Origin of the sequence: Flavobacterium sp. C3NV, assembly GCF_046825355.2 — a bacterium.
Classification (GTDB): Bacteria; Bacteroidota; Bacteroidia; order Flavobacteriales; family Flavobacteriaceae; genus Flavobacterium.
The window spans coordinates 57,672-173,014 of the sequence record NZ_JBKQBJ020000007.1; the positions used below are offsets into that span (position 1 = coordinate 57,672).

The following is a 115,343-nucleotide window of genomic DNA, read 5'->3' on the forward strand; positions in this document are numbered from 1 at the left end:
AAGGTATAAAAGATCAAAGTAAAATCGATTTATTTTTTGAATTCTGTTCCTGTTTTGATGAAAAAAGTGCAACGAATGATTTTATTCTTCATCAAAAAGAGAATAATTGCGATCTAATTGCATCCTGAACTAGCATTATATTATATTTGTAAGTAAAATAAATCTACTCTAAAAAACGTTTACTTGAAAAACTCTTTAAAACCAAAATACGATATGCGATTACTTTTTAGTTGTTTGTTTTTAGTATCGTTTTTCAATTCTTTTGCGCAAGACGAGAAGCCAGAGATAAAGCCTATCGTAAAAATCGATTCTTTGTATCGTGAAGATCAGTTTTATTTTTCGGTTACTTATAATCTTTTGGTTCAGGCGCCGTCCGGTTTAAAACAGGATAAATTTTCAGCAGGACTTTCTGGGGGTTTTTTGCGTGATATGCCCATCAATAAAACAAGAACTATTGCAATTGCAGCAGGTTTAGGTTTGAGTTATCAGAATTTTTATCAAAACCTGACCATTTCAAAATCTCAGGATGGAGCGCAAATTTATGGTGTAAATGGCTATGGCGAATTTGTGTCGAATAGATACAAACAGTATTCAGTTGATGTGCCAATTGAGTTTAGATGGAGAAGCTCAACTTATGAAAGTTACAAGTTTTGGAGAATTTACAGCGGACTAAAAATGAGTTATGTCTTCTCTAGTAAATCGATTTTGAAAGACGGAGAGGATACTTTTAAAATCTCTAACAATAAAGATGTCAATGAGTTTCAATACGGAGTTTATCTTTCGGCAGGTTATAATACCTGGAACGTATATTGTTACTATGGTTTGAATAGTTTGTTTGATAAGTCAGTAAAAACCGTTTCTACAGGCGAAAGTATCAGTATGAAAGCCATGAATATTGGTTTGATTTTCTATATTTTATAACCACAAATACAAAAACAGCAGCTGTGGAACGATTCCTATAAATGTTCCAATTAGCAATTCATTTGGCGAATGCGCTTCCATTTCTAAACGGGAAGAGGCAACAACGCCCGTCATTAAAATCAAAAAAGCAGCCCAATACGGATTTTGCATTTGAAGATGCATATTTAATCCGATAGCAAAAATGGTAAATCCGCTAATGGCCATCATGTGCAAACTTGCTTTTATTTTAAACATAGAAAAAACCAAAGCCAAAATTGTACTAAACAAAGCGCCCAGAAAAAAGAAATGCAGCTCCGGGTAACGCGCAATAACAATGCTTCTTTTTACCAGTAAAATATATAAAAAGCACTGCAATACAAGCGGAATCTTGCGCTGTGAAGTTTCATGAACCATGACTGATTTTACATGTCCAGTTGATCGAAGCAATAAGAAAAACAATATAGGTACTAAAAACGTGATGATCAGAATCTGGAATAAAACATAATATTTTTCCTGATTGGTAAAAGCGTCATTTTTGCAAAAAAGGTAAAATAAGGTGGCATACATCGAGATAAAAATCGGATGTAATATATACGAAAATAAAGGAAGGATTCTTTTCAAAACGTTGTATTTAGTGGTGTTAGCAAATATAAACAAATAATGTTTTTTTGCCACGAATTGCACGAATTAGCACGAATTATTTTTTTTTTGCCACAGATTAAAATAATTAGAAAAGATTTCTTTTCTATGCCCGTTTTTTGCCACGAATTTCACGAAATAGCACGAATTATTTATTGTAATTCTTAGCAACTTTTATTAATCTGCGAAATCATTTTAATCTGTGGCAAAAAAAACAACCACAATAATTAGTGAAAATTTGTGCAATTAGTGGCAAACCTTTTTATTAATCTGCGAAATCATTTTAATCTGTGGCAAAAAAAAACAACCACAATAATTAGTGAAAATTTGTGAAATTCATGGCAAACCTTTTTTTAAATTTGACAAAAAGAATTTTCAATGAGCATAAACTTAAAAAGCCTTATCGCGGTTCTTGATGCCGAATGGATTGGCTCAGAAACTGATATTTTTATTAATCATATTTCGATCGATAGCCGTTCTTTACAAAACGGATCTGAAACTTTGTTTATTGCCTTATCAGGTGTTAATAATGATGCTCATTTGTATATTGAGGAGTTGATTGCACAAGGTGTTCAAAACTTTGTAGTGCAGTATATTCCAGAAAATTGTGCCGGAAAAGCCAATTTTATAGTTGTTAAAAACAGCTTGAAAGCGCTACAACAGTTAGCGGGTTATTATCGTAATCTTTTCGATTTTCCTATTATCGGTGTAACCGGAAGTAATGGTAAAACAATCGTAAAAGAATGGCTTAATTTCCTGTTAAGCCCTGATTTTAATATCATCAGAAGCCCTAAAAGTTACAATTCTCAGGTAGGAGTTCCCCTGTCTGTATTGGCGATCAATGAAAAACATAATTTAGGGATTTTCGAAGCCGGAATTTCTACGGTTAATGAAATGGTAAACCTTGAGAAAATCATTAAACCTACAATTGGCGTACTTACGAATATAGGAAGTGCACACGACGAGGGGTTTTTGAATTTAGTGCAAAAGATTGACGAAAAATTAATTTTATTCAAAGACTGTCCGGTAATCATTTATCAAAAGAACGAAATTGTCGATTCTTGTTTGTCTCAGTTTGTGGCCGAATATATGATGCATCCAAGAACTCTTTTTTCGTGGAGTTTTACAGATACTTCCGCAGATGTTTTTATTCTGAAAAAAGAAAATAAAAGCGATTCAACACATATTAAATACCAATATAAAGAGGAAGTTTTTAGTTTAGAAATTCCTTTTAGTGATACGGCTTCTATAGAAAATGCCATTTCGTGTTTAGTAGTTTTATTGTATTTAAAATACGATTCAGAGACGATTCAAAATAGATTTGAGCGTTTGTATCCCGTGCATATGCGTTTGGAAGTTAAAAACGGAATCAATAATTGCAGCATAATTGATGATAGTTACAGTTCAGATTTTGAATCGCTTACCATCGCTTTGGATTTTTTAGAAAGTCAAAAGAAAAAGAATGCTTCAAAAACGATTATTCTGTCTGATATTGTTCAAAGCGGATTTTCTAACGAAGAATTGTATTCGAAAGTAGGACAATTAATTGCAGATAATAAAATTAATAGAGTAATAGGAATTGGAACTACAATTTCGGCTTTTAAGTCTAAATTTTCTAATGTTGTTACTTTTCAAAATACAGCCGAATTTATTGCGCAGATCGAAAACCTGAATTTCGAAAATGAAACTATTTTAATAAAAGGTGCCAGATCGTTTCAGTTCGAAGAAATTGTGTCGCTGCTCGAAGAGAAAACGCACGAAACAGTTCTTGAAATCAATCTGAACTCTATTGGTTATAACCTGAATTATTACAAATCAAAATTAGCCAATAACGTAAAGTTGATGGTGATGGTAAAAGCGTTTGGTTATGGTAACGGAGGCTTGGAAATTGCCAAATTACTCGAACATCATAAAGTAGATTACTTAGGTGTGGCTTTCGCCGATGAAGGAATCTCGCTTAAAAATGGCGGTATAAAACTGCCTATTATGGTATTGAATCCTGAATCGACCAGTTTTCCTTCGATTATTCAGTACAATCTTGAGCCTGAAATTTATAGTGTAAAAGGTTTGAAAGCTTTCCTGAAAATTGCCAGAGAAAAGAATTTAAAAGACTTCCCGATTCATATCAAATTAGATACAGGAATGCATCGTTTGGGTTTTGAAGAAAATACGCTCGACGAATTGATTCAGACTTTAAAAGGCAATTCGACCGTAAAAGTAAAAAGTGTTTTGTCGCATTTAGCTACAAGCGATGAATTGCAGCATTATGATTTTGTGATTTCTCAAATTAATTTATTCGAAAAACTGTCGTCGAAATTAATTTCAGAATTAAATATAAATCCTATTCGGCATATTCTAAATACATCCGGAATTAGCAATTTCCCGGGCGCGAAATACAATATGGTACGTTTGGGAATTGGTTTGTACGGAGTTTCAAACGATCCGGCAGAACAAAAATATCTGGAAAACGTAGGTACACTAAAATCGATTATTTCTCAGGTTCGTACCATTCCTGGAGGAGACAGCGTAGGTTACGGACGTCGCTTTATGGCCGAAAAAGAAACTAAAATTGCGACAATACCAATAGGTTATGCTGATGGAATTTCTCGTTTATGGGGAAATCAGGTGGGTTATGTCGTTATTAAAAATCAAAAAGCATCAATTGTAGGAAGTGTTTGTATGGATATGCTCATGGTAGATGTAAGCCATATTGATTGTAAAGAAGGCGATTCGGTTGTTATTTTCGGCGAAAGCCCAACAGTTATCGAGATGGCTGCAGCGCTAAAAACCATTCCGTATGAAATTATGACAAGCATATCGCAACGCGTAAAAAGAGTATTTTTTAGATAGATTTTGAAACTTTGCCGAAAATTCCGTATTTTCGATATGAATTAATTTATAAACTAAAAGAACAATTATGGGGATGTTTTCAGAATTTAAGGAATTTGCAATGAAAGGCAACGTAGTCGATTTGGCTGTCGGTGTTATAATTGGAGCTGCTTTTGGCAAAATTGTGAGCTCATTAATTGAAAATGTAATTACGCCATTAATACTAAAACCGGCATTAGATGCAGCGCATTTATCTACTATAGAAGAGCTAACGGCTTTTGGAGGTGTGAAATACGGTTTGTTTCTTTCGGCAGTAATTAACTTTCTAATTGTTGCTTTTGTTTTATTCTTAATTATTAAAGGAATAAACCATGCAAAAAAGAAAGAAGTTCCAGCTCCGGCTGCACCAGCAGGACCAACTCAGGAAGAATTGCTTATTCAGATTAGAGATTTATTAAAAAATAAACAATAATATACTATACCGCTACACTAAGTCTAACTTAACCGCTTCTTGATTGAAGCGGTTTTTTTTGCTTTTGTTTGATTTATAACATTTTGTTATTTTTTGTGAAGCACCTTGTTTTGATTTTTATTATGTATACTTTTGCAGAGTAAATTAGATTAATTCATACTAAAGATATAAAAATGAGAATAGCCGTTGTAGGTGCCACTGGTATGGTTGGCGAGATAATGCTTAAAGTTTTAGCAGAAAGAAATTTTCCTGTTACAGAATTAATTCCTGTGGCTTCTGAGAAGTCAGTAGGAAAAGAAATTGAATATAAAGGTCAAAAATATAAAGTTGTAGGATTACAAACCGCAGTTGATTTAAAAGCTGATATTGCTCTTTTTTCTGCCGGAGGAGATACTTCGTTAGAGTGGGCACCAAAATTTGCAGCAGCAGGAACAACAGTTATCGATAATTCATCGGCATGGAGAATGGATCCGACAAAAAAGTTGATCGTTCCTGAAATCAATGCAGATACTTTAACAAGTGCAGATAAAATTATTGCAAATCCAAACTGTTCTACTATTCAGATGGTTTTGACTTTGGCTCCATTGCATAGAAAATACAACATCAAAAGAATCATTGTTTCTACTTATCAGTCAATCACCGGAACTGGTGTAAAGGCCGTAAGACAGTTAGAAAATGAATACGCAGGAGTTCAGGGAGAAATGGCTTATAAATATCCAATTCATAGAAATGCGATTCCACATTGCGATAGTTTCGAGGAAAACGGATATACTAAAGAAGAAATGAAATTAGTTCGTGAAACTCAAAAAATCCTTGGCGATAACACAATCAGAGTTACGGCTACTGCAGTTCGTGTACCTGTTGTTGGCGGACATAGCGAAGCTGTAAACGTAGAGTTTACCAATGATTTTGATGTAAACGAAGTTCGCGAAATTTTACACCATACAGATGGAGTAGTGGTACAGGATAATTTAGATACATTTACATACCCAATGCCATTGTATGCTGAAGGTAAAAATGATGTTTTTGTAGGTAGAATTCGTCGTGACGAAAGCCAGCCAAATACATTAAACATGTGGATCGTTGCTGATAACTTAAGAAAAGGTGCTGCAACAAACACCATTCAAATCGCTGAGTATTTAATTCAGGCAGGTTTGGTATAAGCGAGAGATTAAAGAAAATTGTTATAAAGGAAAAGCCGTAATTGCAGTAATGTAATTGCGGTTTTTTTGTTTGGTAAGTTTTAAAGATTGTAATTAAGAAGCAATACTTTTGTTTTAATCCTAAATTAGAAAAACTATGAGAACAGAAATTAGCCATTTTTGGTTAGGTAAATTCACATCAGAAGAGGAATATTTTGATTTTGTGGGCGAAGACGAAGCCTACTATGAAGATGATGATTACGAAGAGAAATACATATCTGAGTTTGCAAAATCCCAAGGCGAAAATTTTTTAGATCATGATTTTATCGAAAGCGGATTTGAAAATGAAGCTATTTCTTTCGAAGAAAAATTTTCAAAATATTCGTATGCTGATCAATGGATTGCTGAATTGAAAAACAGATTGCACGATCAAAATCAAAATCTGGAGGATATTAATACGCTTATATTTATTTCGAAAAATCAAATTGAAAATCCAGTTTCTATAATAAATTCTAAATTTGATTTATTATATATAGGAGAAATTGAATACGATATTTGAGTACATATAACATAGTATTATAATTGCACTATGTACTTTATTTAAGGTGAAACAACTTTTATACATTTTCAAAATCTATATTTCTATGTGTTAAAATAAAAGACAAAGATGGATCAAAAACGTATCTTAGCTATTATAAATACAAATAAAATGAACTTCGACAATTATAAAATAATTCCAAATTACAAGACCAATAAAACCGACTTGTTTCTTGCTGAAAACGAAGATATTCTGGCTTGCGAAAAGACTTTAAATATTGCTTTTGATGAAGATTACAAAGAGTATGTTTTGAATTACGGAAGCGGAATTCTGGGCGGAACTTATGTGCGTATCTATCTTCCGGAAACTATTATACTAACCATGGATGAATGGAAAAGCCGCATCACCGAATATTGGTTTTGGGATGAAGGTAAGGATGTTTTATCTAAAGAGGAAGTGTTGAACTCAGTTCGAATTGGAGATACTTACGATGGAGATGAAATTATCCTTTACAAAAGCGAATATTTTATTTTGCCAAGACATAGCGAAGTAATCTATAAAGCAGGAAAAACGCTTGAAGAAACGATAACATGGCTATGTTCATCAGGAATATTGACCGAAGCATTTTCTGAAAGAGAATTTGAGCCTTTTGAGGATCAACGCTAAATGTTGAGGAGCAGCTTACAAATGCTGACTATTTTTTTACCGCAGAGAAACAAAGATTTATCTAAGAATGTCTTATAAAACACAGAGTTCGCAAAGCTAAATCAATATACAGCTTTGCGAACTTTGTCTTTTATAAAAAGCTAAGAGTATAAAAACTTAGCGATCTTTGCGATAATTTTTTTGTTTCAGAGGTTTTAGGATTGACGTATCAACGCTAAATGTTGAGGAGCAGCTTACAAATGCTGACTATTTTTTTACCGCAGAGAAACAAAGATTTTATCTAAGAATGTCTTATAAAACACAGAGTTCGCAAAGCTAAATCAATATACAGCTTTGCGAACTTTGCCTTTTTATAAAAAGCTAAGAGTATAAAAACTTAGCGATCTTTGCGGTATTTTTTTTGCTTCAGAGGTTTTAGGATTGACTGCCTTTTGATCCAAATGAACTTACGTAAGATTCTAAATAAAAAATTCCAAATCCCAAAGAGCAGTTGCTAGTTGGAATTTGGAATTTTTAAAAAATTGTAATTTATTGTTTAGTATTCAGGGGCTAATTCTAATTCTAATCCTTCTAATTCGGTAGTAATTGGAATCTGACAACCCAAACGGCTATTTGATTTAACGTAAAATGCTTCCGACAGCATGGCTTCTTCTTCATCTCCCATTTCAGGTAATGCAACATCATTAAGAACATAACACTGGCAAGAAGCACACATGGCCATTCCGCCACAGGTTCCTTCAACAGGTAGTTCGTATGCTTTGCACAACTCCATTATATTCATTGCCATATCAGTTGGAGCTTGTAACTCGTGTATAACTCCTTCTCGATCTTTAATCTTTATTAATACATCCATTTTAATTATTTGGAATTTTACTGGTTAGGATTTTATAACGTGAAAAAATCCCTAATTACGTTAACTATTTTTTAAACTAAATGCGTATTCTTTTTTGTTTCCTTCTTTAAGGTGCATTTTTAACCCCAAAGTATTTCCGTTTTTCTCTAGTATAGTAACTAAAGCAATGACAGAATAATAATCTTTATCTGATTGAAAGATCAGAGTACCTTCGTAAGTTGAATTTGTTACTCCTTGTTTGTCTGTTGTTACAGAGACCTTTCTTGGATTTGAGAATTGCGCTGCGCTATATGTTGCTTTATTTGCAAATTTAGCTTTTCCGTCGCAGAAATCGTATAAGAAATCATAATTACCAATTCTTAAAGTCCCTTCTGGTTCATTTGCATTTGTTGAAAAAACAATTTGACCTGCGTATTTAAAATCTGACCATTCTTCGGCTTCATTTAGCCAGGCTTTGTCAACAATTAGTGTTTGCGTAGTTTGCTGTGCATAATTCACGGTAACAAAAAATAGTAATAAAAATAAAGCGTAATAATTCTTCATAAATTTAAGATTTTGGGGTTATGTGACAAATTTAAGTTAAATATGTAACAATTCCTTAACAAAAACTCTTAAATCTTTACGTTATTTTTTGCTGAATCCGCAATAAATGACTCTGTAGACTATGTTTTTTTATTAATTTACAAAGTAAAACACTCAAAGAGGTATTATTCTTGTTAATTTTTTAAATCAAAAAAGCAGAAGAAAATACTGTTTTTTACTACATTATATTCACCACAGTTTCTATTTGTGGAGCATATTTTTTTATTGTTGTTTCAACCCCTGCTTTTAGCGTCATTTGGTTTACACTACAGCTAATACATGCTCCTTCAAGACGCACTTTGACATGTTTGTCATCGTCTATAGAAATTAGCGTAATGTCTCCTCCGTCAGAATTTAAAAAAGGTCTGATTTCGTCAAGAGCTAATAATACGTTGTTTGTTAATTCTTCTGTTGTCATAATTTTATCCATTAGATAATTAGTCCAGTAGATAATTAGAAAACTTCCCTTGAAGTAAAATTGTCTAATTATCTAATTTTCAAATTATCTCATTAGTTTATTTCAATTATCTAATTATTTTTTAACTGCTGAACAACCTGCCATAGTTGTAATTTTAATGGCTTCTGTTGCAGGTAAAGTATCATTTCTGTTTACTACTTCCTGTACAACGTTTCTGGTGATTTCTTCAAAAACACTTTCTATAACTGATGCTGTTTGCATTGCTGCAGGGCGACCGAAATCTCCGGCTTCACGAATAGATTGTACAATTGGCACTTCACCTAAAAACGGAACATCTAAATCTTCGGCCAGGTTTTTTGCCCCTTCTTGTCCAAAAATATAGTATTTATTATCAGGCAATTCTTCTGGTGTAAAGTAGGCCATATTTTCGATAATTCCCAAAACAGGAACATTGATGTTGTCCTGCATAAACATAGCTACTCCTTTTTTAGCATCGGCAAGAGCCACAGCCTGAGGAGTACTTACTACAACAGCACCTGTAATTGGTAATGATTGCATGATCGAAAGGTGAATGTCTCCCGTTCCTGGAGGTAAGTCGATTAGCATAAAATCTAAATCGCCCCAATCTGCATCAAAAATCATTTGGTTTAACGCTTTTGCAGCCATTGGACCTCTCCAGATTACGGCCTGACTTGGCGCTGTAAAGAAACCAATAGAAAGTATTTTGATATCATAACTTTCAACAGGTTTCATTTTTGATTTTCCGTCAACGTTTATCGAAATTGGTTTTTCGTTTTCAACATCAAACATAATTGGCATCGATGGCCCGTAAATATCGGCATCAAGAATACCTACATTAAAGCCCATTTTAGCAAGCGTCACAGCAAGATTTGCAGTAACAGTCGATTTCCCTACACCACCTTTACCAGAAGCAACGGCAATAATATTTTTGATTCCCGGAATAGCTTTTCCTTTTATTTCATTAGGATTTTCCTTCGCTTCAACTTTAATGTTTACTTTGATTTTTGCGTCAGGAGATACCAATTCAAGAATTGTTTTTTTGATATCGTCTTCGGCTCTTTTTTTAATGTGCATTGCTGGTGTGTGTAAAAGTAAATCTACCACAACTTCATCACCAAAAGTAATGACGTTGGCAACAGCACCACTTTCAACCATATTTTTTCCTTCTCCTGCTATAGTGATTGTCTCTAGAGCTTTAAGAATTTCTTTTCTATCTAATTTCATTTTAATCTACTGTTTTCTATTGAAAGAAACCAATTTAGGCATTGTGTTTATTTAAACTGATTTCAGACTACAAAGATAACAGATTATGTTCGGATTCAAACCCTTTTAAATTGTATTTATTGATATACAGATTACTCAAAATGATTCTGACGCTTTGTATTTGCTTTCTTACAATATAATTAGAACTAAAATTTGATCTAAAATGCTGTATTAAAAATTATTTTTAGATGAAAAACGGATGAATTTTATGATGAATTTTAAAATGAAGATGATTAAAATGTCAATAATCTTAGCTATATTTGAGTACCCAAATTTATGATTTCCAATGTTTGAAAAGTATATGAACAACTCATTTTTGGATAAATTATGGGGTTTCGGTATTTTTTGAATAGAATTTCTTTCTAATTTAAATCTAAGAAATATGCGAAACTTTACTTCTTTATTTGTAATTATTGCCGTTAGTTTTCTGATGTCTTCTTTTGAATCTTCAGCTAAAGAGACACTTGTAAAAAATAAAAAAACGGAACTTGAAAATGTTTTTGGATCAGGAAAATATGTTTCAAAAGCTACTGTTGATGCGGAATCAATTACTCAGTTTTACAAAAAATATCCCAAATTAAAAAAATACCAAAATGATGTTCTGGATCTTTATAAAAAGAAAGAATATAAGTTGATCTGGTACGATGATAAAAGCGTTAGCGAATTTGGTGCATTATTGTATCACAAAGTTCAACTGCTCAACGATCAGGGTATAAAGGCAACTATGCCTTATATGGATTTGGTAGATGATGTTTTTAATGAAAATGTTACTGCTGATTTACCACAAATCGATACAGAACTTTTATTGTCGAATATGTATGTCTTTTATGCCAGTAATGTTTACTCGGGCGTTGATCCTGCAACTTTAAAGAAAATTGGTTGGTTTTTGCCTGCCAAAACGATTTCGTATGTAAAGATTTTAGATTCGTTAATGGTCGATCCGGACAGGTTAAATAAAGATGAAAATCTTTTATTTGGTCAATATTATAAATTAAAGGCAGCATTAAAAAAATATCGAAACATAGAAAAAAACAATCTATGGACAAAAATTAATATCGATGCCGCTAATTATAAAGACCTGAGACCTTTTGATAGCGGGGTTGCAGTAAAACAAATCAGGCAGCGCTTGTTTGTGATTGGAGATTTGGCACAGGATTCTAAAAGCCAGGTTTATGATGAAGAAATGATGGCGGGTATTTTAAAGTATAAAGCAAGATATGGTCTAAAACTAAATTATGCTTTAACTAAAGAACATATCGACCAAATGAATGAACCCATTGGTAATAGTATAAAAACGATAATGCTCAACATGGAACGCTGTCGATGGATACCAGCACAATTGGCGCAGGCAAGCGAATATGTTATGGTAAATATTCCGTCGTTTAAACTGGTGTATGTAAAAAATGGAAAATACGAATTAGTATCGGATGTTTTTGTTGGAACCAGAATGACCGAAACTGTCATTTTTAGTGGTAATATGGACAGGATTGTTTTTAGTCCGTATTGGTATGTGCCACAGAGTATCATTAAAAACGAATTAAAACTAAAAATGGCAGAAGATAAAAACTATCTGGCCGATCATAATATGGAATGGAACGGAGGGAATGTAAGACAAAAACCAGGACCTAAAAACTCTTTGGGACTGGTTAAATTTATGTTTCCAAATCCCAATGATATTTATTTGCATGATACGCCGGCCAAAAGTTTGTTTGAGTTCGAAAAACGTATTTTTAGCCACGGATGCATCAATGTAAAAGAAGCAAAAGGTCTGGCACTTGCTATTTTAAAAGACAATCCTGACTGGCCGGCAGATAAAATAGATCAGGCCATGAGTGGTGAAAAAGAAACCACTTGTATGCTCAAAAACAAAATCCCAATTTATATAGGTTATTTTACAGCCTGGGTAAGTGAGAGCGGAGATGTTGGTTTTTATCCGGATGTATACGACAGAGATCCGCAATTGGATAAACTATTATATTCAGACGCTGTGGTGTCAAAATAAAAAAAAGAAAGCCGCCAAATTTTAGTGATTTGGCGGCTTTCTTGAAAAAAAAATGGTCTACAAGCTTATTCGTATTTTAAATATTTAAGGATATCTATTTTGGTAACCTGATAGGCTTTTGTTAAAACAATAATCAGAGTGAGTACTACCAAAGCAATCAGAGCAAAACTAAACGGAACAACCGAAATATTGATTCTAAAGGCAAAATCTTCGAGCCATTTTTGAAGTAAAATGTAAGCCGGTATAATACCAATTACAAATCCCATCAAACAAAAACCAACATATTGTTTTGAAAGTTCTTTTAGCAAAGCATCAGTTTCTGCGCCCAGTGTTTTTCTTATTGCAATTTCTTTTAGTCTTCTTTCCATAGAAAAAGAAGCCAGAGCAAATAATCCAAAAACAGCAATAATAATTACTACAAGATTTAGAATAAAAAACAAATTCTTTTGTTTTACTTGTTCCTGATAGGTTTGGGCAAAGTCTTTATTTACAAACTCATAGGAAAACGGAAAATCCTGATTGATATTTTTCTCCCAATAAGATTTTAGTTTGGCTAAAGTCTCGGTCAAATTATCAGGAGAAACCTTTACATAAATATCGTCAAAGTTATTCCATTTTAATGTTTTGAGATTAATAAAAACCATTGGAGGAACTTCATCTTGTAATCCGGTTATATTAAAATCTTTAACAACGCCCACTATTTTAAATTTTAAGTTTCCTTTTTCATTTCCCCAACCGGAACTTATTATAGTATTTATAGGGTTTTTGAGCCCTAGTTTTTTTACCATGGTTTCGTTTATTAACCAGTTGCTTACAGTATCTGAGGCATATTGTGGAGATAAATCACGGCCTTTAACAATCTTGATTTTCATCATATCAAGAAAGCCAAAATCCATCTCTATATTTCGGGGTTGTACAAAAATACCATTGTATGTAAGTCCTGAACTTGATTTGCTGCTGTTTCCAAAAGATCCTGCAAAAGTAGAAGCGTCAATAACCCCCGACATTTTTAGGATTTCTTGTTTGGTAACAAGATATTTTTTATTTTTTTTAGCATAATCCTGATAATTAAATGGAATTCTGATTACCTGATCACCGCTAAAACCAAGGTCTTTATTCATCATATAATTTACCTGTGAGTTTACAATTAAAGCGCCTATGATAAAAAATGCCGCAATGCCAAACTGAAAAATTAACATCGAATTTCGAATCCAGATACCGCTTTTACTTCTGGAGAAGTTTCCTTTTAAAACTTTTAAGGTTTCAAAATTCGAGATATAAACAGCAGGAAATATACCCGCAAGAAGGATCACTAATCCAAATATAAAAATAAGCTGCAGATAAAATTCACTGCCATTCATAGTTAGAGATTTCTGTAAAAAGTTGTTGTAATAAGGTAGTGACAGTTCTACTATTGCTAAGGCAAAAAGAATCGCCAAAGTCACAGTTATGGCTGTTTCAAATATAAATTGAAGTGTAATTTGCTTTTTTGTAGCACCTACAATTTTACGAACCCCAACTTCCTTAGCGCGTTTTATGGCAGAGGCTGTTGCCAGATTGATGTAGTTTACTAAAGACAAGGTTAGAATCAAAATAGACAAACCAACCATAATATACAGCAATTGCAAATTCCCTTTTCCTTCAGGGAAATTTTTTCCTTGTGAAGATTTTGTGCTGTGCAGGCGAGCTTCGTCTAATCGATCTAAAATAACGCTTATTTCTCCATTTTCTTTTACATATTGTTCAGGAGTCTGGCCATTTGCTTTTGCATCTTTTAGAGTTCTATTGACATAGTTTACGTTTTGCATTTTCTTTAAAAGAGTATTTACATCAGTCCCTTTTTTAGCTTTAATTAATAAACCATAACTAAAATTTCCCCACTGATCCAAATCACTTTCACGTACTACTCCTCCAAACACAAAATTAGGTTCAACAGAAGAAGGGCGTATAACTTTGTAAACCGATTTTACAATATAATCTTTGTTATTAAAATTAAGTGTTTGACCTATTGGATCTTCCTTTTTTAAAATTTGCTTCGCTGTTTCTTCAGAAATAGCAACACTGTTGTTTTCTTTTAGAATATTTGTTTTGGCACCTTTTACAATTGGAAAAAGGAAAATATCAAAAAAACCATTGTCTGATACGGTTATTTTTTTATCAAATATTTTTTGGCCTTTATATTTTACCAGACCATCACTATACCAGGAGTTAAAGAAGCTGATTTGTTCAATTTCCGGGATAGTTTCCTTACAGGTTTTTCCAAATGGTATCGTGCTTGAAGACCATGTATCTCCAGTTGAGCCAATTTTATTTAAAACCTGATATACATTTTCTTTTTCAGGATTCCATTGATCGTAGGCGTTTTCGTTGTTCCAGTATAAAATGGCAAAAATTACACCGGCGATCCCAATGCTTAATCCCATGACATTTAAAAACGAAAACAGTTTGTTTTGCTTTAAATGATATATAAATATTTTAAACCAGTTAAAAATCATGATAGTTTTATTATAGTTGTTACAGTTGCTTTTTAATGTAATCTAACAGGCTTTTAAACCTGCCGGATTTTTATATCATTGCTAATATTTTGCAAACAAATCCCACCAGGAATAAGATTGCGGTTACAATAAATTTGATCATTTTTTAATTATTTAGCGTCCATAAAAACATCCACATTTCTCTGATTTAATTTTTCAGAAAATATCACACCGTCTTTCATATGAATCGTTCTTTGCGAGAAAGAAGCATCATAATCAGAGTGGGTAACCATCAAAATCGTAGCTCCTTTAGCGTGCAAATCCGTTAAAAGTTCCATCACTTCATTACCATTTTTACTATCCAAGTTACCGGTTGGCTCATCGGCCAGAATAATTTTAGGATCGTTTACCAAAGCTCTTGCAACCGCAACTCTTTGTTGTTGCCCTCCGGAAAGTTGTTGCGGATAATGTTTTAATCGGTGCGAAATATTAAGCTTCTCGGCAATCGCTTCGATTTTTTGTTTTCTTTCTGATGCTTTTACATTATTATAAAGCAAAGGCAATTCGATATTATCGTAAACTGAAAGTTCATCTATAAGGTTAAAATTCTGAAAAATAAAACCAATGTTTTCTTTACGAACAATAGCTCTTCCTTTCTCTTTTAAACCCACCATTTCCTGATCTAATAATTTATAACTTCCAGCAGAAGCACTGTCAAGAAGACCAATGATATTTAGTAAAGTCGATTTTCCGCAACCAGAAGGTCCCATGATAGTAAGAAAATCACCTTTTTTAATTTCTAAAGAAATCCCGCTTAAAGCCGAAGTTTCTACTTCTTCCGTTCTAAAAACTTTGGTTAAATTTTGAATTGTTATCATAGTTTTAATTTTAGTTGTTATTGATTATTTTTTGATTGATTGATGATTGAAACTTTTATTTTTGCCACTAATTTCACGAATTAGCACGAATTAATTTTTTGACTATCAGAATAAAAATTCGCGAAAATTTGTGAAATTCGTGGCAAAATTTTTTAACTGAAAACTGAGACTGAAAACTGTTTTACTGCGAACTACTAATCGACAACTCCTCGATATCTTTATAGTCTGTATAAGATGAAGTAATCACAGATTCTCCTTCTTTCAAACCTTCCAGTACTTCATAATACGAAGGATTTTCTCTTCCTAATTTTATATTTCTTCTTACGGCTTTATTTCCTTTTACAACAAAGATCCATTTTCCTGCGGTTTCCTGATTAAAACTTCCTTTCTGGATAACAAGAGTTTTATTTTTCTCTGATAAAATTAGCTTGACACCAAAACTAAGTCCGTCTTGTAATGCAATAGCATCTTTAGAGGTAAAAGCCAGTTCTACTATAAAATGTCCTCCTTTAACTTCCGGTATTACTTTGGTAACTAAAACTTCAAGGTTTTTTCCTTTAAATTCTACCTGACCTTTCAAACCTTCGCGTATTTTTTCAAGATAAAATTCATCTACATCAGCGGTAAGTTTATAACCTTGTTTAGAATCTATTTTTCCGATGCTTTCTCCAGCCTGAAATGTTTTTCCTAAAACGGGTTGAAACGAAGTCAGTCGACCGGATTCCGGAGCTATAATCAGGAAATTCTTTTTGTTATTTCTTAAAATATCCAAACTTTTTTCCATGGTTTGAATCGAATGATTGATTTGCGAAATCTGAATTTGATTCGTTTGTTTTTCTTTTTGAATACTTTGCTGAATCGTTCTTTTGCGTTCTTCCTGAAAACGAAGGCTTTCTTTAAAAGTATTCCAGTCATTTTTCGAAATTACCTCTTTCTCATACAATCGGGCATTCATATCGTACAGTCTTTTGGCATCATTATAATCGTGTTCAATTAAAACCAAATCTTTGTTGAGGTTTAATTCCTGATTTCTAATGTTTAGTTTTCCGGTATTCAAATTGTTGATTTGTTCGATAATGGCAGTTTCCTGAGTCAGGTAATTCAATTCGGTATTTGGATTGTATAAACGTGCCAGCGATTGACCTTTAGTTACCATGGCGCCATTTTCGACAAAAATCTCTTTTACAGATCCTCCTTCTGTAACATTTACAAGCATCACGTTCAGAGGTTCTACTTTAGCCTGAAAAACAACAAAATCTTCAAAAAAAGCTTTTTCGACTTTCTGGATACTTAATTCTTCTGCTTTTACATTTAAACTTCTTTTAGTGTTAAACGAAAAAAAGACGATTGTTGCCAAAACTAAAAAAACTCCAATTGCTATTGTGAGATATCTAAATTTTCTATTTTTACGAGGAATTACTTTGTCCATTTCTTTAATAATTTACTGATTACCAATAGGTAAATACTGTGCCATAAAAATTATTATTTGTAAAGTGTTGATTTTAAAGAAGCTTTAAAAACCATTCAAAAAAGAAGTGTTCGATAATGAACAGTTGACCGTTCGTTATCGAACAAAAAAAGACATCATGCGAAAAAAACAAGCCCAAATATTAATCGTTGACGATCAGGAAGAAATTCTTTTTTCGGCAAAAATGATTCTCAAAAAACATTTTGAAACCATTTTTACAGAAAATAGTCCTAAAAAAATCATCTCTATTTTAAATGAAAATGAAATAAATGTGGTTTTATTAGACATGAATTACCGAATTGGTTTCGAAGATGGGCGCGAAGGGATTCACTGGCTCAAAGAAATAAAAACACTTTCGCCACAAACCGTCGTGATTTTAATGACCGCTTTTGGTAAAATTGATACTGCGGTTGAAGGAATAAAAATTGGTGCTTTTGATTATGTTCTAAAACCGTGGAATAACGAAAAATTACTCGAAATAATTGATAAGGCTGTAGCCGAAAGCAGAAAAAACAGCAAAAAAGTGCCGGAAGAAAAACCGGTAAAAAACTATTTTGTTGGCAATTCCCTTAAAATAAAACAAGCCTATTCTATTGCCGAAAGAGTAGCCAGAACAGATGCCAATGTTTTGATTCTGGGCGAAAACGGAACCGGAAAATATGTTTTTGCAGAGTTTATTCACCTCAATTCAGAACGAAAAGCACAGCCATTTGTGCATGTTGATTTAGGATCGTTGAGCGATAATTTATTCGAAAGCGAACTTTTTGGTTATGCAAAAGGCGCTTTTACAGATGCTAAAACAGATACTGCCGGCAGATTTGAAATAGCTTCCGGCGGAACTATTTTTCTGGATGAAATAGGGAATATTCCGTTGCATTTACAATCGAAACTATTACACGTTTTGCAAACCAAAACCGTTACCCGTTTAGGTGAAAGTAAGCCAAGACCTTTGAATGTTCGCGTAATTGCAGCAACAAACAGTGATATAAAAGCTGAGGTTAAGAACAAAACGTTCCGTGAAGATTTGCTGTATCGCATCAATACAATGGAAATTCATTTGCCTTCGTTACGCGAACGAAAAGATGATATTGTACCCATGGCGCATTTTATCCTGGATAAGATTGCCGAAAAATACAATCATGGTCCTGAAGCTTCGGGATGGCATTTTGAAGACAATGTAGCACCATATTTAGAAAAATATCCCTGGAAAGGAAATATTCGTGAATTGGAAAATAAAATAGAACGCGCTTTGATTTTGGCTGATAATAATACTATTTCAGTCACCAATCTGGATATTTTAGATTTCGAAGAAATTCAGGAAAACGATGAGAATCCGTTATCAGAAATGGAAAAAAGTGCGATCGAAAAAACACTCTTCAAATACAACGGAAACATTAGTAAAACAGCCGAAGAATTGGGTTTGTCAAGAGCAGCTTTATACAGAAGAATCGAGAAATATGACTTAAAAAATTAATTTTACCGCAAAGCACGCAAGGTATTTTTTAGGTTTGTTTGTAATTGGTTTTATTAAGTTCGCAAAGCTGTTTCTAGCGAACTTTGCGAAACCTTTGCGAACCTTGCGGTTAAATCTTCAGCTACAGATGCCAATAAAAAAATAAAATAATGAAAAACTGGAAATTTTATAATGCTTTGTTTATAAGGGTTCTCTTTATTATGATTCCCTTTTTCTTTTGCGTTTTTTTAATTTATAAAACGCTTTATTACAATGCAATTTTGGTTGTTTTTTTTATAATCTTGCTATTGTTCGAGATGTATTTTTATATCAAAAATCACTCTTTATTTTATGATAAAATATTGCTTTCAATTTTGCAAAAAGATTTTTCGACCAATTTTCCGCCAGTATATAAGGAACAGAAATTTAGCAACTTATATCTTTTATACAATACTTTAAAATACCAGCAGCAAGAGCAGACTTCAAAAGAATTGGTTTATCAGTCCATTTTAAATAATATAGATACAGCAACTTTAATTCTCGAAAAAGAGAACGATGACTGGAGTATTTTTTTAATGAATGATTGCTTCTCCAGTTTATTTAAAGTGCCAAAAGTAAGTCATTGGAAATACCTTAAAAATTATTTGCCATCACTTTGCAATGAGATTGAGCAAACAGAATTTACAGAGTTGAAATCGGCAATTTCGATTAAAATAGAAGAACAGGATGTACAGACATTTGTATTGCAGACATCTTCTACAAAGACTTATGAAAAAGAATATTTTATTATTTTATTGGATAGTATTCAGCGCGTTATTGAGAAAAAAGAAAAAGAAGCCTGGATTAATCTGATGAAAATCATTTCGCATGAATTAATGAATTCCTTAACCCCAATTCGTGCGCTTTCGCAGAATTTACTGCAGATTGTCGATCAGGAAAAACTCGAAGAAGATGATTTCGACGATATCAAAAGCAGTATTTCGACCATTATCAATCGGAGCGATCACTTGCAGGTTTTTGTCGAAAATTACCGAAAACTAGCCATGCTTCCGACTCCAACGAAACAAATGACGCCAATAAATTTACTTTTAGAAGATTGTATGCGCATCATGAACCCGATTTTGAAAGCGGAGAATATCGAATTGGTCAATGAAATTAGCAGTCCAAGATCTATCCTGATTGATAAAAGCCAGATCGAACAAGTGATTATTAATCTAATAACCAACAGTGTTTATGCCTTGAAAGAAAAGGCAGAAAAGAAAATGTTCTTGTCCAGTTACACCGATAATAATCGTTTTTTTATCACCATTTCAGACAACGGAAAAGGAATCGACGAAGAGATTCGGGAAAAAGTATTTCTGCCATTCTTCACCACCAGAAAAGACGGCGCGGGAATTGGTTTAACGCTTTCTAAAAACATCATCGAAGCACACGGAGGTTACTTAAGTTACCAAACCGATGAAGATAAAACAAGCTTTGTGATTTGTTTGATTTGATTTTTTTTCACCATATAAGTGATATAAGTTCATATTAAGCATTACGCATAAATCTCTCGCAAAGACGCAGAGTCGCAAAGAAAATTTAAAAATAAAACTTTGCGACTTCGCGTCTTTGCGAGATTAAATGACAAAGTGAATCAAGACAATACTTTAAATGAACTTATATAACTTATATGGTGAAAACCTTTATAATTCAACCTCAGGCGTCCAAAAGTGTTTTTCCAAGTCTATAATTTGATTATCGACCACCTCAATACCTTCGCTTTCCAGAAGTTGCTGCATTAAATTAGTTCCGTCAAAATGGTGTTTTCCGGTCAAGAGACCTTTTCTGTTTACAACTCTGTGCGCCGGAACATCTTCCATGTTATGGCACGCATTCATCGCCCAGCCTACCATTCGCGCAGAACGGGCGGTTCCAAGAGCTTTCGCAATAGCGCCATAAGAAGTTACTTTCCCGTACGGAATTTGTCTGGCGATCGCATAAACGCGTTCAAAAAAATTATCTTCAGCCATACGTTTAAGTTATTTTTACTATTAAGATATTAAGGTTCATGAAGTCAAAGCTTAACTTTTATTAAAAATAATTAAGAAAGTGAAGTTTCACAAAGTAGTGCTTTATTTTTCTTAATTACTTAATGGTTCAATTTTATAAACCTAAAATTTTAATCTTAAAAAACTTTCACCCAAAATAGTAATTCAGGATATTAAAAAGTGTTGCAATAGCAATTAAACCTGTAATGCTTCCTATAATAGTGTTCATGTTTCGCATCAGATAATCAGTTTTCTTTTCTATTCTGCCAAAGAAACCAATGTAGCTGTACAATGCCGCAAACGAACCTAAAACAGACCCGAATACAAAAGTAAAAATAATGTTGTTTTCGAATGCAAAAAGATGGTAAGAAGCCAGCGTAACACTCACTACAACATAATACGGAATAGGGAAGAAGTTCAAACCGGATAATAGCATTCCCAGGAAGAAACGGCTTTTTTTGCTGCTCTTTTTAATCTTCGATTTCTTGGCTTTTGGCTCTTTTGCGATAAACAAAAAGTAAATCGTAAGAATAGAAAAAATAGCAAATCCAACCTCACGCAACAATGTTACCACATCAGGGCGATTGTCGATTACCTGCGCAAATAAAACGGCTAAAGAAACCTGAAAAAAGATTACTAAAACCGCGCCGGCAACAAACCATAAAGCGTTCTTTTTCCCCTCTTTCATGTTCACTTTTGCGGCCGTCATATTGATTAATCCCGGTGGAATAATCCCAATGAAAGCGGCAATAAAACCTGAAAGTAATGGGGTAAGTAATGCCATTCAGTTATTTAATGGGTTGGAAAAACGTTCTTAAAATTAAATTAGTCTTTAATTTTAAAGCGAATATACGTAATTGCCTTGTTAATTTCTAAATATTGTTTCTCGTAAAAAGTCTGAAAAGCAGTAACTTCCTCAGGACTTCCTTCGTTTGTATACACATTATGGTTCGCGTATAAAACCTCATGTCCCTCACCGTGAAGCAATCCAAGCGTATAACCGTGCATGAATTCGCTATCGGTTTTTAGGTTTACAACACCGTCTTTTTTAAGGATTTTTTTATACAATTTCAAAAACTCAGAGTTAGTCATTCTGTGTTTTGTCCTTTTGTATTTAATTTGCGGATCCGGAAAAGTAATCCAGATTTCATCCACTTCATTTTCATTAAAAATATGATCGATCAATTCGATTTGAGTACGAATAAAAGCCACATTATGAAGTCCGGTTTCTACAGCAGTTTTAGCACCTCTCCAGAAACGCGCTCCTTTGATATCGATTCCGATAAAATTTTTGTCAGGATATCTTTCTGCCAATCCAACAGAATATTCTCCTTTTCCACATCCTAATTCTAAAACTAAAGGATTATCATTTTTAAAGAAATCAGAGTTCCATTTTCCTTTCAGAGGCATTAAATCGCCTACAACTTCTTCTCTGGTTGGTTGAAAAACGTTTTGAAACGTTTCGTTTTCTCTGAATCTTTTTAGTTTATTTTTACTTCCCACTTTTACAAAAATTTTCAGCAAAATTAAGGAATATAAACGAATGAAAATAGCGCAATTGGGTTTTAAAGTTTTTTGCCGCCAATTACACGAATTTTCGCGAATTCATTTTTGTATGTATTGTAGACAAAATATCGAAATTCCTGGCTGTTTTTTTTTGCCACAGATTTCACAGATTAAAATGATTTTTTAATTAAAATTGTCTAATTAATGTAGTCCCTACGGGACAAACTTACGGTCGTTTTTTTTTACCAATATTTAATTTCTACGAGATATACTCCGTTAGGAGTTAAATATTGGTAGAAAATAATAGTTACCACGCCAGACATGTCCCGTAGGGACTACACATTCATATTTTCGATTAATCAAAAAAAAATCATTTTAATCTGTGAAATCTGTGGCAAACTTTCTTTACCCGTAATGCGCTTCAGTAATAGGTTTTAATTTTGGATCAAGAGTTTCATCGTGTTGCGATAAATCAAGACCAATATGTTCGTTTTCTTCAGAAACACGAAGCGGAATAATAAAGTTCGTTACTTTAAACAAGAAATAAGCCCCGAAGAAAGTAAAGATCGAAACCAGAACCAATGCCATCATATGGTGACCAAAAACATTCCAGCCACCATGAAGTAAACTTGCATCTTCACCATGAGCAAAAATGGCGGTTAGAATCATTCCCATGATTCCACCCACACCGTGACAGGCAAAAACGTCAAGCGTATCGTCAAATCTTTTAGAGAAACGACAATTTACAACCGAGTTAGAAACCAAAGCCGTGATGAAACCAAAGAACATACTTTCAGGAACCGATACAAATCCTGCTGCAGGAGTAATGGCAACTAAACCTACAACAGCACCAATACAAGCGCCAAGAGCAGAAACTTTTCTACCGTTCATTCGATCAAAGAAAACCCAGGTCAACATCGCGGCGGCTGATGAAGTTGTCGTTGTGGCAAAAGCCATTGCAGCAGTTCCATTCGCGGCAAGCGCAGAACCCGCGTTGAACCCAAACCATCCAAACCATAACATTCCGGTTCCTAATAATACAAACGGAATATTGGTAGGGATATGATCGCTATTTTTTCTTTTTCCTAAAACCAGAACCCCTGCCAAAGCAGCAAATCCTGAACTCATGTGTACTACAGTTCCTCCGGCGAAATCTTTTACGCCAAAATAACTTCCTAAAACCCCCGTAGGATACCAAACCGAGTGGCACAAAGGAGCATATATAAAAATCGTAAACAAACTAATGAATAGTAAATAAGAGATAAATCGAACACGTTCTGCAAACGAACCCGTAATAATTGCCGGAGCAATAATGGCAAATTTCATTTGGAACAAAGCAAATAACATAAACGGAATCGTATTGGCCAATTGTTTATGAGGCAAAACCCCCACATAATCCATAAAAGCAAAAGTGGTTGGATTCCCAAAAAAGCTATAAAAATGCTCTCCCGAGCCAAAACCTACAGGATCACCAAAAGCCAGACTAAAGCCCACTACAACCCATAAAAGTGTTACAACACCCAGACAAATAAAACTTTGCAGCATGGTCGAAATCACATTTTTTCGGCCTACCATTCCTCCGTAGAAAAAAGATAATCCCGGCGTCATGATCAAAACCAGACAGCAAGAGGTCAGCATCCAGGCAACATCGGCAGGAACAATATGATCCGTAGTGCCAAATTCAGATAATACATAACTATTTTCAGTAACTGTTGGCCAAAATGCGCCAGTAATACAAACAATACTTATAATAATAAAGGAGATGATCCAGCGTTTTTCTATTTTCATTTTTCAAATACTTTATTTAACCCTATTTTTTTTGGGGTCAAAGTTAAAAAAAAATAAAGATTTTGATTTTCAGGGCTAATAAAATAGAGGGCGACCTTTTATTTTAGTCAATTTTGTAAAATTCGATCCGTTTTTTTGAGAGTATCTTATTTTGAACTTCTAATTTACGGATAAAATTGCCAATTGTATTATAATTAAATTGATATACGGCGCTGTAAAGCACTAGAAAAGTTAGGATTATAATAAGAAAGTTCGAAATTGTTTATTTTTTCTGAAGCTTCGCAATCAGAATGTCTTCGATTGGCGCTTTTATTTTAGTAACCGCATCCACTTCGTCATTCGGAATCGTCATCGATAACACATAATGCTGAATCTTCCATTCTTTCCCCACTTTTACCAAAACACCAGAACCACGGCAAATTTTCATCTGCGTATTCAGCAATTCATCAAACCACGCAATTTTTCCTGATTTATCAAAAAAGATATGACGTTCAAGGGCAGTAAAATTCCATGTTGTTCCTTTGTCAAAAAACGGTTTTGCCCACACTTTAAAGTCTTTTTTGGTCCAGTTTTCGGTAGCATCGGTTCCAATAAAAATTCCGTCTTCGGCAATCAAATCAAAGTACGCGTCGAATTTTACATCACCAGCAGCCTTATGCCATGCATCGAGAGTTTGACTGACTTTGTCTTTTTCAGAAGTTTGTGCATTTGCAAAAGTCGCAACGAATAATAAAAGTAAGATTGATTTTTTCATGAGGTTTTATTTTGGATTTAAAGTTAAGGAATATTGCAGTATTCTTTCACCATATAAGTAATGTAAGTTCATTTAAAAAGTTTCTTTGCGCAATTTTCTAACACATAGAGACATAGCTTATCCTTGTGGGAAAAGGCGCTTCACTTAAAAATAAATCGCATAGTACTATGCGAAAAAATCATGATTTTCTATTAGCATCTTCATTCTCCAATTCAAAATCTATGTTTCTATGTGTTTCATCAAGTAATTGTAACATTTATAAGGCTTGTCACAATTAATATGAACTTACATTACTTATATGGTGAAAATTTTACCGCAATCTTAAATTGTCTTATATTACTTATATGGTGAAATCTTACTATATTTGAGAGCTTTAAAAATCTACATCATGAATCCAAAAATACTTATCACCTCAATATTTGTCACTTCGCTGGTTTTTACCTCTTGCAAGAAAGAACTCGAACCACAGGAAAACACACCAACATCAGAATTGGTGAAACTAGGACTGGCAAAAGACACTACAAAAACGCAGCAATCAGTCGTTCAAAATCCGGCGACGAATCCTAATACCGTAATGGGAGAGACCAACGGAATAAATCCCGCACACGGACAACCCGGACATCGTTGCGATATTGCCGTTGGCGCACCTTTAAATTCGGCTCCAACGCAAGGACAAACAACGCAAACTGCGCAACCTGTACAAGTAAATTCAGGTCAGCAAAATGTAGTAACCACAACAACTGTAGCACCTACGAAAGTAGCCAAAGGAATGAATCCTGCGCACGGACAACCCGGACACAGATGCGATATTCCGGTTGGAGCACCTTTAAATTCTCCTGCAGCAAAACAACCAGCTGCGAATACTGCCCAAAGCGGCACTACAACCCAAAATTTTACAGTAACGCCACCTGCAAACAATGCAGTTCCGGCCTTATTAAGCACTGAAGAAACAGCAGTAGCAGACGGAATGAATCCAGCACACGGAAAACCCGGACACCGTTGCGATATCGCCGTTGGAGCGCCTTTGCCAAAATCATAATAGTACATCAATAATAATCTGGGCGTGCCACCAATAAAAAAAGGGGCCAACTATGCAAATCGCTTAGTCGGCCCCTTCTTTTATTGCTGTCGGGCTTTCACTTCCGCCGCGGCGGATTGCTCTATCCCTCACGCGAAACAGTTTTCAGTCTCAGTTTTCAGTGTACTCTTGTCATCAGAGCGAAGTCGAAATGTCATTTTAATATAAGTATACGTTCCAATTTTCCGTAGAGACGCACAGCAGTGCGTCTAAATTTTTTAAACACAATCCCTTTGCGATCTCAAAGCAAAGCATAATTCACAAAACCTCGCGACCTTTGCGTAATCCTTTTGCTCCCGATAGCTATCGGGATTGCGGTAAAATCTCCTCTTTATTCAATTTCAAAAATCGCCTGAATTTCTACAGCCGAATTTATCGGTAACGAAGCCGCACCAATCGTTGCTCTCGCATGTTTTCCTTTTTCACCAAAAACCAAAGCCGTCAAATTCGAAGCCGAATTCATAAGTCCGGCATGTTGCGTATATTCCGGAGTCGTATTAAAATATCCTGTCAATTGCACACATTGTTTTACTTTGTTCAAATCGCCTCCGCAAGCTTCTTTCAAAACTGCAATTACATTTAGCATTGTCTGGTAAGTGGCTTCCTTCGCCTGATCTTCAGTAACCGTTGCGCCAACTTTACCCGGATTTAGGATTTTTCCATCTTTCAAAGCTACCTGATTAATGTACACTTTATGATCCGAAATCGTAAACGGAACATAATTTCCAACCGGTTTAGGCGCTTCAGGAAGTACAATATTATTGTCTTTTAATGTTTTGTTGATATCGCTTTTAGTTTCAACCGAAGTTGTTTTTACAGACTTTATATTTTCTGTACTTTTCAATCCCGAAGCTACTCTTGCCAAAGCTTTTCCTTGTTCCTTAGCCAAATTCAATTCGCTTTGCGACGGACGAGTTCCTGTAGATCCTGCTAATGAAGTCGCACCAAAAGGCGTATTTCCCTGCGGAACCGTTTTGTCTAAATTTGCCGTTCCCATAATTCCGGTTGGCACAATCACCATTCCGTGAGAGGCAAGGATATTCCAGAAAGATAAAATCGCAGCTTCTTTTCCTGCACCAGATCCTGCCGACATGAAAACAGTTGCCGGTTTCCCTTCTAAAGTTCTCGAAGTCCAAAGCGGAATACTCTGGCTGAAAAAGTAATTCATATCAGCACTAATATTCGCAAAATGAACCGGACTTCCAAAAGCGATTCCGTCATAATTGGCCAATTCTTCGATAGTAGCAACAGGTAATTTCTCTACCTCAGCATTCAATTTCTCTTTCGGGTTTATAGATGGAACACGTTTTAAAGTCGCTTTTGTATTTGGATATTCCTGAACTCCTTCGGCAATAGCTTTTGCCATTTTGTAAGTTCCGCCGTTTTGTGAATAAATTAAAACCAGCATATTGGTTTCCGGTGATTTTGTTTGCGCATCGGCACCAAAACCTATAAATATGGCGATTAATAATACGAGTAGTTGCTTTTTCATGAAAGTAATTTTAAATAATTTGTAATGGATAATCTCAATTAAGAAGCTTGTTTTATTTTAAAAATCAAGTTTCTTTTTTGGGACTGCAAAATTACTTCTTACAATACCAAAAAGCGTTATTATTATGTTAATCGTGTTTTGCTGTGCGTTGTTTGTTGTCGATGTTTTAACAAATCGGGAGTGTGAAACTTTTTAAAGTAGGCTGAAAGCCCTAAAAGCAATAGCGTACTGCAACGCACTACGAATTAAATCAAGAGTTAAAATCGCCCTGAAAGGGCAACAGCAAATAGACAATAAAGATTAAGGATAACCGCAGTTTCTCATAAAAAATAATGACAAATAGAATAAATGTTCTCTTTGAAATTAGGCTTTTGCCCTTTCAGGGCTTAAATAAAATTCATCTTCATTCATAGTGCTTCGCACCATGCTGTTGCTATAGCTCTTTCAGAGCAACATTTGATGAGCGTTTATAGGCACAGATTAAAAAATAAAATCTGCTTTATCTGCAAAATCTGCGAGAGAATATTTAGCACATAGAAAATAGAGTTTTGTTGCCACAGATTTCACAGATTAAAAAGATTGAAAAATAAAAATCCGTTTAATCTCCGTGAAACAAAAAATATTAATCCTTCTAATCTGTGAAATCTGTGGCAAAAATTTCTAACTTCGAGAAAACAAATCGCCTTATCATGAAAAAAGCAATTGTATACGGAGCAAGCGGATTAGTAGGGTCTTATATCCTCGAAACGTTGTTGAATAATGCCAATTACGAACAAGTAATCATCGTGGTCAGGGCAGCGCTGAACATTCAGCATACCAAACTAAAAACGATAATAGGTGATTATAATTCGCTGACCGAAGTTGTAAAAGGCATTCCGGTAGATGAAGTTTTTATAGCACTCGGAACCACACAAAAGAAAACACCCGATAAAAAACTATATTATCAAATCGATCATGATTATCCGGTTTTAGCGGCAAAACTGGCCAAAGAAAACGGAGCAAAAGCCGTGTTTCTCGTTTCGGCAATTGGAGCAAATGCAAAATCGTCGATATTTTATACGAAGATGAAAGGCGAAACCGAACAAGATATTATTATAAATCTGAATTTAGATCATACCCATATTTTTCGTCCATCGATGATTTTAGGCGACAGAAAAGAAAGCCGGCCTCTGGAGAAAGTATTCATTGGGATATTCAAATTGATTAATCCTTTGTTTATGGGAAGAATGAATAAGTATAAAGGAATAGAAGCAGCCAATATCGCAAAAGCAATGGTCAATAGTGCGAACCAACTCAACGAGAAAGTCAAAATAGTACAGTGGCAAGAAATGACTCATTTGCTGAAATAAAAAATGGCATTATCCTGATTAGAGATAATGCCATTTGCATTTGATATATATAAATTAAAACGATTTCTGTTTTTCGAAAGTCGTAGTAAGTGATTTTTTTGCTTTGGCAAGAGCACCGCTAAACGCTTTTTCCAGTGTATCCGAGTGATCTGTTACGGTTAAGGGTTGTAAATTGGCTACACGAACTTCAATCACACATTTTTTATCGTTTAAGCTGAATTTTTCTCCGTTTTCATCTCCAAAATGTACTTCAATGCGGGTTATTTTTTCTTCAAAACGAGCTAAACCTTTTTCTAATTCTTCAGAAAAATAAGTTGCTAATCTTTCGTGTCCTTCGATGTTCTTGTCGGTATTGATTTGAATTTTCATATCGGTTTATATTTAATGATTATTCTCAAAGCTATCTTTTTTAGAATGAAAACCCAAGTGAGTTAATAAAACATTATGAAAAAATGGTAGAAAATTTCAAGGCCATTTTTTTATCAGACTTGGCGATTTTCGAAATGTAATTATCGAACGCGGATTTAACGGATTCACTTCGTGAAAACGCAGATAAAAACAGATTTTTTTATTGTATTTTTTTCAGGCTGAGTGTAGTCGATATGCGAGGCTAAGCGAAGTCGGTATGTCAGGCTGAGCGAAGTCGATATGTCAGGCTGAGCGAAGTCGAAGCCCCCCGCGCCAATGCGCCAACTAAAAAGTTATCACCTTTTAAATTGCTTATAAAATCCTACTATTCACAATGGTTTATTTGGTATCTTCGCAGTCCTAAACATCGAGAATATGAATACAACAAAACTTTTTGCCCGTATGGTACGCTGGCGGTATTGGAAACAACTGCAACGCGTTCTCGAAGGCGTAGGACAGCTAACCCATACGGGTTTTATATTTCCTAAATTTCGAGATTATGAGTGTAAACACCCTTTCAAAAGAAACAGAATTGCGCTTAAACGAATTTTTCAACCAAGCGACTGATCCTAAAAGTTTCGCCAAAGCAATTCGAAAAGTAAATTATCTTCTCGCCATATCGCTAATGCGAGAATGCGAAACCTTGCAAATCGATACAAAATCAGTCGAACAAGGTTTTTATTGGTTGAATGAATTAGCCGAAATTTTAAATCCTTATCTGGATGCTGAATAATTAAAAATGAGAAAAGTCACTATGAAAAGTGGCTTTTTTTATTTCGTTCAGTTTGTCATTTCTAAGAATGAGAACACGAGCGATAGCGAACTGGCGAAGCAATCTTCGCAGGTAACTCCGTAAAGTTTGTCCTTTTGATAGAGTAATAATTTGAACAGTATTGTCAGGCTGAGCGAAGTCGAAGCCTCGTTGCAATTGTCAAACTTGTCTTTCTGCAATTGCATTCTCAATTTCAAGAATACACGAATCCAAATTTTTTTTGATATCGTTACTCCAGAAACGAAGAATCTTCCAGTTTTGAGATTCTAAATGCGCATTGACTTCAATATCTCTTTGCATATTTCGTTCAATTTTTTTGATCCAGAATTCAGGATTGGTTTGTGGTTTTTTTCTAGTTTCCCAATCTTTTCCATGAAAGAATTCTGAATCTACAAAAATGGCAATTTTTAATTTTTTAAAAGTAAAGTCCGGTTTTCCGAAAACTGTTTTGTTGTTTTTTCTATATCTGTAACCTAGATTCCATAATGCTTTTGCCAAACGAACTTCTTCTTTGGTATTTGTGCTGCGAACAGCTTGCATGTTTTTTGATCTTTGTTCTGGAGTTAATTTATCCATATTATAAAGATAATCAACACAGATAAAAATATAAAACTTATTTTTACTCAAAACAAAAACAAATGCCTAAGAAAGAAAATACCACATCGTATTGGGCTTTAAAATCGGTTTCAGATGAAGATGTTACTTACGAAAGCACTGATCGATATAAAGATGAAATTGAAACAAAATATGTATATGATGATTCAGTTGCCAATCACAAGCAAATTAAGTTGGGAGATATTGCAGTTATTATAGATAAAAAGGAAGTTCTTGGATTAGCAAGAATATCCAAAATTCTAAAATTTAATGGTACAAAGAAGAGGCGTAGATGCCCTATTTGTAGAAGTACCAATTACGGACCTCGGAAAACTAAAACTCCAAAATATCTTTGTAATAAAGGACATGAGTTTAGTGTGCCAGATTCAGAAATAATTGATGTAACAAATTTTGAGGCATGCTACAGTACAAGTTTTATCGTACCAAAAGAGATTGTTACTATTGATAAGATAAAACCTTTTTATCATAGAAAGTATAATCGAAATATGTCTATGCAAAATATTAGTAAAGATTTCTTTATTGAATTTTACGAGGCAGAAATAAAAAAATTAAAAGAAGAATTTATTTATCCTTCTGCAGAGGAATCGGAAAATTATTTAAGTGATTTGTTTGATGAAGGTTATATTCCATTAAATAAAGATGAAAGGCCAAAAATAATAAAAACCATATTTGAAAGAAGAGGACAGCAAAAATTTAGAGACTCTCTACGTAATTTACATGGAGATAAATGTATGGTTACTGGTTGTGAGATATTACATATTATCGAAGCGGCGCATATTAATCCTTATAGAGGAGAAAAAGATAATCATGTTGCAAATGGATTACTTTTAAGATCTGATATTCACACTTTATTTGATTTAAATTTGATAGGAATTGATCCTGAAACACTGGAAGTAAAGCTTTCTGAATCTTTGCTAAGTAGTGAATATGAAGAGTTTAAGAGTCGTAATCTTTTGATAGCAAAAAATAATGTTCCATCTATTAATGCTTTAAATATAAGATGGAAACTATTCAATAAATAATTGAAACCATATTACTATTTTTAACTAAAGAATAATCACTTTTTTAATGAACAATTATTATAGAAAAATATTAGATTCACAGATAAAAAAAGGTTTAGCTGATGCAAAATCCGCTATTGAGTTAAAACATCCTTATTTAACAGGAAGGTTAAGGGAAATTGTATTGCATGAATTAATACAGCCAATGCTCAATAATAACTTTTCCATAGGTAACGGAAAAATTGTTGATTATCTCGGTAACATATCAGGTGAAATTGATTTATGCATCTATAGTAAAAATCTTCATCCACCAATATTTTTTTCGTCAAGTGATAAAATGGGAATTTTTCCCATTGAATCGGTACTAAATGCCATTGAAGTTAAATCTGAGTTTAATTTGGCTAATTTAAAAGATGCATTTTTAAAATTTAGGCAATTAGATACAGAGCTTATTGTGACTGCAGCTATTCATGATGAAAGGGGTGATGTAGTTCCCACATATTTTATAAAACCACATTACTCCTTATTTACTTTTGATACTCGTTTGAAGAATTATACTCCTGCAAAGATTTTGGAAATGTATAGTAAAATTGATGAAGATTGGGAGGACCATCCTTTAATTGCCAATATATGCATTGCTGATAAAGGATGGTTGTGTAATACTTCTCAAGGTTGGGTACATTACTCCTTCGATAAAGAGAACAACTTTAATGAAGAAATTGTTAGCTTTTTATCGACACTTGTTAATGATTTACCACGAATAGAATCAAGTAGAGGTAATCCTAGAATAGGATATTATTTAACTGATCCTTTTAATCTTGATAAATTAATTGAAAATGAGTTTGTGAATAAACCTTGGGGCAAAGGAAGATATATTTTTAGAAATACTGATTTATTATAAATAGAACGGTTTTAGTTTCCCCATCTTCTTAACCACTCTGATTCATCTAATCCGATACGTGATAAAATTGAAGCAAAATTAGTGACAATTCTTTGAGAATGTAAATCTTTTAAATCTAAAACCCATTCAAAATTTTCGTCATGTTCTTCAGAATAAATTTGATTGAAAATAAATTTGGAATTATCATTTAGAATTCCCTTTATAACTCCGTCATCATTAGAGCAAGTAAACTTTATAGTTCTAATTGAAAAAGATTTTTTATCTAGTTTTAATTTTATTCCATTAGGAGTGATTAGGTCGAATTTGTCAGTTGTAATGGTTAATGGTAAAAAAAGGAATTTTCTTTCTTCTCCATTTTTTAATCTAACACTATCACATTTTTGTTGAATGCATAAAAAATAACTTTCGTCTCTTTTTGTACTTTTCAGAATTGTTCCTAAAGTAAGTTTCGGTTCAATGTTTTGTGGAAGGAATAGGCTTTTATGATGAGTTAATTTTGCAAATTCCTTGTTTATCTGATCTATATTTTCATGGTTAGTTGTATTTAAAAATAAGGAAGTATTGTTTAAATATAAATATTTTAAAAATTCATCTCTTTTTTCTTTATTTTCAATTAATAGTTGAAATACAGAATTAAATTTTTTATCGACACGAGTTTCTTCGGAAAATAAAAGATTTATCAAATTTGTTTTATCTCTTTCAAAAGTTTCTTTTGGATTTAAAGGCTTGCCTTTGCCATTTAGAATAGGATGCTCCTCATCATTTATATTTATTTCTAACCATTCTTCTATAAAATTCTTATCAATTAATTTATGTGTTTTATTATATAGTAATAGGTCGGCTATGGAATCTTTCATAATATCAAGTAAAAGATCTTGAGCATCATGAGTGTTAGGTAAAAAGGATTTGTGACTTAAAAATGCGCTATCAAGTTCTTTTGAAAATAAGCTTAAAATTTTATTTGAATTATCTCTTATGGTAGTTAATGATAATAACGCAAAATTAGATAATAATCCAGATGTCATTTTCGTAAATTCATCTAACACAAATAATGGTAGGTCTTTATACTTTATAATTTTATCATTTAGATGCAGATGGTTGAATTTGTTATCAACTTCATCATCATTAACAGATGATTTTGCTCTAACTAAAATTTTAATGTTAGGACTACTTACTTCACATAAGTCTTGTTTAAAATTTGGATTTATTACAAGTAAATTTTCTGAAATTTCATTTGTAATTTCCATTAAATCAGTCTCTCCTGTATAAACGACTATTAACTTTAAACTTTCATTGTCTTTGACAATATTTTTTAAAATTTCAATTGTATATTGTCCTCTAGGATCTTCACTAGGTGCATCTGCATTTGGATCGTCAATCTCATCATCAGATAATATTATCTGCCAATCTAAAATTATAATATCTGCTTTTTTAGTGATTGATTTGAAGTTATTTATATCAGACTTTGATTTAGGTTTATATATACCACAAACTTTTTCTTCTTTCGCAAAAGCCATTGAAACTTTTTGTGCGTCAAAGTCATGATTAGGATTTTGAGAATTAGCATCAGAATAAGCTTTGTCATCTATGAAGACTATGCTTTGTAAAAAATTATTAGAAATTTTTTTAGATTTTTCAAAGAAGCCATTATTCATTTCTTTCTGTATTAATTCGTTGAATTTTAAAAGTAACTGAAGATCCTTCCATAGGATGAACCACAGATATGTCATAACTTTCTGCATTTAAAACTTCTTTACTTATACTTAATCCCATTCCTCTCCCATTTATCTTTTTACTAAACCCTAAATTAAATATTTTCTCTCTTTCTTGGATAGGAATCTCAATTCCATTATTAGAAACATATACCCCATTTTCATCAGCATGTAGGCGTATGATTTTTTCATCAATATCACTGTGGTTAAGCCAATAAATTGCATTATCAATCAAATTAACAAAAACTGGGTAGAACGTTGATTTAAAACCAAATATTTTTTGTTTTGCAAAACCGTTGGTATGTTTAAACATAATGCTATGCCTTTCCATTCTAGTTTTAAATAAATCAATTAAAAATGTTTTTACTTCTATTAAAGAAATATTTTCTCTTTTTCTATTTAGACGTCTGTTTAAAGGTGTGAAAAGATTTAAATAACCATCCAAATGTTCAAAATTAATTTTTATATTATTATATACATTATCAAGTTGATGGTTAACATCAGACCATGCTTTTAAATCTTTAATACTTCCTCGTATTGAGCGTACAGTACTGCTAAATTCATGATGAAGAATTCCAACAGCTAACCCTAATTGGCTTAATTCTACATCTGCTTGAATACGTTCTCTTAGTTCTTCCAGTTCTTCAGACATTGCATCTGAAATTTGATCATTTGTAATTATTTGGTCATTATTTTTTTCAATATAAAAGCTTTCGAATTGTCTAATAATTCCGTCCATAACAAATGTGTTACGACTACTTATTAATTCAATTTCTTCTTCCATAGATTTTCTTTCCTCTACCAAGTTAAAATCTTCAACATTATTAGTACTTAAATGCTTAAAACGATCTTTTACTGATCTAATTTGATTATCTAAGTCTAACATCAATTCAGATGTAAGTTCTTTTATTTTTTTTGCAACATCATTTACAACATCATTTGTTTCCGTTCTTTTCTTAAAGTTTAATTTTTTTGCTTCTATAGAAATAAATTCAACAGATTGTTCTAATCTTTTTCGCTTACTTATTTCTATGTTTAATTTAGTACTATAATCTTCAATTAAATTATCAATTTCTAGATTGGCTTTATTGAAAGTATTTTGTTCAAGTATTTGATACTCTTTGAAATATGTTGCAAAATCGAGTCTGTTTCCTTTGGAAATAGTGAAGCCCTTAGGACTTGATAATGTGATTTTCTTTTTGTAGTCGCTTATTTTTTGTCTACCTTCAAATTCGTAATCAATTATTTTTTGACTTGCTTGATCGGTGTCTTTTATATAGATTACTGAGTTAAGATTTTTTCTTGTATCTTCTATTATTGTGTTGACGTCATTTTCAAATTTATTTGAAGCAAGATCTTTAAAAAAAGTATCTAAGTTTTGAAGAAATTTTTCTTTTTTCCCTTTGGCGAGTTTATCTCTTCTTTCAAGAGCATTATGAATAGAATTTAATTCTTCTTTTTTTTGATTATAAAATTCGGATTGTGGTGTTTTTCCTTTTTCATCAAAAAAGTCAAAAGCTATTTGAATGACAAAGTTTTTTAAAATTTCTTGAAAATTTCTAAATGCTTTGTTTTCGATAAAACCTTCTCTACCAGCTTTTTCAACAAGTTTAGAATTTTGATTGCTATTTATTTCAATTACTCCAAACATTCTTCTATGGGAGAAAAAATAAGTGCTAGCTCTTTTAGTTCTATTTTTTTCAATATGTAAGAAATCATAATCAACATCACCGTATGGTAATACTCTTATATTGTCCTTGTAAATGTATAATGCTCCAAATTTATTTGTTTTGTTGCTCAATATAGCCCAATTTTGAGAGTCAACCTTTGAACTTTTTAGATCCCCTTGTATATATACAAAATTAATTTTGAAGGGTCCACAATCTGTTTCTCTAAAATTATTGCCATTCCAGTTAACTATATGATTTTCGTATTCTTTTTCACCATATATATTAATATCTCCTTTGAATTGGCCAAATTCATCAAAAGTCCCTTCAAAATGGTGGTCGGCAATTTCAAATTCTTGAGGTGTAAAAAACTGTTCCTTGTCAATTATATTAAAATACGTGCCATCGTCTCCTCTGTAATCCCTAAATGAAATATCGATTACGGGTTTGGGGTGATTAGGAGTCATAGTGTTATGAAAACCAATTAACATTTTTTCAATCTTGGTAGCTTCTTTTGTTTCTTTATCTCCCTCAATATCGAAAATTAAAGTTTCGCTAACTGGATTTATATAAAAAAATGTACCACCTTTATTGTTTGATAATTCAAAATCCCCCACTAGATTTGTATTAATTTTCTTAGGGTCAATATTGAAATTGATTATTGAGTTAGCTACTCTTTCATAATCAGAAGATGTTATAATATCTTTAATTTTTAATTCTTCTAAAGAAATTAAAACTTCATTTTTAAGCTGGTCAAATTCTTTTAAATCTGGGATTTCGTCGAACTCTTTAATTGGAATTATTATGTCTTCAAGATTAATACCAGGTAATTCAAATAATTCCCAATTGATAAAAACAGCTACAATTTTAGAATCTTCTTTTCTCTGCTTTGCTTTTGTTATTATTAAAACTTGCTTTCCAATTGAAGCTATAGCTAATCGACCAATTCCTTTCTCGCCCATTACTGGTCTTAAAGGTTTATGAGAATCTTTTGGAGGTAATAAAGTTTTATTATTTACGAATTTACTTTCTGTTCCGATTGTTAACCATCTCGTTTCGAACTCGTCTTTTGTCATTCCAAGCCCGTCATCACGTAAAATAAGTAAGTTATCTTTTCTAAAAAAATCAATATCAAATTTATCAGCATATGCATCATGAGCATTTTTAATGAGCTCATTAATTGCAGTTGGAATTCCTGCAATTTGCTGGCGACCGAGTAAATCTAACGCTCTAGCTCTAGTTTTAAATAATGCCATTTGTATGATTTTTTATAATTGATTCACCAATGCATTTTGCATATTGTGGCGGAACTGCGTTACCAATTAGCCTAGCTATGGCAGAAGTACTTGTTCCATGAAATATATATTTTTTTGGGAATGATTGTAACGTTGCCCCCTCACGTAAAGATAATGCCCTATCTTCTTCAGGATGGGCAAAGCGACCATTAGATATGCTGAAAAATTTTGTAGTTATAGTAGGAGATGGTTTGTCCCACCATAAACGACCAAAAGTATCTTTAAACCAGTCATCTTTTCCAATAAAACAGGGTAGCTGCAATTCGGGATCATTTGCAAAACCCAGTCTATTTCCTCCGTCTTTCGCAATTTTTTTTAATCTTCTTTTATTGATTTCAGAAATCGTTGGTACGGTGTGAATAAATTCTGTTTCATCTCTATTACCATCACTAATTTTTGGAAAACCATTTGGTTCACCTATTACATCTCTAACAGTGACTTTAGTACCTTCTTTTTTTTCTGGATTTATTTTTTCTGTAGTTACTCTATTTGCTATTAAAGTAAATCTTTTTCGACTTTGAGGAACACCATATTCAGAAACATTATGGACTTCAAAATGTACATTATAGTTGTTGTCTTCTAGCCAGATTATAAAATCCTCTAATCCACTTTCTTTTTTCTTTCTTAGTACACCAGGAACATTTTCTACTACTACGTATCCTGGGTTAAAGTGTTTAACAAATCTTGCAAATTCGATTAAGAGATTTGCAGATTTTGTAGATTTTTCTCTCTTAGTATTAATTATGCTCCAAAACTGACAAGGACTGCATCCGATTAAAATTAGATCATCATCATTTTTATCTAGTTTTAATCTGTTTTCAAGTTCTTCTTCTTTCAGATCAAAAACGTCTTCCTTAATAAACTTATCTTTACCAATATTTGCATCATAGGTATTTCTGCAATTTTCTTCATTATCAATTCCTGCCAGAACATTTATACCTGCTTCTAGCATTCCATAACTCATACCGCCGCCGCCACAAAAAAAGTCAACTGCTTTTAAAGTATTAGTTTTATTCTCCATAATTAAATAACTCCTGAATATTTACTTCCAAAGCTTTTGAAAGTTTTTCGATGATTAATAGTGAGACATTTCTTTTACCTTTTTCTATGTCAGAAATGTAGGTTCTGTCTATGTTGGCAATATTTGCCAGATACTCGATAGAGTATTCTTTTTGTTCTCTTAAGGCTTTTATTTTATTGCCAAAATTTTCTTTCAAATCGTTCACGAGATAAATGTAACGGAATGAGGACAATTGTCCGGTTGACAATTGTCCTCATTCTTAATTAGTTTTTAACCTTATTAAGTGGGTATAATTTTAAATTTTTCTCCATAAAAAAACGCCAATCATTTCTGACTGGCGTTACTTAATATTCCTAAACTTCTTATGAAAACAAAACCCTTAGCCCTGATGGGAACGGCATCCTTTTGTGGTGGGGTTCACCACAAAAGATATAGTGGACAGCAGGAAATAGCTCCTGAAAATTGAAATTACAGTATTTTGAAATTACAAATTATAAGTTGAAAAAGATCTTCCACTTCGCTCAGAGTGACAAATCTTTGGCGAGTTTCTAGTGTGATTGCTTTAGCCGCGGCGAACAGGTCTTTCCTCAGAATTACAATATTGAGATGAGTTTGTGGCAAAATCATTTTTATTTATCCTTCTTTCCCCATTTAATTTTCATTTTTCCTTCGTCGTCCAGAGCAATTAAATGCAGGACAATTCCGCGGTCGCGAACGGCGTCGCGTTCGGCTTTGGTGGCGAGTTTGATGTCGTTTTTGGAGTTTCGGAGTGGGATGGTGAGGGCGAGATTGGTGCCTCGGCCAAAGGAATAAATACCTTCGGCATCGAGGTTTAAGACACTGGAACTAATGGTGAAATTATTGACATCGATTTGCTCTCCGCGCAATTTAAGTTTGCCTGATAAATCGCTAAACGTAATATTCTCGACATCGCGGAACGGAAAGGCAAACTTGCCAATTTTTACGATAGGCTCGAAGTTTAACAAAGCGCCCTGATTGACATTGAACGCCAGATTGCCGTGCATAGAATTGGTGATCAGCTCGCCATTGCTGTTGATAAAACCGGTAACATTGGCCTGACTGCTGAGTTTTCCTTTGATGTTATTAGGACTAAAAGATTTGACTCCGAAGTTATTAAACGATCGTAAAAAACTTGCAATATCAACCCGGTTTACCTGCGCGTTTGAGCTAAAAGCAAAGTTTTTTCCGCTGGGTTGTACTTCGCTGTTAAACGTGATGCTTCCGCCGGAAGTTTGCAGCGAACCGTTTTTAATCACCAATTTCGAATCGATCATTTGTACGGTTGCGATTGTGTTGGTCGCAGTTAGTTTGTTGTAACTAATTTTATCGGCTTTGATGTCGATTACTACAGCACATTTGTCGATTGCGGTTCGTATTTGGTTTGAAATTGTGGTTCTTTTATGGGTTTTCGCCGTGGCTTTTGTTTTTTGCGAAGTGGCTAAAACACCCAAAAATTGTTTGAGATCTATGTAGGGTGAATAGATTTTCCAGTTTACGATCATTTTTTCGGGCGCATCGTAATAAAGGTTCAGGAAATTGTCGATTTTGCCTTCGATTAAAATGGTGTTTTTAAGATGTTTGTATGTGATTTGTTTGATGAGTAATGCTTTCTCAGTAAAATCAAGGTGAATGTTGGTTTTTACGGCATGAACATTTTTTGGGATATAATGAAATGAGGCGTCATCGACATCTATTTTACCAATAAAACGCGGTTTTGTAATGTACAAATCGACAATATCAAACTGAAATTTGAGATTGGCTTTTGCATGTCCGGCTGAAAACTGAATCCATTTGTCATTGCTGATTTGGTTGAGTCTTTCGACATCAAAATCTGAACTTACGTTTCCGGTCGCGACTGGTTTTTCGAGATTATTAATCGCCAATTGCGGAATCGTAAGCGGAATATTCTCGTATTCGCCCGCAAATTGGGTCAGGATAATAGCCGAATTAGCATCGTTGTAGCCGTCTTTTGGTTTGAAATTATTGGTAAAAATTCCTTTAAAATGGCATTTTTTGATTAATCCGTCGGGAATACTCAGTTCGTTGTCTTTTATAATGGCCTGAACCACAATTCTGGGATCGCCTTCGGCATTAAAATCGCCTTTTATGTCGCAATTGACATCGATAGGTTTACTTAAATTGAAGCGATTAAGTTTCGAACTAATATTTCCTGATAATACATTCGAAGCATTTTGCCATAAAATTGTAGTCCCAATATTGATTCCGAAAAGGGCATTTCCTTTGGCGAGATTAAAAAAGGCAATAATATCAAAAGAATCTGTTCCTATTTTTAGATCTCGGGTTACGATGTCAATTCGTTCTTTTTGAGCAGAATAGGCAACATTAAAAGTTCCTTTGAGTTCTTTTTCTTTGGCAAAACTGCCGTGTACGGTATTAAAAGCTAAGCTCTTTATTTGTGTATCCAGAAAAACATCGGTTTGCCAATTGTCGCCATCATAATCTACTTTTGTTTTTAAACTGGCAACATCAAAATCGAACAATTTATGTCCAAGCCGATTGTCCAGAATAAAATGAACATCGTTGAGGTCGATTTGGTCAATAGTAGTTTCGCGATCTGATTTGTTTTCGGGCGATTTTTTCTTTTTGGGTTTAAAGATATTGGCGTTCGAATAACCGTCTGCTGCTTTATAAACATAAATATCGGCATCGTTGATGAGGATTTTATGAATGTTGATTTCGTTTTGCAGTAAACTCCAAACGTTTAATCGCGCTTCGATTTCGGTTGCTTTTAGTAAAGTATGTTGGTGCGTTGCCCATTGATTGTCTTTGAGTTCGACATTTTTTAAGGCCAAAGTAAAATTAGGGAAACCGGTTAGAAACTTATAATGAAAATCACCAACATGAAATTTTCCGTTGATGTTTTCATTGATCTTCGTATTGATCTTGGCGATGATTTCGGTTTTATTTCGATTAAAATAAATAGACAATCCTCCACAAGCGATTAATAACAATACAATAAGTCCTAATACGAAAAAGCCAAAGCGTTTGGCATATTTTTTAAATCGAACCGATTGAAAGAAGTTTTTTATGTGGAGTAAAGTTGCTGACATCTCAAGGAATTTTCTGGATTACTAAAGATAAGGTAAAAAACTGAGCTTATTTTAAAAAGATGTGCCACAATATATGTAAGTTATAACTTATTTTATAAAAACATGGGAATGATATAATAAATGACAATGCATTTATAATTAAAACTAATTTAAGAATGGTGTATGATTAGTATTTAATTTTTAAATTTGTACTCTAGTTTGAAACGAAACAATTCAGACAATAATTTTAAAAGAAAAGAAATTATGGCATTAGCAATAACAGATGCTACTTTTGATGAAGTAGTTTTGAAATCAGATAAACCAGTAATGGTAGATTTTTGGGCAGCATGGTGCGGTCCTTGTAGAATGGTTGGTCCAATCATTGACCAAATCAGCGAAGAATACGCAGGTAAAGTAGTTGTTGGTAAAGTCGATGTAGATGCTAACCAGGAATTCGCTGCAAAATATGGTGTGCGTAACATACCTACTGTTTTGGTTTTTCATAACGGTGAAGTAGTAGGAAAACAAGTAGGAGTTGCTCCGAAACAAACCTACGCAGATAGTTTAGACGCTTTGTTGTAATCGTAAGATTATGATTTATATAAAAAAGGTTTGGCGAAAGTCAAGCCTTTTTTATTGGAATAAAATTGGATTGAGCATATTTTTAAACACATAGGAACATAGCTTTTGTAACTTAATAAAAAAGGCATTTCATTTGTTTGAACACACATAGCTATGTGAAAGAAACGTGTTTTTTTATTCATTCTTTTTTCGGAATGTAAAGCTATTTCTCTATGTGTTTAAATAAATTGGCAACAATAATAAACTAGAGGAATTTAAGCCTTTTTTATTTAAAGGTTTTTTGCCACGAATTTCACGAATTAGCACGAATTACTTATTTTGGATAATGCTTAAAAAAGGTTGCCACAGATTAAAAGATTTTCACAGATTATAAAAATCATTTTAATCCTTTAATCTGTGGCAAAAAACAGACTGAATTTTAATTCGTGCTAATTAGTGTAATTAGTGGCAAACCTTAATCGTAAACGTAGTTCCGGATTCAGGTTTTGAGCTGACTTCGATTTTGCAATTGATGGCTGTAGCCAAATCCCGAATGAGATGCAATCCTAAACCGGATTTGATGCCAATAACTTCTGAATCATCATATAAAGCTTTGAATTGTTCCTGACTTCCGCCGGGACCATTGTCTGAAATGGAGAGGTATTGAACTTCGCTTTCCTGCCAGGCTTTCCAGATTATTTTTCCGTTTTCTGTTTTTTCTAATGCTTTTATGGCGTTTCCGGTAAGGTTTCGGATAATGGTTTTGAGGTAGTTTTCATCTGTATTTAGGATGATGTTTTCGGGATCTTCAAATGATATTTGGATGTTTTCTATGCCCGAAAAATGGTTCTGCGTTTCATTAAATAAAATAGAAATCGGAATTTCTTTAAAATGCGGTTTAAAGTTTTCCATTTGGCCTTTGCTCCACAATAGAATATCTTCCATCGAGGATAATAAATTCTCGGCTCCGGTGATGACTTTGGTTTGCATTCTTGCAGCCATTTCTTCATCGATCAATTCGGGGTTTTCTTTTTGAAGATGTAGAAAGTGAATTAAATTCGAAACCGGACTTCGTAAATCGTGGTTTAAAATACTAAAGAACCGCGCTTTTATTTTGTTGGCTTCGTCGAGTTCCTGATTCAAAAGCTGTAATTTCTGATTGGTTTTCTTTCGGTTTTGGTTTTGTTTGAATAATAATAATCCAATGATTCCCACGAGAATTAATCCCGAAATGAGAAAGATGCGTTGTTTCTTGGCTTCGTCAATCTGAATATTTTTAAGCGTATTCTCAGTCGAAAGATTCTTGATTTCCTGCCCTTTGGTTTTGTTTTGGTAACGCGCCTCGGCATTGGCAATATTTTGCTTCGCCGATTCCTGCATCATTTCGTCATTCGACTTGCTGTAGATTTCGTTATAATAAAAAGCCTCTTTCCAGAGTCCTAATGCGGCATAACTTTGCGATAGTTTTTTATTGATATTTACAAAGGATTCTTTATCGTAGGTCAAGGCATTTTTCGAAGCTTTTTTTAAGGTTTCTATCGCCTTTTTATAGTCTCCTTTTTCATATAAAATTCTTCCCATTACGGCGTTGGCTTCCATAATGATATCCTGATCATTGGATTTTTTCCCTAATGCAAGAGCTTTTTTAGCATAATTAAACGCAGTGTTGATCTGGCCTTCATTAGCATAATATTCAGATACGCTTCTGTTGGCAAAACTTAGATTAAGAAATAAAGAGTCTTTTTTGGATGGAAAAGTATACGCTAACTTGTAATATTTTTGAATACTGTCCAGGTTTTTTAAAGGCACAAAACATTGCAGATAATAGTTGCAGGAAAATGCACTGATATAAGGAGAAGTTTTGATATAAGGCTGGGCATAATTAAGATATTCAATAGCTTTATTAAATTGTTTCATCTTAGTATAAGCCGCCGCAATCTGACTGTACGAAACGCCAATGGTTTCATCATTGGCTACCGTTTTTTTGAGCAGTTTTTTGTAGTTAATGGCTTGTAGCTGATAATCAATAAAGGTTTCGTATTGGGCATTATCGAGGTAATATTCGCCAAGACTTCCGTAAAGAACAGATTTTGTATACGTGCTTTTTGTAGTGTCCAGAACTTGTTTGATGTATTCGATTAAGGCTTTTCTTTTCGAAGTTTCATTTAGCGCATAATAGGCATAACTAAGACGCATCAAAGTCGAAGTTTCGTTTTTAAGATGTCTTGCTTCTTGCGCATATTTTAAAGCAATCTCATAATTAACGGACGCTTCTTTAGTCTGATTATTATTGAATTCGTAGGCATTTCCTTTTAAGAAATAAAATCTTGATTTGTAGGCAAGCTGATTTTTAGAAAGTTCAATTCCTTTTTGTGCGGCGATGATGAGTTTGGGATAATCTTCGGCATCCAAAACTTCATTGGTATATTTTAGCCAGATTTTTAATTTTTCCTGCTGGGTTTTATACTTGGCCAAAACAGGTTCCTGCTGCGCAAAAGCAGTAAAGCTGATGAAAAACAAAAACAGGAATCCCATTTTTTTCATGAGAACAGGTTTAGGTTTTCCTTATAACTTCTGCCAACGGGAATAGCAATGTTGTTGTTCAGAATAATTTCGGTTGAATTGATCTTTTGAATAAATTGTTTCTGAACCGCAAAACTTCGATGAATCCTGATGAAAGACTGAAAGTGATCTTCTTTCAGCAAATTACCAATACTCGATAAAACACAATGTCTTTTTTTATCGGTGATAACCAATGTATAATCTTTTAAGGCTTCGAGATATAAAATCTCATGTAGTTTGACTTTCGTTTGTTCGTGACCTTCTTTGATGTAAATGGTATCGCCGCCAATACTGGCTTCAAAAAGAGACGCTTTCAGTTTGATTTCCATAAACTCTTCGATACGGCTTACGGTTTGTGCAAAGCGATCCAGTTTCAAGGGTTTTACGATAAAATCTAATGTTTCGATCTCAAAACTTTCTACGGCATGTTCTGGATGTGCGGTTATAAAAATACAAACCGGAATTTCTAAAGCTTTTTTTCTAAACTCAATTCCGTTCAGGCCCGGCATATCAATATCCAAAAATAAGATGTCAACTTTTTCTCTTTCGATAAACGGAAGCGCGTCTTCTGCCGATTCAAAAATACCCAGAATATCCAGAACAGGAAACTTCTTGGCAAACGATAATACCGTAAGTCTGTCTATTTCGTCATCGTCGATAATAATACAAGTGTATTTTTTGGTCATTTATCTGGAATTTATGTCGTCTGTCTATTTAAAATGTTGTTCGTCTATTAGTGGTTTTTCGGCACATTTTAATCCTGCAAATTTGTCTTGTAATTCAATCATCAGATAAAAAGAAATACTCTTTTACGATCATTTGATTATTGCAAAAATAATGTTATTGAATTAAATAAGAATCATTTAGCCAAATTTAAAACCAAAATTATCATGAAATTTTCAAAAACCATTTTTACCATTTTATTAGTTGCCATTTCTACCATTTCATGCAGCAGCGATGACGGGACCGACGGAGTAAACGGAGTTGACGGACAAGCAGGTCCGGCGGGAGCAACAGGAACAGCAAATGTTATTTATAGTGCGTGGCTAACAGCGCCAACGGCAGTTGCAGAGACAATAGATGGAACATCAGGAATGTCTACATCGATTAATGCACCACAACTATCAGAAGATATTCTTGCAAAAGGAACCATATTAGTTTATGTGTCTTTTGGTTCAGGTACTTATGCATTGCCTTACACATCTACAGCCGGAGGATTTGTGAATACGATTACAGCTATTTCTACAGCAAAAAAGATCAAATTATTCAGATTTAGACATGATGCAGGAGGAACTGTAAATCTTCCAGCATCGCTTAGCTGGCGTTATATTTTAATTCCCGGAGGTGTAGCCGCAACAACAGGAAAAGCAGCAAAACCTGATTATGCTAAAATGAGTTACGAAGAAGTGTGTGCTTATTTTAATATTCAACTCTAATTTTAAAAGAATACAAGATAATTTATTGAACGAAAGAAGAACCAATAACTACATTATTATGAAAACTTTAAAAACCATTTTTACCATTTTATCCATTGCATTATTGACCATTTCCTGCAGCAGCGATGACGATAAAGAAGAAGCTGTTAAGTATAACGAAGAAAATCCTCTTGATGCTTATATGGCCGGTTCAGGATTTAGCCAGAAAGCAGTCGATGTAAAAAACTCAGGAATTTACGAATACGGTTTCAGTTTTAAACCAACAGTAACGGGTAAAATAAATGCTTTGGTGGTAAAAATTCCAGATGTAAATGCTGCATTAAGAATCACTCTATGGGATGCGGCGACCAAAACGGTTATAAAATCTGAAACGATAAATATACCAACCGCAAATGTTACGGTAGAAAAAACAATCACTCCAATTGCGCTTACAAAAGACAAAGAATACTTTTTTACCGTAAACAGCGACGACTGGATTAACAGAACAAAAACTGACGGATCTGCTGCGACGTATCCTATTACGGCAGGAAATATCATCATTACAGGATATGCCTATATTTCAAGTACGGCTGCAGAAACTATTTTTCCAACCAATGCGCGCAATACGTATTATGCAGGAGATATGACTTTTAAATTTCAGCAAACTCAATAATTTTATTTTTGGATAGTTAGAATTAGTATGTTTGGAAAAGGTCTGGCAATAGTCAGACTTTTTTTTTAGAAATTAACGTAAATTTGATAACCTTTTTTTAGATAATTAATCACTTTAAATAATTGAATATGAAAGCAATATGTTTATTGATTGTAATGTTGAGCACGACAGTTGTTTTAGCTCAGAGCAAAGATGAGGCACTTAAAAAAATTATTCAGCAACAGGAATTAGACTGGAATAAAAACGATATGAAATCCTTTTCTCAGGCCTTTAGTGAAGACGCTGTTTTAATTAATTTTTTAGGAATGTACTGGAAAGGAAAAGAGGAAATAATGACTCAGTTTTCTCATATTAACGAATGTTGTATTAAACCAACATCGATAAAATTGGAATGGATCGATGCTAAATTTTTATCTGAAAATGCGGCTTATGCACATATAAAAGAAACTTTGACAGCAAAAGAGGATTATGCTGTTCCTGGCGGAGTAGTTAAAAAAGGAACTGTAAACACTAAATTTATTACAGCAGTTTTCGAAAAACAGAATACTATCTGGAAAATTATTACTATGCAGGTAACTCAGGTAAATGCTCCGCCAAGATAATTTTGAAATAACACGTTTAAAAAGTTAGCCACAGATTGAAGGATTAAAAGATTTAAAAAAAATCTGTGAAAATCCTTTAATCTGTGGCTAAAAATTATACCGTATTAATTAGCGGAAATTCGTGAAATTCGTGGCAAACTTTTTTTATTTTTACAGATCTAACATTCCTTTAAAAATGAAAATTTTCTACAGCTTTCTTTGTGTTCTCGCATTTACTACAATTGGTTTTTCTCAATCGAAACAAAAAGAAAATCTTCTTTTAGAAAATGGTGTTTCAGAGCAATTGGCTATTTTTCGAAAAAAACAAGTTTCAGATGTTCGATATGATTTGGGATTTGAAATTCCGGGTCAGAAAACCGAAAATATCAAATCAGATTTGAAATTGTATTTGACTTTGTCTGATTTGAGTGAGCCTTTATATTTAGATTTTAAAGAGAAAACATCCAATATAAAATCAATTCAGGTAAACGAAAAAAGCATTGCTATTGTTCACGAAAAAGGACATATTGTTATTGCTCCTAAAGACTTGATTTTAGGAAAAAATACAGTTGCGATTTCATTTATAGCAGGAAATTTGTCTTTAAATAGAAACGATGATTTTCTGTATACTTTATTAGTTCCGGATCGCGCGAGCACATTATTCCCGTGTTTAGATCAGCCGGATATCAAGGCAACTTATAAATTGAGTTTAACAGTTCCTAAAGACTGGACAGTTTTGGCTGGAGCCGATGTAAAAGAGAAAGTAGAAAAAGGAGATTTTACGAGTTATGCTTTTGGAGAATCAGATAAAATGAGTACATACTTATTTTCGTTTGTGGCCGGAAAATTTAAAACGGTGACACAGCAACCAGGCAATAGAGAAATGACGATGTTGTATCGTGAAAACAATCCGGAAAAATTCAGAGTAAGTGCTGATACTATTTTTAATTTACACCAACAATCGGTAGACTTTTTAGAAAAATATACCAATTATAAATTCCCTTTTCAGAAGTTGGATTTTGCTTCGATTCCAGTTTTTCAATATGGCGGAATGGAACATGTTGGGGCGATTCAGTATAGAGAATCAACTTTATTTTTAGATAATAGTTCAACCGACAGCGAGAAATTAGATCGTGCAAAATTGATTGCACACGAAACCTCGCATATGTGGTTTGGCGATTTGGTTACCATGAAATGGTTCGACGATGTCTGGATGAAAGAAGTCTTTGCCAATTTTATGGCCGATAAAATCATGAACCCGATTTTTCCGAAAGTCAATCATAATCTACAATTTTTAACGGCGCATTATCCTAACGCTTACGCGGAAGATCGTTCGTTGGGTACACATCCGATAAAACAACATTTGGAGAACTTAAAAGATGCCGGATCACTTTACGGAGCGATTATTTATAATAAAGCCCCAATTATGATGCGCCAGCTTGAAGCTTCGATGGGAAAGGAAGCTTTCCAGAAAGGAATCGAAAAATACATTAAAAAATACGCCAACGACAATGCCGACTGGAATAATCTGGTCGAAATTCTGGATGCCGAAACACCACTTGACATGAAAAAGTGGAGCGAAGTTTGGGTGAATAAATACGGAAGGGCTATTTTTAATAATCAGATAAAATACGATGCTCAAAACCGAATTTCATCGTTTGAAATTTGGCAAGAGGCAGAAGGCAAATCTGACAATGTGTGGCCTCAGATTTTTGATATTGGTTTAGTATATCCTGATCAGGTAAAAGTACTTAGTGTCAATATAAAAGACAGGAATTTATCACTGAAAGAAGCTATTGGACTTGAAAAACCGCTTAGTATCATTTATAATTATAATGGTTTTGGTTACGGCGTTTTTCCGCTTGACGGGAATAATTTAGAATCTGTTTTGACTTTGAAAGATGAGGTAGCAAGAGCATCAACCTATATCAATATTTACGAAAATACCCTAACGGGAAATGTTGCGCCAGGTAAAGCTTTTGATTGTTTTTTAAAAGGAATTCAGCAGGAAGAAAATGAGTTGGTTCTAAAAACAATTACCAATCAAACGAGTAATGTGTTTTGGAAATTCCTAACCGAAAAACAACAAACCAAAGCGCAGAAACAATTAGAAGCTGTTTTGTACAGTCGTTTACAAGCCAATTTACCAAGCAACATCAAAAAGACTTTGTTTAATTTATTTAGTTCGATTGCGTATTCAAATTCGGCGAAAGCCAAATTATATTCGTTATGGAACAAAGAAAAAGTGATTCAAAGCTTAAAGCTAAACGAAGACGATTATACCAATATGGCAATGAATCTGGCCATATTTAAACACGCTAAAGCCGATGAAATTCTGAATAAAGCCAGAACAACAATTACAAATCCGGACAAACAAAAGCGATTTGATTTTTTGCTTCCGTCTTTATCGAAAGATGAAATGGTTCGCGATGCTTTTGTGAAATCATTAAAAGACGATGAAAACAGGGAGAAAGAATCGTGGGTTGCTGTAGGTTTGGCGAATATCAATCATCCGTTGCGTCAGAAAAGTGCTCAAAAATACATTAGATTTTCATTAGATTTGGTTGAGGAAATTCAGCGCACGGGAGATATTTTCTTTCCAAAGGACTGGCTGAATAATACAATTGGGAAATATTCATCGAAATATGCTTTTGACGAAGTGCAGCGATTCTTAAAAGAAAACCCTAATTTTAGTCCGATATTAAAACGAAAACTGTTACAGGCGACAGATGGTTTATACCGCGCACAAAATATTAAAAAAGAAACCGAATGAAAATCGAATCGGAAATAGAGAAAGTATCCAGTTTTCAGCATCTCGAGATGCTGGCAAATCAGGTTGTAGAAGGTTTTATATCCGGAATGCACAAGAGTCCGTTTCATGGGTTTTCGGCAGAATTTGCAGAGCATAAAGTGTATAATGCAGGAGAAAGCACCAAACATATCGATTGGAAATTGTTTGCCAAAACGGACCGTTTGTATACCAAACGTTTTGAGGAAGAAACCAATTTGCGATGTCATCTTATTGTCGACAATTCGTCGTCGATGCATTATCCGGAACTCAAATCAGGTCAGCCTTTTTATGAAAAGAAGATTGGTTTTGCGGTTTTGGCTTCGGCAGTTTTAATGAATATCTTAAAGAAACAGCGCGATGCCGTAGGTTTAAGTGTTTTTTCGGACAGTTACGAATATTATGCTCCCGAAAAAGGAAGTGATCGCCATCATAGAATGTTGCTCAATAAACTGGAACAATTATTAGAGCAGCCTAAAGTCAAGAAAACGACCGACACGATTACGTATCTGCATCAAATTGCAGAGAAAATGCACCGTCGTTCGATGATTATTATATTTACGGATATGTTTCAGTCAGAAGATGATGAAAAGCTGTTTAACGCTTTGCAGCATCTTAAACACAACAAGCATAAAGTAGTTTTGTTTCATGTCGTGGATGATAAAACCGAGCTTAAATTTGACTTTGATAATACACCAAGAAAGTTTATTGACTTAGAATCAGGCGAAGAAGTATCTATTTTTGCCGACAATGTAAAAGCAGAATATGAAAAAAGAGCAGAGGAGTACTTTAAAAAACTCTCTTTGACTTGTGCAAAGAACCAAATTAAGTACGTTCCGGTGAATGTTGGCGATAATTTTGAAAAAATATTGACTACATATTTAGTTGAAAAACAAAACTTTGGCTAATAATTTGAAAATATATTTAATTTTTTTTAGCAAAACGCTTGCAGAAATGAAATTCTGTACTATCTTTGCAACCGCAATAACGCAGAGGTTTGGTAGTTCAGTTGGTTAGAATACATGCCTGTCACGCATGGGGTCGCGGGTTCGAGTCCCGTCCAGACCGCAATATTGGGAAAAGCCTTTCTTAACGGAAAGGCTTTTTTGCCCAAATACGGTATCTAAGATTAGTTGTGTTGTTTTGCTACGACTTTGTAACTCGTAGCTGGTTTAGTAGTTAGACCAATGAAAAGCTTTCCACTTTTGTGGATGGCTTTTTTGATTTAGGACACTTTTGATTTAACCGCAAAGAACACAATCCCGATAGCTATCGGGATACGCAAAGTCCGCAAAGTTTTTTTAAGCTTTTCGGACTTTTTGTTTTTATTTTATATTAGCTTGAGAATATTTGGGATCAGGTGCAAAAGTTGGGGATTATGCAAAAAGATTTACCGCAAAGAACGGATCAGGCGCAAAAGTTGGGGATTATGCAAAAAGATTAGATAATCTGAACAGGAAGAAATCTATTTTTCTCACTCCTCTAAATTGACTCCGAAATGCTTTTATTTTTGCATTGAAAGATTCAGCCGAGGCATTTGTGCTTCTGTTATCAAAATAGTTTAAGATCGATTGGTAGTTAAAAGTTATGCTATTGAGCAGGATATTAAAGTTTTTAAAGCCTGATTCCTCTACATTTCTGTACCAATGTGCCAACTTTGTCATAGCAATATGCTTATCATTGTTGTTATTGTAAATTCCTCTGAGTTGTTGGCATAAATTGTAAGCTTTCTTTAGATCGGGATATAACTCAAATAAGAGCCCCGCTCTTTCGTTTTGACTTTGGGTCCATTTTTCTCGGGATTTATAAAGAACATGTCTGCTTCTGGCTAAAAGCTGCTTTACAGAATCGCCATTTGGAAGTAGCTCCGCGGTATATGTCCTATTTTCGCTCTTTGCCTGCAATATCAATTGATTCTCAAAATCCATGGCTTCCCATCGATGCTTGATTCTGATCTCTTGCAAAGCTTCCAGGGCTAGTTTTTGAACATGGAACCTATCGGTGACCTGTATGGCTTTAGGAAAACATCTCCTGGAGATTAATTTCATAGAATTGGCCATATCAAGTGTTATTTCTCTGACCAGTTTTCTTTTTTTATAATCGATCTTACTGATATGCTCAATAACCTGTTCTGCCTTTGTTCCGGCAACAATAGCCACTAATGATCCTTTTTTTCCTTTGAATTTCTTATTAGTCACAATAGTGTAAAGTTCTCCCTGAGATAAAGCGACTTCGTCAATTGATAAATGTGTCCCCATATTGTCAGGGTAAACAATCCATTGGTGGGCATGATCTCTTGGAGCCCATGCGGTAAAGGAACTCAGGTGTTTTTTGTACTGTCTTTGAAGTTTCTTTCCGTTGACCCCAAAGAAACCTCCAATGGTATGGCAATCGGTAGCGCTGTTATCTATTAATTTCTTTTAAAAAAGCCGCGAACTCTTGGGTCATGCGGGTTCCTTTGGCTACTAACTGCCAGTCTCTTTTGATGATTTCCCTTGTGGTTTTATTGGTCCAGCGACGTCTTTTGATGTGCAGATATACATACTTGCCCCGTAGGGGAAAATCCTGAATGGTAATCTCATCCTGAAAACCTTTTGAAACTAATTCCAGGGTATTAAACTCTGCAGGAGGCTGAATTTTCTCCTCAAAATACAGATGTAATGTTTCTTCAGAATTAGTAGTGGAAACCACATCAAAGTGGTCCACTAAAAAATCGGGAAGCATAAATTTTAAAAGTTCAATAGGGGTCATCTTTTATTCTTAAAGTGCAAATTTCTTATTTTATTTTGACATTCCCTCCCCAAGGTTTGTTCTTGATCCATTATAAGTTTTGTATTAATTGGAATTTCTAATTTTTTTAAATGAACTTATATAACTTATATGGTGAAAAATTATTTTAGTGCGCTCAAATCACTTTCTGTTTCTAGTTCTTTCGGGTTTTCGTTTTGCAAAAATAAACGAGCCGATAGATTTCCTTTCAAAGTAATTTTATCACCTTTTACTTCAATCCAGCTTCCTTCTCTTAAACCTAAAACCGGAATAGTATTAAAAGCATGAAACTCTTTGATTCTTGTTTCGCGCGTCTCTCCCATATGTTTAGATTGAGTGTCAGGATCTAAATAATGAGGATTTAAGTTGAAAGGAATTAATCCCAATGTCTGAAAACTTGGCGGGTAAATAATAGGCATATCATTAGTTGTTTGCATCGATAAACCGCAAATGTTCGATCCGGCACTTGTTCCTAAATATAGCGTTCCGTTTTTTACGGTTTCTGCAAGAATCTGCATAACATTATGTTTGTATAATTGGGTAACCAATAAAAAAGTATTTCCTCCGCCGGTAAATATTCCTTCGGCATTTTTTATTGCGTCACCGGCATTTTCAAATTCGTGAATTCCCTTAACCGAAATATTTATTGATGCAAAAGCTGCTGAAACTTTGCTGGTATATTCGTCATGCGAAATACCTCCGGGACGGGCATAGGGTATAAATAAAATACTTTTGCAATCTTTAAAATGCGATTGTAAAGTAGGGAGTAGGTACTCTAAATAGCTGCCTTCGTGAAGTGTAGAAGTGCTGGCAATAATAATGCTTTTCATAAAATTTAAACTCAGATTGTTTAGGTTAAAGATATTAAAAAGTCTCTTTTTACTGGTGATAAACAAAGTTTAATTAACATATTTTTACCATGTCCTTAATACTAAATTTGCAATACATTAAGATATTTTTACAGCTTTAAGAAAATCTCTAATTTTTTGTCATTTTGATTCATAAGGCTATATGTGTTTTGATATTTGTTGCAGGGCAGACCGGTTGGTCTCAGGCTGACGACAGAACGATGTTGAATGGTCGTATAACAGCAAGCAGTACCGATTTAGAAGGTGTTTATGTTGTTAATGCGCAAACGGAGGTGATGACCACAACCAATGAGTTGGGAGCTTTTTCGATTGCTGCAAAACCAGGAGATGAAATTGTTTTTTCGTCTATACAATTCAAAGAAAACAGGGTTTTACTGAAAGCAGAAAATTTTTGCGATGTCAATTTCTCTGTTAGGCTGAATGTAATAATGCATCAATTGCAAGAAGTTGTCGTTAAGAATTATAATGGTATAAATGCTGTTGCTTTGGGGATTATTCCCAGTGGTCAAAAATCATATACAGAGGCCGAAAGGAAATTGCATACTGCGACGGGACTAAATGCTACTGCAAACGCAGGAGGTATGGCTGGAGGTTCGGTTTCTGCAGATCCTTTATTAAACTTTTTCTCAGGCCGTACCGCAATGCTTAAAAAAGAAGTAGCAGTTGAGAAAAAAGAATTTTTCCTGAAGCTTTTAGAGCGTATGTTTACGCTGGAACATTTTATTGACCGATTGAAAATTCCGGCAGAATATGTAAAAGGCTTTGAATATTATGCAGTCGAAAATGATAAATTCACAGTAATTTTGAATTCTAAAAACAGAACGTCAACGGAGTTTTTGTTGGGAGAATTAGCTGTAAAATATAAAGAAATAATTGAACGTGAGAATAAATAGCATTTTACAAATAACACTTTTATTATTGATCGTTCAGGTTGGTTTTGGACAAAACAACGCTTCAAAAGAAATTACCGGACAAATATTTGAACAATCGTCGAATGTCGAGGGAGTCAATATTATCAATAATACAACACAGGTTACCGCCGTTTCAGATGCAGGCGGTGTGTTTTCTATTGTGGTAAAAGAAGGTGATGTTTTGGTTTTTTCTGCTGTAAATCTGGATCCGTTCAAACGCCGAATTACAATTGAAGATTTAAATTCAGGTTCTATTGTAGTTAAAATGAAAGCGAAAGAGATAGAACTGAAAGAAGTAATTGTAAACGAAAACGCAAATGTTACGGCCGAGAATTTAGGTATAATTCCGTATGGTCAAAAAAAATATACTGCAGCCGAAAGAAAAGTTTATACCGCTACTTCAACTCCTGGAGATATGTTACTTAACGCAATTTCAGGCCGAACTGCAATGCTCAAAAAAGAAGTGAATATCGAGAAAAAAGAGATTCTTTTCAGGAAAATAGAATACCTTTTTGATGAGAATTATTATACGGAAAGATTGAGAATTCCGGTGGCAGATATCAAAGGATTTCAATTATATTGTGTAGATGATGCTGAATTTGCCGTATCTTTGGATACAAAGAACAAAACGATGAGTATGTTTTTAATAACAGATTTAGCAAGGAAATATCTAACAATTCTCGAAAATGAAAAATAAACTAGGAATACTCGTTGTGTGCTTATTTTGCCAGATTGCACTGGGACAAAATAATTCAAGGAAGCCACTACATGGACAAGTTGTGAATGATTCTATAACTCTTGAAAGTGGTTATGTAATGAATTTAAATGCCAATATCAGAACCTTTATTAGTTCAAATGGTTTATTTGATATTATGGCAAAGCCAAAAGACACTTTGTTGATTACAAGTATGGCTTTTCAGTCTAAAAAAATTGTTTTAACCGAAAAAAATTGTGCCGACAGACTTTTTCTGGTGCAGATGGATCTGGTAAGTAATCAGTTAAAAGAGGTTGTGGTTCACAAAGATTTAAAAGTAAAAGCATTTGATAAAAATAGTCAGGCTATAGTAGATACTAAATTTGTTGATGATGAAAAATCATCTCCTAAAAATAGATTTATCTATGATGGTACAATTGAAAACGGAGTTGATTTTGTGCGAATATTTAAAGACGCAAAAAAATTAATGAGAAAGAAAGATGTTGATGTAGTGCCGGAAGAAGAAGCAAGCGATTTTGCTTTTACGATGTATGCAAAAGCTAATTTTACACCTGATTTTTACACAGATACATTAAAATTGAAGAAAGAAGAAGTAGATATCTTTTTGTTGTTTTGTGCTGTAGATCCGGAATCTAAAAAACATTTAAAACAAGAAGAAAAGTTTGAATTAATGGATTTTCTGATTACTAAAAGTCAGGAATTCAAAAAAGTGAATGTTGCCGGGAAATGAAAAAAAGATTAACTTATTCTTTATTGGTAATACTGTTTTTATCGCTTACCGCGTTTTCATTCCATAAATTTTATATGGGAGTTTTTCAGGTCAATTATGCGGCCGAAAAGAAAATGATTCAAATTACTTCCCGAATTTTTATCGATGATCTGAATAATGGGATGGAAAAAAAATACCATCAAAAAACATTCGTTGGTACTGATAAGGAAACCCAGGCCGATATTGATTTACTAAAAAAATATCTTTCTGAAAATTTTACTATAAAAATAAACGGTCAGTCAAAACCAATTACTTTTTTATCTAAAGAAGTAGAGGCAAACGATGTTTTGGTTTGTTATTCCAGAATAAAAGACATTAATACATTCAAAACAATCGAAATTTCTAACACTATTTTAGTCGATTGGAATGCCGAACAGCAAAATATTACACATATTTCAGCATTTGGTACTAAAAAGAGTGTTCTTTTTACAGAATCGTCAAGGAAAGAATTGTTAAAGTACTAAATGATACTTAAAATTATTATTTTAATTGTTATTTTCACACCCTGATAAAATTACCATTAAAAATTTATGAAAAAACTTTCATTATTATTGATTTTTCCTGCAATCTTAATCGCTCAGGAAAAAACAGTTACTCCCAAACAACAAGGAAAGTACGATACGAACAAATTTAGCCAGATGTATGATTTGTTGGCAACACCTAATATGTTCCGTACAGCTTCCGGTGCGCCGGGGCCAGCTTATTATCAGCAACAGGCAGATTATAAAATTGATATTGAATTAGACGATAAAAATTCAAAAATAAACGGTTCTGAAGTTATTACCTATTCAAACAATTCACCGGATAGTTTAGAGTATTTATGGATTCAGTTGGATCAGAATCAGGCAAAAGCAAAAACTCAGACCTCTTTGGCTGAAAGCGAAAAAATTAATCAGGTTTTTCCACTTGAAGGTTTTTCGAGCAAATATTTAAAGAAAGATCTTGAACGCGGTTTTAATATCGAATCTGTAAAAGATTCAAAAGGAAGCCCAATGTCGTACACCATCAACGAAACCATGATGCGTATTAATCTTGTAACACCTTTAAAGCCTGGTGAGAAAATTTCGATGGCTATAAAATGGTGGTATAATGTAAATAATTACAGAAAAGAAGGCGGACGCTCAGGCTATGAATTCTTCGAGAAAGACGGAAACAAATTATACGTAATTGCTCAGTTTTATCCAAGAATGGCCGTTTATAATGATGTAGAAGGATGGCAGAATATGCAGTTCTGGGGAAGCGGAGAATTTGCTTTACCTTTTGGAAATTTTGATGTAAACATTACAGTTCCTGCAGATCACGTAATAGATGCTACAGGAGAATTAACCAACAGAAGCGAAGTTTTTACACCAGAACAGGTAAAACGTTACGAACAAGCTCAAAAATCATTTGATAAACCTGTTGTAATTGTAACACAGGCAGAGGCTGAAGCAGCAGAAAAAGGTTTCTCTGAAAAGAAAAAAACATGGAAATTTAGTGCAAAAAATGTACGTGATTTCGGTATTGCATCTTCAAGAAAATTCATTTACGATGCAATGGCGGTAAAGATTGGTAACAAAGTGGTTATGGCCGAATCTCTTTATCCAAAAGAAGCAAATCCGCTTTGGGGAGAAACTTCAACAATGGTTGTGGCACATACTTTAAAAAGTTATTCATCACACACATTCGATTATCCTTATCCAAAAGCAGTATCAGTTTCTGCAGAAGATCAAGGTATGGAATACCCAATGATTTGTTGGAATTTCGGTCGTCCTGACGAAAACGGAGTGACCAGTAAAGAAGTTAAAAACGGAATGATTGGTGTGGTAATTCATGAAGTAGGACATACTTTTTTCCCGATGATTGTAAACTCTGATGAGCGTCAATGGAGCTGGATGGATGAAGGTTTGAATTCATTTTTAGAATATTTGGCAGAGCAGGAATTAGATCCTAATTTCCCGTCAAGACGTGGTCCTGCAAAAAACATTGTGCCCTATATGAGTGGTGATCAAAAGTTTTTAGAACCTATTATGTCTAACTCTGAAACGATTCATCAATTTGGAAATAATGCTTACGGAAAACCAGCTACGGGACTTAATATTTTAAGAGAAGTAGTAATGGGAAGAGAACTGTTTGATTATGCTTTTAAAACATACGCAAACAGATGGAAGTTCAAACACCCAACCCCAGAAGATTTCTTTAGAACTATGGAAGATGCTTCTGCCGTAGACTTAGACTGGTTTTTTAGAGGATGGTTTTACTCCACAGATTTCGTAGATATCGGCATCAAAGATGTAAAACAATATTATGTTTCTGAAACTCCAACAGCCGATCTTAAAGATGTAAAAGTTAGAAAAGGACGCTTTGGTTTCGAAAAAGGGCCATTTGTTTACTTAGTGGCAGGAGATAATGCAGAGGTAAATAATTCGAGCAAAAAAGCCTTAAAAGTAGAAGATGTAAAATCATTGGCTGATTACGTAAGCCAAACCTTTACAGCTCAGGAAAAAGCAGAACTTAAATCGCCTAAATATTTCTATGAAGTAGAATTCAACAAACCAGGCGGAATGATTATGCCAATTTTGGTTGAGATTACTTACGAAGACGGAACAAAAGATAATTACCAGTATCCGGCTCAAATCTGGAGAAAAAGTAATGATACCGCAAAGAAAGTTTATGCCACTTCAAAAGCGATAAAAAGCATTCAGATAGATCCAAAATTAATGACAGCTGATATTGATGTGACCAATAATTCCTGGCCAAAAGTAGAAGTAAAGTCTAAATTTGACTAATAATAAGACTAAAGACTCTGAAAAGGGTCTTTTTTTTTAAGTAAATTTTAAAACTCACAGCTACAAAATTTAATATCTTTGTGGCACACTAAAATAAAAGATATGTTTGGTATAGGAGGAGGAGAACTAGTTTTTATACTGTTTATAGTACTAATGCTTTTTGGTTCAGACAAAGTGCCGGAAATTGCCCGTACAATGGGTAAAGCAATGGCACAGCTAAAAAATGCAACCAATGATATAAAAAGTGAAATTCAGAAAGGAGCTGAGGCCAACGGTCTTGACCAGAACTCTTTAAACAGTATCACAGGTAATATCAATGCTCAAATTAACGATGCCAAAACAAATCTATTAGGAGACAGTACAAGTTTAACTTCAAACATGTTAGGTGATACGGCCACAGAAATAGATAAAGTAAAAGAAGATATCGATTCTATCTCAGGACCTGTAAAACGCCAATTATAATGCTCGAAAGAATAAAAGAATTAGATATCAATTTATTGGTATATCTTAACGGTTTAGGATCTGAAACATTCGATAAATTTTGGCTGATTATTACCAATCAGTTAAATTGGACACCACTTTTTTTATTAATGTTTTATTTCATCTATAAAAAAATAGGAGGAAAACAAACCTTGTATTTGCTTCTTTTTATAGCAATTTTGATCACTTTTACAGATCAGACAACTAATTTGTTCAAACATACTTTCCAGCGTTTGCGTCCTTGTAATAATCCTGACATCAATTCGATTATACGCATTGTTCAGGTGCGTAAATCCTATAGCTTTTTCTCAGGACATGCCGCCAATACAATGGCAGTAGCTACGTTTTTATTTTTGGTTCTAAAACGTCATTTCAAATATTTGGGATTCTTGTTTTTATGGCCCTTAATTTTCGCCTATAGCCGAATTTATTTAGGATTGCACTATCCTGGAGATATCGTGACAGGTTATTTCTTCGGGGCACTTTTTGGGTTCTTGATTTATTTAGTATATCGAAAACTAAAACCACAATATTTTCCGGGATAATTTTGTTAAAGATTCTAAGTTTCTGAGATGCTAAGGTTCTAAGTCTTTCAATTTAAAGAAAACTCAGCATCTTAGCATCTCAGAAACTTAGAACTTTTTTCTAAAGCACTCTACTAACCGTCAATCCATCGCGAATGGGCAATAAAACCGTCTCTACTCTTGGATCGGTTTTCAAAAGCAAGTTATATTCTAAAAGCACTTTTGTACTAACATCATTAGGGTGAACAGGTTCCAGGATTTTCCCGCTCCATAAAACATTATCAGATAAAATGATTCCGCCCTTATTCATTTTCGGAACAATCATTTCCCAGTAATTCAGGTAATTTTCTTTATCGGCATCAATAAAAACCAAATCAAACTTTACATCAAGATCCGGAATGATATTTACCGCTTCACCTAAATGCTGAAAAATTTGTTTTCCCCAAGGCGATGCATCAAAATATTTACGCTGAAAATCGACCAGTTCTTCTTTAATATCAATAGTATGCAATTGTCCGTTTTCCTGCATTCCTTCGCACAAACACAAAGCAGCATAACCGGTATAAGTACCAATTTCAAGAATATTTACCGGACGAATCAATTTAGATAACATACTTAATACACGACCCTGAAAATGTCCGCTTAACATTCTTGGTAAAAGTATTTTCTGGTACGTTTCTTTATTAAGTTTTGCTAGTAATTCTGGTTCGTTTTCAGAATGTTGTTCGATATAATCTTCTAGTTCTTGTGATATAAAATGCATGTTGTAGTCTTGTATATTTAAAGAGCAAAAATACAAAAAATATTGCTTCACTTTTTTGCATAAAAAAACCATCCGCATTGGCGGATGGTCCTAATTTTTAAATTCAAACGAAACTATTTTTTCAAAGCTTCATTTACATCTTTAGCAGTTTTTACTGTTCCGTCTTTGGCTGCTTTTGCAGCTGCTTCGGTTTTTGCAGCTGCTTTCTGAGAAGCCTCTTTTACATCTGCGGCTGTTTTTTTAGCAGCATTTTCTACATCATTAGCTGTTTTTTTGGTAGCATCTTTTACATCCTGAACGGCATTTTGAGAAGCCTCTTTAGCACTTGCAGCAGCATTTTCTGCTTTAATAACCGCACTGTCTTTTACTTCTTGAATATCTGTCGTTAAAGTATCAACTTTGTTTCCAAGAGTCAATTCGTCTTCTGCTGGTTTTTCCTTCTTTTCGCAAGATTGAACAGCGAATGCTAATAAAGCGACAACAGCTAAGCTTAAAATTTGTTTTTTCATAATGAATAATTTTTTTTAGGTTGATAAAATTTAAAGGTTATAAAGCTGAAAAATAAAGATACACATTTAAAATGACTGAGCTCTTCGTAAGATTATTTTCCTTTTGACGCTAAGACAATTCTCGTGCCAAATATTAAGATCTAAAAAAATACCACGAAATTTTTTTAAATAAAAAAAGGTATCTCGCCACAAGATACCTTTTAAAAAAACAAATTAGACATGAAAACAATTTAAAGAGAAATTATAGATTAGATTTTTAGTTTTTATATAAACTAAAGTTAACTACGATTTCATCTCTAACTTTTATTAATCCCGCCATTTTCACGGGAGGTTCTAACTCAATATCAGAAAAGTTTAAGTTAAGTGACCCTTCAACTTTCTTGTCAGAGCTGTATAATATAAAATCTTTGTATTTAAGTGTTTTGTTTGTGATCAAAAAAGTAAGGTGACATTTGTAATTTTTACCAAACTGTTTTACATCAGTGATCGTTACAGTACTGTTAGGAAACGTTTTTACTTTTACGGTTCCCTGTAAATCTTTAGTCATGATTTTGTTGCCACAATCAAAATCCGACATTTTGATTTCAGTATTGAAATTATTTTTTTTGTTAGAATTCAAAAAGAGAGTATCTTTTTTTGAAAACGTATTAGAACAATTGTATTTGCCCACAGTAGATGTTCCGGTGATTTCTATTTTAATTTTATTTATTACCAGCGTTGTATCTTCTGCTAAAAAAGTGGGTTTAGCACTTCCGAAGAAAAATAAAAGAACTAAACCCATAATTAAGATTGAAAATCTTGTTTTCATTTTTTTTTAGAATGAAATTGTAGCTTCAAACATTAGTCCTTCAAATTTTCCTCCGTAGAAATCATTTGGCATTGATACGCCACCTACGTTTCCAAATTGTTGGTAATTTTTGTAATTCTGTTGCACGTATGAAAGTTTTGCCAGAATGTTTTTAGTCATAAACCAACCTGCAGCAGCTTCAAATCTATTGACCTGAACCGCTTCAGCATCAGAGTTTCTTAGTTTACCGTCTACTAAGTTGTATCTTGCACCCACATATAAATTTTCGTGGCTTCCAAAACGATATACTAAATCTCCAACATATTGATTGACTTTACGAGTATCGTCTGTTCCTTTGTAATCACCTCCAGAAGCAAATTCTAAAGTTCCAAAGAATTCAAATCCTTTATATTTTACAAACGGGTTAATCATGTATGATGTAGCCCAGTTTCCAAACCCAGGATTAAATCTACCAGTATCTTTATTAGTTTCAGAATCTAAAATATTTGAACTTGGGTAACCAATTGTTCCTGAATGTGTCATAACACTATAAAAACGGCTTCCTGCTCTGTCTGAAGAATATAAGTTTCCACTAGAATTTGCTGTATGATAGTAAGATCCGGTAAGTCTAATTCTTAAATCGCTATCAATTTGTTTGTCCCAACCTAGTTTAGCCAAAATCGTAGGGCTAATAGTTGTATTTTGATCTGGAGTAGCAGCAGTAGTAGGTCCTGGAATAACTTCTTGTACGTTTTGATTTAATTTAGAGTTTGTTGCTCCAATCATACTTACAAAACCGTTTCTGTTATAGTATATTTCGGCTCCCATTTCAGTAGTAAAAGCGTCCATGATATTGTTTCCAATAAAAGGGTTTGTTATAGTATAAGCATTGTTACTTCTTCTAAAATGTGCATCACCGTAGTTGTTTTCCATTTGACCAATTTTGATGGTCGTGTATTTCATAACATCTTCTAGTAAACCTTTTTTAATGAAGTCTAATTTGTCGATTTGCAGGTATCCACCTTGTACCCAGGTTTCGTGATGGTGTCTAGAGGCAAGATATATATCTAAGTTTACACGTACACCGTCTGCTAATTGTGCTCCAATCGTCATGTTAGCATTAGGTAAATTAAAATCGTTTGTTAGATTGTTTAATCTGTATCCTGCATTTGGTGTTCCTGTATAATCTCCGTGATCGTTGAACGAGTTTATGGCTTGAAATTGTAATGCAAATGCACCACCTAAGTCTACACTGATACCTTTGTAAGCAGTGGTATCTTTTCTAACGTCGAACACATTGATCGCTCTTTGGTCACGAGGAACCTGGTTCTGCATATTTCCAAAGCTAAGTTTTTGTGCGTTAGCAGTAAACGTGCTCGCTAAAACTATAAATAATAGATAGATTTTTTTCATGGCGTTTATAAATTAAAGGTTAAATTAAATTTTAGTGTTAAATCTTGTCCGGTTTTAATAGTGCCTAACATTGCTGTTGGAGATTTCATTCCAAACTCACTAAAAGTGATTTTGTTTGTTCCCTGCATATTTAGACCGTTTTGCGTAACAGTTGTTTTTACAGTTGTTTTAAGCAACTTGCTAACTCCTGCAATGGTATAAGTTCCTGTTAGTTCCCAAGTAGTTTCGTTTACTTTTTCTGCAGATTTCAAAACATATTTAATGTTTTTGTTTTTATCCGTTTTCAAAGTTTCATAAGCTACTTTGTCCATACTTTTTTTCTCGCTTTTTACACTTTCTGCTGCAAGAGTTATCGATAAAGATTCTATCTCCGTTAGCTTTGAATTTGCAATCGTTAGATTCGCAGTTCCTGTTCCTGATGCTGATTTCATTTCCCAGTCATGTAAGGTTGATGTTCCGGCAACTGAAAATGTCGATTTACTGTCTAATGTGTAACTTTTTTGAGCAGTTGCAAGTGTGGTTATTCCTAAAAAGGAAATCACCAATGCTAAAAATTTTATTCTTGTTGTTTTCATAATGTTTGTTATTTGAAATATTATATTTCGGGGGTTAATTTTATTTTTTAGTACTAATGGTGTGTTAACTTGTATCAAATGTAGGGGCATATTTAAGTTAATATTATGATAAAAGTCATTGTTAAAATTTTATTAAAATCGTATTTAATAACTACAACGTTTTCTTTTTATTAACACATTCTCAAAATGAAGGGCGTATTTTATTAAATTGATATTTTGTAAGTTTTTAGCTGTGTTTGAAACTGAGCAGTTGTTTGTTTTTAGAAAAAAGTTTTGTATGAGGTTTTCTAAATTGTATTAGCTTAGAATAATATTGAAGATTACCGTTAAGTCTTTTCCTGTCTTAACAACCCCAAGAGCGGCCTTTGGAGGTGTCATTTCAAAATCGCCAAAAGTAATTTGATTAGAACCCTGCAAAATAAAGTTTCCGTTATCAGTCGTTACTTTTACCTGAGTTTTGTATTCTTTGCTTACACCAGCTATGGTATAAATGCCGGTGAGATCCCAGGTTGTTTCGTTTATTTTCTCAGCAGATTTTAAAACGTATTCGATAGTTTGGTTTGTTTCTGTGTTTAAGGCTTCGTAGGCCACCTTATCCATACTTGTTTTGCTGCTTTTTAGGCTTTCGGCCATTAAGGTAATAGTAAGACTATTTAAGCCGGCGAGTTTAGAATCCTTAACTGTTAGATTAGCAGTACCGGTTCCTTCTGTAGATTTCATTACCCAGTCGTGCACGGTAGAAGTTCCGGCAACTTCAAAAGTAGATTTATTTACCGTGTAGTTTTTTTGGGCGTTGGTTTGTAATGACAATGTGGTAAATAACATTGTCAGTAAAATTGATTTTAGTGATGTAATTGTTTTCATTTTGATGATGCATTGGGTTATCATTCAAGTATGGAATTTTAATTTGTTAGTCTTGTTACAGACTAATAAGTGGTATTATTTCTTGGATCAAAAGTATTGTGCATACACAGAAGAGGACATGATAATAATCATTGTTAAAATTTTATTAAAAACCTATTTATAGCTAAAACGTTTTCATTTTGTTTTTTAAGAAATAAAAACTTACAAGAAGGGTATGGTTTTTGAAAAATTAAAATGATATTTTTTTATGATTGAATCATTTTTTAAGATTGTGGGGTACTTTATACCATTAGAAATGAACAAATACTTAAATTTGCACCATGCAAATTGAGAAAAAAGACATACGAGCCTTATCAAAAGATCAGTTACGCGATTTTTTTGTCGCTAATAATGACAAAGCTTTTCGCGGAAATCAGGTCTATGAATGGTTATGGAGCAAAGGAGCACATAGTTTTGAGGATATGACAAACGTTGCCAAAACAACTCGTTCTATGCTCGAAGATAATTTTGTTATCAATCATATTAAGGTTGATACCATGCAGCGCAGCAGCGACGGAACCGTAAAAAACGCAGTTCGTTTACATGACGGTCTTGTGGTTGAATCTGTTTTGATTCCGACTGATACAAGAACAACAGCTTGCGTTTCAAGTCAGGTAGGTTGTAGTTTAGATTGTAATTTTTGTGCTACCGCACGTTTAAAAAGAATGCGAAATCTGGAAGCCGGAGAAATCTACGATCAGGTGATTGCAATTGATAAAGAAAGCCGTTTGTATCACAATCATCCGCTTTCGAACATCGTTTTTATGGGAATGGGAGAACCTTTAATGAATTATAACAATGTCATTAAAGCGATCGATATGATTACTTCGCCGGAAGGTTTAGGAATGTCGCCAAAACGTATTATGGTTTCGACATCAGGAATTCCGAAAATGATCAAGAAAATGGCCGATGATGATGTAAAATTCAAATTGGCGGTTTCATTGCATTCTGCGATTGATGAAATTCGTGCACGAATCATGCCTTTTAGTAAAAACTTTCCGCTGGCAGATTTAAGAGAAGCATTAGAATATTGGTACAGAAAAACCAAAAATAAGATTTCATACGAGTATGTGGTCTGGAAAGGAATCAACGATGATAAAGCTTCAATTGATGCTTTGGTAAAGTTTTGTAAATACGTTCCCTGCAAAGTAAATCTAATAGAATATAATCCTATTGATGATGGAGAATTCCAACAAGCATCCGAAGAATCTATTTTAGCTTATATAAAAGCTTTAGAGAATATAGGAGTAGTTTGTAAAGTACGTCGCAGCCGCGGAAAAGATATCGATGCCGCCTGTGGACAATTAGCCAATAAAGAAGCAGAAATGTAATTCCATCAGGAATCATTCAGCGTTAAACATTTTCCATAGGAAAATTTCATAAGTAAAGCATTAAAAACGAGATTGATTCTTGTTCTTAATGCTTTTTTTTGGGCAAAAAGGATGCTGATTTTTTGGGACAATCTTTTTTGAAAATATATTGGTATTCAATTTTCTTTTAATTTGATGGATTCAAATTGGCAGGTAAATTGACAATGTTTTGGGTGCGTTTTCTTAATTATTCTATAAATTATTGATATACTAACCTAAAATACACAACGTTTTTTTATTTAAAATAGTATATTTGGGATCGAAATGAATATTACTTCTCAAATAAAACAGCCCATCTTTAACGAGATGGAACTTTTTGAAAAAAAGTTCCATGAATCGATGACTTCAAAGGTGGCTTTACTGAACCGTATTACCTATTATATAGTAAACCGAAAAGGAAAACAAATGCGTCCGATGTTTGTTTTTTTGACCGCAAAAATGGTTTCAGAAGGTACCGTAAACGAAAGAACCTATCGTGGTGCTTCGGTAATCGAACTTATTCATACCGCAACTTTAGTACACGATGATGTGGTAGATGACAGTAATCGCCGTCGTGGATTTTTCTCGATCAACGCCCTTTGGAAAAATAAAATTGCCGTTTTGGTAGGAGATTATTTATTGTCTAAAGGTTTGCTGCTTTCTATCGATAATGGTGATTTTGATTTACTAAGAATCATTTCGGTTGCTGTTCGTGAAATGAGCGAAGGAGAATTACTGCAAATCGAAAAAGCCAGAAGACTCGATATTACCGAAGATGTTTACTACGAAATCATCCGAAAAAAGACCGCAACACTTATTGCAGCTTGTTGTGCTCTTGGTGCAAAATCTGTAATTGAGGATGATGCAAAGGTTGAAAACATGAGAAAGTTTGGCGAACTTATCGGAATGGCTTTTCAAATCAAAGATGACTTGTTCGATTATAGCGAAGAAGCTATTGGTAAACCAACCGGAATAGATATTAAAGAGCAAAAAATGACTTTGCCTTTAATTCATGTTTTAAATACCTGTACTCCGCAGGAAAAAAAATGGCTGATAAACTCCATCAAAAACCATAATAAGGACAAAAAGCGCGTAAAAGAAGTGATTGCTTTTGTAAAGAATAATAATGGTTTGGCTTACGCCGAAAATAAAATGGTGCAATTTCAACAGGAAGCACTTTCATTATTAGAAAATTTCCCGGATTCTGAGTTCAAAGATGCCCTTACTTTAATGGTAAACTACGTAATCGAGAGAAAAAAATAATTTCATACTCTATTCCTAATATTTTTATTGTTAAATTGTACTTTAATTTAATAATAAAATATGACTATTCTACTTATAATACTTGCCATAATTGTAGTTCTGGGTATTTACCTTGTAGTGCTTTACAATAGTTTTGTGTCTAAACGCAATATGCTTCAGGAAGCATTAAGCGGCATCGATGTTATTCTAAAAAAACGATTTGATTTAATTCCGAATCTGGTTGAAACCGTTAAAGGATATTTAACCCACGAAAAAGAAACACTTGCCAATATTGTAAGTCTGCGTAATCAAGCCTTAAATGCGGGTAGTGCAGATGAAAAATTGCAATTCGACAAGAAACTGGGCAATGCCGTGGGAACTATTTTTGCCCTTGCAGAAAATTATCCTGATTTAAAAGCCAATACCAACTTTTTGAGTTTACAGGAAGAATTAAGCGAAATCGAAACCGAAGTAGAACGATCAAAACGATATTATAATGCAACTGTCAGAGATTACAATATTGCTGTAGAATCTTTTCCGGGTAATGTTGTGGCTAATTCTTTTGGTTTTCCAAAGAAAAACTTCCTTGAAATAGAAGACGAAAAACAAAGAGAAACACCTAAAGTTCAGTTTTAATTGTATTATAATATGCTCCTAAGAAAAATATACTTTGTTCTTTTTTCTATTGTTTTCTTCCAGGCCCAGGCTCAGGAAAGAATTTTAAATTTTGATGTAAAAATTAAAATAGAAAAATCAGGTAACATCAATGTAGTCGAAAATATTACCATAAATGCAGAAGGTAACAATTTTAGGCACGGACTTTTAAGGGTTTTGCCATTAAGCAGGCAAGATAAAGACGGCCATCAAATTGATGTGAAATACACTATAAACTCCATAAAAAAAGATGGTGCCACAGAAAATTATTTTACAAAAGAAGAATCCGGTGACTGGAAAATCTACATAGGTAATAAAGACATTGATCTGGAAAGAGGAATTTACGACTATCAAATTAGTTATAGCGTTCCTTTTCAGGTAGGATATTTTGATAAATACGATGAACTGTATTGGAATGTAACCGGAAATGGCTGGAACTTACCTATAGATAAAGCAACCTGCGAAATTTCCCTTCCGTCAGAAAACAATGTATTCGAAAATTTACACTGTTATACCGGTGCCGCAGGATCTAAAGCTTCAGATTGTATAAGTTCCTTAAATACCAATCGTACAATTGCCAGTTTTGCTACTATACAGCTTAATCACTACGAAGGTTTAACCGTTGCTGCATCATTTGCGAAAGGAATTGTTGATCCTCCTACTTTTTTGCAGGAAGCAAGCTCATTTTATAAGCAAATAAAAACAAATTTGTGGTCTGTTATTTACGGAATAGGAATGTCGCTTTTCTTCTTTTTTAGCTGGAAGAAATACGGTAAAGACCCCGTTAAGAAAACATTGATGCCTGAATTTATGCCACCTTTCGATTGGTCTCCTGCGATTGTAGGGTATGTATACGACAGAAAAATTACACGCAAAACGTATATGTCATCTGTTATAAATGCTTCTGTAAAAGGTGCCATTAGAATTTTGTCTACGGTCGAAAATGGAGTTTTTAAAAACAAACAAACCTATGAGATCGAAGTTTTAAATAATTTATCACAAAAATTAAGTACAGAAGAATCAGATATAGTAAGCGGTTTTACAAAAAAGGATAAAATAAAAGTATCCGACTCTAATTATAAAATTTTTGAAAAAGCATATTCTAAATGGCTTAAAACAGTAACAAAACAAATAAACCTGGAAGAGTTTTACCAAAACAATACCTCAAAAAAATGGATTGGTTTTGCGATTTTTCTCATTGCAGGACTTACTTATGAGTTGCTTTCTAATAATAGGGGATATATTAGTTATCCTTTTTATACAGGATTAATCATTGCGGTTTCAGGATTAACATATTGGTTTACAAAAAAGAATATAGGTACTGGTATGCTTATTTTAAGAGCTATTCTTGCATTCTTTATTTTACCAATGGCGTTATTTATATTTTTTGTTTCGATTCCTTATTCAAGTACGCTACAAATGATCGTTATTGGCGTTGTGTTCCTGATGTATATTTTTTATGCAAGAACTTTAGGGAAGTTTACACAAAAAGGCGCTGACGCATTGCATAGATTAGAAGGTTTTAAACATTATATGCAAACGGCAGAGAAAGATAGAATGAATATGTTGAATCCTCCTGAACTGACTCCGCAATTGTTCGAAAAATTATTCCCGTATGCTATTGCATTGGGAGTCGAAATAGAGTGGGGAAAACAATTCGCAGAAATTTTAGAATTAGCCAAATATGATCCTGCATGGTATCAGGGCGAAGATACGTTTTACATGCAGCCCGCAATGTTCCTGTCCAGCTTTGGAAACTCTGTGAGCAGTGCAGCAGTTGATCCTAGTCCTCCCTCTTCATCATCATCAGGTTCTTCATCTAGTTCCAGCGGAAGCAGTGGAAGCTGGAGCAGCGGAAGTTCAGGTGGCGGAAGCTCCGGAGGCGGCGGTGGAGGCGGTGGAGGCGGCGGTTGGTAAAATTTTAGTAACCAAAAGCTATTTAAAATATCGTATTAAGAAAACCTTGTATTATTTATAATAATGCAAGGTTTTTTTATTTTCGATTGGGTCTGATTTAGATTATCTTGCCTCAGTGAAGAAAAAATAATTATAAAATTAGATTTTTTTTTAATTGTATAATTTGTTTCAATTTATTGTTAATCAGTTATTTATTGTGTTTGTTTTGGAATTTGGAATTTTTTTATTGAAATTTTTATACCCCGGTGCAACCATTTTTAAACTTAACTCGTCTATGCTAATAGAAGATCATTACTAAACCAAAAAACCAAAAGCTTATAAATGAAAATTATTCATTTACATCAGGAAGAAACCGAAATTATAAAGTTGGCTGTCGGAAATAATCGACAAGCGCAACAGCAAATTTATAGTCGGTTTTCCTCGAAAATGCTAAGTGTTTGCCGACAGTATATAAAAGACATTCAACTAGCAGAAGATGTAATGATAACGGCTTTTATGAAAGTGTTTACCAATTTAAACAAATTCGAAAATAAAGGAAGTTTTGAAGGCTGGATTCGCCGAATCATGGTTAACGAATGTATATCGTATTTAAGAGTTCAGAAAAAAGTAAAGTTTGTTGAAGATGAAATTTATGTCGAAGAAAGTTTTAATGCAACCGATAGTCAGTTTTCAATAGATCAGATTCAGTTTTTGATAGATGCTTTACCGGACGGATATAAAATGGTTTTCAATTTATACGCCATCGAAGGATACAAACACAATGAAATTGCAAAGATGTTAGGGATTAATGAAGGAACATCAAAATCGCAATTATCGCACGCCAGAAAGATGCTGCAAACACAGATTAATATTTTAAAAAAACAAGATAATGGAACCGAATAATTTTGAAAAGGATTTCCGTGAAAAACTAAACCAACGTAAAATTGAACCAAGCGAAAAAGCCTGGGATCGATTAGATGCGATGCTTAGTGTTGCTGAAGAAAAGAAACAGCCCAAAGTTGGACTTCGCTCACTACAAACTTCTAAAAAAAGATGGATGTACATCGCCGCGAGTATTGTTGGTTTTTTATTAGTGGGAACATTCTTTTTTAATCAGAAAAAAAGTATCGTTAAAACACCAGAAAACACTGTGGTTGTCAAAGAGAATCCACAGAAAGATTCTGTTGTAAAGCCAGTTTTAAAGGTAACAAGTCCAGTAAAGACAGCAGTTGCAGTTTCAGAAAAAACAACAAATCAGAATTTAGTAAAAGAAGAAAAAAATAATAATGTAGAATCAATTAAAACCCTTAAAAACAAATCAAATCAAGTAGCGGAGTCTTCAATCATCATCAAAAACAATCAAGAAAAACAATCTACTAGTAATCAATCTTTAGCTGTTGAAACTTCTAGAAGAGAAACAGTAGATCAACTATTGCAATCGGCCGAAAAAACTGTTGTAGCAGAGAATTCGGTAAAACCAAAATCAAAAGTAAAAATCAATGCTAATGATTTACTCCATCAGGTTGATGGCGAATTAGAGCTTTCGTTTAGAGAAAAAATGATTACAAAAGTCAATAAAAATTACCAAACGGTAAAAGTGGCTTTGGCGAATCGAAATCAGCAAGAGTAAGAGATTATAGAATAAAGATTATAAAATAAAGAATACAGAGTATAGATTTTTAGTTCCGGAGGAACGATCCATACTGTAGTGTCGGGTTTTAACCCGATGGAGACAGAATAAAGAATACCGAGTATAGATTTTTAGTTCCGGAGGAACGATCCATATTGTAGCGTCGGGTTTTAACCCGATGGAGACAGAATAAAGAATACAGAGTATAGATTTTTAGTTCCGGAGGAACGATCCATATTGTAGCGTCGGGTTTTAACCCGATGGAGACAGAATAAAGAATACAGAGTATAGATTTTTAGTTTCGAAGGAACGATCCATATTGTAGTGTTGGATTTTAACCCGATGGAGACAGAATAAAGAATACCGAGTATAGATTTTTAGTTCCGGAGTAACGATCCATATTTTAGCGTCGGTTTTAACCCGATGGAGACAGAATAAAGAATACCGAGTATAGATTTTTAGTTCCAGAGGAACGATTCATATTGTAGCGTCGGGTTTTAACCCGATGGAGATAGAATCTGGAATTTACAATTCACAATTAAAATTAAATAATCATCATCAATCACAATCAATTTTAAAAATCAATCAATCATGAAAAATTTTACACTTTATCTCGTTGTCCTTATTTTCTTACTTGTTAGTAAGGTACTCGGGCAGGAAACCTTTGAATCTAAAGCAAAAAAAATTGCGAATAAAATCGAGAAGATTACCAAAGAAGAAAAAGCAGCTTTGAAAGAAGAAGTAGAAGTTGTAAACGTGCAATTGTCTGAAGGGAAAATTACTCAGGATCAAGCAGACAAACGCAAAAAAGAATTAGCAGAAGCCAGAGCTACAATTATCGAAGAAAAAGTAACAGAGGCACAAAATGAACTTAATGATTTGGTTCAGCAAAAAGTCGACGGAAAAATCAAAGAAGATTCATTAAGCAAAAAATATAGTATTGTATTTCATGTAAGAGACAGAGATAGGGATAAGTCTAAAGATTCAATTCATGGAGAAAAAAGAACGACTTCTCAATTTGTATTTGCAATGGGATTGAATAATATGATGGTCGACGGCAAACTTCAGGATTCTAATTATAGTTTTATGGGTTCGCATTTCTACGAATGGGGTTTTACCTATAACAGCAGATTAATGAAAAACGACAATTTATTGCATGCCAAATACGGGCTTTCGTTGATGTACAATAACATTCGCCCGACAGATAACAGGAGTTTTGTAGTAAATGGAGATCAGACTGAATTGCAAACCAATCCTATAAATCTTGATGAATCCCGTTTTAGAAATGTTTATATCGTGTTGCCTTTACATTTAGAATTCGATTTTTCTAAGCCTCAGATCAGCAATGGTAAAACCTATTTTAGAACTCATAGAAGTTTCCGTTTTGGGATTGGAGGTTATGCAGGAATTAATGTAAAATCGAAACAAATCCTAAAATTTGATCAGGATGATTTAGATTATAAAACAACAATCAAAGGAGATTATAATGTAAATAATTTTATTTACGGACTGAGTTCTTATATCGGTTACAGAGAATTTAGTTTGTATGCGAAATATGATTTAAATCCCCTATTTCAGGATAATTTAATTAAGGAAAATAATATTTCGCTGGGTATCAGAGTTGATTTAAATTAAGAATGCAGTTTAATTAGTTAGTAGAAAAAGCACTTCGAAAGAGGTGCTTTTTTTATGTTAAATCGCCAAATTTCAAGATTCATTTGTGTACTTTTACACACTTCAAATTTTTAAAAATATTTTACGTTTTGATTTCACAAGCTACTATTGATTCTGTTTTTGAAACTGCTCGTGTAGAGGAGGTTATTGGTGATTATGTTAATTTAAAACGTGCCGGGAGTAACTACAAAGGATTAAGTCCGTTCTCAGATGAGCGCTCTCCTTCGTTCATGGTTTCGCCTGCAAAAGGAATCTGGAAAGATTTTAGTACAGGAAAAGGAGGGAATTCTGTCAAGTTTTTGATGGAGCATTCCCAATTTACCTATCCGGAAGCCATTCGATACTTGGCCAGAAAATACAATATTGAAATTGAAGAAACAGAACAGACAGATGCTGAAAAAGCAATGACGGATGTTCGAGAAAGTATGTATCTGGTTTCTGAATTTGCCAAAGACTATTTTAATAAAACACTTTTAAATTCAGAAGAGGGAAAAGCAATTGGACTTTCTTATTTTAAAGAAAGAGGTTTTACCAATGAAACCATCAAAAAGTTTAGTTTAGGATATTCACCGGAAACCTGGGATGCGTTGACCAAAGAAGCTTTAGGTAAAGGATATAAACTGGAATTTCTGGAAAGCACCGGTTTGACCATTGCAAGAGAAGACCGCCCTTTTGACCGTTTCAAAGGTCGTGTTATGTTCCCGATAGAAAGTATGTCCGGACGTGTTTTAGGTTTTGGAGGACGTATTTTAACCAATGATAAAAAAGCAGCGAAGTATCTGAACTCGCCCGAAAGTGATATTTACCATAAAAGTAAAGTGCTTTATGGTATTTTTCAGGCCAAACAATCTATAGCCAAACAAAACAATTGTTACCTGGTTGAAGGTTATACCGATGTGATTCAGTTTAATCAGGCTGGGATCGAAAACGTTGTGGCTTCATCAGGAACCGCTTTAACGCCAGATCAGATTCGTTTGATCAATCGATTAACAAGAAATATTACAGTGTTGTTTGACGGAGATGCTGCAGGATTACGTGCTTCTGTTCGAGGAATCGATTTGATTCTGGAAGAAGGAATGAACGTAAGGGTTTGTGCTTTTCCTGACGGAGAAGATCCTGACAGTTTTGCAAGAAAAACTTCGCATGATGAGCTTGTTGCTTATTTAGAAGAAAATAGTAAAGATTTTATACAGTTTAAAGCCTCACTCTTAATGAAAGAGGCCAAAAACGATCCTATTAAAAAAGCCGATTTAATTCGCGATATGGTCGTGAGTATTTCGAAAATTCCGGATCGTATCCAGCGTGAAATTTATACTCAGGAATGTGCCAGAATCATGGATATTTCTGAGCAGGTATTGGTGAGTACTTTGGCTCAGCTAATTCAAAAAGATCTTACAGAGGCAAGTAAAAAACAAAAGCAGGAACAAAAACCTTTTGAGGTTTTTAGAAACCAAACTCCAAACCAAGGTAGTTTTTCAGGAGGAGATCCTGAAGATCCAAGAAATGGACCTCCGGAAGATTATTATCCGGGAGAGCCTGGATATCCGGTAGCAGAACCTGCAGAAAAAGTAGATATTCTATATCGTTTAGAACGAAAAGTAATTGAGATTTTATTGCTTTACGGAGATAAAACAGAGGAATTTGAAGATGTGCTTTTAAAAAATAACGACGAAGGTGAAGTTGTGATGGTCTCTGAAATGAGAGCTTACAAAGTATACCAGCGTATTTATTTGAGTTTGCAGGAAGATGAGGTAGAGCTTTCTAATAATTTATTCCGGGATATTTTTACAGACTTAATTGGATTTTATAACCAACATGAAAAGTTTAGTCTCGAACAATATTTAATGCGTTTGCAGCCTGATTTTGCTCAGGAAGTTACTGATATTTTAATGGAAGATGAAAGACTGACGCTTCATGATTGGGAAGGGCAGAACATTTTTTCTAAAATGAAACACGAAACGATTGCACAATACGTTACAGAAACTATTATGTCTATGCGTTGGTTTTTGGTGGGTAAAATCATCGAAGAATTAAAAAGCTCTATAAAACCTGATAATTCAGATAATACAGAGCTTTTGTCTATGGTTGTCGATTACTCAAAATTAGTTAATGCATTCTCGAAAAAACTAGGAAGAGTAATGTCGAGGTACCATTAAATAATTTCTAAAGTCTTCGCTTTGTTAACTAAGTCAACTAAATTAGTAACATTTAATTTAGTCAATAATCTTAATTTGTAAGTACTGATCGTTTTTTCGTTCAGGTTTAAGATTTTAGAGATTTCATTGTTTTTCTTACCATCACTTAAGTAACGTAAAACTTCGATCTCACGATTCGAAAGTTTTCTGTACAAACGCTCGCTTTTGCTTTGTTTAGCAATTAGGGCCATGTTTTTACGTACAGTTTCATTGATGATGATTTTTCCTTCGTGTACTTTAATAATAGAAAGACCTAAGGTTTCAAGTTTTTCTGTTTTGTGCACATACCCGGAAACTCCTGCTTTGATTGCATTTGGAGCATACATTTGTTCAGCGAGGTCACTAAAAATTACAATTTTTGTTTTTGGGAAGTTTTTCAGGATAGATTTTACTTCGAAGATGCTTGAAAGACCTTCTAATTCCAGATCTAGAATTAGGATGTCAATCTCCTTCGTCTGAAGAATATCTCTAACCATTGAAAAATTGCCTACGTTGGCAACAATTGAAATTTGATCGTGGTCTTTAAAATAAGACTTAACGCCAAAGTGAGTCACAGGATGATTGTCTGCAAGACATACTTTAATCATAATTTTTACCTTTTTTAGAATTGTTCATGTTTTTGGAACTGTAAAATTAATAAATAAATTCTGTAATTAATTGCAGACAAATGTTAAAATGTTTTATTTTAACGTTTTTGGTATTATACAAACCGGAATTGGATCCATTTTATGCTTGTTGCTGGTGTTTAAACGTTTATAAATTTCAAAGACAGATTTTTCTCTCCCAATGAAGTCAGCTGGCGTTTTTCCTGACTCCGCGGCCAACATCGCCCATTCAAGTTCGTCGTAACTTGCGCCCAATTGATCTTCATCGGTACGATTATCACCAAATAATCCATCTGTAGGTGCAGCTGTTAAAATTGACTCCGGAATCGTTAAAAATTCTCCAAGAGCATAAACATCCGACTTCATTAAGTCGGCAATTGGACTTAAATCGACTCCGCCGTCTCCATATTTAGTATAAAATCCTACACCAAAATCTTCTACTTTGTTTCCGGTTCCCGCTACTAATAGCCCGTGAATTCCGGCTAAATAGTATAAGGAGGTCATTCTCAGGCGTGCACGAGTGTTTGCTAACGATAAATTAACTTTTGTTGAATCTTTTGTAGTAGGCACAGCAGTCTTAAAAGCTTCAAAAGTGTCAGTTAAATCTGTTTTTACATCAAAAACGTTCGGAAAACGCTTTTTTAGTTGCTCAATATGTTCTCTTCCTCTTAAAACTTGATTTGGCGCCTGGTGAATTGGCATTTCTACACATAAAACCTGTAAACCCGTCTGAGCACATAGGGTAGAAGTTACCGCAGAGTCAACTCCGCCTGAAATTCCAATTACAAATCCGTTTGCTTTTGCGTTGTTAGCATAATTTTTTAGCCACTCTACAATGTGGATATTTACTTTTTCTGTCTGAATGGTACTTTTTTTAGCCATAATAGTTCAAGTTTTAAGATACAGGGATGTATATTTGCAGAATTATTTTTAAGTATACATTTACTTAAAATCCAGCAACACAAATCTAATTAAAATAAAATGAAAATTTATCGCTTTGTAGTGGTTCTGTGCTTGTTTTTTTTGTCCTGTGAGCAAAAAACCAAAGTAGAAAAAGCAGTCGAAGAAATCCCGGTTGATATAAAGGTAGAACGTTTTGATAAGGTGTTTTTTGAAACGAAACCGGAAGATTTGGAGAAAGTAAAAAAACAGTACCCATTCTTTTTTCCGGCAGGTAATGATGATACTATCTGGCTTAAAAAAATGCAGGATCCTTTATGGAGAGAAGTATATACCGAAGTGCAAAAAAAATACGCCAATTTTGAACCTGTTCGTCAGGAATTTAATAAGCTGTTTCAGCACGTAAAATACTATTTTCCAAAGACTAAAACTCCTAAAGTAATTACCGTAATTGGAGAAATGGATTATAATGCTAAAGCGATTTATGCTGATAGTCTTGTAATTGTTGCTTTAGAACTCTATTTAGGTAAAGAGCATAAGTTCTATGAATTCCCAAACTATCTAAAACAAAACTTCGAGGAAAAACAAATTATGCCGGATGTAGTTTCTAGTTTTGCTTTTAGAAACATTCCTGCCTTTCCGGATAAAAATTTAGTTTCGCAAATGATTTTCGAAGGAAAGCAATTGTATGCAAAAGATTTGCTTTTACCTGAATATACTGATGCTGAAAAAATTGGTTATACGCCGGAACAAATAAAATGGAGTCAGGAAAATGAAGCGTATATGTGGCGCTTTTTTATCGAAAGTGAACTGTTGTTTAGTGAAGATCCAAAATTAAATACCCGATTTATTGCGCCAGCTCCGTTTTCTAAATTTTATTTAGAAATCGATAATGATTCTCCCGGGCGAATTGGTGCATGGCTCGGATGGCAAATGGTACGTTCTTATATGAAGAATAATACTAATGTTACCTTGCCGGAATTATTAAAAACAAACGCAAAAGAAATTTTTGAACAGTCAAAATATAAACCTAAGAAATAATGTCAGATACAATAAACTCAGAAATTAAATTCAATATAGAATTAGACGAAAACCGCGTGCCGGAAAAGCTAACCTGGAGTGCTCAGGATGGCGGTGTGCAGGCAGAAGAAGCAAAAGCTATAATGTTGTCTATTTGGGACAGTAAAGCCAAAGAAACAATGCGTATCGATCTTTGGACAAAAGATATGCCGGTAGATGAAATGAAAATCTTTTTTCACCAAACATTAGTAGCTATGTCAGATACTTTTAAGCGTGCTACAGACGACGAAAAAATGTCAGATACGATGAAAGATTTTTGTGATTATTTTGCAGAAAAACTGGAACTTGCGAAATAAATAAATTCCAATACAGAAATAAAATCCAAAAAATAAAAAATCCAAAATTCCAACTTTACAATTGGAATTTTGGATTTTTTATTTTTTGGATTTTATTTTACTTAACAGATCTTTTGTCTAAATCTTTAAATATTCGTTTTAAAGCTCCTTCTATTAATTGATTTGCATTTTTGTAAAGCATAATATTATCTTTAAGTTTACCTGAGCTTTGAGTATTATGGTCAGATGGAGCGTTTACTTTTGAAGTAGTGCCTATTACATTTTGAGAGTAAATAATCTGCTGTAAATTTAAATCGTAAATCTCTACAATTACAGAAGCTTCATTTTTTCCTGCATCGTTAGCTTGTTGATAAAGTTCGAGAGAAGAAAAGTCGCTTTTGTTTTTTTGGGTAGAAATATTAATAAAGAAATCAAAACCAGTTCCGTCTTTGAGCTCCTTCAGTTTTGTTTTACCCGGATTTAAGTTAATTTTTCGGGGAACCAGTAATCCATTAACATCATGAATATATGATAATCGGTCTCCTGTATGTTTTTTAAAATATTTTAAGCACTCTTCGGTGAGTTTGTCTTTAGAGCCGTTGGGGCAATCTAATTCGTTTAAGAGCCATTTTCCAGATGTAAAATCAACTCCGGTTCGCTGTCCTGTAGCAAATGTATAGGATGCTGTGGTGCAAGATGAAAAAGAAATAGAGATAAAAAAGAAAACAAGGAGCGTGGTATTTTTCATAAATTACAAATTGATTCGTTTCAAATGTAATATAAAATGCGTTGTGTTTTAGTTTGTTGTAAAATATCTTTGAAGATTTTAACTACAAATAAAAAATCCCAAATTCCAGTTTAAAATTGGTATTTGGGATTTTTTTTATTTTTTAAGATTTCATTCCAGTTGTTGGAATTTGGTCACGAAGCTTCGGGATTAAAGTTTGGAATTTATTTCTAAAACTGTGAGTTGTTTTTAAATACTTCCTGATTTACTTCATCAATATAACTTAAAACATCATCTTTTCCTGTTTGTTCTGTTGCAGAAGTCACAAAATAGTGTGGCATTTCTTCCCAGTTATTGGCAAACATTTGTTTTTTGTAAGCAGCAATGTGCGAATCGATTTTTACTTTACTGATTTTATCTGCTTTGGTAAAAATAATGCAAAACGGAATTTCGCTTTCTCCCATATACGACATAAATTCAATGTCGATTGCTTGTGCTTCATGGCGAATATCAATCAAAACAAAAGCGCAAACTAATTGCTCTCTGGTTTCAAAATAATCTGTAATGAATTGTTGGAAAACCGATTTTGTCTTTTTTGATACTTTAGCATAACCATAACCAGGTAAATCGACAAGGAACCAATTATTATTAATCTTAAAGTGATTAATCAATTGGGTTTTTCCTGGCCTTCCTGAAGTTTTTGCTAAATTTTTGTGATTGGTAAGCATATTGATCAACGAAGATTTCCCTACGTTTGATCTTCCGATAAAAGCATATTCCGGCAAAAAATCCTGCGGACATTTTGCAACTTCAGAATTACTGATAATAAATTCGGCGGTATTAATTTTCATGTTTTTTGTGTTTAAGACCTCCTTAAAGTCGAAAGTTAGGTGCTACAATTTTGTTTTAACGAGCCATTCTTCAAGAATTGTGTTGAATTCCTGAGGATGTTCCATCATAGCAGCGTGTCCACATTTGTCTATCCAATACAAAGTTGAATTAGGCAATAGTTTGTCAAATTCTTCGGCCACATTTGGCGGAGTTACAGCGTCATTTTTACCCCAAATAATACAGGTTTCTACTGTCATTTTTGGTAAATCTTTTGCCATATTATGACGAATTGCACTTTTGGCAATCGTTAGGGTTTTGATCAGTTTGATACGATCATTAACCGTTGCATAAACTTCATCTATAAGTTCCGGAGTTGCAATTTTAGGATCGTAAAATACATCTTCAGCTTTCTTTTTGATGTATTCATAATCGCCTCTTTTTGGGTAACTATCTCCCATTGCGCTTTCGTAAAGACCAGAACTTCCGGTAATTACAAGTCCTGCAACTTTTTCAGGATATAATTTTGTGTGATAAAGTGCGATGTGACCTCCTAATGAGTTGCCTAGTAAAATGACTTTATCATAACCTTTAAAAGTGATAAAATCTTTAACGTATTTAGCAAAGCTTTTTACGTTCGTTTTTAGGATACTCTGAGTATATATTGGCAAATCCGGGATAACAACTTTGTATCCTTTCGTTGGGAAATATTCTGCTACAGCATCAAAGTTACTAAGGCCTCCCATTAAGCCATGTAAAATAACGATAGGAGTTCCTTCTCCAGCTTCATAATAGCTGTATTTGCCTTCTTTTTTGTAGTGTTTGTCCATTTAATTTAATGCCAATTTCAATTGGGACAAATATAGGGTTTAATAAATAAAAATGAATTTTTGCCACCGTTTTTTAACTAGATTATTTTAGTAGAACTTGTAAGTGGTTAAAAATCAGGTTTTATAGCTGTTTTTAGTGTATTTCCTAAATGTTAAGAAAACTGCATAATAACTAATTTTTTAAGAAATATTATGCATTATTTTTTTGATGTCGAAGTGTTATTGAGTTTTCGTTAATTATAAGTTAAAGTATTGATTGTCCATAAATTAAGGATAGTGGTAAGAAAGTGGTTAAACTTATTAACAAAGTGGTATATTGTGGTAAAATGTGGTAATATTTTTTATATTTTTGCTGTATAACATATTAATGTATTATTCTTGAACACAATTGTTGGAACATATGAGTGTAAAGTCGATGCTAAAGGGAGGCTAATGATGCCTGCGCCCTTAAAAAAGCAGTTGGCTTCATCTCTTCAGGACGGATTCGTTTTGAAGCGCTCTGTTTTTCAGCCGTGTTTAGAACTGTATCCAATGGATGAATGGAACTTGATGATGCAAAAAATCAACAAGCTGAATCGTTTCGTAAAAAAGAACAATGATTTCATTCGAAGATTTACTGCCGGTGTTAAGATGGTAGAGATTGATGCATTGGGAAGGTTATTGGTTCCAAAGGATTTGGTAGCTTTTTCAAGTATTTCTAAAGATGTGGTTTTTTCATCTGCGGTTAATATTGTGGAGATTTGGGATAAAGATTTATATGAAAAATCAATAAGCGGCGAAGATATGGATTTTGCAGATCTGGCCGAAGAAGTAATGGGAAATATTAATGACGACGACAATGGAATATCATAATCCGGTTTTGCTTCACCCTACAGTTGATGGTTTAAATATTAAACCAGATGGCATTTATGTAGATGTTACGTTTGGCGGCGGTGGTCATTCAAAAGAAATTTTGAGACGATTAGGACCAAACGGAAAATTATTTGCTTTTGATCAGGATGAAGATGCTCTTGCAAATGCGTTGCCGGATGAACGGTTTACCCTGATTAATGAGAACTTTAGATTTATAAAAAGATTTTTACGTTTTCACGGAGTTAAAAGTGTAGATGGGATTTTGGCTGATTTAGGTGTTTCATCGCATCAGTTTGATGTTCCCGAAAGAGGATTCTCGACAAGATTTGATGCCGAACTCGATATGCGGATGAGTCAAAAAAATGATTTAAGTGCTTATCGTGTGGTTAACGAATATGAAGAACAGGATTTACGTCGTGTTTTTTTTGATTATGGGGAGTTGAAGAATGCACCACTTTTGGCCAGAACAATTGTAGAGGCGAGAGAGCATTACCCAATTAAAACAACAGACGAACTGAAAGATGTTTTGGCGAAATTTTTACCTGAACGAATTCGAAATAAAGTTTTGGCTCAGATTTATCAGGCGATTCGAATTGAAGTAAATCAGGAAATGGATGTTTTGAAAGAATTTATCGAGCAGTCTCTTGAAATTCTTAATCCGGGCGGAAGATTCTCAGTAATCTCTTATCATTCTCTCGAAGACAGACTGGTAAAAAGATTTATAAAAAACGGAATGTTTGAAGGAGAACCGGAACGCGATTTTTTTGGAAACTTTTCTGTTCCTTATAAAACAATAGGAAAATTAATTGTTCCTGATGATGCCGAGATCAAAATCAACAATAGAGCAAGAAGTGCAAAATTAAGAATTGCCGAGAAGATATAATATATATAGGTAGAAAATGAAAAGTGGAGTATTTGGCATATTAAAAGCAAGATTTCTGTTAAACGATGACGCGGTGAAGAACTGGAGGTTCATTGTTTTTATCATTCTGCTTGCTATACTAATGATTGCCAATACACAGCGATACGAGCAAAAGGTTTTTGAAATTGCAAAAATAAGTAATGAAGTAAAAGAATTACGATCAGAATTTGTAGATCGCCGTTCAGAATTGCAGAAACTAAAAATGGAGTCAACAGTAACAAGTGAAATGGAGAAAAAAGATATTCATCCTTCAACTGTTCCTCCGGTTAAAATAGAAGTAACAAAAGAAGAAGAAAAAAGTTTCTTTAAAAGAATATGGAAGTAGAAGATAAACATATATCCTACAGAATTTACCTCGTAGCAGTTTTCATCTTTGTGATGGCAATTGCTATTGTTGTTAAGTTAACCAATATTCAATGGGTTGAAGGAGATTATTATAGAAAACTGGCGAAACAGCGTACAGTTAGAAATTTTGTGATACCGGCCAACAAAGGAAACATTTATTCTGCTGACGGAAGTTTATTGGCGACATCGATCCCTAATTATGAAATTCGATTTGATGCCAAAGCACCAAAAACAGAAACTTTTGAGAAGCATATAAAAGCATTGTCAGATTCATTGGCAACGGTTTTAGATAAACCGGGAAGCTATTTCGAAAAAGAATTAAGAAAAGCTAGAGATAATAAAAATCGTTATTATTTGATTGCCAGAAAATTGAGTTATACCGAATATGTAAAAATAAAAGGTTTTCCATTATTCAATTTAGGCGCTTTCAAAGGCGGGATTATAATCGAGCAGGAAACTGTTAGAAAACATCCAATAGGGAAAATTGCAGAAAGAACAATCGGTTACGACAAGATCGATCCTGCAACAGGAGTCGAAGTGGGTAAAGGAATCGAGTGGGCTTTTAAAGATTACCTGAACGGAAAAGACGGCAAGATTTTAAAACAAAAAATTGCAAAAGGCCAATGGAAACCCATTCGTGATTTAAACGAGGTAGATCCAATTGATGGTTATGATGTAATCTCGACAATTGATGTTTTTATTCAGGATATTGCGCACCACGCTTTGTTGAAACAGTTAGAAGAATACGAAGCTGATCACGGTTGTGTAGTGGTAATGGAAACAGAAACGGGGCATGTAAAAGCAATTTCGAATTTAGGAAGAGCAGAAGACGGATCGTATTATGAAACTACAAATTATGCTGTAGCAGAATCTCATGAACCGGGATCTACTTTTAAATTAGTCGATTTAATGGCGATTTTAGACGATAAAGTAGCAGATACAAGTACAGTTTACGATAGTCACAACGGACAAGTGAAATATTATGGTCGTTCTGTTACTGATTCGCACAGAGCTGGTTACGGAAAAGTTACGTTAGCGCGTGGTTTTGAGCTTTCATCCAATACAGTAATGGTTCAGGCAGTTTATGAAGCTTATAAAAATAATCCATCCAAATTTGTAAATCACATTAAGAGTTATGGATTAGATAAACCATTAGGATTGCATTTTAAAGGAGAAGGAAGACCTTATATACCACAACCTGGAGACAAACACTGGTCAGGTGTTTCACTTCCGTGGATGGCATTTGGATACGGAGTTTCGGTTACGCCAATGCAGACTTTGGCTTTTTATAATTCAGTAGCTAATAATGGTGTAATGGTGAAACCACAATTTGTATCAGAAATTAAAGAGTGGAATAAAACCATTAAAAAGTTTGATGTTGAAGTAATAAACCCAAGAGTTTGTTCTCCGGAAACCATTAAAAAACTGAAAGCAGTATTAGCGAATGTGGTTAAAAAAGGAACAGGATCAAAACTGTATTCGAAAGATTTTTCGATGGCGGGTAAAACAGGAACAGCTCAGGTAAATTACGGAGGAAAAGAAGGGAAGTCGGCATTGTATTACGCATCTTCTTTTGTGGGATATTTTCCGGCAGATCATCCTAAATATTCTTGTATTGTAGTGGTTCATAAACCTAATACATCAAAAAATAATTATTACGGAGCAGACGTTGCAGGGCCGGTTTTTAAAAGAATAGCCCAAAAAATATTTACAGATGCGCCTTCGACAAATAAAATTAAAAAACTGGATTCTAAAATTTCAAAACAAGAGATTAGTTACGAAAAGTACGATATAGAATCCAGAAAAAAGTCAAGTCAAATCCCTGATTTAAAAGGGATGCCAGGAATGGATGCCATTGCTTTATTGGAAAATTTAGGTTTGAAAGTAAAGGTAAATGGAGTAGGAAAAGTAAAAAAACAGTCTTTGCAGGCTGGAGAAAATATTAGTAAAAACACAACAATAGTATTAGAATTATCGTGAAAATACTGAAAGACATATTATATAAAGTAGCTATTGAGTCTGTAACAGGTTCGACAGAAATCGACATACATAAAATTGATTTTGATTCAAGAAAAATTGAAGAAAAAGATGTTTTTGTAGCGATTCGCGGATCACTTTCTGATGGGCATGATTATATAGAAAAAGCGATTCAATTAGGTGCTGTTGCAATTATTTGCGATACGTTGCCTGAAAACATTGAAAAAGGAATCACTTATATTAAAGTAAAAGATACGAATACCGCTTTGGCTTTTATGGCGGCTAATTATTTTGGAAATCCTTCCGAAAAATTAAAATTAGTTGGTGTTACTGGTACAAACGGAAAAACAACAATTGCTTCATTATTGTTTCAGTTGTTTCAAAAAGCAGGATTTAAAGTTGGTTTATTATCAACTGTAAAAATCATGGTCGATGAAACGGAATATAAAGCAACGCACACAACGCCGGATTCCATAACAATCAATCATTTTTTAAACGAAATGATCGAAGCCGGAGTAACGCATTGTTTTATGGAGGTAAGTTCACACGGAATTCACCAGAAACGTACAGAGGCATTGCATTTTGTGGGTGGAGTTTTTACGAATTTATCACACGATCATTTAGATTATCATCCAACGTTCGCTGAATATAGAGATGTAAAAAAGTCATTTTTTGATTCGTTGCCAAAAACAGCTTTTGCTTTATCAAATATCGATGATAAAAATGGGCCTGTGATGTTGCAAAATACAGTAGCCAGGAAATTTACATACGCCTTGAAATCGTATGCTGATTTTAAAGCGACAATATTAGAAAGCCAATTGTCGGGTTTATTATTGAAAGTAAACGATAATGAAGTTTGGGTAAAACTAATCGGAACTTTTAATGCTTACAATGTTTTGGCAATTTACGGAACCGCTGTAGAATTAGGAATGGACAGTCTGGAAGCCTTAAGATTACTATCTGATTTAGAAAGCGTTTCAGGACGTTTTCAGTATATCGTTTCGGAAGGAAATATTACAGCAATTGTAGATTATGCACATACGCCGGATGCTTTGGATAATGTTTTAAAAACGATAGGTGATATCCGTACTAAAAACGAACAATTGATAACAGTTGTGGGTTGCGGCGGAAACAGAGATAAAACAAAAAGACCAATTATGGCTAAAATTGCTACAGATCTTAGTGATAAAGCAATTTTAACTTCTGATAATCCAAGAAACGAAGATCCTGAAGTGATTCTGGATGAAATGGAAAAAGGTGTTGAAGCTCATAATTATAAAAAAGTATTGAGAATTACCGACAGAAAGCAGGCTATAAAAACGGCTTGTCAATTGGCTCAGCCAAATGATATTATTTTAATTGCCGGTAAAGGTCATGAAACCTATCAGGAAATAAATGGTGTTCGTCATCATTTTGATGATATGGAAACTGTAAAAGAAATTTTAAATCAACTAAATAAATAATAATCAATTTTTAGTTCTAAAATACCACACAAAATTGGAATTTGGAATTTCAAGATTGGAATTTAAAATAAAAGATATATGCTATACTATTTATTTGAATACTTGAGAAAAACATTAGACATGCCGGGGGCAGGGGTTTTTCAGTACATCACTTTTAGGTCAGCTTTAGCATTCATGCTTTCGTTACTATTATCAACAATTTACGGAAAAAGAATTATTAATTTTTTGCGTAGACAACAAGTTGGTGAAACAGTTCGTGAGCTTGGACTTGCCGGTCAGAATGAAAAAGCAGGAACGCCAACAATGGGAGGTCTGATTATCATTTTTGCGACTCTTGTGCCAGTGTTGTTGTTTGCTCGTTTACAAAACATTTATATCGTATTGCTTATTGTAACCACATTATGGATGGGAACAATTGGTTTTGTAGATGATTATATCAAGATATTCAAAAAAGACAAGCAAGGTCTTAAAGGAATTTTTAAAGTTATTGGTCAGGTTGGTTTAGGTCTTATTGTAGGAACAGTACTTTATTTTAATCCTGCCGTTACGGTGCGAACAGATACAGGTTATAATGGAGGAGTAAAAGCATCTTCTTCGATAGTTATGCCTGCGCAAATCGAGGAAAAATCGACAGCAACGACAATTCCTTTTGTAAAAAATAATGAATTCGATTATGCTGAATTGCTTGCCTGGACAGGTGAAGGTTACGAAAAATGGGCTTGGTTAATTTTTATTCCGGTGGTTATTTTTATTATCACAGCGGTTTCAAACGGAGCTAATTTAACAGATGGTATTGATGGTCTTGCCGCAGGAACTTCGGCAATATCGGTCTTGGCACTCGGAATATTTACGTTTGTATCGGGAAATATTATTTTTTCTAATTATCTGAATATTATGTACATCCCCAATTCGGGAGAGATGACGGTATTTATATCGGCATTTGTCGGGGCGCTAATTGGTTTTCTTTGGTACAATTCCTTTCCCGCATCCGTCTTTATGGGAGATACAGGAAGTTTAACGATTGGAGGAATCATTGCCGTTTTAGCAATTGCAGTTCGTAAAGAAATATTGATTGTATTATTCTGTGGAATTTTCCTTGCAGAAAGTGCTTCGGTAATTATTCAGGTAGCTTATTTTAAATATACAAAAAGACGTTTTGGCGAAGGCCGAAGAATTTTTCTGATGTCGCCATTGCATCATCATTATCAGAAAAAAGGATATCACGAAAGTAAAATTGTGACCAGATTCTGGATTGTTGCCATCATGTTAGCCATATTATCAATTGTTACTTTAAAATTAAGATAGAGTTTTAATTAAAAATTGAGAATTAAAAATTAAAAATTGTGTGTGTTCGGATAGATGAAGGAGAATATTATTCAAGAGAAGTCATTTCTCTTTGCGGTTAGAGTAGTCAATTTATATAAATACCTAACTAATACAAAAAAGGAGTTTGTTTTAAGTAAACAACTTTTAAGATCGGGGACTTCAATTGGAGCAAACATTGAAGAGTCGATTGGAGGACGTTCTGATAAAGAGTTTCTGTTTAAGCTTGAGATTTCATATAAAGAAGCCAGAGAAACGATTTATTGGTTGAAATTATTGAAAGCAACAGATTATATTTCTGCAAATGAGTTCGAAAGTGTTCATAAAGAAGCAGAAGAAATATGTAAAATATTAGCGAAAATTATAATAACCTTAAAAGGGAAAACGTGATGGAATTAGAAACTTTATATGTTAGATTTTTAATTTTTAATTCTCAATTTTTAATTTATAAAGTATGAGGTTAGTAGTACTTGGCGGAGGAGAAAGTGGCGTTGGAACGGCTATTCTCGGAAAGAAACAAGGGTACGAAGTTTTTGTATCAGATTTTGGAAAAATAAAAGAGAGCTATAAAGAAGTTCTTATCATTAATAAAATTGCTTGGGAAGAAGAAAAACATACAGAAGACCTGATTTTAAATGCCGACGTGGTAATGAAAAGTCCGGGAATTCCAGAGAAATCTCCCATAGTACAAAAACTGATTGTTGCCGGAATTAAAGTCATTTCGGAAATTGAGTTTGCTAAACCTTTTACAGAAGCATTGACTATCGGGATTACAGGTAGTAACGGTAAAACCACCACGACGATGTTAACACATCACTTGTTGAAATCAGCAGGTTTGAATGTTGGTTTAGGAGGTAACATCGGAAAAAGTTTTGCCTGGCAGGTAGCCGAAAATAAATACGATGCCTATGTTCTTGAATTAAGCAGTTTTCAGCTCGACGGAATTATAGATTACAGGCCGGATATTGCCATAATTACGAATATTAGCCCGGATCATTTAGACCGGTACGAATATAAATATCAAAATTACATCGATTCAAAGTTTCGAATAACAATGAATCAGACCGAAAGCGATTATCTTATTTACGATGCAGATGATGAGGCAATTGCAGAATGGTTAAAAAATAACAAAACAAAAGCAAAATTAATTCCTTTTTCATTGACTGAAAAATTTGATGAAGGGGCTTCTATAAATAACAACAAAATGGAAATAAAGATCAACCAAGAAGAGTTTACAATGGAAACAGAATACATTGCGTTAGAAGGAAAACATAACATGAAAAACGCAATGGCAGCAAGCTCTGTAGCGAAATTGATGCAAATTAGAAATGCAACAATCCGCGAAAGTTTATCTAATTTTCAAGGTGTTGAACACCGTTTAGAGAAAGTTCTAAAAATTCAGAATGTACAATATATCAACGATTCGAAAGCAACGAATGTAAACGCTACTTTTTTTGCTTTAGACAGCATGAATGTACCAACCGTTTGGATTGTTGGAGGTGTTGATAAAGGAAACGACTATAACGAATTGATGTCATTGGTTCGCGAAAAAGTAAAAGCTATTATTTGCCTTGGAGTTGATAATCATAAAATTATCAATGCTTTTGGTAACGTAGTAGATATAATGGTTGAAGTAAATAACATGAACGACGCGGTAAAAACTGCGCAACGTTTAACAGAAAAAGGTGATGCTGTTTTATTATCTCCAGCCTGCGCAAGTTTCGATTTGTTCGAAAATTACGAAGATCGTGGTAAACAATTCAAACAAGCGGTTCATAACTTGTAAAAAAGAGTTTCAAGTTTCAGGTTTCACGTTATGTGGGAACCTGAAACCTGAAACAAGAAAAACATGAAACTAAAAACATGAAGGAATTAGTTAACAAATTAAAAGGAGATAGGGTAATATGGTCATTCGTGGCTTTATTGGCGCTGTTTTCGTTTATGCCTGTTTTTAGTGCGAGTAGTAATTTGGCGTATATAGGACATGGAACCGGAAACACACTGGGGTATTTAGTAAAACATCTGGCTCACATTTGTATTGGTTTCCTGATTATATATTGGGTACACAGAATTCCGTATCATTATTTTAGAGCAATTTCAAAAGTGGCGTTGCCTGTAGTTTGGTTCTTGTTGCTGTACACATTGCTAAAAGGAACTGTAATTGCAGGAGCAAATGCAAGTCGTTGGATTCAGGTACCATTTATAGGTATTACGTTTCAAACGTCGACTTTGGCGGCTAGTATATTGTTTATTTATGTTGCGCGTTATTTGTCAAAAACCAGAGAAGAAAACGAACCGTTTCAAACGTCATTGATACAGCTTTGGTTGCCTGTTTTTATAACATTAGCATTGATATTACCGGCTAACTTTTCGACCACAGCGTTGATATTTTCGATGGTAATTATGTTGACATTTATTGGCAGATATCCGCTAAAATATATTGGTTTTATTATTGGTTCAGGAATTGGAATGTTGTTGTTTTTCCTTTTGGTGGCAAAAGCTTTTCCGGATTCGAGATTCTTTAGCAGGGTATCAACCTGGGAAAGTCGTATTATGAACTTTACCACAGATAAGCCGGATGAAGATGATTATCAAATCGAGAAAGCAAAGATTGCAATTGCATCAGGAAAATTAGGAGGATTAGGACCTGGGAAAAGTGTTCAGAAAAACTTTTTGCCACAATCGTCTTCAGATTTTATTTATGCCATTATTGTTGAAGAATATGGTTTGGTTGGCGGAGTAGCTATTTTGGTTTTGTACTTATTACTGTTGTTCAGATTTGTAATTGCATCGCATAAAGCCAACACGCTATTTGGGAAGTTAGTCGTCGTCGGGCTTGGTTTTCCGATGATATTTCAGGCGATGATCAATATGGCAGTGGCAGTAGAATTATTACCGGTAACGGGACAAACCCTTCCGCTGATTAGTAGTGGAGGTAGTTCGATCTGGATGACGTGTTTCTCTCTTGGAATTATCATTAGTGTAACTAAAAAAGAAGAAGAAATCGCCGAAGAACAGGAAGAAAAAGAAAGAAGAAAAGAAGCGCTTCAAAGATTAATCGATAAAGAATTGGCCGAAGAAGATTTGGTTGCTACTGAAAAAGAACCAGTTTATGAAGAAGAAGGAATGTATTCGATAGAAGATAATTCCAGAAATCCAATGAATGCAGTTTTAAATAAATAGAAGAGATTAAAATAGAAATAGTTTTTTAAAGCGAATAACTTTTAAAAATATGACAAATTATAAATTCATACTAAGCGGTGGCGGAACAGGAGGACATATCTATCCTGCAATTGCTATTGCTAATGAATTAAAAATGCAATTCCCTGATGCTGAGTTTCTTTTTGTGGGAGCTCAGGACAAAATGGAAATGCAAAAAGTGCCTCAGGCAGGTTATGAAATCAAAGGACTCTGGATCGCGGGTTTGCAAAGAAAATTAACCTTGCAAAATTTGATGTTTCCGCTGAAATTGGCAACAAGTTTGCTAGAGTCAAGACGAATTATAAAACAGTTCAAACCAAATGTAGTAATAGGAACGGGAGGTTTTGCCAGCGGACCATTATTACAGGCAGCCGGAGGAGCAGGAATACCAACAGTAATTCAGGAACAAAATTCATTTCCGGGAATTACCAATAAATTGTTGAGCAAAAAGGCCAATGCAATTTGTGTAGCATACGGAAATTTAGAACGTTTTTTTCCTAAAGAAAAAATTGTTTTAACGGGAAATCCGGTTCGTCAGGATTTAATAGATATCGAAAGTAAACGCAATGAAGCAATTGCTTTTTATGGTTTAGATCCTAATAAAAAAACATTACTGGTTTTAGGCGGAAGCTTAGGTGCAAGAAGAGTGAACCAGTTAATTGAGAAAGAATTACAAAATATGCTTTCACAAGATGTTCAAATCATCTGGCAATGCGGAAAGTTATATTTTGAAGAATATAAAAAACACAATCAACAACATGTACGAGTAGTTGATTTTATCGAAAGAATGGATTTTGTATATGCTGCAGCAGATGTAATTATCTCACGAGCAGGAGCATCATCAGTATCAGAATTATGCATTGTTGGGAAACCGGTAATTTTTATTCCGTCGCCAAATGTAGCCGAAGATCATCAAACTAAAAATGCTCAGGCAATAGTAGATGCAAAAGGGGCTATTTTGTTGAAAGAATCAGAATTAGACAGTCAGTTTAGTATTGTTTTTGAAGCTTTGATGAAAGATCAGGGAAAACAAAAACAATTAAGCGATAATATCAAAAAACTGGCAATGCCAAATGCAACAAAAGTGATTGTAGATCAGATTAAAAAGTTGTTATAATATAACTTTTTAAGAAAATTATAGAACAGAATAAAAAATTTAGAACGCTATTTTTAAGCGTTTTGAGTTATTAAAATAATAAAATTACAAAGGCCTAAGTACTAGTTTTTTATACAATAAAGCAACTTGTAAATAGCTCAAAATTAAATAGAAATGAATTTAAATCAGATACAGAACGTTTATTTTATTGGCATTGGAGGCATCGGAATGAGTGCTCTGGCCCGCTATTTTAAAAATATCGGGAAACAGGTTTCTGGTTACGACAAAACGCCATCGATGTTAACGAGCGAATTGATTGAAAGCGGTATTGATATTCATTTTGAAGATAATATTAGTCTAATTCCTTCTGATTATTTTGTAGAAAACACTTTGGTAATTTTTACGCCGGCAGTACCTGTTACACATTCTGAATGGCATTATTTTATCGAAAGAAATTACGAAATTAAAAAACGTGCCGAAGTTTTAGGAATTATTACCAAAGACACTTTTAGTTTTGCGGTTGCCGGAACACACGGAAAAACAACTACGTCAAGTATTTTGGGGCATATTTTGTATGAAAGCGGAGCTGATGTTACTGCTTTTGTGGGCGGAATTGTAGAGAATTACAATTCGAACCTAATCGGGAACGGAAAAACCGTAACAGTGGTAGAAGCAGATGAATTCGATCGTTCGTTTTTGCATTTACACCCTAATATTGCCTGTATTACGTCTATGGATGCTGATCATTTGGATATTTACGGAACCAGTGAAGCAATCGAAGCTTCGTTTGTAGAATTTGCTTCGAAAGTAGAAGATAAAAATAAGTTGTTTATAACAAAAGAGTTGCCGCTTGAAGGTGTGCAATGTGCTATAAATGAAGATGCTGTATATAAAGCTTTTAATGTTCGTATAGAAGACGGAAGCTATGTTTTTGATGTGCAGACGCCATCAGAAATTATGAAAGATTTGCATTTTGGATTGCCTGGAAAACACAATTTAATGAATGGATTGATGGCTATTGCAATGGCTAAGACTTTTGGCACCCCGACCGACTTGATTGCAAAAGCCATTGCTTCGTTCAACGGGATCAGAAGACGTTTTTCATACCAGATTAAATCGGAAAAATTAGTTTATATAGATGATTATGCACATCATCCAACAGAAATAAATGCTGTACATCAAGCGGTTAGAGAGTTGTATCCGGATCGTAAAGTGTTAGCGATTTTTCAGCCTCATTTATTTAGCAGAACAAGAGATTTTGCTGATGGATTTGCTGAAAGTTTATCGCAGTTTGATGAAGTGTTTTTAATGGATATTTACCCTGCACGTGAATTGCCGATGGAAGGGATTACATCGCAATGGCTGTTAGGAAAAATGACGAATTCGAACAAAAAAATTGTTGCAAAAAGTGATTTATTAGCGGAGATCAAAGCCAGTGATGCGCCAATAATTGTAACAATAGGAGCTGGTGATATTGGAGAAATGGTTCCGTCAATTAAAAAAATGCTAAATGAAAATATTTAATTGGACAAATATTCGATTAATTCTCATTTTAGGGCTTGTTTTGTTTTTATATTCTTTTGCTCAACATCGAAATGGGGATCGAAAATTAAAAAAATCGATGGTGGTTTTTGTAGGAGAAAATACGCTTTTTGTGAAGCCGGAAACGGTTAATAAATTGTTGATAGAAAATAAAAGAGACGCTTCCAGTATCCGAAAAGATGAACTAGATTTGAATAAGATTGAGAAAACCCTTGATACGCAAGAGATGATTGAGAAGTCAGATGTTTTTGTAAGTATCGATGGGGTTCTAAAAGCAGTAGTAAAACAGAGGACACCAATAGCAAGAGTTTATGATGGTGACGCTTCTTTTTATATTGACTATGAGGGTAATAAAATGCCTTTATCAGACAATTATACTGCTCGGGTTCCACTTGTTTCTGGGGCAATAAATAAAAAAAATAACGAAGATTTAGCTACTTTATTTCGCACAATTTATGACGATGCGTTTTTGAGAAAAAACATCATTGCAATTCAAATTATGCCGAATGGTAGCCTAAAAATGTTTAATAGAAATTATAATTACTTCATCGATTTTGGCAGAACGATGAATGTTGATAAGAAATTTAATAACTATAAAGCCTTTTTTCAAAAAGCGGTTTTAGATAGTTCGTTATATAAATACAGTAAGATTGACCTTAGGTTTACGGAACAAGTAGTTTGCACAAAATAATAGAAAATGGAAAAAGATAACATTGCAGTAGGTCTAGATATTGGAACGACAAAGATAGTTGCCATGATCGGCAAGAAGAACGAGTATGGAAAGTTGGAAATTTTGGGTATTGGAAAATCCAAAAGTTTAGGAGTTGCGAGAGGAGTTGTAAACAACATTACTCAAACTATTCAGTCCATTCAGCAAGCAATACTTGAGGCAGAAAACAATTCAGGTTATAAAATAAAAGATGTTGTTGTGGGTATCGCAGGACAGCACATCAGAAGTATTCAGCATACAGATTACATCAGCCGTAATAATCCGGAAGAAGTAATTGGCGAAAAAGATATTCAGCTTTTGATTGACCAGGTAAATAAACTGGCCATGTTACCGGGAGAAGAAATTATTCACGTTTTGCCACAGGAATTTAAAATCGACGGACAATCTGAAATCAAAGAGCCAATCGGAATGTACGGTGGAAGATTAGAATCTAGTTTTCACGTAGTAGTTGGGCAGGCTTCTTCGATCAGAAATGTTGGAAGATGTATTCAGAGTTCAGGAATCGAATTATCAGGATTGACATTAGAACCATTAGCTTCGGCAGATGCCGTTTTAAGTCAGGAAGAAAAAGAAGCAGGTGTAGCGCTAATTGATATCGGTGGCGGAACAACAGATTTGGCCATTTTTAAAGATGGTATTATTCGTCATACAGCAGTAATCCCTTTTGGAGGAAATGTAATTACAGACGATATTAAAGAAGGTTGTTCGATTATCGAAAAACAAGCAGAGCTTTTAAAAATAAAATTCGGATCAGCCTGGCCGGGAGAAAATAAAGACAACGAGATTGTTTCTATTCCGGGTTTAAGAGGCAGAGAACCAAAAGAGATTTCGCTTAAAAACTTATCTAAAATTATTCATGCCCGTGTGGTAGAAATTGTAGAGCAGGTTTTTGCAGAAATTAAAGCTTATGGACACGAAGATCCCCGTAAAAAATTAATTGCAGGAATTGTTCTTACCGGTGGTGGAGCTCAGCTAAAACATATCAAACAATTAGTAGAGTACATTACAGGTATGGATACCAGAATTGGATATCCAAATGAGCATTTGGCAGGAAATTCAAGCGAAGAAATTTCTAGTCCGTTATTTGCAACCGCAGTTGGTTTGGTAATGAACAGTATCGAAAATAGTACTCAAAGTGCTGTTAGAATGGAGATTGTAAATGAGCAGCCAAAAGTGGTTTACAGAAATGTTCCTCCGCAAGTGCAACAACCTGTACAACAACGATACGAAGTAGAAGAAAACTACGTTGAAAGAGTAGAAACTATTGAGGAATCAAGAGAAGTCAGAAGTAATGCCACTAAAGAAGAATCTACTGAAACTAAAATTAGAAGATCATTTTTTGACCGATATGTCGATAAAATCAAAGATTTTTTAGACAACGCAGAATAGAATAATAAAAGAAAAGGATTACTTTTTTGGCCCCAAGTCAAGAAGTAAAAAATGTATTAAATAAGAATTTCAAAAACCAAAAAGATGATGAGCAACTCAGAATTTGGAAGTATTTCATTTGATTTACCAAAAAACCAATCAAATGTTATCAAAGTAATAGGTGTAGGTGGAGGTGGTAGTAATGCTATCAACCACATGTTTAAACAAGGTATTAAAGGCGTTGATTTCATCGTTTGTAATACTGATTCACAGGCACTACAGAACAGTTCGGTACCGAACAAGATTCAGTTAGGTATGAACTTAACAGAAGGTCTTGGAGCAGGAGCAAATCCTGATGTAGGACAGCAATCTGCTATAGAAAGTATCGCTGATATCGAAAAAATGTTAGACCGTGGTACTAAGATGGTATTTATTACCGCTGGTATGGGTGGTGGTACAGGTACTGGTGCAGCTCCGGTAATTGCACAATTGGCCAAAGAAAGAGAAATTCTTACGGTTGGTATCGTTACTATTCCTTTTCAGTTTGAAGGAAAAGTGCGTCAGGAGCAAGCGCTTTTAGGAATCGAAAAATTGCGTAAGCAAGTCGATTCGCTAATTGTAATTAATAATAATAAATTAAGAGAAGTATACGGAAATCTTGGTTTTAAAGCAGGATTCTCTAAAGCGGATGAAGTTTTGGCAACAGCCTCAAGAGGTATTGCCGAAGTAATTACGCACCACTATACTCAAAATATCGATTTACGTGATGCTAAAACTGTTTTATCAAACAGCGGAACAGCAATCATGGGATCTTCTGTTGCAGCGGGTGAGAACAGAGCAAAAGAAGCTATTGTTTCAGCATTAGATTCTCCGTTGTTAAACGATAACAAAATTACAGGAGCCAAAAACGTATTGTTGCTTATCGTTTCTGGATCAAACGAAATTACATTGGATGAGATTGGAGAAATCAATGATCACATTCAGGTAGAAGCAGGTCACAATGCTAATATTATCATGGGAGTTGGTGAAGACGAAACTCTTGGTGATGCTATTGCCGTGACTATTATTGCAACAGGTTTTGATGTTGAACAACAAAATGAAATTGTAAACACAGAACCTAAAAAAATCATTCATACGCTGGAAGATGAGCAAAGAAGTGTTCATAATTTATCGAATAAATCAGTTACTTCTTTTGATGTAAATGCAGAAACACCTACTGCAAAATCTGAAGAGAAAATTGTTTTTGATTTAATGGATGACGAAGATACCGAAATGCCGTTTACAGCTACGCATGTTGCTCCAGTTGAAGTTGCTCCAATTGAAGTTGCACCAGTTGCTATTACACCGTCAATGAATGTTGCAGGCAATCCACCAATGAATGTTACCAGCAATCCATCAACGAATGTTGCAGGGAATAATCCATCGATGAATAAGGAAGAATTAGTGGTGATGTCTGAGTTTATCAAAAACCTTGACGTAACTTTCGAAATTGTTTCGCCTATTACAGATATTGATTTTACTATTACGACTCCGGAAACTCAAACTTTCCAGAATATACAACCAGTTCAGCAAGTTCAACAAAGAACTTTTGAAAGAGAAGAGCAAACGACTTTCTCATTCGATTTGCCTCTTTTTAGATCAGAGCCAGAAGTTAAAAAAGAACCGGTTGCAGAACAGGAAAATAAAGTTTTATTCGAATTATCGAATGAGACCCGTAATATAAAAGTAAATGATCCGGTGCAATTTGTTCCGGTAACAGAACTTTCAGATAAAGGAATCATCAAATATTCATTAGAAGAGTATATGGAGGTTGAGAATGAGTTAGTAGCATCAAAACCTGTTGATAAAGTAGTAGAAGATGTAATTCCTGCGGAATTGAATATCACTATGAAACAAAAAACTGATTTTGCAAGTGAAGCTCACTTTACAACAACTTCAGAGGTTTCTCCGATGGAATTGACAATCGAGGAAACTTTACGTTTGAGAGCCGAAGAAAGAAGAAAGAAACTAAAAGAATTTAATTATAAATTCCATAATAATGTTTCAAGAATTGATGAACTTGAAAAAGAGCCTGCTTACAAAAGATTAGGTATCGATTTATCAAATAATCAATCAAATAATAACAATTCGAGAATATCAGTTGGAACAGATAGTAACAACGATTTGCAGTTGCGTTCAAACAATTCATTTTTGCACGACAACGTAGATTAATTTTACAATCCTAATTATAAAGATAGCCCGAAAATTGGATTTAATTTTCGGGTTATTTTTTTTATCTTCGCACAGAATTTAAAATTTGACTTCTGTACTTAACTTTTAAAGTTAATTTTGTTGTCAGTTTCCGGTGAAGTCCGGAATACACTTTCAAAAAGTCATATCAATTATAGGTAGTACCTATTTAAATAAAAAAATAAGATGAGTTTACAAACATTAATCATGGACGAGATTAAAACCGCCATGAGAGCAAAAGATACTGTAGCATTAGAAGCATTAAGAGCCATTAAATCTGAAATGTTATTAGCTGCAACTTCATCAGGTTCTAAAGAGGAATTAACAGAAGACGATGAAGTTAAATTACTTCAGAGATTAGTTAAAACCCGTAAAGAAAGCGCTCGTATTTTTACAGAGCAAAATCGTCCTGATTTAGCAGAGCCGGAATTGGCTCAGGTTGCTGTAATCGAGAAATTCTTACCTGCGCAATTAAGCGAAGAAGAAGTAGAAGCTGTAGTTGCAAAAATTATCGCTGAAACCGGAGCTTCTGGAATTGCATCTATGGGTAAAGTTATGGGATTAGCATCTGCACAATTAGGCGGAACTGCTGAAGGAAAAACTATTTCTGCAATCGTTAAGAAACTTTTAGTATAAAAATATTAGATTTTAGAGTTCAGATTTTAGATTTCATTCAGTAATCTAAAATCTAAACTCAACAATCTGCAATCAAAAAGACCGCGTAGTTCAACTGGATAGAATATCAGATTTCGGCTCTGAGGGTTGGGGGTTCGAACCCCTCCGCGGTCACTACGTAAAGCTTCAGATTTCTCTGAAGCTTTTTTCTTCTTTTTATCTTTAATTACGTTCACGAGCGAGGCACTCGCACTAGCTGGGAGTTTCGTTTCAGATTTCGGTCGTTTCAGCTTCACTTCATTAAACTTTTTTTCTTCCAAAACACTTTAGACTGTTGTAAGGACGCAATACTTAGTATGATTTATTCATGTAATCTAAAAATTGAAAGCTAGTTCTATAATTAAAATTGCAATTAATAAAACAATACCAAAAATCATAAGAAATATGGAACTCCAATATAATTTCAAATTCCAATAATCTTTAAAATATTCATTGGGGTTATCTTTTTTATGCCAACTTTTGGTTTTTCTTTGCCTTTGTATCGATTAAAATAAATTGAAAGACAAATAATTATCATTGCTAATAAAACCTTTATTAGTTTAATCATTTCTGTCATTCGACTTTAATTTTTTCTGCGTGTCTAGTCTAATAATTAACCCGATTAAATTCGGCTGTTTCTCGTCAACGGAGCTATACACCATAATGTTCTCACACTACAGGTAGTTTGGGATTAAATTAAGCCCTGTTTTCGGATTTGCTAAATCTTCCAAATACATACCAATTTTTCCATTAAGCCAAATTGTTTGTAGCGTTTGTTCGGAGCTGGCTTTTTTATCTATTTCTCCCTTTAACCCATTTAAAACTATCAAATGTTTGTTGCACATAATATTCCGCTCTTTTAAACGTATCTAAATTAATTGTTATATGATGTTGTGTTCCATCAGAAATCGTATATGTTAGATTATCATTGTATAAAGTTGATAAAACTAACATTAGACTTTCAATATTTTTTTCATTTTGCCCTTTCCCTCTCATTCTATCTTCTATATGTTGCCAAGAATGCCTTATATCTCTTACGTGAGGGAATTCATTGTCAAATTCATCTTTAAGAATAGTTAATTTTTCTCTTACATCGTCAGGAATAAAAGGTGTTTTATTCTGTTTAGTCATTACAAAAATAGTATTGGCGATTTTCACTATTGCATCTAGAAAAGAATGAGCATATATAAATAGAAGCCTTTGAAATTGATCTAAAGGTATTCCGTCAATTGGTTTTCTATTTTTAATATCTTCTAGAGTTATTTTAGAAATAAACTCTTTTGTATTTTCGTACATACTTAAAGCAAGTGAAGCGTCTTCTAAGAATTTTTTGATTGGTTCTAAAAGTTGATCATAAACATCTCTTCCAATACTAAAATACTCATCAAGCTTTTCTTTACTAGTTTCTAGTATAATTTCTTTAAAAAACTTACTTTCATCAATAATTTGAGGATTTACAGTTCCATAATATTTGTCTAGTATCTTATCAATTTCTTCGGTTTTTAAAATAATAGTTTGGGCTATTAATGTTAATTGAATATTTAGTTTTGGTGAATGATAAATATTAAAATTCATATACTTATATTTTAATTTAATGATTTTTAGTTGATTCTGAGGTAAACTAGCTAATAACTAGTTTATATGTGTGACAAAATCACACAAAGCAATTTAAATTTGGGAAGATATGTGTACTAAATTCATACATTATTTACTTTCAAATCTATATCTTTTTTTACTACAAATTATCAAAAAGACTTTTAATCTGATTGATGATCTTTACCGATTACATGAGTGGCTATGCAAACAAAACCAGAAGAAAAAATCAATATGCGCATTTTAAAATATTATAATAATCTTTAATAATCTGGCTAGGTAATTGAATGCTTCCAGCAACTAATACGAAGCTCCATAGAAATCTGAAGTTTTTTTTGCTTACTTACCTTTTGAACGTCTCGTCTTATTCACGAACGTGATAATCGTGCTAAAGGAACGGGTTCTTAAATGCTACTTTCGAATTCTTATTCCTTGTTCTTGTAAATTTAATAATGCTAGAGTTTCTGACATATCTTTTCCTTTAGAAGAACAAAAGTCTATCAAGTCATATTCTATTGCACGTAGAATACTTTCGGCTTTATCGGAAATATCTTTAATTTTATTAAGCAATTCCTCTTTTATGTTTCCAGCATTGAAATCTTCTTCGTTTCCAATGATAACTTTGTGAACCAACCAATTCCTTTGCTTTAAAAAAGCATTTAATTCATCTTGCAATGACAAATTATATAGTTCCTCATTAATTGCAATTTTAATAGCCTTGCCTAGAGTATAACTTTGGTTTTGCTTTAAAGATTCATCCGCTCGCTCTTTTGTTTCTGTGGGATTCATTTTAAGAGTAATTGAATAACTCAACGCTTGTTCAACCATTTGGATTTTCAATACAGCTTCTCCAACAAAACAATACAAATTAATTTCATTGTGGTTGGCTGGTATTTTTGTAACATTTTTTTTCATAACTGGAGCTTTGTTTTGATTAAAATCAGCAATTATCTATTTTGCTATTTATTTAATCAAAGATATCTCTTTAGTACGCAGTGTTTTTGCGTAGTAAAAAATTTAATGAATATACGTAACCAATCATGCGGATTTGTAATCCGTGCTTCTAAAACAGATCTTAATAGATTAAATTTAGTCCTATTATTCCTTTGCTGACAAAGACAAGACTTGAAAATTATTTTCAAAAAGAATTTTTTAATAGATATTTTAAGAGGTAAGTGTAAGAATCATGTAATAATCCTCAAAAAAACGGTTAGATATTTGAATACTTCCCGCTACAAATTAAAAGAAATACAGCTAAAATTATCGCAAAAGACTGTTAGGTTTAGTTTTAATTATTTTTAAAACTTGGAATCCAGTCTTTTACAAATTTAATATAATCACCAATTGGCATATCTTCAATATCTTCAGGTGTATGAGTTGATAGAAGAGTAATTTGTAAATCTTCTGTGAATTGATTAAAAGCAATCCAAATTTCTGTATAAGGAGAAACTGTGTTTGTAGTATTAGCAGACATCCAATTTCTTACTTTCTTGATTAACGTTTTAGGATCATCATCATGACTTGAAATATCTTGTCCTGCAATGTCAGAGATAACTTTTTGATAATGGTAACGTTCTGTCTCTAAAATAAGTATTTTTTTTGTTTTCAATAATTTGTTGCCATATTCACTTGCGCCAATATCTAATCCCAATTCGTATGGCATATTGAATCTTGGTAATTCTCCTTTAGTCATTGCTTTACTTCTTGATAAATCATGGATGCCATATTTACAAGACTTGATATGATGCTTAATTTGATTTATCCTAATGTTAGAAGACGAAAGAGTCTGAGATAAAAAAGGCTGTAGTTCAAGATAAAGTGTTGAAAAGACTAAAGCCCGTAATAAGGGGGTATATTCACCATCAAATGGACAATTTATAAAAACATTATTTTCAAAAGCCATTCAGTATCACTATTTATTATGACTATAAGAAATGCGGTCTTTAATTTGGCCAGTATTTGCATGCACGACAACTTCACCTGTTTTTTCTGAAGCTTTTTCTTTAGCAAAGTCTACAGCTTGCTCAACGGTTCTAAAAGATCTTGTAGCTCTTACATTTCCTTCTGATACTACTGACCAATTTGAGTCAGTAGAAATCACATGGTATTTTGCAATACCCACGGAATGAGCTTTTGAAGCTACAGACTGACCAAGTTTTTTTGTATAAATTGACTTCCTTTTCATTTACCAAATATATTAATTAATTTTCAATTATTTAAGAATAGCGGTCTGAAAATAGTAGCTAACTTTCCAGTTACATATTTTCATTACAATTAAAATCCAATATAAAAATCATCAATCAAAACCCCTCAAATATTGCGATTAGGTCTGATTTTTCCCATCTCTGTGAAATAATTAGTATAATACTGAAAATCGTAGGGTTTGATATATTGTAAAATATATCTGCAATCAGACTTTCTATTTGTCGAATACTTCTAGTATTAACATAAGTGTAATTTCGGTGGGCTTACTGATTTATTGAATTAATGAAAACATGTCTAATAAATATTAATTTTAACTTCAAACTACCAATTAGGCTTCGTTCAGAATCTTTAGATCTTCCAATAAAAGGTTCGAATTCTATACCGTCAAGGTCACAAAACAAAAAAACACTCAAAGCGAGTGTTTTTTTGTTTTGTATTAAATTAGTTTTTGAATATAATCTTAGTTAGATAAATTTTTACCAGGAAAATATCATTTTATTTAAAAAACTGTAATCTATATTCTTTAGGGGTGATTCCTGTAATTTTCTTAAAAAGTTGCGTAAAATGTGAAGCTGTGTGAAAATTAAGCTGATAAGCAATTTCAGCAATATCTTTACTGGATTGAAGAAGTGCCTTGCTATAATTGATATCCATTTCGTTAATCCACTGTTTTGGTGATTTTTGAGTTACATTTTTCACACATTTATTAAGGTAATTTTCTGTAACAGACAGTTTATCGGCATAAAATGTTACTCTTTTTTCATCTCTGTGATATTTAAACAAAATATCCCGGAACTGAAGAGACAAATCCATAGGACGAGTAGCTGATTTATGATGACTATCAGAATCGGTACTTAATATTTTAACCAAAATAAGATGAAGCATAGTAATGATGATCTCATTTAAATTCAATTCGTTAAGCCATAATTCCTGCTCCATAATGGTAAGCAGTTGTTTAATCGTTCCGTAAGTAAGGTTATCCAAATTTAAGAAAGGAGGCATAAAAAAAATGCTGGTTTTATGTTTGGGTAATTCCTGTTCAGATACAATATTGTTCTCATAGGCTAAGAAAAAACCTTGGGCATCATCAGATAATTCTATGGTTGCTGTAATTGTTCCTTGTTTGATAAAAATAACACCTCCTTTTTCTACATTATATTCTTTATTCTCCAGATACTGTTTAATATGTCCGTTGGTAATAAACAGAACAAAATTAAAAGTGGTACGGTACGGAACTACAGGCATAAGAATACCTTTTAGATAATCTTCAAGCCTGTAAAGCTGTATATCTGCATTATTAGAAAGTATTTTTTCTGTAATGTTAGGAAGGAAAAGTTTTTTATACTGAAAATTAGAAAGTGTTTCCATGTTAATTATCCTATTAAAGATCGTGCAAATTTAATAATGAATATCATTTAAAATTTATAAAATATTCCCATTTTTATCCCAAAAGGATTTCCCGGAGTATAGGTAATATCAGTAATTGGAGCAGCTTCATTTTTCAATTGGGTTTCTGTAGCAAATTGAGCTTCATTCCATTTTACATCGAATAAGTTATTGATTTGAAAATTAGCGCCCCATTTTGCACGGTTGTAGGAAAGTATCAAATCATTTACAAGGTAAGGTTTTGTTTTGAGACTATTGTCCTCAACTGCAGGTCTTTCACCTAGATAGCGATACTGTAATCCTATAGAAAAGCCTTTCAGAAAATCCCAATTTAAAGATCCGGTACTCGTAATTATTGGTGCTAACGGAATATAATCTTCTCCTTTTTGTTCCTCCATTAATCGGGCATGAGAATAATTAACATCAGCATTTAAATACAGATTTGGTAATGGCTGGTAGCGAATACCTAAATCAAAACCATAACGTTTTGATTTACCCGAAGGTTCCACAACAGCATCATCACCTACGTAAACAAACTCCTGTTGCAGAAATAAATACCATACTGTTGGTGTAATAATCAATGATTTTAAAGGATGAAGTCTTGTTCCAAAATCACCCCCAATAGAGTATGGTAACGTGTTACGTCCGTTTTGAGGAATCACGACTCTCATATCATTAGAATGAAATCCCATACCAGTTTTTAATAACCATACAACTTTGTCACTGGAAGCATAAGATAAATTAAGCTTAGGACTCAGTCTGGTTGCTTCTGATGATTGTCCCGATGGCAATTGCTCCTGATCCAGTAAATCATGCATGTTGAAAATAAAATGATCCAGTCTTAGCGCCGGAGCAATAGTCCATTTTCCGGTTTTCCATATCAATTCTGAGTAAGCGTGCAAATTGGTTTCTACGCCAGTAACATCCATCTTTTTATCCAATAATAAATCTCTGTGGTAAACATGATTGAGCTGCAAAGTTTGAATATCGTCATTTCGGAATCCAATTCCGGATATCAATTCAAAAGAACTATTAGGAAGGATAAAATTTTTGACATGTTTAAATTCACCGCCATAAATATTTCTGCCATCTTTTTGTTGAATTTCATCTCCATGAATAGGATCATTTAAGAAAAATGTAAAATCAGAATAAAGATTAAAATTATACTTAGAGTACCAGGCCATCGCTTCAATATGCTCTGATGGAGAAATGATATGTTTAAAATTCATCTGAACATTGCTGCGAGAGGTGCTTCCGCCTTCGGTAGGATCAATGCTTCCCCAACGATCGATAATTCCTTCATTTATGGCGCGTTCCGGATTTTGTCCTGAAGCATTCCAGGAAGAATTAAATGTAGAAAATTGGATATTGAAGTAATCATTATCTGTTATCCACTGGTTGTATTTTCCAAAGATATTAACCCTGTTGAAATTTTGTTTTACATCAAAAGGCCCATCGGTGTAATTGTATTCTGTTGCTAAATAGAAATTTTTCTTGTTGTCAGGATCGTTTATGATATTGAACATTCCCAGAATTCTTTTTGTATTAAAAGAACCTGCTTCGAGTTTAATCATACTGTTTTTTAAAGCTCCATAAGTTTTAAAATCTACATAACCCGCAGTATTAAAATCTCCTCTGTCAGCATAATAGGCTCCTTTTCCAAAATCGATATTATTAATGGTTTCTGGAATTACAAAATGTAAATCTGAGTATCCCTGACCGTGAGCATGAGATACAATATTTACAGGCATTCCGTCTACATTCACACTAACATCCGTTCCGTGATCTGCATCAAAACCTCTTAGAAAAATTTGTTCTGCCTTTCCACCGCCGGCGTGTTGGGCAATAAACAAACCAGGAACTTTGCGTAACAAGTCCTGAGCTGAGTTTACCGGAAATTTATTAAGATCAACCTTTGTGATATCTGAAAGAAATGAAGTGTGATTGATAATTATTTCGGAAATCTCAATAGGTTTACGCTGAAGAAAAATGACTTTGTTTTCATACTCAGTAGTGCTATTAACAGCCAATTTCTGCTGATCATATCCCTGATGACTAATTACAAGTGTATCCGGAAAGGATTGAAAGTGCAATTTGAATGAACCATCTGGTTCTGAATGGGTATGTGTGTTTCCGTGATTGTATTCTATCAAGACATTTCCTATTGGAAATTTGCTGTCTGTATCTTTAAGGAAAGTTTGCATTTCACTTTCTTTCTTCTGTGCTACAGACGCTACACTTATCATTAAGAGAAGGAAAACTATTGTATTTTGAATTCTTGTCATTTTGTTTTTTAATATAATCCACAAAATCTGCTTGCAAAATCTTCAGGCAGATTTTGTAGATTTTTATGTTTAATGTGACTCAAAAGTCTATTATCAGTAAAAGCTAGAATCCAACCATCATACCTACAGCAATACGATTAACTGTAGAAGTTTGTGTATCGGTATTGATGATCTGTTTCGCGCCGGCATCATATTCTAAACCTATTAAGAAGTTCTTTGTGATATCATACATAGTATTGATAGAAGCAGAAGGTAAAGCAATTCGCGTATTCGTATTCGAATTATTGTTAACAAAATCTGCCGTTGAATTATCATTTATAATTTTACTGTTTACAAGCGAAACAGGAGTTGCATTATACGTCATGGTGGTATAACCTACAACTAAATTAGAATGCAGTCTTTTATTTTCTCCAAAGTAATATTCTATGCCTGCAGAACCCCCATAAATAGGGACGGTTTTAAAATTGCCATTCTGGTCATAAATAGCGTCATACATATTTCCTGCACCTCCATTACCAAACAAGGCACCGGATAAAGTATAAGAGCCTCCTATACCAGAACCAGCAACAGCCTGAGCCATAAAATAACTCTTTTCATTCAGCATGGTTTTGTAATTGGCATTAACACCCCATCCCATTGTCATAGCATTATCATTTGTGTCTTTTTCATAACGAAGCGTACGTCCCATAAAGGCTAAACGCAAGTAACCTGTTTGATCATGCAGTTTTTTGGTAAATGCTACAATTGGGTCTACAGAAAACTGACCGGGAGTAACTCCGCCAGCGATCTTAAGATATTCAGAAGAACTTTCGATACCACCTTCAAATTTCCACGATTTGTCGGCACCAAAATCATTGTAATATTTAACCTGTAGATGACGCGCCCATGTACCGCTATTAGGTCCTTCCCAGTCCAGCGTATTGTACCAGCTTGGAACACCGTTACCAAAGAAAGTCCAGTCCTGACCTATGTGCCAGTGATTGTAATCTACGTAAGCAACTCTCAATTGTAGGTTACCGCCCGCGCCGGGAGCGCCCCACCATTGTGCTTCGACATAGGCAACTAACGGACCTTTTGAGAATCCATTATAGGTGGTTTTCCATGCCAACTGTGTTTGGTACATATTAAAACCTGCATTTTTTTGATCGATTTTATTGTAAGGATCGGCTGAATTTAGGTTGAGTGACTGAGAATTCATGTCATTACCTCCTAAATTTAAGTAGCCATTTAATTTTAAACGAGGAGAAAACTCCATTTCATAAAGAGATTTTCCATCATCTGTTTTTTGTTGAGATGGAAAATTAATTTGTGCTTGTGCTGTATAACAACCAATAACAACCAAGAATAAAAATGCGAACTTACTATTTTTCATAATTGCTTTATTTTAAGTATAAGGTAATTTTGATTTCTAAATTCAATAAGAAACAACCGTACTTGCCCGATGCTAAATACTTTTTTAGTTTTTTTTTTTTTGAATAAAAAATTACTAAAGAAATAAAGCAGAAGGGTAAGGGGAGAATAGGATTATTCCCCCTTTGATAAATTATATTTTGAGTTGAATGTTATCAAAATGAGGATATACTCATCTAATTATAACTGTTATATTTTTAGAGGTGTTCCTTCTGCATTTGAAACCACTACATCAATTTGGATTAAGGCATCTTTTTGTAATGCTGATACACTAACTGTTCTTCGTGCAGGAATACCGCCAGGGAAGAATGTTGTATAAACCTCATCTACAAGGTCGCTATCTGTGATGTTTTTAAGGAAAATATTAACCTTAACTACATCTTCCATACCATGTGAAATACTTTCTAAAATTGCTTTGATGTTTTTTAAGCATTGTTCTGCCTGCTCTTTTACACCTCCGGCTATCATTTTACCCGTTTTTGGATCGATTGGTAATTGAGCTGAAAGGTGATTATAATGTGAGAATGCTACGGTTTGTGTAGACAAAGAATTCTTTGGTGCATTTTCGGTATTGTTTGCTTTTATGACAATTCCGTGCCTGTCTTCGATAGCTTGAGGAGGTGTTCCGTCTCCGTGTGATACTACTGCTTCAATTTGAACCAAAGCATGCATAGATAAATCCGAAACGGCAACGATTGTTCTTGCAGGAACATAAGCTACAGCTCTGGCAATAGCAGAGTCAGGAAAAAATGTTGCATAAACCTCATCTACAGCTTCAATGTCTGACAGGTTTTTAAGAAAGATATTAATCTTAACAATATCATCAAAAGGAATATCAATACTGTTTAAAATTGTTTTGATGTTTTTTAAACACTGTTGAGTCTGCTCTTTTACACCTCCCGTTATCAATCTGCCCGTTTTTGGATCGATTGGTAATTGAGCCGAAAGATTATTATAATGAGAGAATGATACTGTTTGCGCAGACAAAGTACATATAGGTGCATTTGCCGTGTTATTGATAAGTTTTATCAGATTACCTGCCTGTGGTGCATTAGGAATTGTACCCTCGCCATTCGAAACAAGCGCTTCAATTTGTACTAAAGCATCCAAAGGTAAAGCAGCAACTGCAACTGTAGTTCGTGTTGGAACATAAGTAGGGAAGAATATGCTATAAACTTGGTCTACAGTATCAATATCCTTGATATTTTTAACGAATACAGTGATTCTAACGACATCATTCATAACATGATCGATGCTCTCTAAAATTGCCTTGATATTTTTAAAACACTGTTCAGCCTGTTCTTTTATACCACCAGCTACTATTTTGCCAGATTTTGGGTCGATTGGTAATTGAGCCGAAAGATTATTATAATGTGAAAACGCTACAGTTTGTGAATATGGTCCGATACTTTTTGGTGCATTTTCGGTATTTCTAGCTACTAATGAGTTTATTTTATTTGATGCCATTTTGTTTATTTTAATAATTGGAGTAATTTTTAGCTGATGCAATTCTGCTGTCAAAGCAAGAAATACATGATTATTTTGAATTCAATGATATTGTAAAGAGGATGATTTTAGTTTTGTTTTTTAGTAATAAAAAAACTCTGAATAAGTAATGTAAGACATGTTCCTACCACAAACGGAAAAGTCAATACTCCGCCTACCTCAGTCAGGATGTTATGATCAATCAGGAAGTCATCAATTGCAACTGTAATCAGGACTGCGATTAATACCCACAATCCGTCTGTTTTTTTGAAACCTGAAAAAACAATAGCCGAAAGTACCGCGTTAAAACCGAATAGGCCCATATGAATACCTTCGATTGATTCGCCATACATATACGACAAATAAGCTCCCAGTAAAGATCCTACAAGGCCGTATAAAGCTGCCGCTGGGGAACTGATAAAAATTGCGATAAAGAAAATGACTCCGGATAATAATCCTCCTTGAAAAATGACTTCGCCAAAGCCATTTATGGGTGTTATAAATTCGCTATAGGCAACACTTTCCGGTTTTGCGCTAATCATTTCCGAAGGTGGGATATCTGTAAAATGATGTAATACAAAAACGGATAACCAAATTATAACAATGAATGGAAATGTAAACGCCGGATTTTTTTTGCTAATAAAAAAATGCTGGATAATACTTGCCAGTGCACCTCCTAAAACAATAAGAATCCAGATTAATATTGTGGCCTGAAAGAAAAAAGACAAAGCCACTCCCACCAAAGCCGCACTAAAACCATATAATCCGGCATTTATTTCGGATTTGTCATAACCCAGTTTCATAGCTGTAAATGTTCCAGCACTTGTAGACAGTAAAATAGCAACACCTCCCTGCCAACTTCCTATAAAAATACCAATAAGAAATAAGAGTCCTGTCCATCTGTTTTCCTGAAGCATAATTTGCCCCATTCCCTTTAATACATTGTCGATAAAGGGAAATTTTGTGAAAATTTTATCCATTTTGAATTGTTTTTTGTTTTGAATTTACCATCCTAAAAAGACCATTCCAATACCGCATATAGTGACTACAGCACCACTTACAACACTCATATAGCGTTCTAGTTTGTCGGTCTTGAAAAAAGTTGAATATCCGTATCGTCCAAGTAAAACCATGCCCAGCATCGTTGCGACAGTTGTAAGTGCAAATGGTACTACTAATGCAACAATTTCGGTCACGGAACGATTTAATCCCGAATAAAAAAGAAGTGGTGTAAGTGGTTCACTTGGTCCCATGACAAAAATCATGAACAACACAAAGGGAGTTACTTTTATTCGGCTTTGAGGCATAACGACTTCTCCGTGATTATGTTCATACACATAAACATCATCTCCTAATACATCAAAATGCTTGTGAGGTTTATTTTTTATGGTCTGAATTACTCCATACAGGAGATAGATTACTCCAAAAAGGAGCAATGCCCAACCCGAAATATTACCTCTTATTTCCTGAAACCAGGAGAATTTATTAAGCTGCCATCCCATAAAAACCCCGATAGTTCCTAAAACCAAAGAACTCAAAACGTGGCCAAAACCACAGGCAATTGTGAGCAGAATTGTTTTGCTTTTACTCCATTGTTTAGATTTCGACAAAACAATAAATGGTAAATAATGGTCCGGTCCTGATGCGGTGTGTATAAAACTTATAGATACAGCACTCAGTATTAATGCCCAAATAGTAGTATTCATAACTTATTTTTTATTCTAATTCCCAAAGGATTTCCTGAACCTTAAGGAAAAAATTATACATTACTTCACCACCATGTCCCAGTGTTCGAATAACGAATCCGTTATCTTCCATTGCCGAAATGCCGATTTCCATCTCACTTTGAGATTCAATAATAGAATAGATAGTTTCGACTAAGAGATTTTTATCCGTATTTTCTTTTGTGCTATAAAAAATAAGAGTTCCCTGATGCGTAAATTCTTCCAGATTCCCTATGCCGTTTATCGGAATCAGATCGGGTTGAATAAGCACATTGTCCTTAACAACCAATTTGTTTTTGTGATAAATCTCTGTAAGATTCTGAAAACGTCTCAATTTAAAAAGCTCTCCATAATGCTTTCTTCCACAGGTAATAATCTCACTGATTATCACCTGACTGTTTGTACCAATACGGATTTTGGCTTTACTTTTGAAATCAGAATTTTCATGAGGAACCACCGGATGCGGGACATAGGCAAAAGAAGTATCGTCCTCCATTGAGATATTAAGCTGCTGCACGGCGTCATTTTTCATATTAAATAATCTTTGATATGATTGTGACTGCAGTTGTAATGCGGCACCTTTCTCTAAATCAATATCCAATTGGTAGCGGTCACCGCATAATATTCCTGGCGAGGTACTCATTACAATTTGATAAAGCTTATTATCGGTTTTGCGTTGTCCTACAGATACTACACGAAAAGGAGGAGACACATAGAGGTCTTTTACATAGGAACTTCCTTGTTTATAACCTGCTATAATATGTAGGCGACTGTTCATTATCTTACTAGATTCGGTTCTTCACAATCTTCCAGTAAAGCATATTTTTTGATCCAGCCTATAATTTCCTGTACGCCCACATCTGTCTTAAGATTTGAAAATATAAAAGGAGCTCCTTTTCTCATTCTTCTTGCGTCATTTTCCATCACTTCAAGGCTTGCACCTACATAAGGAGCCAAATCGATTTTATTGATTACCAATAAATCTGATCTTGTGATACCTGGACCTCCTTTTCTTGGAATTTTTTCACCTTCGGCAACATCAATTATAAAAATGGTCACATCGGCAAGATCCGGGCTAAAAGTTGCTGACAGATTATCTCCGCCACTTTCGATAAAAATCAATTCAATCTCCGGAAAGCGGTTTGCCAATTCATCTACCGCCTCAAGATTCATACTGGCATCCTCGCGAATAGCGGTGTGAGGACATCCTCCTGTTTCTACCCCAATAATACGTTCATGAGGCAACAGGCTGTTTTTAGCCATAAACTCTGCATCTTCTTTGGTATAGATATCATTTGTAATCACACCAAGGTCATACGTTCCGTATAAGTGTCTGCTTAATCTTTCTAGTAAAGCAGTTTTTCCAGAACCTACAGGTCCGGCAACTCCTACTTTTATATATTTTCTATTTTTCATTTTTTTATAAATTGATTTTTAATTTTAATTATGACATGTATAGTCTTGAATACAGTCTTTCATGCTGCATGCAGCGAATGTCAAAAGAGGTATTGCAGAGTCCTACATACTCTCGCTCTAATGTTATAGTTTCCTGAGCCGTTTTTTCCATGATCGGATATAGGCGGAATAAAATATCCTGCCCATCCAATTGTCCCAGTGGTACTAACTTGACAGCATTGGTAATCATTCCGGCGGTAGAAGTGTAGTAAAATCCAAAAAGTGCTTCTTGCAAAGGAATTTTCATCATACTGCAAAACATTCCAAAAACAATAGAGTAATGAGAATTTGCATCACCATTTCGAACCGCTTCTTCATAAGCTTCCATAAGTTGGAAATTCTCATGTCTTTTGAAGATTTTAATCAAACGCAATCCCAATTTCTGGCTTGCCTGACGAATTTCTCTCGGACACTTTAAAGCGTTACATTCCTGATCCAGATCTAAAATCGCTTTCAAATCATTAGCCTCTGTAGCTTCATAGGCCAATTTTACAAAAGCACCGTCGTTGTATTTAAGATTATACTTGAGCATATTTTCTACAAACTCCTGTGCAGTTGCTGCGTTGTGTACAATTTTGTTTTGTATAAACGTTTCAAGTCCGTTAGAATGAGAATATCCTCCAATAGGCAATGTAGGATCGGAAATATGCAAAAGGCTGGCTAAAAATTTTATATTATTCATCTTTTGGAGCTGCCATTTTTAGGATTTTAGTAAAAATTGTAGAACCCAAACTTCCATGTCCGTGAGGTTCTACATTTGATTTTAACAAATTCAGTAATTTCACAGATTGTTTTTCGGGTTTAAAACCGCTCACTTCCAGCCATCTGAACATTGGCATTTCAAAAGGTAGCAAGACTTTGTCTTCTTGTATAAAAAGCGGAATATGTTTGTTTCCAATTTCATAACACACTGTTCCCATTTCGAGCATTGAAGACGGAGAAATAACAATAGTTTCTGTTTCCAGAATATTGACCACAATTATTTTCTTTTCATTTTCAAAAAGAATATCTCCTTCTCGAAGGCGTTGCCCTTCTCTAAGAAATTTAATGGCAATATCTTCTCCCTGACGTGTCTTTTTACGTTGAATTCTCTTTGTCGATTCGAACCATTCTAAGTCGAGATAATCTATCGATCGTCCGTTAATTGTACTATTCGAAATAGTACCTAAAGTTTCACTGATGGTCATCGTTTTTTATTTTTTATATTAGACCTAACAGCTTTTCAAAATCTGTTAGGTCTTTTTAGATGTCTACTACTATTAAAATAAATAATACAATTGAGTCAATGGAAGCGTTTCTGCCGGCTCACAAGTAACATGAACACCATCTACCGTTACATGATAGTTTTCAGCATTCACTTCAATTACCGGTGTTTTATCATTATGGATAAGGTCTTTTTTAGAAATGTTTCTGCAATTTTTTACAGGAAGAATCATTTTTTCTAATTTATAATCAGCAATAGATCCATTATCAATCGAAGCCTGAGAAACGAAAGTTGCACAAGTGGTGAATTTAGCGCGACCATAAGCTCCAAACATATTTCTGTAAATCACAGGTTGTGGAGTAGGGATAGACGCATTTGGATCGCCCATTTTGGCAGCAATTACAAAACCTCCTTTTACAATCATTTCAGGTTTAACACCAAATAAAGCTGGTTTCCAGATTACTAAGTCGGCTATTTTACCTGGCTCAATAGATCCAACATAGTTAGAAATACCGTGAGCAATAGCAGGATTAATAGTGTACTTGGCTACATAACGTTTTGTACGGAAGTTATCATTTTGTGTATTTTTATCTTCTTCTAATTGACCACGCTGATCTCTCATTTTGCTTGCCGTTTGCCATGTTCTGGTAATTACTTCTCCAGGTCTTCCCATAGCTTGCGAATCAGAACTCATAATACTGAATACTCCCATATCATGCAAAATATCTTCGGCAGCAATAGTTTCAGGACGAATACGAGAATCAGCAAATGCTACATCTTCAGGAATGTTTTTACTCAAATGGTGACAAACCATAAGCATATCAAGATGTTCGTCTATCGTATTAACGGTATAAGGACGTGTAGGATTTGTAGAAGCAGGCAATACATTTGGATACATTGCAGCCTTGATAATATCCGGAGCATGTCCGCCACCAGCACCTTCAGTATGGAAAGTATGAATTACTCTTCCATTGATCGCTTTCATGGTGTCTTCCAAAAATCCACCTTCGTTTAAAGTATCGGTATGAATAGCTACCTGAACATCATATTTATCCGCTACTTTAAGTGCAGCATCAATTGTTCCGGTTGTAGCTCCCCAGTCTTCGTGAATTTTTAAACCTAAGGCTCCTGCTTCAACTTGTTCTTCAAGTGGTGCTTCTGCCGAGCAATTTCCTTTACCAAAGAAGCCTAAGTTCATAGGAAATTCTTCTGCAGATTCCAACATTCTCTGAATATTGAATTTACCTGGCGTACAAGTCGTTGCGTTTGTTCCGTCATTTGGTCCTGTTCCTCCGCCAATCATGGTTGTAATACCACTATAAAGAGACGTTTCAATTTGTTGAGGACAGATATAATGAATGTGTGTATCAATTCCTCCGGCAGTTACGATATAACCTTTACCACCATGAACCTCTGTAGATGCACCGATAATCATGTTAGGAGATACTCCATCCATGGTATCTGGATTTCCTGCCTTGCCTATAGCGATGATTTTACCATCTTTGATTCCAATATCTGCCTTTACAATTCCCCAGTGATCAATAATAGTTGCTCCGGTGATACAAAGGTCTAATACGCCCTGATCTCTTGTGCGTTCAACATTTTGTCCCATCCCGTCACGAACCGTTTTTCCACCTCCAAAAACAGCTTCATCGCCATAATGGGTAAAATCTTTTTCGATTTCAATGATGATATCAGTATCTCCCAATCTAATTCTGTCTCCAGTAGTTGGACCTAATATATTAGCATATTGCTTTCTGTCTACATTTAAGCTCATGTTATGAATTTTTAAAATTTAATTGATTCGCTTTAGCTAAACTTTCTTTTTTCGTAGTATCAGAATCTGTCAATCCGTCAACAAGATTATTAAAGCCCATTGCTTTTTTGCTTCCGCCAATTGCTACAAGTATCACTTCTTTTTCCTCTCCCGGTTCAAAACGAACGGCCGTACTGGCAACAATGTTTAGTCTTTTTCCAAAAGCCTTTTCACGATTAAAACTCATCGCTTTATTCACTTCAAAAAAGTGAAAATGAGAACCCACCTGAATAGGGCGGTCTCCTGTATTGGTGACTTTTATTTTTACAGTCTCTCTGCCTTCATTGCAGATGATTGTGCCTTCTTTTACAAAAATTTCTCCTGGTGTCATAATAATTGGGATTAACGGATTGGATCATGTACGGTTACTAACTTGGTTCCATCAGGAAAAGTAGCTTCAATCTGGACATCGTGAATCATGTCAGCGACTCCCGGCATTACATCATCTTTTGTTAGGATCTGAGCTCCTTCTTGCATGAGCTCGGCAACTCTTTTGCCATCTCTTGCGCCTTCCAGTAAAAAATGACTAATTAAAGCCACTGCTTCAGGATAATTCAATTTTAGACCTCTGGCCTTTCTTTTTAGAGCAAGCTCTCCTGCTGTGTGCAACATGAGCTTCTCAATTTCTCTTGGTGTTAAGTGCATAATTATTTTTATTTAAATTAAATTTATTGTATTATTTATCTTGTTAAAAATTAAAAAAAGATACAATGAATGTCTGAAAAGTGAATATTTAATCTGTAAAAGATTCATTTATAGTTTGATATCTGTCAATAAGAATCAATAGAGTAATACCAATA

General features: G+C 34.0%; 106 protein-coding genes and 2 tRNA genes. 54 read left to right on the top strand and 54 right to left on the bottom strand.

Annotated features, from left to right (window positions below; genetic code table 11):
• The first annotated feature begins 183 nt into the window (after positions 1-183).
• Positions 184-921, top strand: coding sequence for a porin family protein (locus ACIDC4_RS12000; RefSeq protein ID WP_412045212.1), 738 nt, complete (start codon positions 184-186; stop codon positions 919-921).
• On the opposite strand, the gene ACIDC4_RS12005 is transcribed toward ACIDC4_RS12000, so the two are convergent.
• Positions 916-1,521, bottom strand: a complete 606-nt coding sequence (locus tag ACIDC4_RS12005; RefSeq protein ID WP_412045213.1) for a hypothetical protein — start codon at positions 1,519-1,521, stop codon at positions 916-918. The genes ACIDC4_RS12000 and ACIDC4_RS12005 overlap by 6 nt on opposite strands.
• A gap of 396 nt (positions 1,522-1,917) precedes the next feature.
• Between ACIDC4_RS12005 and ACIDC4_RS12010 the strand changes: the two genes are divergently transcribed.
• From ACIDC4_RS12010 to ACIDC4_RS12030, 5 genes are all read left to right on the top strand, one after another.
• Complete coding sequence (locus tag ACIDC4_RS12010) at positions 1,918-4,389, top strand: bifunctional UDP-N-acetylmuramoyl-tripeptide:D-alanyl-D-alanine ligase/alanine racemase (protein ID WP_412045214.1); 2,472 nt, start codon at positions 1,918-1,920, stop codon at positions 4,387-4,389.
• Positions 4,390-4,456: 67 nt separating this feature from the next.
• Positions 4,457-4,840: a large conductance mechanosensitive channel protein MscL gene (mscL, locus tag ACIDC4_RS12015; protein WP_230034610.1), complete on the top strand. Its 384-nt coding sequence runs from the start codon at positions 4,457-4,459 to the stop codon at positions 4,838-4,840.
• A gap of 173 nt (positions 4,841-5,013) precedes the next feature.
• On the top strand, positions 5,014-6,003 hold the full coding sequence (locus tag ACIDC4_RS12020) for an aspartate-semialdehyde dehydrogenase (protein ID WP_065451523.1): 990 nt from the start codon (positions 5,014-5,016) through the stop codon (positions 6,001-6,003).
• A 136-nt stretch (positions 6,004-6,139) separates the two neighbouring features.
• Positions 6,140-6,541 carry an immunity 22 family protein gene (locus ACIDC4_RS12025; RefSeq protein WP_412045215.1) on the top strand — a complete coding sequence of 134 codons (402 nt, stop codon included), beginning with the start codon at positions 6,140-6,142 and terminating at the stop codon, positions 6,539-6,541.
• 108 nt (positions 6,542-6,649) lie between these two features.
• The gene (locus ACIDC4_RS12030; protein WP_412045216.1) at positions 6,650-7,186 is read left to right on the top strand and encodes an SMI1/KNR4 family protein; all 537 of its coding nucleotides are present in this window, start codon (positions 6,650-6,652) and stop codon (positions 7,184-7,186) included.
• Between the two features lie 535 nt (positions 7,187-7,721).
• On the opposite strand, the gene ACIDC4_RS12035 is transcribed toward ACIDC4_RS12030, so the two are convergent.
• The 4 genes from ACIDC4_RS12035 to ACIDC4_RS12050 all read right to left on the bottom strand — a co-directional run bounded on the left by ACIDC4_RS12035 (position 7,722) and on the right by ACIDC4_RS12050 (position 10,284).
• On the bottom strand, positions 7,722-8,039 hold the full coding sequence (locus ACIDC4_RS12035) for a 2Fe-2S iron-sulfur cluster-binding family protein (protein WP_026982672.1): 318 nt from the start codon (positions 8,037-8,039) through the stop codon (positions 7,722-7,724).
• 60 nt (positions 8,040-8,099) lie between these two features.
• On the bottom strand, positions 8,100-8,582 hold the full coding sequence (locus ACIDC4_RS12040; protein WP_412045217.1) for a hypothetical protein: 483 nt from the start codon (positions 8,580-8,582) through the stop codon (positions 8,100-8,102).
• A 217-nt stretch (positions 8,583-8,799) separates the two neighbouring features.
• Entirely contained in the window at positions 8,800-9,039 is a 240-nt protein-coding gene (locus ACIDC4_RS12045) for a NifU family protein (RefSeq protein WP_055097397.1), read from the bottom strand.
• A gap of 114 nt (positions 9,040-9,153) precedes the next feature.
• On the bottom strand, positions 9,154-10,284 hold the full coding sequence (locus ACIDC4_RS12050) for an Mrp/NBP35 family ATP-binding protein (protein ID WP_412045218.1): 1,131 nt from the start codon (positions 10,282-10,284) through the stop codon (positions 9,154-9,156).
• Positions 10,285-10,705: 421 nt separating this feature from the next.
• On the opposite strand from ACIDC4_RS12050, the gene ACIDC4_RS12055 reads away from it, so the two are divergent.
• Positions 10,706-12,325 (top strand): L,D-transpeptidase family protein, encoded by a 1,620-nt coding sequence (locus ACIDC4_RS12055; RefSeq protein ID WP_412045219.1) that lies wholly within the window; start codon positions 10,706-10,708, stop codon positions 12,323-12,325.
• Positions 12,326-12,390: 65 nt separating this feature from the next.
• Here the strand turns inward: ACIDC4_RS12055 and ACIDC4_RS12060 are convergent, their stop codons facing one another.
• The 3 genes from ACIDC4_RS12060 to ACIDC4_RS12070 all read right to left on the bottom strand — a co-directional run bounded on the left by ACIDC4_RS12060 (position 12,391) and on the right by ACIDC4_RS12070 (position 17,106).
• Entirely contained in the window at positions 12,391-14,820 is a 2,430-nt protein-coding gene (locus ACIDC4_RS12060; RefSeq protein WP_412045220.1) for an ABC transporter permease, read from the bottom strand.
• A gap of 149 nt (positions 14,821-14,969) precedes the next feature.
• Complete coding sequence (locus ACIDC4_RS12065; RefSeq protein ID WP_412045221.1) at positions 14,970-15,677, bottom strand: ABC transporter ATP-binding protein; 708 nt, start codon at positions 15,675-15,677, stop codon at positions 14,970-14,972.
• A 181-nt stretch (positions 15,678-15,858) separates the two neighbouring features.
• On the bottom strand, positions 15,859-17,106 hold the full coding sequence (locus tag ACIDC4_RS12070) for an efflux RND transporter periplasmic adaptor subunit (RefSeq protein WP_412045222.1): 1,248 nt from the start codon (positions 17,104-17,106) through the stop codon (positions 15,859-15,861).
• Positions 17,107-17,263: 157 nt separating this feature from the next.
• Here ACIDC4_RS12070 and ACIDC4_RS12075 point away from each other — a divergent pair, with 157 nt between their 5' ends.
• Both ACIDC4_RS12075 and ACIDC4_RS12080 read left to right on the top strand, forming a co-directional pair.
• A complete protein-coding gene (locus ACIDC4_RS12075; RefSeq protein ID WP_412045223.1) occupies positions 17,264-18,619 on the top strand; it encodes a sigma-54-dependent transcriptional regulator in 1,356 nt (451 codons plus the stop codon).
• A 149-nt stretch (positions 18,620-18,768) separates the two neighbouring features.
• Positions 18,769-20,094, top strand: coding sequence for a sensor histidine kinase (locus ACIDC4_RS12080; protein WP_412045224.1), 1,326 nt, complete (start codon positions 18,769-18,771; stop codon positions 20,092-20,094).
• Between the two features lie 189 nt (positions 20,095-20,283).
• Here the strand turns inward: ACIDC4_RS12080 and ACIDC4_RS12085 are convergent, their stop codons facing one another.
• The 5 genes from ACIDC4_RS12085 to ACIDC4_RS12105 all read right to left on the bottom strand — a co-directional run bounded on the left by ACIDC4_RS12085 (position 20,284) and on the right by ACIDC4_RS12105 (position 24,676).
• Positions 20,284-20,610 carry an MGMT family protein gene (locus ACIDC4_RS12085; protein WP_412045225.1) on the bottom strand — a complete coding sequence of 109 codons (327 nt, stop codon included), beginning with the start codon at positions 20,608-20,610 and terminating at the stop codon, positions 20,284-20,286.
• Positions 20,611-20,776: 166 nt separating this feature from the next.
• Positions 20,777-21,412, bottom strand: a complete 636-nt coding sequence (locus ACIDC4_RS12090; RefSeq protein ID WP_230034634.1) for a LysE family transporter — start codon at positions 21,410-21,412, stop codon at positions 20,777-20,779.
• A gap of 41 nt (positions 21,413-21,453) precedes the next feature.
• Positions 21,454-22,131 (bottom strand): tRNA (guanosine(46)-N7)-methyltransferase TrmB, encoded by a 678-nt coding sequence (gene trmB / locus ACIDC4_RS12095; RefSeq protein ID WP_026982683.1) that lies wholly within the window; start codon positions 22,129-22,131, stop codon positions 21,454-21,456.
• Between the two features lie 408 nt (positions 22,132-22,539).
• The gene (locus tag ACIDC4_RS12100) at positions 22,540-23,922 is read right to left on the bottom strand and encodes an ammonium transporter (protein ID WP_230034635.1); all 1,383 of its coding nucleotides are present in this window, start codon (positions 23,920-23,922) and stop codon (positions 22,540-22,542) included.
• A gap of 262 nt (positions 23,923-24,184) precedes the next feature.
• Complete coding sequence (locus tag ACIDC4_RS12105) at positions 24,185-24,676, bottom strand: nuclear transport factor 2 family protein (protein ID WP_412045226.1); 492 nt, start codon at positions 24,674-24,676, stop codon at positions 24,185-24,187.
• 388 nt (positions 24,677-25,064) lie between these two features.
• On the opposite strand from ACIDC4_RS12105, the gene ACIDC4_RS12110 reads away from it, so the two are divergent.
• Positions 25,065-25,715 (top strand): hypothetical protein, encoded by a 651-nt coding sequence (locus ACIDC4_RS12110; RefSeq protein ID WP_412045227.1) that lies wholly within the window; start codon positions 25,065-25,067, stop codon positions 25,713-25,715.
• A 370-nt stretch (positions 25,716-26,085) separates the two neighbouring features.
• Here the strand turns inward: ACIDC4_RS12110 and wrbA are convergent, their stop codons facing one another.
• On the bottom strand, positions 26,086-27,246 hold the full coding sequence (gene wrbA / locus ACIDC4_RS12115; protein WP_412045228.1) for an NAD(P)H:quinone oxidoreductase: 1,161 nt from the start codon (positions 27,244-27,246) through the stop codon (positions 26,086-26,088).
• A gap of 689 nt (positions 27,247-27,935) precedes the next feature.
• On the opposite strand from wrbA, the gene ACIDC4_RS12120 reads away from it, so the two are divergent.
• Complete coding sequence (locus ACIDC4_RS12120; RefSeq protein ID WP_412045229.1) at positions 27,936-28,595, top strand: NAD(P)H-binding protein; 660 nt, start codon at positions 27,936-27,938, stop codon at positions 28,593-28,595.
• Between the two features lie 54 nt (positions 28,596-28,649).
• Here ACIDC4_RS12120 and ACIDC4_RS12125 read toward each other — a convergent pair whose 3' ends face one another.
• Positions 28,650-28,964, bottom strand: coding sequence for an HPF/RaiA family ribosome-associated protein (locus ACIDC4_RS12125; RefSeq protein ID WP_194615273.1), 315 nt, complete (start codon positions 28,962-28,964; stop codon positions 28,650-28,652).
• 538 nt (positions 28,965-29,502) lie between these two features.
• On the opposite strand from ACIDC4_RS12125, the gene ACIDC4_RS12130 reads away from it, so the two are divergent.
• Complete coding sequence (locus tag ACIDC4_RS12130) at positions 29,503-29,736, top strand: hypothetical protein (protein WP_412045230.1); 234 nt, start codon at positions 29,503-29,505, stop codon at positions 29,734-29,736.
• Positions 29,737-29,934: 198 nt separating this feature from the next.
• On the opposite strand, the gene ACIDC4_RS12135 is transcribed toward ACIDC4_RS12130, so the two are convergent.
• Positions 29,935-30,351 (bottom strand): very short patch repair endonuclease, encoded by a 417-nt coding sequence (locus ACIDC4_RS12135; protein ID WP_412045231.1) that lies wholly within the window; start codon positions 30,349-30,351, stop codon positions 29,935-29,937.
• Positions 30,352-30,413: 62 nt separating this feature from the next.
• Between ACIDC4_RS12135 and ACIDC4_RS12140 the strand changes: the two genes are divergently transcribed.
• A complete protein-coding gene (locus ACIDC4_RS12140) occupies positions 30,414-31,412 on the top strand; it encodes an HNH endonuclease (RefSeq protein WP_412045232.1) in 999 nt (332 codons plus the stop codon).
• Positions 31,413-31,458: 46 nt separating this feature from the next.
• Positions 31,459-32,292, top strand: coding sequence for a DUF6602 domain-containing protein (locus ACIDC4_RS12145; protein WP_412045233.1), 834 nt, complete (start codon positions 31,459-31,461; stop codon positions 32,290-32,292).
• 11 nt (positions 32,293-32,303) lie between these two features.
• Here the strand turns inward: ACIDC4_RS12145 and ACIDC4_RS12150 are convergent, their stop codons facing one another.
• From ACIDC4_RS12150 to ACIDC4_RS12170, 5 genes are all read right to left on the bottom strand, one after another.
• Positions 32,304-33,947, bottom strand: coding sequence for a response regulator receiver domain (locus ACIDC4_RS12150; protein ID WP_412045234.1), 1,644 nt, complete (start codon positions 33,945-33,947; stop codon positions 32,304-32,306).
• Complete coding sequence (locus tag ACIDC4_RS12155) at positions 33,940-36,927, bottom strand: ATP-binding protein (protein WP_412045235.1); 2,988 nt, start codon at positions 36,925-36,927, stop codon at positions 33,940-33,942. Before ACIDC4_RS12155 ends, ACIDC4_RS12150 begins: the two co-directional genes overlap by 8 nt.
• On the bottom strand, positions 36,914-37,987 hold the full coding sequence (locus ACIDC4_RS12160; protein WP_412045236.1) for a DNA cytosine methyltransferase: 1,074 nt from the start codon (positions 37,985-37,987) through the stop codon (positions 36,914-36,916). Before ACIDC4_RS12160 ends, ACIDC4_RS12155 begins: the two co-directional genes overlap by 14 nt.
• Entirely contained in the window at positions 37,977-38,192 is a 216-nt protein-coding gene (locus ACIDC4_RS12165; protein WP_412045237.1) for a helix-turn-helix domain-containing protein, read from the bottom strand. The genes ACIDC4_RS12160 and ACIDC4_RS12165 overlap by 11 nt, the downstream gene beginning before the upstream one ends.
• Positions 38,193-38,616: 424 nt before the next feature.
• Positions 38,617-41,079, bottom strand: a complete 2,463-nt coding sequence (locus tag ACIDC4_RS12170; protein ID WP_412045238.1) for an AsmA family protein — start codon at positions 41,077-41,079, stop codon at positions 38,617-38,619.
• A gap of 240 nt (positions 41,080-41,319) precedes the next feature.
• On the opposite strand from ACIDC4_RS12170, the gene trxA reads away from it, so the two are divergent.
• Positions 41,320-41,640 carry a thioredoxin gene (trxA, locus tag ACIDC4_RS12175; protein WP_262490194.1) on the top strand — a complete coding sequence of 107 codons (321 nt, stop codon included), beginning with the start codon at positions 41,320-41,322 and terminating at the stop codon, positions 41,638-41,640.
• 441 nt (positions 41,641-42,081) lie between these two features.
• Here trxA and ACIDC4_RS12180 read toward each other — a convergent pair whose 3' ends face one another.
• Positions 42,082-44,163: a tetratricopeptide repeat-containing sensor histidine kinase gene (locus tag ACIDC4_RS12180; protein WP_412045239.1), complete on the bottom strand. Its 2,082-nt coding sequence runs from the start codon at positions 44,161-44,163 to the stop codon at positions 42,082-42,084.
• The gene (locus tag ACIDC4_RS12185; RefSeq protein WP_412045240.1) at positions 44,160-44,867 is read right to left on the bottom strand and encodes a LytR/AlgR family response regulator transcription factor; all 708 of its coding nucleotides are present in this window, start codon (positions 44,865-44,867) and stop codon (positions 44,160-44,162) included. The genes ACIDC4_RS12180 and ACIDC4_RS12185 overlap by 4 nt, the downstream gene beginning before the upstream one ends.
• Before the next feature lie 204 nt (positions 44,868-45,071).
• Here ACIDC4_RS12185 and ACIDC4_RS12190 point away from each other — a divergent pair, with 204 nt between their 5' ends.
• The 6 genes from ACIDC4_RS12190 (at position 45,072) to ACIDC4_RS12215 (ending at position 50,706) form a co-directional block, all read left to right on the top strand.
• Positions 45,072-45,617 carry a hypothetical protein gene (locus ACIDC4_RS12190; protein WP_412045241.1) on the top strand — a complete coding sequence of 182 codons (546 nt, stop codon included), beginning with the start codon at positions 45,072-45,074 and terminating at the stop codon, positions 45,615-45,617.
• A gap of 58 nt (positions 45,618-45,675) precedes the next feature.
• Positions 45,676-46,269, top strand: a complete 594-nt coding sequence (locus ACIDC4_RS12195) for a hypothetical protein (protein ID WP_412045242.1) — start codon at positions 45,676-45,678, stop codon at positions 46,267-46,269.
• Positions 46,270-46,397: 128 nt separating this feature from the next.
• Positions 46,398-46,871, top strand: coding sequence for an SgcJ/EcaC family oxidoreductase (locus ACIDC4_RS12200; protein WP_412045243.1), 474 nt, complete (start codon positions 46,398-46,400; stop codon positions 46,869-46,871).
• 175 nt (positions 46,872-47,046) lie between these two features.
• Positions 47,047-49,623 carry a M1 family metallopeptidase gene (locus ACIDC4_RS12205; RefSeq protein ID WP_412045244.1) on the top strand — a complete coding sequence of 859 codons (2,577 nt, stop codon included), beginning with the start codon at positions 47,047-47,049 and terminating at the stop codon, positions 49,621-49,623.
• Entirely contained in the window at positions 49,620-50,546 is a 927-nt protein-coding gene (locus ACIDC4_RS12210) for a DUF58 domain-containing protein (protein ID WP_065451498.1), read from the top strand. The genes ACIDC4_RS12205 and ACIDC4_RS12210 overlap by 4 nt, the downstream gene beginning before the upstream one ends.
• Before the next feature lie 86 nt (positions 50,547-50,632).
• Positions 50,633-50,706, top strand: a tRNA-Asp gene (locus tag ACIDC4_RS12215).
• 359 nt (positions 50,707-51,065) lie between these two features.
• Here ACIDC4_RS12215 and ACIDC4_RS12220 read toward each other — a convergent pair.
• The 3 genes from ACIDC4_RS12220 to pepE form a co-directional block, all read right to left on the bottom strand.
• Positions 51,066-52,049, bottom strand: a complete 984-nt coding sequence (locus ACIDC4_RS12220) for an ISAon1 family transposase (RefSeq protein WP_488381145.1) — start codon at positions 52,047-52,049, stop codon at positions 51,066-51,068.
• Positions 52,042-52,389, bottom strand: a complete 348-nt coding sequence (locus ACIDC4_RS12225; RefSeq protein WP_488381143.1) for an ISAon1 family transposase N-terminal region protein — start codon at positions 52,387-52,389, stop codon at positions 52,042-52,044. Before ACIDC4_RS12225 ends, ACIDC4_RS12220 begins: the two co-directional genes overlap by 8 nt.
• Positions 52,390-52,529: 140 nt before the next feature.
• Positions 52,530-53,237: a dipeptidase PepE gene (gene pepE / locus ACIDC4_RS12230; RefSeq protein ID WP_412045619.1), complete on the bottom strand. Its 708-nt coding sequence runs from the start codon at positions 53,235-53,237 to the stop codon at positions 52,530-52,532.
• Positions 53,238-53,401: 164 nt separating this feature from the next.
• On the opposite strand from pepE, the gene ACIDC4_RS12235 reads away from it, so the two are divergent.
• From ACIDC4_RS12235 to ACIDC4_RS12265, 7 genes are all read left to right on the top strand, one after another.
• On the top strand, positions 53,402-54,169 hold the full coding sequence (locus ACIDC4_RS12235; RefSeq protein ID WP_412045620.1) for a peptidase associated/transthyretin-like domain-containing protein: 768 nt from the start codon (positions 53,402-53,404) through the stop codon (positions 54,167-54,169).
• Entirely contained in the window at positions 54,156-54,884 is a 729-nt protein-coding gene (locus ACIDC4_RS12240; protein ID WP_412045621.1) for a carboxypeptidase-like regulatory domain-containing protein, read from the top strand. Before ACIDC4_RS12235 ends, ACIDC4_RS12240 begins: the two co-directional genes overlap by 14 nt.
• On the top strand, positions 54,874-55,632 hold the full coding sequence (bamP, locus tag ACIDC4_RS12245) for a BamP family beta-barrel-assembly machinery protein (RefSeq protein ID WP_412045622.1): 759 nt from the start codon (positions 54,874-54,876) through the stop codon (positions 55,630-55,632). The genes ACIDC4_RS12240 and bamP overlap by 11 nt, the downstream gene beginning before the upstream one ends.
• Complete coding sequence (locus ACIDC4_RS12250) at positions 55,629-56,135, top strand: DUF6702 family protein (RefSeq protein WP_230035382.1); 507 nt, start codon at positions 55,629-55,631, stop codon at positions 56,133-56,135. Before bamP ends, ACIDC4_RS12250 begins: the two co-directional genes overlap by 4 nt.
• A 66-nt stretch (positions 56,136-56,201) precedes the next feature.
• A complete protein-coding gene (locus tag ACIDC4_RS12255; RefSeq protein WP_412045623.1) occupies positions 56,202-58,439 on the top strand; it encodes a M1 family metallopeptidase in 2,238 nt (745 codons plus the stop codon).
• A 102-nt stretch (positions 58,440-58,541) separates the two neighbouring features.
• Positions 58,542-58,901, top strand: coding sequence for a Sec-independent protein translocase subunit TatA/TatB (locus ACIDC4_RS12260; protein WP_412045624.1), 360 nt, complete (start codon positions 58,542-58,544; stop codon positions 58,899-58,901).
• Positions 58,901-59,464: a phosphatase PAP2 family protein gene (locus ACIDC4_RS12265; RefSeq protein ID WP_412045625.1), complete on the top strand. Its 564-nt coding sequence runs from the start codon at positions 58,901-58,903 to the stop codon at positions 59,462-59,464. Before ACIDC4_RS12260 ends, ACIDC4_RS12265 begins: the two co-directional genes overlap by 1 nt.
• Before the next feature lie 100 nt (positions 59,465-59,564).
• On the opposite strand, the gene ACIDC4_RS12270 is transcribed toward ACIDC4_RS12265, so the two are convergent.
• The 6 genes from ACIDC4_RS12270 to ACIDC4_RS12295 all read right to left on the bottom strand — a co-directional run bounded on the left by ACIDC4_RS12270 (position 59,565) and on the right by ACIDC4_RS12295 (position 64,354).
• Positions 59,565-60,206 carry an O-methyltransferase gene (locus tag ACIDC4_RS12270; protein ID WP_412045626.1) on the bottom strand — a complete coding sequence of 214 codons (642 nt, stop codon included), beginning with the start codon at positions 60,204-60,206 and terminating at the stop codon, positions 59,565-59,567.
• A gap of 113 nt (positions 60,207-60,319) precedes the next feature.
• Positions 60,320-60,715: a hypothetical protein gene (locus ACIDC4_RS12275; protein ID WP_230035385.1), complete on the bottom strand. Its 396-nt coding sequence runs from the start codon at positions 60,713-60,715 to the stop codon at positions 60,320-60,322.
• A 256-nt stretch (positions 60,716-60,971) separates the two neighbouring features.
• Positions 60,972-61,523 carry a hypothetical protein gene (locus tag ACIDC4_RS12280; RefSeq protein WP_412045627.1) on the bottom strand — a complete coding sequence of 184 codons (552 nt, stop codon included), beginning with the start codon at positions 61,521-61,523 and terminating at the stop codon, positions 60,972-60,974.
• Positions 61,524-61,529: 6 nt separating this feature from the next.
• The gene (locus tag ACIDC4_RS12285; RefSeq protein WP_412045628.1) at positions 61,530-62,915 is read right to left on the bottom strand and encodes a hypothetical protein; all 1,386 of its coding nucleotides are present in this window, start codon (positions 62,913-62,915) and stop codon (positions 61,530-61,532) included.
• Between the two features lie 5 nt (positions 62,916-62,920).
• Complete coding sequence (locus tag ACIDC4_RS12290) at positions 62,921-63,490, bottom strand: YceI family protein (protein ID WP_412045629.1); 570 nt, start codon at positions 63,488-63,490, stop codon at positions 62,921-62,923.
• Between the two features lie 297 nt (positions 63,491-63,787).
• Complete coding sequence (locus ACIDC4_RS12295) at positions 63,788-64,354, bottom strand: YceI family protein (RefSeq protein ID WP_412045630.1); 567 nt, start codon at positions 64,352-64,354, stop codon at positions 63,788-63,790.
• A gap of 320 nt (positions 64,355-64,674) precedes the next feature.
• On the opposite strand from ACIDC4_RS12295, the gene rlmN reads away from it, so the two are divergent.
• The 8 genes from rlmN (at position 64,675) to dnaG (ending at position 74,994) form a co-directional block, all read left to right on the top strand.
• Positions 64,675-65,724 carry a dual-specificity RNA methyltransferase RlmN gene (rlmN, locus tag ACIDC4_RS12300; protein ID WP_078008609.1) on the top strand — a complete coding sequence of 350 codons (1,050 nt, stop codon included), beginning with the start codon at positions 64,675-64,677 and terminating at the stop codon, positions 65,722-65,724.
• A gap of 303 nt (positions 65,725-66,027) precedes the next feature.
• Positions 66,028-67,005: a polyprenyl synthetase family protein gene (locus ACIDC4_RS12305; protein ID WP_412045631.1), complete on the top strand. Its 978-nt coding sequence runs from the start codon at positions 66,028-66,030 to the stop codon at positions 67,003-67,005.
• 60 nt (positions 67,006-67,065) lie between these two features.
• Entirely contained in the window at positions 67,066-67,620 is a 555-nt protein-coding gene (locus tag ACIDC4_RS12310) for a LemA family protein (RefSeq protein WP_412045632.1), read from the top strand.
• Between the two features lie 12 nt (positions 67,621-67,632).
• Positions 67,633-69,555 carry a DUF2207 domain-containing protein gene (locus ACIDC4_RS12315; RefSeq protein WP_412045633.1) on the top strand — a complete coding sequence of 641 codons (1,923 nt, stop codon included), beginning with the start codon at positions 67,633-67,635 and terminating at the stop codon, positions 69,553-69,555.
• Between the two features lie 321 nt (positions 69,556-69,876).
• A complete protein-coding gene (locus tag ACIDC4_RS12320; RefSeq protein ID WP_412045634.1) occupies positions 69,877-70,437 on the top strand; it encodes an RNA polymerase sigma factor in 561 nt (186 codons plus the stop codon).
• The gene (locus ACIDC4_RS12325) at positions 70,424-71,164 is read left to right on the top strand and encodes a hypothetical protein (protein WP_412045635.1); all 741 of its coding nucleotides are present in this window, start codon (positions 70,424-70,426) and stop codon (positions 71,162-71,164) included. Before ACIDC4_RS12320 ends, ACIDC4_RS12325 begins: the two co-directional genes overlap by 14 nt.
• Positions 71,165-71,755: 591 nt before the next feature.
• Positions 71,756-72,799, top strand: a complete 1,044-nt coding sequence (locus ACIDC4_RS12330) for a hypothetical protein (RefSeq protein ID WP_412042867.1) — start codon at positions 71,756-71,758, stop codon at positions 72,797-72,799.
• A gap of 128 nt (positions 72,800-72,927) precedes the next feature.
• Positions 72,928-74,994 (top strand): DNA primase, encoded by a 2,067-nt coding sequence (dnaG, locus tag ACIDC4_RS12335; protein ID WP_412042868.1) that lies wholly within the window; start codon positions 72,928-72,930, stop codon positions 74,992-74,994.
• Here dnaG and ACIDC4_RS12340 read toward each other — a convergent pair.
• Positions 74,991-75,620 carry a response regulator transcription factor gene (locus ACIDC4_RS12340; RefSeq protein ID WP_026730588.1) on the bottom strand — a complete coding sequence of 210 codons (630 nt, stop codon included), beginning with the start codon at positions 75,618-75,620 and terminating at the stop codon, positions 74,991-74,993. The genes dnaG and ACIDC4_RS12340 overlap by 4 nt on opposite strands.
• Before the next feature lie 93 nt (positions 75,621-75,713).
• The gene (nadE, locus tag ACIDC4_RS12345; RefSeq protein WP_412042869.1) at positions 75,714-76,520 is read right to left on the bottom strand and encodes an NAD(+) synthase; all 807 of its coding nucleotides are present in this window, start codon (positions 76,518-76,520) and stop codon (positions 75,714-75,716) included.
• Between the two features lie 99 nt (positions 76,521-76,619).
• Between nadE and gldB the strand changes: the two genes are divergently transcribed.
• On the top strand, positions 76,620-77,579 hold the full coding sequence (gldB, locus tag ACIDC4_RS12350) for a gliding motility lipoprotein GldB (protein ID WP_412042870.1): 960 nt from the start codon (positions 76,620-76,622) through the stop codon (positions 77,577-77,579).
• A complete protein-coding gene (gene gldC / locus ACIDC4_RS12355; protein WP_065452158.1) occupies positions 77,579-77,914 on the top strand; it encodes a gliding motility protein GldC in 336 nt (111 codons plus the stop codon). Before gldB ends, gldC begins: the two co-directional genes overlap by 1 nt.
• Positions 77,915-78,011: 97 nt before the next feature.
• Here gldC and ACIDC4_RS12360 read toward each other — a convergent pair whose 3' ends face one another.
• The 3 genes from ACIDC4_RS12360 to ACIDC4_RS12370 form a co-directional block, all read right to left on the bottom strand.
• Complete coding sequence (locus ACIDC4_RS12360) at positions 78,012-78,641, bottom strand: hypothetical protein (protein ID WP_412042871.1); 630 nt, start codon at positions 78,639-78,641, stop codon at positions 78,012-78,014.
• Between the two features lie 209 nt (positions 78,642-78,850).
• A complete protein-coding gene (gene yihA, locus ACIDC4_RS12365; protein WP_412042872.1) occupies positions 78,851-79,471 on the bottom strand; it encodes a ribosome biogenesis GTP-binding protein YihA/YsxC in 621 nt (206 codons plus the stop codon).
• Between the two features lie 42 nt (positions 79,472-79,513).
• Positions 79,514-80,278 (bottom strand): alpha/beta fold hydrolase, encoded by a 765-nt coding sequence (locus tag ACIDC4_RS12370; protein ID WP_412042873.1) that lies wholly within the window; start codon positions 80,276-80,278, stop codon positions 79,514-79,516.
• Between the two features lie 378 nt (positions 80,279-80,656).
• Between ACIDC4_RS12370 and mraZ the strand changes: the two genes are divergently transcribed.
• The 16 genes from mraZ to ACIDC4_RS12450 all read left to right on the top strand — a co-directional run bounded on the left by mraZ (position 80,657) and on the right by ACIDC4_RS12450 (position 98,115).
• Positions 80,657-81,130, top strand: coding sequence for a division/cell wall cluster transcriptional repressor MraZ (gene mraZ / locus ACIDC4_RS12375; protein ID WP_065452162.1), 474 nt, complete (start codon positions 80,657-80,659; stop codon positions 81,128-81,130).
• Positions 81,105-82,013: a 16S rRNA (cytosine(1402)-N(4))-methyltransferase RsmH gene (gene rsmH, locus ACIDC4_RS12380; RefSeq protein WP_194618767.1), complete on the top strand. Its 909-nt coding sequence runs from the start codon at positions 81,105-81,107 to the stop codon at positions 82,011-82,013. Before mraZ ends, rsmH begins: the two co-directional genes overlap by 26 nt.
• Before the next feature lie 16 nt (positions 82,014-82,029).
• The gene (locus tag ACIDC4_RS12385) at positions 82,030-82,377 is read left to right on the top strand and encodes an FtsL-like putative cell division protein (protein ID WP_065452163.1); all 348 of its coding nucleotides are present in this window, start codon (positions 82,030-82,032) and stop codon (positions 82,375-82,377) included.
• Positions 82,368-84,377 carry a penicillin-binding protein gene (locus ACIDC4_RS12390; RefSeq protein ID WP_412042874.1) on the top strand — a complete coding sequence of 670 codons (2,010 nt, stop codon included), beginning with the start codon at positions 82,368-82,370 and terminating at the stop codon, positions 84,375-84,377. The genes ACIDC4_RS12385 and ACIDC4_RS12390 overlap by 10 nt, the downstream gene beginning before the upstream one ends.
• The gene (locus tag ACIDC4_RS12395; RefSeq protein ID WP_412042875.1) at positions 84,374-85,837 is read left to right on the top strand and encodes a UDP-N-acetylmuramoyl-L-alanyl-D-glutamate--2,6-diaminopimelate ligase; all 1,464 of its coding nucleotides are present in this window, start codon (positions 84,374-84,376) and stop codon (positions 85,835-85,837) included. The genes ACIDC4_RS12390 and ACIDC4_RS12395 overlap by 4 nt, the downstream gene beginning before the upstream one ends.
• A 78-nt stretch (positions 85,838-85,915) precedes the next feature.
• Positions 85,916-87,142 (top strand): phospho-N-acetylmuramoyl-pentapeptide-transferase, encoded by a 1,227-nt coding sequence (mraY, locus tag ACIDC4_RS12400; RefSeq protein ID WP_230035411.1) that lies wholly within the window; start codon positions 85,916-85,918, stop codon positions 87,140-87,142.
• A gap of 54 nt (positions 87,143-87,196) precedes the next feature.
• Positions 87,197-87,550, top strand: coding sequence for a four helix bundle protein (locus tag ACIDC4_RS12405; RefSeq protein ID WP_230035413.1), 354 nt, complete (start codon positions 87,197-87,199; stop codon positions 87,548-87,550).
• 64 nt (positions 87,551-87,614) lie between these two features.
• Positions 87,615-88,946: a UDP-N-acetylmuramoyl-L-alanine--D-glutamate ligase gene (gene murD, locus ACIDC4_RS12410; protein ID WP_412042876.1), complete on the top strand. Its 1,332-nt coding sequence runs from the start codon at positions 87,615-87,617 to the stop codon at positions 88,944-88,946.
• A 77-nt stretch (positions 88,947-89,023) separates the two neighbouring features.
• Positions 89,024-90,343 carry an FtsW/RodA/SpoVE family cell cycle protein gene (locus ACIDC4_RS12415; protein ID WP_230035419.1) on the top strand — a complete coding sequence of 440 codons (1,320 nt, stop codon included), beginning with the start codon at positions 89,024-89,026 and terminating at the stop codon, positions 90,341-90,343.
• A 49-nt stretch (positions 90,344-90,392) separates the two neighbouring features.
• Entirely contained in the window at positions 90,393-91,478 is a 1,086-nt protein-coding gene (gene murG / locus ACIDC4_RS12420) for an undecaprenyldiphospho-muramoylpentapeptide beta-N-acetylglucosaminyltransferase (RefSeq protein ID WP_412042877.1), read from the top strand.
• A 153-nt stretch (positions 91,479-91,631) separates the two neighbouring features.
• Positions 91,632-92,981, top strand: a complete 1,350-nt coding sequence (murC, locus tag ACIDC4_RS12425; RefSeq protein WP_412042878.1) for a UDP-N-acetylmuramate--L-alanine ligase — start codon at positions 91,632-91,634, stop codon at positions 92,979-92,981.
• Entirely contained in the window at positions 92,968-93,690 is a 723-nt protein-coding gene (locus ACIDC4_RS12430; RefSeq protein WP_230035425.1) for a cell division protein FtsQ/DivIB, read from the top strand. The genes murC and ACIDC4_RS12430 overlap by 14 nt, the downstream gene beginning before the upstream one ends.
• Positions 93,691-93,696: 6 nt before the next feature.
• Positions 93,697-95,118: a cell division protein FtsA gene (gene ftsA, locus ACIDC4_RS12435; RefSeq protein ID WP_230035427.1), complete on the top strand. Its 1,422-nt coding sequence runs from the start codon at positions 93,697-93,699 to the stop codon at positions 95,116-95,118.
• A gap of 84 nt (positions 95,119-95,202) precedes the next feature.
• Positions 95,203-97,308, top strand: a complete 2,106-nt coding sequence (gene ftsZ, locus ACIDC4_RS12440) for a cell division protein FtsZ (RefSeq protein ID WP_412042879.1) — start codon at positions 95,203-95,205, stop codon at positions 97,306-97,308.
• A 204-nt stretch (positions 97,309-97,512) separates the two neighbouring features.
• Positions 97,513-97,962, top strand: a complete 450-nt coding sequence (locus ACIDC4_RS12445) for a GatB/YqeY domain-containing protein (RefSeq protein WP_230035431.1) — start codon at positions 97,513-97,515, stop codon at positions 97,960-97,962.
• Between the two features lie 79 nt (positions 97,963-98,041).
• Positions 98,042-98,115 (top strand) — tRNA-Arg (locus tag ACIDC4_RS12450).
• Positions 98,116-98,772: 657 nt separating this feature from the next.
• On the opposite strand, the gene ACIDC4_RS12455 is transcribed toward ACIDC4_RS12450, so the two are convergent.
• The 17 genes from ACIDC4_RS12455 to ureA all read right to left on the bottom strand — a co-directional run bounded on the left by ACIDC4_RS12455 (position 98,773) and on the right by ureA (position 115,188).
• Entirely contained in the window at positions 98,773-99,555 is a 783-nt protein-coding gene (locus ACIDC4_RS12455) for a hypothetical protein (protein ID WP_412042880.1), read from the bottom strand.
• Between the two features lie 429 nt (positions 99,556-99,984).
• Positions 99,985-100,488: a hypothetical protein gene (locus tag ACIDC4_RS12460; protein ID WP_412042881.1), complete on the bottom strand. Its 504-nt coding sequence runs from the start codon at positions 100,486-100,488 to the stop codon at positions 99,985-99,987.
• 373 nt (positions 100,489-100,861) lie between these two features.
• Positions 100,862-101,476, bottom strand: coding sequence for a hypothetical protein (locus tag ACIDC4_RS12465; RefSeq protein WP_412042882.1), 615 nt, complete (start codon positions 101,474-101,476; stop codon positions 100,862-100,864).
• A 9-nt stretch (positions 101,477-101,485) separates the two neighbouring features.
• Positions 101,486-101,758, bottom strand: coding sequence for a DUF2188 domain-containing protein (locus tag ACIDC4_RS12470; RefSeq protein ID WP_412042883.1), 273 nt, complete (start codon positions 101,756-101,758; stop codon positions 101,486-101,488).
• A gap of 515 nt (positions 101,759-102,273) precedes the next feature.
• Entirely contained in the window at positions 102,274-103,146 is an 873-nt protein-coding gene (locus tag ACIDC4_RS12475) for a helix-turn-helix domain-containing protein (protein ID WP_412042884.1), read from the bottom strand.
• Between the two features lie 47 nt (positions 103,147-103,193).
• On the bottom strand, positions 103,194-105,449 hold the full coding sequence (locus tag ACIDC4_RS12480) for a TonB-dependent receptor (RefSeq protein WP_412042885.1): 2,256 nt from the start codon (positions 105,447-105,449) through the stop codon (positions 103,194-103,196).
• 103 nt (positions 105,450-105,552) lie between these two features.
• Entirely contained in the window at positions 105,553-106,821 is a 1,269-nt protein-coding gene (locus ACIDC4_RS12485; RefSeq protein WP_412042886.1) for a hypothetical protein, read from the bottom strand.
• A gap of 227 nt (positions 106,822-107,048) precedes the next feature.
• On the bottom strand, positions 107,049-108,326 hold the full coding sequence (locus ACIDC4_RS12490) for a RidA family protein (protein WP_412042887.1): 1,278 nt from the start codon (positions 108,324-108,326) through the stop codon (positions 107,049-107,051).
• 107 nt (positions 108,327-108,433) lie between these two features.
• Positions 108,434-109,324, bottom strand: a complete 891-nt coding sequence (locus tag ACIDC4_RS12495) for an urea transporter (RefSeq protein ID WP_412042888.1) — start codon at positions 109,322-109,324, stop codon at positions 108,434-108,436.
• 24 nt (positions 109,325-109,348) lie between these two features.
• Positions 109,349-110,050, bottom strand: a complete 702-nt coding sequence (locus ACIDC4_RS12500; protein WP_412042889.1) for a hypothetical protein — start codon at positions 110,048-110,050, stop codon at positions 109,349-109,351.
• 10 nt (positions 110,051-110,060) lie between these two features.
• Positions 110,061-110,846, bottom strand: a complete 786-nt coding sequence (locus tag ACIDC4_RS12505; RefSeq protein WP_412042890.1) for an urease accessory protein UreD — start codon at positions 110,844-110,846, stop codon at positions 110,061-110,063.
• The gene (gene ureG, locus ACIDC4_RS12510; RefSeq protein ID WP_412042891.1) at positions 110,846-111,484 is read right to left on the bottom strand and encodes an urease accessory protein UreG; all 639 of its coding nucleotides are present in this window, start codon (positions 111,482-111,484) and stop codon (positions 110,846-110,848) included. Before ureG ends, ACIDC4_RS12505 begins: the two co-directional genes overlap by 1 nt.
• A 28-nt stretch (positions 111,485-111,512) precedes the next feature.
• Positions 111,513-112,205 carry an urease accessory protein UreF gene (locus ACIDC4_RS12515; RefSeq protein WP_412042892.1) on the bottom strand — a complete coding sequence of 231 codons (693 nt, stop codon included), beginning with the start codon at positions 112,203-112,205 and terminating at the stop codon, positions 111,513-111,515.
• A complete protein-coding gene (ureE, locus tag ACIDC4_RS12520; protein ID WP_089353446.1) occupies positions 112,198-112,710 on the bottom strand; it encodes an urease accessory protein UreE in 513 nt (170 codons plus the stop codon). The genes ACIDC4_RS12515 and ureE overlap by 8 nt, the downstream gene beginning before the upstream one ends.
• A 72-nt stretch (positions 112,711-112,782) precedes the next feature.
• The gene (gene ureC, locus ACIDC4_RS12525; RefSeq protein ID WP_412042893.1) at positions 112,783-114,504 is read right to left on the bottom strand and encodes an urease subunit alpha; all 1,722 of its coding nucleotides are present in this window, start codon (positions 114,502-114,504) and stop codon (positions 112,783-112,785) included.
• A gap of 1 nt (position 114,505) precedes the next feature.
• Positions 114,506-114,874: an urease subunit beta gene (gene ureB / locus ACIDC4_RS12530; protein ID WP_412042894.1), complete on the bottom strand. Its 369-nt coding sequence runs from the start codon at positions 114,872-114,874 to the stop codon at positions 114,506-114,508.
• Positions 114,875-114,885: 11 nt separating this feature from the next.
• Positions 114,886-115,188 (bottom strand): urease subunit gamma, encoded by a 303-nt coding sequence (gene ureA / locus ACIDC4_RS12535; RefSeq protein ID WP_412042895.1) that lies wholly within the window; start codon positions 115,186-115,188, stop codon positions 114,886-114,888.
• Positions 115,189-115,343: the final 155 nt, after the last annotated feature.

Excerpts from the sequence above, each read along its gene's own strand:
- ACIDC4_RS12010 (WP_412045214.1), top strand. The coding sequence starts at position 1,918 with ATGAGCATAAACTTAAAAAGCCTTATCGCGGTTCTTGATGCCGAATGG.
- mscL (WP_230034610.1), top strand. The coding sequence starts at position 4,457 with ATGGGGATGTTTTCAGAATTTAAGGAATTTGCAATGAAAGGCAACGTA.
- ACIDC4_RS12020 (WP_065451523.1), top strand. The coding sequence starts at position 5,014 with ATGAGAATAGCCGTTGTAGGTGCCACTGGTATGGTTGGCGAGATAATG.
- ACIDC4_RS12025 (WP_412045215.1), top strand. The coding sequence starts at position 6,140 with ATGAGAACAGAAATTAGCCATTTTTGGTTAGGTAAATTCACATCAGAA.
- ACIDC4_RS12030 (WP_412045216.1), top strand. The coding sequence starts at position 6,650 with ATGGATCAAAAACGTATCTTAGCTATTATAAATACAAATAAAATGAAC.
- ACIDC4_RS12035 (WP_026982672.1), bottom strand. The coding sequence starts at position 8,039 with ATGGATGTATTAATAAAGATTAAAGATCGAGAAGGAGTTATACACGAG.
- ACIDC4_RS12040 (WP_412045217.1), bottom strand. The coding sequence starts at position 8,582 with ATGAAGAATTATTACGCTTTATTTTTATTACTATTTTTTGTTACCGTG.
- ACIDC4_RS12045 (WP_055097397.1), bottom strand. The coding sequence starts at position 9,039 with ATGACAACAGAAGAATTAACAAACAACGTATTATTAGCTCTTGACGAA.
- ACIDC4_RS12050 (WP_412045218.1), bottom strand. The coding sequence starts at position 10,284 with ATGAAATTAGATAGAAAAGAAATTCTTAAAGCTCTAGAGACAATCACT.
- ACIDC4_RS12055 (WP_412045219.1), top strand. The coding sequence starts at position 10,706 with ATGCGAAACTTTACTTCTTTATTTGTAATTATTGCCGTTAGTTTTCTG.
- ACIDC4_RS12060 (WP_412045220.1), bottom strand. The coding sequence starts at position 14,820 with ATGATTTTTAACTGGTTTAAAATATTTATATATCATTTAAAGCAAAAC.
- ACIDC4_RS12065 (WP_412045221.1), bottom strand. The coding sequence starts at position 15,677 with ATGATAACAATTCAAAATTTAACCAAAGTTTTTAGAACGGAAGAAGTA.
- ACIDC4_RS12070 (WP_412045222.1), bottom strand. The coding sequence starts at position 17,106 with ATGGACAAAGTAATTCCTCGTAAAAATAGAAAATTTAGATATCTCACA.
- ACIDC4_RS12075 (WP_412045223.1), top strand. The coding sequence starts at position 17,264 with ATGCGAAAAAAACAAGCCCAAATATTAATCGTTGACGATCAGGAAGAA.
- ACIDC4_RS12080 (WP_412045224.1), top strand. The coding sequence starts at position 18,769 with ATGAAAAACTGGAAATTTTATAATGCTTTGTTTATAAGGGTTCTCTTT.
- ACIDC4_RS12085 (WP_412045225.1), bottom strand. The coding sequence starts at position 20,610 with ATGGCTGAAGATAATTTTTTTGAACGCGTTTATGCGATCGCCAGACAA.
- ACIDC4_RS12090 (WP_230034634.1), bottom strand. The coding sequence starts at position 21,412 with ATGGCATTACTTACCCCATTACTTTCAGGTTTTATTGCCGCTTTCATT.
- ACIDC4_RS12100 (WP_230034635.1), bottom strand. The coding sequence starts at position 23,922 with ATGAAAATAGAAAAACGCTGGATCATCTCCTTTATTATTATAAGTATT.
- ACIDC4_RS12105 (WP_412045226.1), bottom strand. The coding sequence starts at position 24,676 with ATGAAAAAATCAATCTTACTTTTATTATTCGTTGCGACTTTTGCAAAT.
- ACIDC4_RS12110 (WP_412045227.1), top strand. The coding sequence starts at position 25,065 with ATGAATCCAAAAATACTTATCACCTCAATATTTGTCACTTCGCTGGTT.
- wrbA (WP_412045228.1), bottom strand. The coding sequence starts at position 27,246 with ATGAAAAAGCAACTACTCGTATTATTAATCGCCATATTTATAGGTTTT.
- ACIDC4_RS12120 (WP_412045229.1), top strand. The coding sequence starts at position 27,936 with ATGAAAAAAGCAATTGTATACGGAGCAAGCGGATTAGTAGGGTCTTAT.
- ACIDC4_RS12125 (WP_194615273.1), bottom strand. The coding sequence starts at position 28,964 with ATGAAAATTCAAATCAATACCGACAAGAACATCGAAGGACACGAAAGA.
- ACIDC4_RS12130 (WP_412045230.1), top strand. The coding sequence starts at position 29,503 with ATGAGTGTAAACACCCTTTCAAAAGAAACAGAATTGCGCTTAAACGAA.
- ACIDC4_RS12135 (WP_412045231.1), bottom strand. The coding sequence starts at position 30,351 with ATGGATAAATTAACTCCAGAACAAAGATCAAAAAACATGCAAGCTGTT.
- ACIDC4_RS12140 (WP_412045232.1), top strand. The coding sequence starts at position 30,414 with ATGCCTAAGAAAGAAAATACCACATCGTATTGGGCTTTAAAATCGGTT.
- ACIDC4_RS12145 (WP_412045233.1), top strand. The coding sequence starts at position 31,459 with ATGAACAATTATTATAGAAAAATATTAGATTCACAGATAAAAAAAGGT.
- ACIDC4_RS12150 (WP_412045234.1), bottom strand. The coding sequence starts at position 33,947 with ATGAATAATGGCTTCTTTGAAAAATCTAAAAAAATTTCTAATAATTTT.
- ACIDC4_RS12155 (WP_412045235.1), bottom strand. The coding sequence starts at position 36,927 with ATGGCATTATTTAAAACTAGAGCTAGAGCGTTAGATTTACTCGGTCGC.
- ACIDC4_RS12160 (WP_412045236.1), bottom strand. The coding sequence starts at position 37,987 with ATGGAGAATAAAACTAATACTTTAAAAGCAGTTGACTTTTTTTGTGGC.
- ACIDC4_RS12170 (WP_412045238.1), bottom strand. The coding sequence starts at position 41,079 with ATGTCAGCAACTTTACTCCACATAAAAAACTTCTTTCAATCGGTTCGA.
- ACIDC4_RS12180 (WP_412045239.1), bottom strand. The coding sequence starts at position 44,163 with ATGAAAAAAATGGGATTCCTGTTTTTGTTTTTCATCAGCTTTACTGCT.
- ACIDC4_RS12185 (WP_412045240.1), bottom strand. The coding sequence starts at position 44,867 with ATGACCAAAAAATACACTTGTATTATTATCGACGATGACGAAATAGAC.
- ACIDC4_RS12190 (WP_412045241.1), top strand. The coding sequence starts at position 45,072 with ATGAAATTTTCAAAAACCATTTTTACCATTTTATTAGTTGCCATTTCT.
- ACIDC4_RS12195 (WP_412045242.1), top strand. The coding sequence starts at position 45,676 with ATGAAAACTTTAAAAACCATTTTTACCATTTTATCCATTGCATTATTG.
- ACIDC4_RS12200 (WP_412045243.1), top strand. The coding sequence starts at position 46,398 with ATGAAAGCAATATGTTTATTGATTGTAATGTTGAGCACGACAGTTGTT.
- ACIDC4_RS12205 (WP_412045244.1), top strand. The coding sequence starts at position 47,047 with ATGAAAATTTTCTACAGCTTTCTTTGTGTTCTCGCATTTACTACAATT.
- ACIDC4_RS12210 (WP_065451498.1), top strand. The coding sequence starts at position 49,620 with ATGAAAATCGAATCGGAAATAGAGAAAGTATCCAGTTTTCAGCATCTC.
- ACIDC4_RS12225 (WP_488381143.1), bottom strand. The coding sequence starts at position 52,389 with ATGACCCCTATTGAACTTTTAAAATTTATGCTTCCCGATTTTTTAGTG.
- pepE (WP_412045619.1), bottom strand. The coding sequence starts at position 53,237 with ATGAAAAGCATTATTATTGCCAGCACTTCTACACTTCACGAAGGCAGC.
- bamP (WP_412045622.1), top strand. The coding sequence starts at position 54,874 with ATGAAAAATAAACTAGGAATACTCGTTGTGTGCTTATTTTGCCAGATT.
- ACIDC4_RS12250 (WP_230035382.1), top strand. The coding sequence starts at position 55,629 with ATGAAAAAAAGATTAACTTATTCTTTATTGGTAATACTGTTTTTATCG.
- ACIDC4_RS12255 (WP_412045623.1), top strand. The coding sequence starts at position 56,202 with ATGAAAAAACTTTCATTATTATTGATTTTTCCTGCAATCTTAATCGCT.
- ACIDC4_RS12260 (WP_412045624.1), top strand. The coding sequence starts at position 58,542 with ATGTTTGGTATAGGAGGAGGAGAACTAGTTTTTATACTGTTTATAGTA.
- ACIDC4_RS12265 (WP_412045625.1), top strand. The coding sequence starts at position 58,901 with ATGCTCGAAAGAATAAAAGAATTAGATATCAATTTATTGGTATATCTT.
- ACIDC4_RS12270 (WP_412045626.1), bottom strand. The coding sequence starts at position 60,206 with ATGCATTTTATATCACAAGAACTAGAAGATTATATCGAACAACATTCT.
- ACIDC4_RS12275 (WP_230035385.1), bottom strand. The coding sequence starts at position 60,715 with ATGAAAAAACAAATTTTAAGCTTAGCTGTTGTCGCTTTATTAGCATTC.
- ACIDC4_RS12280 (WP_412045627.1), bottom strand. The coding sequence starts at position 61,523 with ATGAAAACAAGATTTTCAATCTTAATTATGGGTTTAGTTCTTTTATTT.
- ACIDC4_RS12285 (WP_412045628.1), bottom strand. The coding sequence starts at position 62,915 with ATGAAAAAAATCTATCTATTATTTATAGTTTTAGCGAGCACGTTTACT.
- ACIDC4_RS12290 (WP_412045629.1), bottom strand. The coding sequence starts at position 63,490 with ATGAAAACAACAAGAATAAAATTTTTAGCATTGGTGATTTCCTTTTTA.
- ACIDC4_RS12295 (WP_412045630.1), bottom strand. The coding sequence starts at position 64,354 with ATGAAAACAATTACATCACTAAAATCAATTTTACTGACAATGTTATTT.
- rlmN (WP_078008609.1), top strand. The coding sequence starts at position 64,675 with ATGCAAATTGAGAAAAAAGACATACGAGCCTTATCAAAAGATCAGTTA.
- ACIDC4_RS12305 (WP_412045631.1), top strand. The coding sequence starts at position 66,028 with ATGAATATTACTTCTCAAATAAAACAGCCCATCTTTAACGAGATGGAA.
- ACIDC4_RS12310 (WP_412045632.1), top strand. The coding sequence starts at position 67,066 with ATGACTATTCTACTTATAATACTTGCCATAATTGTAGTTCTGGGTATT.
- ACIDC4_RS12315 (WP_412045633.1), top strand. The coding sequence starts at position 67,633 with ATGCTCCTAAGAAAAATATACTTTGTTCTTTTTTCTATTGTTTTCTTC.
- ACIDC4_RS12320 (WP_412045634.1), top strand. The coding sequence starts at position 69,877 with ATGAAAATTATTCATTTACATCAGGAAGAAACCGAAATTATAAAGTTG.
- ACIDC4_RS12325 (WP_412045635.1), top strand. The coding sequence starts at position 70,424 with ATGGAACCGAATAATTTTGAAAAGGATTTCCGTGAAAAACTAAACCAA.
- ACIDC4_RS12330 (WP_412042867.1), top strand. The coding sequence starts at position 71,756 with ATGAAAAATTTTACACTTTATCTCGTTGTCCTTATTTTCTTACTTGTT.
- ACIDC4_RS12340 (WP_026730588.1), bottom strand. The coding sequence starts at position 75,620 with ATGATTAAAGTATGTCTTGCAGACAATCATCCTGTGACTCACTTTGGC.
- nadE (WP_412042869.1), bottom strand. The coding sequence starts at position 76,520 with ATGGCTAAAAAAAGTACCATTCAGACAGAAAAAGTAAATATCCACATT.
- gldB (WP_412042870.1), top strand. The coding sequence starts at position 76,620 with ATGAAAATTTATCGCTTTGTAGTGGTTCTGTGCTTGTTTTTTTTGTCC.
- gldC (WP_065452158.1), top strand. The coding sequence starts at position 77,579 with ATGTCAGATACAATAAACTCAGAAATTAAATTCAATATAGAATTAGAC.
- ACIDC4_RS12360 (WP_412042871.1), bottom strand. The coding sequence starts at position 78,641 with ATGAAAAATACCACGCTCCTTGTTTTCTTTTTTATCTCTATTTCTTTT.
- yihA (WP_412042872.1), bottom strand. The coding sequence starts at position 79,471 with ATGAAAATTAATACCGCCGAATTTATTATCAGTAATTCTGAAGTTGCA.
- ACIDC4_RS12370 (WP_412042873.1), bottom strand. The coding sequence starts at position 80,278 with ATGGACAAACACTACAAAAAAGAAGGCAAATACAGCTATTATGAAGCT.
- rsmH (WP_194618767.1), top strand. The coding sequence starts at position 81,105 with ATGACGACGACAATGGAATATCATAATCCGGTTTTGCTTCACCCTACA.
- ACIDC4_RS12385 (WP_065452163.1), top strand. The coding sequence starts at position 82,030 with ATGAAAAGTGGAGTATTTGGCATATTAAAAGCAAGATTTCTGTTAAAC.
- ACIDC4_RS12390 (WP_412042874.1), top strand. The coding sequence starts at position 82,368 with ATGGAAGTAGAAGATAAACATATATCCTACAGAATTTACCTCGTAGCA.
- mraY (WP_230035411.1), top strand. The coding sequence starts at position 85,916 with ATGCTATACTATTTATTTGAATACTTGAGAAAAACATTAGACATGCCG.
- ACIDC4_RS12405 (WP_230035413.1), top strand. The coding sequence starts at position 87,197 with ATGAAGGAGAATATTATTCAAGAGAAGTCATTTCTCTTTGCGGTTAGA.
- murD (WP_412042876.1), top strand. The coding sequence starts at position 87,615 with ATGAGGTTAGTAGTACTTGGCGGAGGAGAAAGTGGCGTTGGAACGGCT.
- ACIDC4_RS12415 (WP_230035419.1), top strand. The coding sequence starts at position 89,024 with ATGAAGGAATTAGTTAACAAATTAAAAGGAGATAGGGTAATATGGTCA.
- murG (WP_412042877.1), top strand. The coding sequence starts at position 90,393 with ATGACAAATTATAAATTCATACTAAGCGGTGGCGGAACAGGAGGACAT.
- murC (WP_412042878.1), top strand. The coding sequence starts at position 91,632 with ATGAATTTAAATCAGATACAGAACGTTTATTTTATTGGCATTGGAGGC.
- ACIDC4_RS12430 (WP_230035425.1), top strand. The coding sequence starts at position 92,968 with ATGAAAATATTTAATTGGACAAATATTCGATTAATTCTCATTTTAGGG.
- ftsA (WP_230035427.1), top strand. The coding sequence starts at position 93,697 with ATGGAAAAAGATAACATTGCAGTAGGTCTAGATATTGGAACGACAAAG.
- ftsZ (WP_412042879.1), top strand. The coding sequence starts at position 95,203 with ATGATGAGCAACTCAGAATTTGGAAGTATTTCATTTGATTTACCAAAA.
- ACIDC4_RS12445 (WP_230035431.1), top strand. The coding sequence starts at position 97,513 with ATGAGTTTACAAACATTAATCATGGACGAGATTAAAACCGCCATGAGA.
- ACIDC4_RS12455 (WP_412042880.1), bottom strand. The coding sequence starts at position 99,555 with ATGAATTTTAATATTTATCATTCACCAAAACTAAATATTCAATTAACA.
- ACIDC4_RS12460 (WP_412042881.1), bottom strand. The coding sequence starts at position 100,488 with ATGAAAAAAAATGTTACAAAAATACCAGCCAACCACAATGAAATTAAT.
- ACIDC4_RS12465 (WP_412042882.1), bottom strand. The coding sequence starts at position 101,476 with ATGGCTTTTGAAAATAATGTTTTTATAAATTGTCCATTTGATGGTGAA.
- ACIDC4_RS12470 (WP_412042883.1), bottom strand. The coding sequence starts at position 101,758 with ATGAAAAGGAAGTCAATTTATACAAAAAAACTTGGTCAGTCTGTAGCT.
- ACIDC4_RS12475 (WP_412042884.1), bottom strand. The coding sequence starts at position 103,146 with ATGGAAACACTTTCTAATTTTCAGTATAAAAAACTTTTCCTTCCTAAC.
- ACIDC4_RS12480 (WP_412042885.1), bottom strand. The coding sequence starts at position 105,449 with ATGACAAGAATTCAAAATACAATAGTTTTCCTTCTCTTAATGATAAGT.
- ACIDC4_RS12485 (WP_412042886.1), bottom strand. The coding sequence starts at position 106,821 with ATGAAAAATAGTAAGTTCGCATTTTTATTCTTGGTTGTTATTGGTTGT.
- ACIDC4_RS12490 (WP_412042887.1), bottom strand. The coding sequence starts at position 108,326 with ATGGCATCAAATAAAATAAACTCATTAGTAGCTAGAAATACCGAAAAT.
- ACIDC4_RS12495 (WP_412042888.1), bottom strand. The coding sequence starts at position 109,324 with ATGGATAAAATTTTCACAAAATTTCCCTTTATCGACAATGTATTAAAG.
- ACIDC4_RS12500 (WP_412042889.1), bottom strand. The coding sequence starts at position 110,050 with ATGAATACTACTATTTGGGCATTAATACTGAGTGCTGTATCTATAAGT.
- ACIDC4_RS12505 (WP_412042890.1), bottom strand. The coding sequence starts at position 110,846 with ATGAACAGTCGCCTACATATTATAGCAGGTTATAAACAAGGAAGTTCC.
- ureG (WP_412042891.1), bottom strand. The coding sequence starts at position 111,484 with ATGAAAAATAGAAAATATATAAAAGTAGGAGTTGCCGGACCTGTAGGT.
- ACIDC4_RS12515 (WP_412042892.1), bottom strand. The coding sequence starts at position 112,205 with ATGAATAATATAAAATTTTTAGCCAGCCTTTTGCATATTTCCGATCCT.
- ureE (WP_089353446.1), bottom strand. The coding sequence starts at position 112,710 with ATGACCATCAGTGAAACTTTAGGTACTATTTCGAATAGTACAATTAAC.
- ureC (WP_412042893.1), bottom strand. The coding sequence starts at position 114,504 with ATGAGCTTAAATGTAGACAGAAAGCAATATGCTAATATATTAGGTCCA.
- ureB (WP_412042894.1), bottom strand. The coding sequence starts at position 114,874 with ATGACACCAGGAGAAATTTTTGTAAAAGAAGGCACAATCATCTGCAAT.
- ureA (WP_412042895.1), bottom strand. The coding sequence starts at position 115,188 with ATGCACTTAACACCAAGAGAAATTGAGAAGCTCATGTTGCACACAGCA.